Source organism: Actinomadura sp. NPDC048021, from assembly GCF_040653135.1.
In the GTDB taxonomy this organism is placed as follows: Bacteria; Actinomycetota; Actinomycetes; order Streptosporangiales; family Streptosporangiaceae; genus Spirillospora; species Spirillospora verrucosospora.
In genome coordinates, this window is record NZ_JBEZJQ010000035.1 from 1 (window position 1) to 89,141 (window position 89,141).

78 protein-coding genes, 1 pseudogene and 1 riboswitch are annotated in these 89,141 nt (G+C 74.1%); of the genes and pseudogenes, 32 read left to right on the plus strand and 47 right to left on the minus strand.

Annotation, left to right across the window (positions count from 1 at the left end; genetic code table 11):
* The 3 genes and pseudogenes from AB0C87_RS38160 to AB0C87_RS38170 all read right to left on the minus strand — a co-directional run.
* Nucleotides 1-348, minus strand: a pseudogene (locus AB0C87_RS38160) (M56 family peptidase); the annotation flags it as partial.
* The gene (locus AB0C87_RS38165; protein WP_345182972.1) at nt 345-707 is read right to left on the minus strand and encodes a BlaI/MecI/CopY family transcriptional regulator; all 363 of its coding nucleotides are present in this window, start codon (nt 705-707) and stop codon (nt 345-347) included. The pseudogene AB0C87_RS38160 and the gene AB0C87_RS38165, both read right to left, overlap by 4 nt.
* A 5-nt stretch (nt 708-712) precedes the next feature.
* Nucleotides 713-1,633: a cation diffusion facilitator family transporter gene (locus tag AB0C87_RS38170; RefSeq protein WP_345182971.1), complete on the minus strand. Its 921-nt coding sequence runs from the start codon at nt 1,631-1,633 to the stop codon at nt 713-715.
* A gap of 177 nt (nt 1,634-1,810) precedes the next feature.
* Here AB0C87_RS38170 and AB0C87_RS38175 point away from each other — a divergent pair, with 177 nt between their 5' ends.
* Nucleotides 1,811-3,226 (plus strand): NAD(P)/FAD-dependent oxidoreductase, encoded by a 1,416-nt coding sequence (locus AB0C87_RS38175; protein WP_360581637.1) that lies wholly within the window; start codon nt 1,811-1,813, stop codon nt 3,224-3,226.
* Here the strand turns inward: AB0C87_RS38175 and AB0C87_RS38180 are convergent.
* Entirely contained in the window at nt 3,214-3,909 is a 696-nt protein-coding gene (locus tag AB0C87_RS38180; RefSeq protein WP_360581638.1) for an ABC transporter ATP-binding protein, read from the minus strand. The two genes, AB0C87_RS38175 and AB0C87_RS38180, sit on opposite strands and share 13 nt — an antisense overlap.
* A complete protein-coding gene (locus tag AB0C87_RS38185; protein ID WP_360581676.1) occupies nt 3,906-4,961 on the minus strand; it encodes an FtsX-like permease family protein in 1,056 nt (351 codons plus the stop codon). The genes AB0C87_RS38180 and AB0C87_RS38185 overlap by 4 nt, the downstream gene beginning before the upstream one ends.
* Before the next feature lie 170 nt (nt 4,962-5,131).
* On the opposite strand from AB0C87_RS38185, the gene AB0C87_RS38190 reads away from it, so the two are divergent.
* Together AB0C87_RS38190 and AB0C87_RS38195 are read left to right on the plus strand one after the other, a co-directional pair.
* The gene (locus tag AB0C87_RS38190) at nt 5,132-6,337 is read left to right on the plus strand and encodes a sensor histidine kinase (RefSeq protein WP_360581639.1); all 1,206 of its coding nucleotides are present in this window, start codon (nt 5,132-5,134) and stop codon (nt 6,335-6,337) included.
* On the plus strand, nt 6,334-6,972 hold the full coding sequence (locus AB0C87_RS38195; RefSeq protein ID WP_345182966.1) for a response regulator transcription factor: 639 nt from the start codon (nt 6,334-6,336) through the stop codon (nt 6,970-6,972). Before AB0C87_RS38190 ends, AB0C87_RS38195 begins: the two co-directional genes overlap by 4 nt.
* A gap of 62 nt (nt 6,973-7,034) precedes the next feature.
* Here AB0C87_RS38195 and AB0C87_RS38200 read toward each other — a convergent pair whose 3' ends face one another.
* The 3 genes from AB0C87_RS38200 to AB0C87_RS38210 are packed head-to-tail and all read right to left on the minus strand — an operon-like array spanning nt 7,035 to nt 9,537.
* Entirely contained in the window at nt 7,035-7,547 is a 513-nt protein-coding gene (locus AB0C87_RS38200) for a dihydrofolate reductase family protein (protein WP_360581640.1), read from the minus strand.
* The gene (locus tag AB0C87_RS38205; RefSeq protein ID WP_360581641.1) at nt 7,544-9,037 is read right to left on the minus strand and encodes an MFS transporter; all 1,494 of its coding nucleotides are present in this window, start codon (nt 9,035-9,037) and stop codon (nt 7,544-7,546) included. Before AB0C87_RS38205 ends, AB0C87_RS38200 begins: the two co-directional genes overlap by 4 nt.
* Nucleotides 9,034-9,537 (minus strand): alpha/beta hydrolase fold domain-containing protein, encoded by a 504-nt coding sequence (locus tag AB0C87_RS38210; protein ID WP_345182963.1) that lies wholly within the window; start codon nt 9,535-9,537, stop codon nt 9,034-9,036. The genes AB0C87_RS38205 and AB0C87_RS38210 overlap by 4 nt, the downstream gene beginning before the upstream one ends.
* A gap of 108 nt (nt 9,538-9,645) precedes the next feature.
* Here AB0C87_RS38210 and AB0C87_RS38215 point away from each other — a divergent pair, with 108 nt between their 5' ends.
* Complete coding sequence (locus tag AB0C87_RS38215; protein WP_353835658.1) at nt 9,646-10,872, plus strand: alpha/beta hydrolase fold domain-containing protein; 1,227 nt, start codon at nt 9,646-9,648, stop codon at nt 10,870-10,872.
* 68 nt (nt 10,873-10,940) lie between these two features.
* Here AB0C87_RS38215 and AB0C87_RS38220 read toward each other — a convergent pair whose 3' ends face one another.
* From AB0C87_RS38220 to AB0C87_RS38245, 6 genes are all read right to left on the minus strand, one after another.
* The gene (locus tag AB0C87_RS38220) at nt 10,941-11,618 is read right to left on the minus strand and encodes a DUF305 domain-containing protein (protein ID WP_360581642.1); all 678 of its coding nucleotides are present in this window, start codon (nt 11,616-11,618) and stop codon (nt 10,941-10,943) included.
* A gap of 76 nt (nt 11,619-11,694) precedes the next feature.
* Complete coding sequence (locus AB0C87_RS38225) at nt 11,695-12,186, minus strand: DUF6153 family protein (RefSeq protein WP_345182960.1); 492 nt, start codon at nt 12,184-12,186, stop codon at nt 11,695-11,697.
* A 61-nt stretch (nt 12,187-12,247) separates the two neighbouring features.
* Entirely contained in the window at nt 12,248-13,306 is a 1,059-nt protein-coding gene (locus AB0C87_RS38230; protein ID WP_345182958.1) for an NlpC/P60 family protein, read from the minus strand.
* A gap of 3 nt (nt 13,307-13,309) precedes the next feature.
* Nucleotides 13,310-13,454: riboswitch (cyclic di-AMP (ydaO/yuaA leader) on the minus strand.
* Nucleotides 13,455-13,559: 105 nt separating this feature from the next.
* Nucleotides 13,560-14,495, minus strand: a complete 936-nt coding sequence (locus AB0C87_RS38235; protein ID WP_345182957.1) for a M56 family metallopeptidase — start codon at nt 14,493-14,495, stop codon at nt 13,560-13,562.
* 4 nt (nt 14,496-14,499) lie between these two features.
* A complete protein-coding gene (locus AB0C87_RS38240; protein ID WP_345182956.1) occupies nt 14,500-14,877 on the minus strand; it encodes a BlaI/MecI/CopY family transcriptional regulator in 378 nt (125 codons plus the stop codon).
* 4 nt (nt 14,878-14,881) lie between these two features.
* Nucleotides 14,882-17,074 carry an MMPL family transporter gene (locus AB0C87_RS38245; RefSeq protein ID WP_360581643.1) on the minus strand — a complete coding sequence of 731 codons (2,193 nt, stop codon included), beginning with the start codon at nt 17,072-17,074 and terminating at the stop codon, nt 14,882-14,884.
* A 165-nt stretch (nt 17,075-17,239) separates the two neighbouring features.
* Here AB0C87_RS38245 and AB0C87_RS38250 point away from each other — a divergent pair, with 165 nt between their 5' ends.
* Both AB0C87_RS38250 and AB0C87_RS38255 read left to right on the plus strand, forming a co-directional pair.
* Nucleotides 17,240-18,463 (plus strand): sensor histidine kinase, encoded by a 1,224-nt coding sequence (locus AB0C87_RS38250; RefSeq protein WP_360581644.1) that lies wholly within the window; start codon nt 17,240-17,242, stop codon nt 18,461-18,463.
* Entirely contained in the window at nt 18,460-19,143 is a 684-nt protein-coding gene (locus tag AB0C87_RS38255; RefSeq protein WP_345182952.1) for a response regulator transcription factor, read from the plus strand. Before AB0C87_RS38250 ends, AB0C87_RS38255 begins: the two co-directional genes overlap by 4 nt.
* 55 nt (nt 19,144-19,198) lie before the next feature.
* Here AB0C87_RS38255 and AB0C87_RS38260 read toward each other — a convergent pair whose 3' ends face one another.
* Entirely contained in the window at nt 19,199-19,792 is a 594-nt protein-coding gene (locus tag AB0C87_RS38260; RefSeq protein WP_360581645.1) for a TetR family transcriptional regulator, read from the minus strand.
* 103 nt (nt 19,793-19,895) lie between these two features.
* On the opposite strand from AB0C87_RS38260, the gene AB0C87_RS38265 reads away from it, so the two are divergent.
* From AB0C87_RS38265 to AB0C87_RS38285, 5 genes are all read left to right on the plus strand, one after another.
* Nucleotides 19,896-20,150, plus strand: coding sequence for a hypothetical protein (locus AB0C87_RS38265; protein WP_345182950.1), 255 nt, complete (start codon nt 19,896-19,898; stop codon nt 20,148-20,150).
* A gap of 72 nt (nt 20,151-20,222) precedes the next feature.
* Nucleotides 20,223-20,834 (plus strand): hypothetical protein, encoded by a 612-nt coding sequence (locus tag AB0C87_RS38270; RefSeq protein WP_345182949.1) that lies wholly within the window; start codon nt 20,223-20,225, stop codon nt 20,832-20,834.
* A gap of 125 nt (nt 20,835-20,959) precedes the next feature.
* Nucleotides 20,960-22,045 (plus strand): ABC transporter substrate-binding protein, encoded by a 1,086-nt coding sequence (locus AB0C87_RS38275; protein ID WP_345182947.1) that lies wholly within the window; start codon nt 20,960-20,962, stop codon nt 22,043-22,045.
* Nucleotides 22,038-23,135, plus strand: coding sequence for an iron ABC transporter permease (locus tag AB0C87_RS38280; RefSeq protein ID WP_345182946.1), 1,098 nt, complete (start codon nt 22,038-22,040; stop codon nt 23,133-23,135). The genes AB0C87_RS38275 and AB0C87_RS38280 overlap by 8 nt, the downstream gene beginning before the upstream one ends.
* On the plus strand, nt 23,125-23,919 hold the full coding sequence (locus tag AB0C87_RS38285) for an ABC transporter ATP-binding protein (protein ID WP_345182945.1): 795 nt from the start codon (nt 23,125-23,127) through the stop codon (nt 23,917-23,919). The genes AB0C87_RS38280 and AB0C87_RS38285 overlap by 11 nt, the downstream gene beginning before the upstream one ends.
* Before the next feature lie 115 nt (nt 23,920-24,034).
* Here AB0C87_RS38285 and AB0C87_RS38290 read toward each other — a convergent pair whose 3' ends face one another.
* Nucleotides 24,035-24,754 carry an anti-sigma factor gene (locus AB0C87_RS38290; protein WP_360361573.1) on the minus strand — a complete coding sequence of 240 codons (720 nt, stop codon included), beginning with the start codon at nt 24,752-24,754 and terminating at the stop codon, nt 24,035-24,037.
* Entirely contained in the window at nt 24,751-25,341 is a 591-nt protein-coding gene (gene sigK, locus AB0C87_RS38295; RefSeq protein WP_345182942.1) for an ECF RNA polymerase sigma factor SigK, read from the minus strand. The genes AB0C87_RS38290 and sigK overlap by 4 nt, the downstream gene beginning before the upstream one ends.
* Before the next feature lie 99 nt (nt 25,342-25,440).
* Between sigK and AB0C87_RS38300 the strand changes: the two genes are divergently transcribed.
* Entirely contained in the window at nt 25,441-26,982 is a 1,542-nt protein-coding gene (locus AB0C87_RS38300) for a molybdopterin-dependent oxidoreductase (RefSeq protein WP_360581646.1), read from the plus strand.
* A gap of 63 nt (nt 26,983-27,045) precedes the next feature.
* Nucleotides 27,046-27,675 carry a fasciclin domain-containing protein gene (locus AB0C87_RS38305; protein ID WP_360581647.1) on the plus strand — a complete coding sequence of 210 codons (630 nt, stop codon included), beginning with the start codon at nt 27,046-27,048 and terminating at the stop codon, nt 27,673-27,675.
* Nucleotides 27,676-27,821: 146 nt separating this feature from the next.
* On the opposite strand, the gene AB0C87_RS38310 is transcribed toward AB0C87_RS38305, so the two are convergent.
* Nucleotides 27,822-28,208, minus strand: coding sequence for an anti-sigma factor antagonist (locus AB0C87_RS38310; RefSeq protein WP_353831103.1), 387 nt, complete (start codon nt 28,206-28,208; stop codon nt 27,822-27,824).
* Between the two features lie 321 nt (nt 28,209-28,529).
* Between AB0C87_RS38310 and AB0C87_RS38315 the strand changes: the two genes are divergently transcribed.
* Entirely contained in the window at nt 28,530-30,248 is a 1,719-nt protein-coding gene (locus tag AB0C87_RS38315) for a PP2C family protein-serine/threonine phosphatase (protein ID WP_345182937.1), read from the plus strand.
* Complete coding sequence (locus AB0C87_RS38320) at nt 30,245-31,369, plus strand: cobalamin-dependent protein (RefSeq protein ID WP_360581648.1); 1,125 nt, start codon at nt 30,245-30,247, stop codon at nt 31,367-31,369. The genes AB0C87_RS38315 and AB0C87_RS38320 overlap by 4 nt, the downstream gene beginning before the upstream one ends.
* A gap of 13 nt (nt 31,370-31,382) precedes the next feature.
* On the opposite strand, the gene AB0C87_RS38325 is transcribed toward AB0C87_RS38320, so the two are convergent.
* Complete coding sequence (locus AB0C87_RS38325; protein WP_360581649.1) at nt 31,383-32,591, minus strand: RNA-guided endonuclease TnpB family protein; 1,209 nt, start codon at nt 32,589-32,591, stop codon at nt 31,383-31,385.
* A 131-nt stretch (nt 32,592-32,722) separates the two neighbouring features.
* Between AB0C87_RS38325 and AB0C87_RS38330 the strand changes: the two genes are divergently transcribed.
* Nucleotides 32,723-33,112, plus strand: coding sequence for an STAS domain-containing protein (locus AB0C87_RS38330; protein WP_360581650.1), 390 nt, complete (start codon nt 32,723-32,725; stop codon nt 33,110-33,112).
* Here the strand turns inward: AB0C87_RS38330 and AB0C87_RS38335 are convergent.
* Nucleotides 33,072-34,106 carry a winged helix-turn-helix domain-containing protein gene (locus AB0C87_RS38335; protein ID WP_360581651.1) on the minus strand — a complete coding sequence of 345 codons (1,035 nt, stop codon included), beginning with the start codon at nt 34,104-34,106 and terminating at the stop codon, nt 33,072-33,074. The genes AB0C87_RS38330 and AB0C87_RS38335 overlap by 41 nt on opposite strands.
* A gap of 59 nt (nt 34,107-34,165) precedes the next feature.
* Between AB0C87_RS38335 and AB0C87_RS38340 the strand changes: the two genes are divergently transcribed.
* The 3 genes from AB0C87_RS38340 to AB0C87_RS38350 all read left to right on the plus strand — a co-directional run bounded on the left by AB0C87_RS38340 (nt 34,166) and on the right by AB0C87_RS38350 (nt 42,592).
* Complete coding sequence (locus tag AB0C87_RS38340) at nt 34,166-35,395, plus strand: MFS transporter (RefSeq protein WP_360581652.1); 1,230 nt, start codon at nt 34,166-34,168, stop codon at nt 35,393-35,395.
* Entirely contained in the window at nt 35,386-36,798 is a 1,413-nt protein-coding gene (locus tag AB0C87_RS38345) for a radical SAM protein (protein ID WP_360581653.1), read from the plus strand. The genes AB0C87_RS38340 and AB0C87_RS38345 overlap by 10 nt, the downstream gene beginning before the upstream one ends.
* A 223-nt stretch (nt 36,799-37,021) precedes the next feature.
* Nucleotides 37,022-42,592, plus strand: a complete 5,571-nt coding sequence (locus tag AB0C87_RS38350; protein ID WP_360581654.1) for a carboxyl transferase domain-containing protein — start codon at nt 37,022-37,024, stop codon at nt 42,590-42,592.
* Between the two features lie 57 nt (nt 42,593-42,649).
* Here the strand turns inward: AB0C87_RS38350 and AB0C87_RS38355 are convergent, their stop codons facing one another.
* Together AB0C87_RS38355 and AB0C87_RS38360 are read right to left on the minus strand one after the other, a co-directional pair.
* The gene (locus AB0C87_RS38355; protein WP_345182926.1) at nt 42,650-42,991 is read right to left on the minus strand and encodes a HEAT repeat domain-containing protein; all 342 of its coding nucleotides are present in this window, start codon (nt 42,989-42,991) and stop codon (nt 42,650-42,652) included.
* Nucleotides 42,992-43,061: 70 nt separating this feature from the next.
* Nucleotides 43,062-43,505, minus strand: coding sequence for a MarR family transcriptional regulator (locus tag AB0C87_RS38360; RefSeq protein ID WP_353831095.1), 444 nt, complete (start codon nt 43,503-43,505; stop codon nt 43,062-43,064).
* A gap of 51 nt (nt 43,506-43,556) precedes the next feature.
* On the opposite strand from AB0C87_RS38360, the gene AB0C87_RS38365 reads away from it, so the two are divergent.
* The 4 genes from AB0C87_RS38365 (at nt 43,557) to AB0C87_RS38380 (ending at nt 48,701) form a co-directional block, all read left to right on the plus strand.
* Nucleotides 43,557-44,702, plus strand: coding sequence for an ABC transporter substrate-binding protein (locus tag AB0C87_RS38365; RefSeq protein ID WP_345182924.1), 1,146 nt, complete (start codon nt 43,557-43,559; stop codon nt 44,700-44,702).
* Between the two features lie 91 nt (nt 44,703-44,793).
* Nucleotides 44,794-46,200 (plus strand): APC family permease, encoded by a 1,407-nt coding sequence (locus AB0C87_RS38370; protein ID WP_360581655.1) that lies wholly within the window; start codon nt 44,794-44,796, stop codon nt 46,198-46,200.
* Nucleotides 46,197-47,207: an acetamidase/formamidase family protein gene (locus AB0C87_RS38375; protein WP_345182922.1), complete on the plus strand. Its 1,011-nt coding sequence runs from the start codon at nt 46,197-46,199 to the stop codon at nt 47,205-47,207. Before AB0C87_RS38370 ends, AB0C87_RS38375 begins: the two co-directional genes overlap by 4 nt.
* A gap of 141 nt (nt 47,208-47,348) precedes the next feature.
* Nucleotides 47,349-48,701: a hypothetical protein gene (locus AB0C87_RS38380; RefSeq protein WP_345182920.1), complete on the plus strand. Its 1,353-nt coding sequence runs from the start codon at nt 47,349-47,351 to the stop codon at nt 48,699-48,701.
* 66 nt (nt 48,702-48,767) lie between these two features.
* Here the strand turns inward: AB0C87_RS38380 and dacB are convergent, their stop codons facing one another.
* The 11 genes from dacB to AB0C87_RS38435 all read right to left on the minus strand — a co-directional run bounded on the left by dacB (nt 48,768) and on the right by AB0C87_RS38435 (nt 61,347).
* Nucleotides 48,768-50,342 (minus strand): D-alanyl-D-alanine carboxypeptidase/D-alanyl-D-alanine-endopeptidase, encoded by a 1,575-nt coding sequence (gene dacB, locus AB0C87_RS38385; RefSeq protein ID WP_360581656.1) that lies wholly within the window; start codon nt 50,340-50,342, stop codon nt 48,768-48,770.
* Nucleotides 50,343-50,398: 56 nt separating this feature from the next.
* Nucleotides 50,399-51,085 carry a spherulation-specific family 4 protein gene (locus tag AB0C87_RS38390; RefSeq protein WP_345182918.1) on the minus strand — a complete coding sequence of 229 codons (687 nt, stop codon included), beginning with the start codon at nt 51,083-51,085 and terminating at the stop codon, nt 50,399-50,401.
* Complete coding sequence (locus AB0C87_RS38395) at nt 51,082-52,134, minus strand: NAD(P)-dependent oxidoreductase (RefSeq protein ID WP_360581657.1); 1,053 nt, start codon at nt 52,132-52,134, stop codon at nt 51,082-51,084. The genes AB0C87_RS38390 and AB0C87_RS38395 overlap by 4 nt, the downstream gene beginning before the upstream one ends.
* Entirely contained in the window at nt 52,131-52,865 is a 735-nt protein-coding gene (locus AB0C87_RS38400; RefSeq protein WP_360581658.1) for a nucleotidyltransferase family protein, read from the minus strand. The genes AB0C87_RS38395 and AB0C87_RS38400 overlap by 4 nt, the downstream gene beginning before the upstream one ends.
* Before the next feature lie 28 nt (nt 52,866-52,893).
* Complete coding sequence (locus tag AB0C87_RS38405) at nt 52,894-53,889, minus strand: SDR family NAD(P)-dependent oxidoreductase (RefSeq protein ID WP_353831089.1); 996 nt, start codon at nt 53,887-53,889, stop codon at nt 52,894-52,896.
* Nucleotides 53,890-53,902: 13 nt separating this feature from the next.
* Nucleotides 53,903-55,243 carry a hypothetical protein gene (locus AB0C87_RS38410; protein ID WP_360581659.1) on the minus strand — a complete coding sequence of 447 codons (1,341 nt, stop codon included), beginning with the start codon at nt 55,241-55,243 and terminating at the stop codon, nt 53,903-53,905.
* Nucleotides 55,240-56,688 carry a GT4 family glycosyltransferase PelF gene (gene pelF / locus AB0C87_RS38415; RefSeq protein ID WP_360581660.1) on the minus strand — a complete coding sequence of 483 codons (1,449 nt, stop codon included), beginning with the start codon at nt 56,686-56,688 and terminating at the stop codon, nt 55,240-55,242. Before pelF ends, AB0C87_RS38410 begins: the two co-directional genes overlap by 4 nt.
* A 2-nt stretch (nt 56,689-56,690) precedes the next feature.
* Complete coding sequence (locus AB0C87_RS38420; RefSeq protein ID WP_360581661.1) at nt 56,691-58,691, minus strand: hypothetical protein; 2,001 nt, start codon at nt 58,689-58,691, stop codon at nt 56,691-56,693.
* Between the two features lie 215 nt (nt 58,692-58,906).
* The gene (locus AB0C87_RS38425) at nt 58,907-59,554 is read right to left on the minus strand and encodes a response regulator transcription factor (RefSeq protein WP_360581662.1); all 648 of its coding nucleotides are present in this window, start codon (nt 59,552-59,554) and stop codon (nt 58,907-58,909) included.
* 138 nt (nt 59,555-59,692) lie between these two features.
* Nucleotides 59,693-60,736 (minus strand): maleylacetate reductase, encoded by a 1,044-nt coding sequence (locus AB0C87_RS38430; RefSeq protein WP_360581663.1) that lies wholly within the window; start codon nt 60,734-60,736, stop codon nt 59,693-59,695.
* Between the two features lie 143 nt (nt 60,737-60,879).
* Nucleotides 60,880-61,347 (minus strand): MarR family winged helix-turn-helix transcriptional regulator, encoded by a 468-nt coding sequence (locus AB0C87_RS38435; protein WP_345182906.1) that lies wholly within the window; start codon nt 61,345-61,347, stop codon nt 60,880-60,882.
* A gap of 98 nt (nt 61,348-61,445) precedes the next feature.
* On the opposite strand from AB0C87_RS38435, the gene AB0C87_RS38440 reads away from it, so the two are divergent.
* On the plus strand, nt 61,446-62,498 hold the full coding sequence (locus tag AB0C87_RS38440) for an amidohydrolase family protein (protein ID WP_360581664.1): 1,053 nt from the start codon (nt 61,446-61,448) through the stop codon (nt 62,496-62,498).
* On the opposite strand, the gene AB0C87_RS38445 is transcribed toward AB0C87_RS38440, so the two are convergent.
* From AB0C87_RS38445 to AB0C87_RS38460, 4 genes are all read right to left on the minus strand, one after another.
* The gene (locus tag AB0C87_RS38445) at nt 62,491-63,762 is read right to left on the minus strand and encodes a cytochrome P450 (RefSeq protein ID WP_360581665.1); all 1,272 of its coding nucleotides are present in this window, start codon (nt 63,760-63,762) and stop codon (nt 62,491-62,493) included. The genes AB0C87_RS38440 and AB0C87_RS38445 overlap by 8 nt on opposite strands.
* Before the next feature lies 1 nt (nt 63,763).
* The gene (locus AB0C87_RS38450) at nt 63,764-64,582 is read right to left on the minus strand and encodes a TetR family transcriptional regulator (protein ID WP_360581666.1); all 819 of its coding nucleotides are present in this window, start codon (nt 64,580-64,582) and stop codon (nt 63,764-63,766) included.
* Between the two features lie 141 nt (nt 64,583-64,723).
* Nucleotides 64,724-65,128 (minus strand): hypothetical protein, encoded by a 405-nt coding sequence (locus AB0C87_RS38455; protein WP_360581667.1) that lies wholly within the window; start codon nt 65,126-65,128, stop codon nt 64,724-64,726.
* 117 nt (nt 65,129-65,245) lie between these two features.
* A complete protein-coding gene (locus AB0C87_RS38460) occupies nt 65,246-65,662 on the minus strand; it encodes a PGPGW domain-containing protein (RefSeq protein ID WP_360581668.1) in 417 nt (138 codons plus the stop codon).
* Between the two features lie 260 nt (nt 65,663-65,922).
* Between AB0C87_RS38460 and AB0C87_RS38465 the strand changes: the two genes are divergently transcribed.
* The 5 genes from AB0C87_RS38465 to AB0C87_RS38485 all read left to right on the plus strand — a co-directional run bounded on the left by AB0C87_RS38465 (nt 65,923) and on the right by AB0C87_RS38485 (nt 73,309).
* Nucleotides 65,923-67,044, plus strand: a complete 1,122-nt coding sequence (locus AB0C87_RS38465) for an acyltransferase family protein (protein ID WP_360581669.1) — start codon at nt 65,923-65,925, stop codon at nt 67,042-67,044.
* 278 nt (nt 67,045-67,322) lie between these two features.
* A complete protein-coding gene (locus AB0C87_RS38470) occupies nt 67,323-68,741 on the plus strand; it encodes a bifunctional cytidylyltransferase/SDR family oxidoreductase (RefSeq protein WP_345182899.1) in 1,419 nt (472 codons plus the stop codon).
* Nucleotides 68,742-68,847: 106 nt separating this feature from the next.
* The gene (locus AB0C87_RS38475; protein ID WP_345182898.1) at nt 68,848-70,656 is read left to right on the plus strand and encodes a CDP-glycerol glycerophosphotransferase family protein; all 1,809 of its coding nucleotides are present in this window, start codon (nt 68,848-68,850) and stop codon (nt 70,654-70,656) included.
* Nucleotides 70,657-70,695: 39 nt separating this feature from the next.
* Nucleotides 70,696-72,654: a glycosyltransferase gene (locus AB0C87_RS38480; protein ID WP_360581670.1), complete on the plus strand. Its 1,959-nt coding sequence runs from the start codon at nt 70,696-70,698 to the stop codon at nt 72,652-72,654.
* Between the two features lie 40 nt (nt 72,655-72,694).
* Nucleotides 72,695-73,309, plus strand: coding sequence for a DapH/DapD/GlmU-related protein (locus AB0C87_RS38485; protein WP_345182895.1), 615 nt, complete (start codon nt 72,695-72,697; stop codon nt 73,307-73,309).
* Between the two features lie 22 nt (nt 73,310-73,331).
* On the opposite strand, the gene AB0C87_RS38490 is transcribed toward AB0C87_RS38485, so the two are convergent.
* From AB0C87_RS38490 to AB0C87_RS38535, 10 genes are all read right to left on the minus strand, one after another.
* Entirely contained in the window at nt 73,332-73,934 is a 603-nt protein-coding gene (locus AB0C87_RS38490; protein ID WP_345182894.1) for a hypothetical protein, read from the minus strand.
* Complete coding sequence (locus tag AB0C87_RS38495; protein WP_345182893.1) at nt 73,931-75,385, minus strand: glycosyltransferase; 1,455 nt, start codon at nt 75,383-75,385, stop codon at nt 73,931-73,933. The genes AB0C87_RS38490 and AB0C87_RS38495 overlap by 4 nt, the downstream gene beginning before the upstream one ends.
* A gap of 4 nt (nt 75,386-75,389) precedes the next feature.
* Entirely contained in the window at nt 75,390-75,929 is a 540-nt protein-coding gene (locus tag AB0C87_RS38500; protein WP_345182892.1) for a hypothetical protein, read from the minus strand.
* Nucleotides 75,926-77,206 carry a glycosyltransferase gene (locus AB0C87_RS38505; protein WP_353831078.1) on the minus strand — a complete coding sequence of 427 codons (1,281 nt, stop codon included), beginning with the start codon at nt 77,204-77,206 and terminating at the stop codon, nt 75,926-75,928. The genes AB0C87_RS38500 and AB0C87_RS38505 overlap by 4 nt, the downstream gene beginning before the upstream one ends.
* 2 nt (nt 77,207-77,208) lie before the next feature.
* A complete protein-coding gene (locus AB0C87_RS38510; protein WP_360581671.1) occupies nt 77,209-78,807 on the minus strand; it encodes a glycosyltransferase family 4 protein in 1,599 nt (532 codons plus the stop codon).
* A gap of 65 nt (nt 78,808-78,872) precedes the next feature.
* Nucleotides 78,873-80,177 (minus strand): nucleotide sugar dehydrogenase, encoded by a 1,305-nt coding sequence (locus AB0C87_RS38515; RefSeq protein ID WP_345182888.1) that lies wholly within the window; start codon nt 80,175-80,177, stop codon nt 78,873-78,875.
* A 3-nt stretch (nt 80,178-80,180) separates the two neighbouring features.
* Entirely contained in the window at nt 80,181-81,785 is a 1,605-nt protein-coding gene (locus AB0C87_RS38520) for a glycosyltransferase family 2 protein (RefSeq protein ID WP_345182887.1), read from the minus strand.
* Nucleotides 81,775-82,806 carry a Gfo/Idh/MocA family oxidoreductase gene (locus AB0C87_RS38525; RefSeq protein WP_345182885.1) on the minus strand — a complete coding sequence of 344 codons (1,032 nt, stop codon included), beginning with the start codon at nt 82,804-82,806 and terminating at the stop codon, nt 81,775-81,777. Before AB0C87_RS38525 ends, AB0C87_RS38520 begins: the two co-directional genes overlap by 11 nt.
* Nucleotides 82,803-83,912, minus strand: a complete 1,110-nt coding sequence (locus AB0C87_RS38530; protein WP_353831075.1) for an aminotransferase class I/II-fold pyridoxal phosphate-dependent enzyme — start codon at nt 83,910-83,912, stop codon at nt 82,803-82,805. The genes AB0C87_RS38525 and AB0C87_RS38530 overlap by 4 nt, the downstream gene beginning before the upstream one ends.
* A gap of 146 nt (nt 83,913-84,058) precedes the next feature.
* Nucleotides 84,059-85,837, minus strand: a complete 1,779-nt coding sequence (locus AB0C87_RS38535; protein ID WP_360581672.1) for an AAA family ATPase — start codon at nt 85,835-85,837, stop codon at nt 84,059-84,061.
* A 183-nt stretch (nt 85,838-86,020) separates the two neighbouring features.
* Here AB0C87_RS38535 and AB0C87_RS38540 point away from each other — a divergent pair, with 183 nt between their 5' ends.
* The 3 genes from AB0C87_RS38540 to AB0C87_RS38550 are packed head-to-tail and all read left to right on the plus strand — an operon-like array spanning nt 86,021 to nt 89,123.
* On the plus strand, nt 86,021-86,395 hold the full coding sequence (locus tag AB0C87_RS38540) for a hypothetical protein (RefSeq protein ID WP_360581673.1): 375 nt from the start codon (nt 86,021-86,023) through the stop codon (nt 86,393-86,395).
* Nucleotides 86,371-87,249, plus strand: coding sequence for a hypothetical protein (locus AB0C87_RS38545; protein ID WP_360581674.1), 879 nt, complete (start codon nt 86,371-86,373; stop codon nt 87,247-87,249). Before AB0C87_RS38540 ends, AB0C87_RS38545 begins: the two co-directional genes overlap by 25 nt.
* Nucleotides 87,246-89,123 (plus strand): ATP-binding protein, encoded by a 1,878-nt coding sequence (locus tag AB0C87_RS38550; RefSeq protein WP_360581675.1) that lies wholly within the window; start codon nt 87,246-87,248, stop codon nt 89,121-89,123. The genes AB0C87_RS38545 and AB0C87_RS38550 overlap by 4 nt, the downstream gene beginning before the upstream one ends.
* Nucleotides 89,124-89,141: the final 18 nt, after the last annotated feature.

The following is an 89,141-nucleotide window of genomic DNA, read 5'->3' on the forward strand; positions in this document are numbered from 1 at the left end:
AGGACGCCCCGCCCCCGGAGGACGCCCCGAAGAAGGAGCCCGGTGGAAAGCCCCGGACCTCCGAGCAGGCGACAGCACGGCCGCCGGGATCCCCACCGCGTCCGGGACCGGCCGGTCGTCCCCGAACAGCGCCCACTCGGGGACGTGCGCCGCCGCGGACGGGGCCAGCGTCGCCGCGTAGTTGACGGCCACGAAGAAGCCGGTGCCGAGCGCGGCCACCGCGGTCAGCGCGCCGGTGGTCGCGAGCAGCCGCGCCGACCAGGACGGATGGAGCCGTGACGGCGCCTTCGCCAGCGCGGCGCTCAGCGTCAGCATGATGGCGAGGGGCAGGAAGGTGAACCAGTTCACCCGCCGGCCTCCGGAGGGTCGAGGAACTCGCGCAGCTTGCGCGCCTCCTCGGCGCTGAGCGACCGCGCGAACCGGTTCAGCACGTTCCCCGGGTCGCTGGCGTGCCGCAGGTGGTCGCGCATGCGCCCCGCCACCAGCTCGGACTCGTCGACGGCGAGCCGGTACCGGTAGTGCCGGCCCGCCCGGGCGCGCGTGACCAGCTTCTTGTCGTGCAGCCGGTGCAGGATGGTGTTCACCGTCGTGTAGGCGGGATCACCGTCCAGCCGCTCCACCAGCTCGGCGGTGCTGGCCGCCCCGCCGAGCCCGGCCAGCGCGGCGAGCACCTCCGCCTCCAGACGTCCGAGCGGCCTGCGCGTCACCGTCCTCAGCCCTCCTTACGCAGCACGTCCGGCTCAAGATAGACGAGCCGGGCGATCGGGACCGCCGCGCGGATGCGGGCCTCGGCGTCGTTGATCGCGTCGGCGACCTCCCGCGCGTCGTCCCGCAGATCCACGGCGATCTTCGCGGCCACGAGCAGCTCGTCCGGCCCGAGGTGCATGGTGCGCATGTGGATCACCGCGGGGACGTCGCTGCCCTCCACGATCGCCCGCCTGATCAGCCGCAGGTGCTCCGGCGTCGCGGACTCCCCGACGAGCAGGCTCTTGACCTCCGTGGCCAGCACGATCGCGATGGCCGCGAGCAGCACGCCGATCGCGGCGGTGCCGATCCCGTCCCAGACGCCGTCGCCGGTGACCAGGGTCAGGCCGACGCCCGCGAGGGCGAACACCAGCCCGACCAGCGCGCCGGTGTCCTCCAGCAGGATCACCGGGAGCTCCGGCGACTTGGACCGGCGGACGAACTGCACCCAGCCCGCCCGTCCGCGGCTGCGGTTCGACTCCCGGACCGCGGTGCGCAGCGCCGCCCCCTCCAGCGCGATCGCCACCAGCAGGACGGCGATCGGCACCCACTGCCACTCCTCGATCGGGTGCGGATCGCTGATCTTGTGCCATGCCTCGTACAGCGCGAACAGCCCGCCCAGGCTGAACAGGACGATCGCCACCAGGAACGCGTAGATGTAGCGCTCGCGCCCGTATCCGAACGGGTGCTCCTCGGTCGCGTCCCGCTGCGCGCGCTTCCCGCCGATCAGGAGCAGCGCCTGGTTGCTGGAGTCGGCCACCGAGTGGATCGCCTCCGCCAGCATGGACGACGAGCCCGTCAGCGCGAACGCCACGAACTTGGTGACCGCGATCCCGAGGTTCGCGGCCAGCGCGGTGATGACGGCCCTGGTACTGCCTTCGGCGCTCACGGACTCCCCTGTCGTGCGGTCTGCAACCACACTTGTAGCAGAAAGGCGGGAGGCCCGGGAGAACCGGTCCCCCGATTTGCGATCATTGACGGCGGCAGGGGGGAGTCCTGCCGTACGCCGCGGTGTCCGGCAGGATCCGGGTGGACGAGACTGCGGCCGATCGGAAGGGCTGGGGGCATGGACGAGTTCGATGTCGTGGTGGTGGGGGCCGGGCCGACGGGTGAGAACCTGGCCGAGCGGGCGCACGCCGGCGGGCTCAGCGTGGCGGTCGTGGAGAGCGAACTGGTGGGCGGTGAGTGCTCGTACTGGGCCTGCATGCCCAGCAAGGCGCTGCTGCGCCCGGCCGCCGCGCTGGCGGACGCGCGGCGGCTGGCCGGCGCCCGCCAGGCGGTGACCGGGCCGCTGGACGCCGAAGCGGTCCTCAGGCGCCGGGACGAGTTCACCTCGCACTGGAAGGACGACGGCCAGGTCGAGTGGCTGGAGGGCGCCGGGCTCGTCCTGGTGCGCGGCCGCGGGCGGCTGGACGGGCCCAGGCGCGTCGCGGTGCAGACCCCGGGCGGCGGGCGGCGGGTCCTGACCGCCCGCCACGCCGTCGCGGTGTGCACCGGCACCCGCGCGGCCCTGCCCGGCCTGCCGGGCCTGGCCGAGGCGCGCCCCTGGACCAGCCGCGAGGCGACGTCCTCCGAGCGGGTGCCGCCGCGGCTGGCCGTGATCGGCGGCGGCGTGGTGGCCTGCGAGATGGCCACCGCCTGGCGGGCGCTCGGCAGCGAGGTGGTGCAGCTCGTGCGCGGGTCGCGCCTGCTGCCGCGCATGGAGCCGTTCACCGGCGAGGCCGTGGCCGAGGGCCTGCGCGCGGCCGGCGTGGACCTGCGCTTCGGAACGTCGGTCACCGGTGTCCGCCGCGACGGACCGGTGACGCTCACCCTGGACGGCGGCGACACCGTCACCGCCGACGAGGTCCTGTTCGCCACCGGCCGCACGCCCGCCACCGACGACCTCGGGCTGGACACGGTCGGGCTCACCCCGGGCCGGCCGATCCAGGTCGACTCCACCGGGCTGGCGGTCGGCGTGCCCGGCGAGTGGCTGTACGCCGCCGGGGACGTCAACGGCCGCGCGCTGCTGACCCACCAGGGCAAGTACCAGGGCAGGATCTTCGGCACGGTCATCGCCGACCGCGCCGCCGGGCGCCCCCTCGACACCGCCGCCTGGGGGCGCAGCGTCGCGACCGCCGACGAGCGGGCGGTCCCGCAGGTCGTCTTCACCGACCCCGAGGTCGCGGCCGTCGGCCCCACCCTGGAGGAGGCGACGCGGGAGGGGCACCGGGTGCGGGCGGTCGACTACGAGCTCGGCAACGTCTCCGGGGCCTCGCTGTACGCCGACGGCTACCAGGGCCGCGCCCGCGCGCTGGTCGACCTGGACAGCGAGACGCTCCTCGGCGTCACCTTCGTCGGGGCGGGGGTGGCCGAACTGCTCCACTCCGCCACCATCGCGGTCACCGCCGAGGTCCCCCTCTCCCGCCTCTGGCACGCCGTCCCCTCGTACCCCACCATCAGCGAGGTCTGGCTCCGCCTCCTGGAGACCTACCGCGGCTGACCGGCGGCGGGGGCGCTCTCGGACAGGCGGCCGTCGGTCATGGAGTACACGCGGTCGGCGGCGGCGAGCCTGGCCAGATCGTGGGTGACCATGACCGTGGCCAGCCCCCGGTCGCGGGTGAGGCGGTCGAGCAGCCCGACGACCTGCTCGCCGCGGACGTGGTCCAGGGCGCTGGTGGGCTCGTCCACGAGCAGCACCTCCGGGCCGTTCATCAGGGCGCGGGCGATGTTGACCCGCTGGCGCTCGCCGCCCGACATCTGGTGCGGCCGCTTGTGCTCCAGCCCCGCGAGGTCGACGGCGGCCAGCAGGTCGCGGGCCCGGCCGGCGGCCCGCCGCGGCGACCGGCCGGCCATGTGCGCCATCACCGTCAGCTGGTCGAGGGCCGTCAGCGAGGCCGGCAGGTTGGGCTGCTGGAAGACGATGCCGATGTGGTCGCGGCGCAGCCGGGTCCGTTCGGCGGGGCGCAGCCCGGCGGTCTCCCGGCCCGCCACGGCCACCGTCCCGGAGTCGGGGGACACGAGCGTCGCGGCCACGGCCAGCAGGCTCGACTTGCCGGATCCGGAGGGGCCGACGACCGCGGCGAACTCGCCGGGCCCGACCGCCAGGCTCACCCGATCGAGCGCGGTCAGGGTGCGGTCGCCGTCGGGATAGGTCAGGACGACGTCGGCGAGGGCCAGGCTCATCGTGCGGCTCCCAGCGCGGTCAGCGGATCGACGGAGGTGATCTTGCGGATGGCCAGCGCGGCGCCGGCCGCGCCGAGCACGACCATCACCGCGACGGGCAGGACGGTGGTGGCGGCCGAGACCACGAACGGGACGCCGTCCCCGATCGCGAGGCCCGCCAGCCCGCCGGCGGCGCCGCCGAGCCCGGCCCCGGCCAGCAGGACCAGCACGGCCTGGGCGAGCGCGTCGCGCAGCAGGTAGCCGGTGCTCGCGCCGAGCGCCTTGAGCACGGCCACGTCGCCGCGGCGCTGGATCGTCCAGACCGTGAAGAACGCGCCGATGACCAGGGCCGAGATCGCGAAAAGGAACCCCCGCATGAGCTGCAGCGACCCGTTCTCGGAGGAGAACGACGGGATCGCGGACTTCGCGTCCCCCTGGGCGATCGTGGTGGTGCCGAGCCGCCGGTCGGCCGCGTCCAGGTCGGGACGCCCCGTCTCGCGCAGCAGCAGGACGGTCGCGGCAGGGCCGCCGCCCGACGGCTCCAGGGCGCGCCAGTCCTCGATCCCGAGCCAGGCGACCGGCGTGTGGCTGTAGGACGACGCGGCGCCCGTCCCGGCCACGGTGAGCCGGTGCCCGAGGACGTCGACCCTGGCGCCGGCCGCCAGTCCGGTGCTGTCGGCCAGTTCCGCCGACAGCACGATCTGCCCGGACGCGGGCGGGTGCGCCCGGTCGCCGGGAGCGACGCCGAAGAGCGCGGCCGGTGCTCCGCGCGCCCCGGACGGGCCGAAGGTCATCCGGCCCATCGAGACGCCGAGCGGCTCGGCCCGCACCCCCGCGACGTCCTGCCAGGCCCGCGCCGTCGCGTCGCTGATCCGGCTCCCCGCGAAGGACGTCTCCCCGCCGAACACGACATGGTCGGCGGGGAGGTCCTCGATGGCCGAGGCGCTGTCGCGCGCCAGGCCGGCCGTCAGGCCGGACAGCAGGGTCACCAGCAGCGTGATGAGCAGCACGACCGACCCCATGAGCGCGAACCGCCCCTTGGCGAACCGCAGGTCTCGCAGCGCCACGAACACGTGGGCCCCCGTTCCCGTCATCATCCGAACCGACGTTGCCCAGCGTGCGCCGCGGGCCCGTCCCGGCGCATCGTGCGGCGGGACGGGCCGAGCGCCTTCTTCCGGACACCGGGACATCAACCATTCGATCGATGCGGCCCGGGCATCCCGTCGCCTACTGTGAGTGAGAAATGCCGAACGATCTGTTCTCGCCCGCGATGCGGTTGCTCGGCTGGGCCGTGCACGGCACCTTCCTGGTGCTGCTCGCGATCGCCCTGGTCCGCACGCTGCACGACGCGCGGGCGGGAATCGCCGCGGGCGGCCTCGCCCTCGGGGTCCTCTACGCCGCCGGGGTGGTCTGGGCCCGGCACGAACGGCGCCCTCGCCCGCTCCCGGCACGGCTGTGGCTCGCGCTTCTCACCGCGGCCTGGGCGGGGCTGGCCCTGTCCTCCCCCGACTTCGTCTGGCTGGCCTTCCCGCTGTTCTTCCTCTACCTGCACCTGCTGCCGCTGCCCGCCGCGCTGCCCGGTGTGGCGCTGCTGACCGCCGCGGCGATCGGGGCCGTGGCCTGGCACGGCGGCGGGGTCACGCTGGCGGAGGTGCTGGGCCCGAGCGTCGGCGCCTCCGTCGCCACCCTCATGGCCCTGGCCTACCGGGCGCTCTACCGGGAGAGCGAGCAGCGCCGCCTGCTCATCGAGGACCTGGTCAGGACCCGCGAGAGGCTGCTGCGCGCGGAGGCCGACGCGGCGCGGCTCACCGAGCGCGAGCGCCTGGCCCGGGAGATCCACGACACGCTCGCCCAGGGGATGTCCAGCATCATCCTGCTGCTGCGCGCCGCCCGCCGCGACCTCGACACCGACCGCGACGCCGCGGTGGGGCGGCTGGCGGAGGCCGAGCAGGCCGCCGCGGAGAACCTGGAGGAGGCCCGCAACTTCGTGCGCGCGCTGGCCCCGCCCGCCCTGCAGCGGTCCTCCCTGCCGGACGCGCTGCGCCGCATCACCGAGTCGGCGGACGCCCGGTCGACCGCCCGGATACGTTTCCAGGTCTCCGGGTCCCCCGCCGATCTCCCGGTCGACCACGAGGTCGCGCTGCTGCGCATCGCCCAGGGCGCTCTCGGAAACGCCGCCGGCCACTCCGGCGCCGAGAACGTCGGGGTCACCCTGACCTATCTTGACGACATGGTGGTGCTGGACGTCTTCGACGACGGCCGCGGCTTCGATCCCGCGGCGGCCGGCGGGCGCCCGCCGGAGAGCGGGACGGGCACCGGCTACGGGCTGCGGGCGATGCGCGACCGCGCCCGGGCGCTGGGCGGCGCGCTCACCGTAGAGTCGGCTCCGCGGGAGGGGACGGCCGTGGTGGCGACCCTGCCGCTGCCCGGCGGCGGGGAGCGGCGGTGAGCGGGCCGATCCGCATCCTGCTGGTGGACGACCATCCCGTGGTGCGCTCCGGGATCCGCGCCATGCTCGCCGACCAGCCCGGCTTCGCGCTGGTCGGGGAGGCGGCGACGGGGCGGGAGGGCGTCGAGGAGGCGCGCCGGCTCCGCCCCGACGTCGTGCTGATGGACCTGCAGCTCGGCGCCGGGATGCACGGCAGCGAGGCCACCCGCGAGATCACCGCCGCGGGGGCGGGCGCGCCGCGCGTCCTCGTGCTGACCACGTTCGACACCGACTCCGACATCCTCGCCGCCATCGAGGCCGGCGCCACCGGCTACCTGCTCAAGGACGCGCCCCCCGACCGGCTGTTCACCGCGATCCGGTCGGCCGCCGCCGGGGACAGCGCGCTCGCGCCGAGCGTCGCCTCGCGCCTCCTCGGCCGGATGCGCTCGCCCACCGCGACGCCGACCGCGCGCGAGCTGGAGGTGCTGCGCCTGGTCGCCGAGGGCCTCTCGAACCGGCAGATCAGCAAGCGGCTGTTCCTCAGCGAGACCACGATCAAGACGCATCTGGTGCACCTCTACGCCAAGCTCGGCGTCGACTCCCGCACGGCCGCGGTCGCCGCCGCCTCCCGTCGCGGCCTGATCCGCCCACCCTGACCCGGCGTCGATCGGGTCCGGCCGTCCCGTCCGGGACGGCCGGACGCGAGCGGTGGCCTCCCCTACCGGACGGGCCGGTAGGTGATCGAGACCGAGCCGGACGGGAACGCGCGGGACGCCGCGCGCTCGAAGGAGACCGGAGCGTCGAAGAGCCGGCCGCCGGAGCCGGCGGCGATCGGGTCGATCACGAGGCGGAGCTCGTCCAGCAGACCGCGGGCGAGCAGGCCGCGCACCAGGGTCGGGCTGCCGGTGACGAGGAGCGTGCCGTCCAGCCCCGCCACCTCGTCGAGTCCGGGGAGCGGCTCGGAGTTCGCCCACTCCAGCGGGGCGTCCGACGAGGTGACGACGTACTTCCGGAAGGCGTTCATGCGCTCGGCCATCGCACCGTCGGCCGTCGGCCAGTAGGCGGCGTGGTCCTCGTAGGTGCGGCGGCCGACGAGGAGGGCGTCCGCCTCGTCCATGCCCGCCGTCACGGCCCGGTCCACCTCGTCGTCATGGTGAGGGCCGTGCCACGTCTCCGGGCCTTCGACGACTCCGTCGAGCGTGCTGAACAACTCCGCGACGATCCTTCTCATGAGACCGCTCCTTCGAGGACGGGGTCCGGCGCCGGGGCTTCGGCGGGACCGGGGACGGGCAGGTGCCGGAGCGTCCGCGCGACGAGAACGGCCACGGCGGCCAGCAGGACCGCGCAGACCAGCGCGATCACGTGGAGTTCGGTGGTGAAGGCCGCGCGCGCCTCGGCGACGCCGGAGCCGCGCGCGACGGCGTGGGCGAGGCCTTCCCGGGCGGCGGGCGGCAGGCCGGGCGCGGCCCGGTACACGATCGTGCCGACACTGCCGAGAAGGGCGACGCCGAGGGCGGTGCCGAGCTCGTTGCCGGTCTGCGAGAGCCCGGCCGCCGACCCGGCCCGCTCGGGCGGCAGCGAGCCGAGGACGATGGCGGTGCCGACGCTGACGAGGGGGCCGCTGCCCAGGCAGGTGACGGCGAACGCGGCGGCCAGCGCCGTCGCGTCCGGCGCCGCGGCCACGCCCAGGAACCCCGCGACCGCGACGGCCATCCCGCCCGGCAGCAGCAGCCCCGGCCGGACCCGGCGGCCGAGCAGCGGCGCGGCCTGGAAGGACGCCAGCGCCGCGAGCATCCCGGGCAGCATCACCGCCCCCGTCTCCAGCGGCGACAGGCCGTCCACCAGCTGGAAGCGCTGCGCGATGAACGTCATGGCGCCGCCGGACGCCAGGGGGAAGACGGTCAGCGCCGCCATGACGACCGCGAAGACCCGGCCGCGGAACAGCGAGACGTCCAGCAGCGGGTCGGGCAGGCGCCGCTGGCGGCGGACGAACAGCGCCCCCGCGGCGATCCCGGCGGCCAGCGCGGCGGCGGGCAGCGGGCGCGGCCCGTGCGCGGCCAGCTCCTTGACCCCGTAGACGGCGGGCAGGATCGTCGCCAGCGACAGCGCGACGCTCGCCGCGTCGAGCCGTCCGGCCGAGGGGTCGCGGTGCTCGGGCAGCAGGAACGGGCCGGCCAGCAGCAGCGGGACCATCGCGGGCACGCCGAGCAGCAGCACCGAGCCCCACCAGAAGTGGTCGAGCAGCAGCCCGCCCGCCAGGGGCCCGGCGATCGCGCCGAGCGTGAAGCAGCCCGCCCACACGCCGATCGCGCTCGCCCGCTGCCGGGGATCGGCGAACATCGTCGTGATCATGCCGAGGGTGCAGGGGGTGAGCGCGGCCCCGGCGACGCCGAGCACCGCGCGCGCCGCGATCAGCGCCGCCGGGCTCGCGGCGAACGCGGCCGCGCAGGAGGCGGCCCCGAACGCGGCGGCGCCGGCCAGCAGCAGCCGGCGGCGGCCGATCCGGTCGCCGAGCGCGCCCATCGCGACCAGGAATCCGGCGACCATGAACCCGTACACGTCCATGATCCACAGCTGCTCGGTGCCGCTCGCGCCGAGGGCGACGCTCAGCTCCGGCAGCGCCATGATCATGACGAACATGTCCACCGAGACCAGCAGCGCCGGCAGGGCGAGGACGGCCAGCGCGATCCACTCGCGGCGTCCGGCGCGGGGCGGGGTCATCGGACGCTCCTCTCCTCGACGGGGACGCCCGCGGCCCGCAGGCGCCCGGCGTAGGCGCGCCCGTCGTCGTCCGGGCCGGTGACGACGGTGGCGGCGGCGACCCCGGCCAGGTCGGGCGCGAACCCCGCGGGCAGCCGCGGGCGCACGAGGATCTGCCGCTCCAGCGGCGGCCAGCCCTCGTCGCGGGCCAGCAGGGCGAGCCGGGCGGCGATCGCCGCCCCGCCGCCCTGCCCCGCGACGACCAGGCGCGCGGGCGCGGCGCCGAGTTCGGCGGCGTGGTCGGCGGCCCAGCCGAGCGCGGCCGCCGCGTCGTCCAGCGCACCGGGCCGGGCGGCGTCGAGTTCCGGAGAGAGGGCGACGGCGTGCGGGCCGAGGTCGCCCGGCGTCCCGTCGAAGTGCAGCAGCAGGCGCGTGTCGTCCGTACCGGACCAGCGCACGCCGGCCCGCAGCGGGCCGGACGCGCCGCGCAGGTGGATGTCCACCCGTTTCGTCGTGGTCATGGGTCGACCGTGGCAGCGCGGCCCCTCCGGAGGGAAAGGCCGTTCGCGCATGACGGTCGTGCATGATCGGCATCACCACCGGGGGCGCGGTGCGGCGACAATGGCCGCATGCCGGACGACACCCCGCCGCGCGTGCTCAGGCTGCCCCAGGCGCCGGACGCGATCGAGCTGCGCCATCTCCGCGCGTTCGTCGCCGTCGCCGAGGAGCTGAACTTCGGCCGCGCCGCCGCGCGCCTGTACCTGTCGCAACCCGCGCTGAGCCGCCAGATCAAGGGCCTGGAGCGGCTGGTCGGGTGCGACCTGCTGAACCGCTCGACGCACCGGGTGGAGCTGACCCTCGCCGGAGAGGCCCTGCTCGACCGCGCGAGGACCCTGCTGTCGGGCGTGGACGACGCGATCGCGACGACCCGCTCGATCGGCGGCGAGGCGTCCGGCCGCGCGGGCAGGCTGTGGCGGCCGATCGCCGACCACAACCGCGCGGGCGGCGACCTCGGTCAGATGGGCGTCGAGTACGAGACCCTGCTCGCCGAGTTCGAGCCGCCGCCGGAGGTCGCGGTCAGGCCGGTGAAGGCGGGCGGAGTCCCGGCCCTGCGGCTGGCGCCGCCGGACGCCTCACCGTCGCGCGTCCTCTACCTGCACGGGGGCGGCTTCGTGATGGGCTCGGCGTACGGGTACCGGCCCCTGGCGGGGGCGCTCGCGGTGGCGGCCGGGTGCGAGGTGGTCGTCCCGGACTACCGGCTCGCGCCGGACTTCCCCTTCCCAGCCGCCCTGGACGACGCGGCGGGCGCCTACCTCTGGCTGCTCGAAGCGGCGCCGCCGGAGCGGGTCGTGATCGCCGCCGACTCCTCGGGGGCGAGCCTGGCCCTGTCCCTGCTGCTCGCGCTGAAGGACAAGGGCCTTCCCCTGCCCGGCGGCGCCGCCCTGTTCTGCCCGTGGATCGACCTGGCGCACACCGTCCTGGAGGAGGAGCCGGCCGGCCCCCAGCTCGTGGTGACCGGCCGGATGATGCGCCAGTGCGTCGACCACTACCTCGCGGGCCGCTCCCTGGACGATCCGCTGCTGAGCCCGCTGGCCTCCCCCGGCCGCCTGAGGGGCCTGCCGCCCCTGCTGCTCCAGGCGGGCACGGGCGACCACCTGGTCGGCGACGCCCGCCGCCTGGCGGAGGAGGCGAGCGAGCAGGACGTGGACGCGCGGCTGGAGCTCTACCCGGTGGCCACCCACGGCTTCCACCTGTTCTGGACGTTCCTCCCGGAGGCGGCCCGCGCCCTGGACCAGGCGGGACGCTTCGTCCGCGACGTGACCGCCGCGTCCGCCGGGCACCGCACCGGTTCCTGAGGCCGAGGCGCCTCCGGCACGGAGGCGGGCGGGGGCGCGGCGCCGCCCGCCTCCGTGACCGGCGGTCCTCACTGCTTCAGCAGGGACCTCATCTTGGCGATCTCGGCGGTCTGCGAGGAGATGATGGTCGCCGCCATCTGCTTGGCCGGGGGGAACTGTCCGGAGGACTGCTCGGCCTTGGCCATCGCCACGGCGCCCTCGTGATGCTGGATCATCATCGTGAGGAACGCCCTGTCGAACGCCGCGCCCTTGGCCGCCTCCAGTTCCTTCATGTCCTTCTCGCTCATCATGCCGTCCATGCCGTCCGTGCCGCCGTGGTGCATGCCGCCCATGCCGGTCGTGCCAGGCGAGGGGACGGGGGCGCCCCAGGCCTTCAGCCACGCGCCGAGCTGCTGGATCTCCGGTCCCTGCGCCTTCTTGATGTCGGCGGCCAGGGTCTTCACCTCCGCCGACGAGGCGCGGGTGGCGGCGAGGTCGGCCATCTCGATCGCCTGCCGGTGGTGCGGGATCATCATCTGCGCGAACATGACGTCCTGGCCGTTGTGCGGTCCGGCCTGCGCGCCGCCGGCAGGTGCCGAGTGGGCGGGCAACGAGTGGGCGGGCATGGAGTGGGCGGGCATGGAGTGGGCGGGCATGGAGTGGGCGGGCATCGAGTGGCCCGTCGAGCCGCCGTCGTCGCCGTCGCCGCACGCCGCCAGGGCGATCGCCAGGGCCGGGACGGTGATGAGCGCGAACGCTCGCTTCATGGTGGTGAGCCTTCCGTGTCGAGTGCTGTGATCGGTGGTCGGCGGCGGCGCCCGTTTCCGGGCGCCGCTGGACCTGTCACAGCCTCAGCACGCTCAACCTGTGCAGGGACGGTCTCGGCGGGGGCCGTCCGACCAGGAGGATCCGCACCCGCGGCGGCCGCGACACGGCCATCGGCGGCGACCTCCGCAGGCGCAGCGCCAGGAGGGCCGCGACGAGGGCGAGTGCGAGCAGGGTCAGCATGGCCAGGCAGACCTGGCCGCCGGGGTGGTCGGGGTGGCGGTCGGAGTGATGGCCGCCGGGCCGGTCGCCCCGGGGCGGACGGTGCCCCGCCATCGCTTCGGCGGCGGGGGCGGCGTGCCCGGCGGCCATGGACGTCAGCGGAACGCCGCCCATCTCCGCCGGGCTCGCCGTGGACTGGAAGCCGTGCATCGCCAGCAGCCCGAGGAGCACGAGCAGGCCGGACGCCAGCCGGAGGACGTCCGGGCGCACGGAGCGCCTCGGCCGTCCCACCGGCCGTTCCGCGTGCGCGCCGTCCCGTGCGGGGAGGCCGCCGACGTGCGTGCTCATCTCGCGGACCAGGGTAGCGAAGGGTGATCGGCGGTCACCGGCGGGTCACCGCTTCGAGGGGTCAGGCGACACGGACCCCGCCCGCGAATGGGCGGCCGGCGATGGGGGCGATCTTGACGACGTCGCCGGTCTGCGGCGCGTGGACCATGTTGCCGTTGCCGATGTACATGCCCATGTGGTGCAGGTCGCTGTGGAAGAACACCAGGTCGCCGGGCTTGAGCTGGCTCATGCTCACGTGGGTCCCGGCGTTGTACTGGCTGCCGGTGTAGTGGCCGAGCGTGATGCCGACCTGCGCGTAGGCGTAGAGGGTCAGCCCGGAGCAGTCGAAGCCCTTGATGTTGGCGCCCTGCGCGGTGCCGTAGCTCGGGCCGGACGCGTTGCCGCCGCCCCAGGAGTAGGGCACGCCCTGCTGGGCGAGGGCGGCCCGGACGGCCGTCATGGCCTTGGCCGAGGCCCCGCCGGAGTTGAGGTTGGGGATGGAGGCGGGACCCGTGCCCGCGGTCCTGAAGGTGCCGAGCTGCTTCTCGACCTTCTTGAGCTTGATCTGGAGTTCCCGGCGCTTCTTCCTCGCCTCGCCGGTGAGCGCGCGCACCTGGGCGGCGCGCTGCTCGGCGGCCTTGCGGGACCGGTCGGCGCCCTGCATCACCTGGAGCATCTGGGTGATGCGGACGTCGTTCTGCTTGGCGAAGTAGTTGAGGGTGGCCGACTGGTCCAGGACGGCCTGCGGGTCGGACGACGAGGCGAACGTGATGGCCGGGTCCGCCGGGCCGTTCTTGTAGCTGTCCGCGGCGATCTTCGCCATGCGTTCGCGCGCTTCGTCCAGCGCCTTCTGCTGGCGCAGGGCGCTGCTCTTGGCGAGCTTCGCGGCGTGCTCGGCCTGCTTGAGGCGTTCGCGCAGGCCGTTGTACTGCTCGCTGAGCTTCTCGGCCTCGTCGGCGAGCTTCTCCTGCTGCGCGGTCAGTTGCTTGCGCGTCGGCTTCGGCTCGGCGTGGGCGGGCGCGGGCGCGAGAAGCCCGGCGGACAGCGCGAGGGCGGCCGTCCATGCCGTGACGTCGCCGAGCCGGCGGGTGCGGATCCTGCGGCGGGCTGTCGTTCGGGGGCCGGCAGCTCGTCGCTGCATGCGGTGTCCTCTCCTGTACCGCCTACCGGGTCAGCTGACGGGTTCGGGCCGGAGTCGCCCTACCGTCCCGCGGGACGGACTCACCCCTGAAGATCGGGTCCCCGGTTCCCCGGACGGAGACGTCCGCGGGATTCGGCGCGGTCGCCGGCCGTCCCCGGCGGGGACGTCGGACCGTGACCTCCTACGGAGCGTAGGAGGTTTACGGTCGGTTCGCCACCGAAGCGGCAGATTTCCCCAAATGCCACATTCCGCCTCAGCAGGCCGCGGCGAGCTCCACGACCGCCGCGGCCCCGGCCAGGAGCGGCGCGGCGACCGCCGCCACCGCGAACAGGCCCGCCGCGAGCCGGACGGCGCGCCGCGGCCTCGCCGGGGCGCCCTCCAGCCGCAGCACCCGCTCCATCAGCGCACCGGCGGCCGGCGTGCCCGCCGCGCCGAGCGCCCCCGCGCCGGCGGGCGCCGCCGAGAGCCGGCACAACGCGTCGACCAGCGGCTTCCTGCCGTGGACGCGGACCGCGGCGTCGTCCGCGGCCATCTCCAGCAGCAGCGGCAGCCGCGCCTTCGCGCGCCGGACGGTCGGCAGCCACGGCAGCATGGCGTGGACCAGGTCCAGGGCCAGCAGGAAGACATGGTGGCGCTGGCGCAGGTGCGCGCGCTCGTGCGCCAGGACGGCCCCGAGCTCCTCGGCGCTGAGCGCTCGCTGGGCCCCGGTGCTGACCACGATCGCGCGGTGCCGGGACGGCAGCGAGTACGCCACGGGCACGGGGTGGTCGAGGACGAGGACGTCCGGATGGCGGCGGTCCTCCCGGGCGACCAGCCGCAGCATCTCCCGGTGCCGCCGGCGGTGGCGCACGGCCCGGCCGAGCCTCGGCAGGCCGCGGGCGAGCACGGCGGCGCAGGCCGCGGCGAGGACGGCGGTCGCGACGGCCGCGGCGGCGGTGGCGAGACGGCCGTGATGGGGCAGGCAGTCGCGCAGCCGGGACAGCAGTCCGTGCCCCGGACCCGGCGGCGCGAGCAGCCCCGCCGCCGCGATCCCCGCCGCGGCGATGAACGTCCCCGCGAGGGCGGCCGTCCAGCAGGCGATGGCCGTCCCCGGGCCGACGGCGGAGCGCCTGAGGAGGTCCAGAACGGGCCCCGCGGCGCATCCCAGCAGGACCACCGAGACGACGAGCCCGACCACCAGCGGGATCACGGGATCACGCGTCCTCGCCGGCGGTCCGCCGCCGCAGGGCGTCCAGGAGGTGCCGGGCGTCCTCCGGCGGGACGCTCTCGGCGAACCTCGCCAGGATGGCGCCGTGGTCGGAGGCCTCGCTCAGGGCGTCCAGCATCAGCTCGACCGCGTACTCCTCCCGCGGCCGCGTGGGGCTGTAGCGGAAGGCCGTGCCCTCCTGCGTACGCCGGAGGAGGCCCTTCTGCGCCAGGCGTTCGGCCACGGTCTGCACGGTGTTGTAGGCCAGTGCCCTGTCCGCGTCCTCGTTCAGCTCGGCCAGCAGCTCACGGACCCGCAGCGGGCGGGGCGCCGCCCAGAGCACGTCCATGATGGAGCGTTCGAGCGATCCTCCGAGTGCGGACACGCGGTCACCTCCGTACCGCCCCCATTGTGCCGGACGTCTCCTGGGGGCCGGCCTCCTGGAGCGGGGTCTCTCCAGCGTGGGCGGGTTCCCGGCGGCCCGGCATCCACCAGTTGGCCCTGCCGCACAGCTCCATCACCGCGGGGACGAGGACCATCCGGACGACGGTGGCGTCGACGAGCACGGCGACGGCCATGCCGAGGCCGATCTGCTTGACCGACACGTCGGGGCCGAGCAGGGACGTCGAGAAGACGGCGATCATGATGGCGGCCGCGGCGGTGATGACCTTGGCGGTGCGCGCCAGCCCGCGGGTGACGGCCGTCCGGGTGTCGCCGGTGCGCTCGTACTCCTCCCGGATCCGCGAGATCAGGAAGACCTCGTAGTCCATGGACAGGCCGAACAGCAGCGGGAACATCATCATCGGCACCCAGGTCGTGATCGGCATGGTGGTGGGGAAGCCGAGGGCCTTCCCGAGCCAGCCCCACTGGACGACCGCGACCAGCACGCCGTAGGCCGCGCCGATCGACAGCAGGTTCATCACCGCGGCCTGCAGCGCGATCGTGACCGACCGGACCAGCGCGACCAGCAGCACGAGCGACAGCGCGACGACGACCGCGATCATCAGGGGCAGGCGGGAGCCGACCTCCTCGGCGATGTCGATCGCGCCGGCGTTCGGGCCGCCGACCTGGACGCCGGCGCCGCCGGGCGCCGCGGGCAGGACGTCGTCGCGCAGCCGGTGCACCAGGTCGGCGGTGGCCTCGTCCTGGGCGCCGCTCTTCGGGAAGGCCATGAACGTGGCCGCGCGCCCGTCCTCGCTGATCCGGGGCGGCGTGACGGAGGCGATGCCCCCGGTCCGTCCGACCGCGTCGACGACGGGGCGCAGATCGGCGTCCGGGGATCCGATCCGCGCGGCGAAGATCAAGGGCGCGCCGTAGCCGGGCCCGAAGCCCTCGGACAGGATCGTGTACGAGGTGTGGCTGCTCCGGTCGTGCGGCTGGACGCTGGCGTCGGGCAGGCTCAGCCGCATCGACAGCACGGGGGCGGCGAGCACGAGCAGGCCCGTCCCGGCGAGGACCGCCGCGACCAGCGGCCTGCGCTGCACCACGCCTGCCCAGCGTTCGGCGGGGGGACGGCGCTCGCCGGGGCGCGGGCGCGGCGCGCGGCGCGGCAGCCGCAGCGAGTCGATCCGGCGGCCGGTGAAGCCGAGGAGCGCGGGCAGCAGGGTCACCGCGGCGATCATCGTGACCAGCACGGTCACCGACGCGGCGACGGCCACGCCCGTCATCAGCCGCTGCCCCATGACGACCAGTCCGAGCAGCGCGATCACCACGGTCGTGCCGGCGAACAGCACGGCGTGCCCGGCGGTGGCGATGGCCGTGGCCGTGGCGCCTTCGGGGTCGTCCCCGTCCCGCAGGGCCTCCCGGTAGCGGGTCACGATGAACAGCGCGTAGTCGATGCCGATGCCGAGGCCGACCAGCACGGCGACGAGCACGGTGAAGTCGGGCGCGGGGACGAGGTGCCCCACCAGCTTGATCAGGGCCATTCCGCCGAGGATGGCCGTCAGCGCCGTCGCGATCGGCAGGCCCATCGCGACCAGCGACCCGAAGGAGATGAACAGGATCACCGCGGCGGTCAGCAGGCCCACGCCTTCGGCCGGGCCCTGCTGGGGCGTCTCGGCCTTCTCCGCCCGCTCGCCGCCCAGCCCGAGGAGCAGGCCGTCGCCGGAGGCGTCCTTGACCGCCTCCACCAGGGGCTTGATGTCGGTCTTCTTGGCCGCCTCCTCGGTCAGCGGGATCGTCGTCCGGGCGATGCGGCGGTCGCGCGTCACCAGGTTCGGGTCCTGGTAGGGGGAGGTCACCGGCCCGGTCACGGGCGAGGCGTCCAGGACGGCGACGACCTTCTCGATCCGCCGCCGGGCGGCGGGGTCGTCGATCCCCCGGTCCGCCTTGATCGCCAGGGTCAGGGTGTCGCCCCGCCGCTCGGGGAAGTGCCTCTCGATCAGCTTCTGCGCCTTGGCCGATCCGGAGTCTCCGCCGGAGAAGTCGTTGTCGGGCGCGGCGCCGAAGCCGAAGCCGGCGAACGCCACGGCGACCACGCCGACGAGCCAGGCCAGGAGCACCAGGCGGCGGCGCCGGTGGCAGAAGCGGGCCAGCGCCGCGAGGGCGCCGTCCGGTCGCGGGTCTGCGGAATGCTCGCTCATGGCGGCGATCGTCGCGCCGGCGGGGCGCCCGCCGCGTCTGCCGGACGACGGCGGCGTCTACGCAGTCGGGCGTACGCCGCTCCGCGGGCCGCTCCACCTGGCGGAGGAGCAGGTCGCGCGCCTGAGCGCAGGAGCGTTCGCGCACCACGACAGTAGGATTCCGGCATGGAACGCCGTACCGGGACGTTCTCCCTGCGCGCGGTGACGCACGACACGCTGCTCGCGCTCCTCGTCACCGTGATGCAGGTTCAGGGAACGCTCGGCCGCATCGCCGCCGAAGGGGCGACGCGGCCGCTCGCCGACCTGGGGAACCTCGGTTACGCGCTGCTGGTCGTGAGCGGGCTGGCCGTGGCCCTGCGCCGGCGGTGGCCGGCGCCGGTCTTCGCGGTCACCGCGCTCGCCAGCCTCGTGTACTACGGGCTCGACTTCCCGGACGGGCCCGGCTGGCTCGCGCTCTTCGTCTCCCTCTACACCCTCGCGGCCTACGGCGACGGACGCCGGTCACTGGTGATCGCCGGTTCGGGGATCGGCGTGCTGGCCGCCGTATGGCTGTACACGGCGCACGACATCGAACCGCGCGCCGCCATCGGCTGGGTGTTCTTCCGCATCGGCGCGTCGGTCATGAGCGCGGCCCTCGGCGAGTCCGTCCGGTCCCGCCGGGTCATCGCGGCCGAGGCCGAGAAGCGCGCGGAACTGGCCGAACGGACCCGCGAGGAGGAGGCCCGGGCGCGCGTGGACGCGGAGCGCCTCCGGATCGCCCGCGAGGTCCACGACACCGTCGCCCATGCGGTGGCCATCATCAACGTGCAGTCCGGGGTCACCGCGCACGTGCTCGACAAGCGTCCGGAGCAGGCGCGCGAAGCGCTGCGGACCATCGAGCAGACCAGCTCGCGGGCGCTGCGGGAGATGCGCGCCGTCCTCGGCGTCCTGCGCGACGACGGCGACGGGCGCGCACCGCAGCCCGGCCTGGAGCAGATCGGCGAGCTCACCGCGAAGGCGCGCGAGGCGGGACTCGACGTCACGCTGGAGGCGTCCCCTCCCGCGACGCCGCTGCCGAGCGCGGTCGGCGGCGCCGCCTACCGGATCCTCCAGGAGTCGGTCACCAATGTGATCCGCCATGTCGGCCCCACCCGCGTGACGGTCGCGCTGACCTCCGGGACCGACGCCCTGGAGATCCGCGTGACCGACGAGGGCCGCCGCACCGGGAACGGCGCCGCGGGCGGCGCGGCCGCCCCGGACGGCCCCGGCCACGGGATCCTGGGCATGCGCGAGCGCTGCCGGCTGCTCGGCGGCGAGCTCGACGCCGGCCCCACTCCGGGCGGCGGGTTCGAGGTGACGGCCCGGCTCCCCCTCGCCCCGACCGGGCCGCTGCGGGAGGCGGCGCCGTGAGCGCGCCGGCCACGGAGCCGATCAGGGTCCTGCTCGCCGACGACGAGGGGCTGGTGCGGTCGGGGTTCAGGCTGCTCATCGACGTCGAGGACGACATCGCCGTGGTCGCGGAGGCGACCGACGGCGCCCGGGCGGTCGAGCTGGCCCAGGCCACCCGCCCCGACGTCGTCCTCATGGACATCCGCATGCCGAGGCTGGACGGCATCCAGGCCACGGCGCGGATCACCGCGACGCGCGGGCTGGAGGACGTCCGGATCCTCATCCTCACCACCTACGACACCGAGGCCTACGTCTTCGAGGCGCTGCAGGCCGGTGCCAGCGGCTTCCTGCTCAAGGACGCCGGACCGGCGGAGCTCCTGCACGCCATCCGGGTGGTCGCCGCCGGCGAGGCCCTGCTCGCGCCGCGCATCACCAGGCGTCTCATCAGCAAGTTCACCGCGTGGCACACGGCGTCCGCGGACGCCCTGGACCGGCTCGCCCCGCTCACCGAGCGCGAGCGGGAGGTGCTGGCCCTGATCGGACGGGGGCTGAGCAACCAGGAGATCGGCGCCGAGCTGTTCATCAGCCCGGCGACCGCGCGCACCCACGTGAGCCGCACGATGACGAAGCTCGGAGCGCGCGACCGCGCCCAGCTGGTCGTCATCGCCTACCGGACGGGCCTGGTCACCCCCGACGCGTGACCGGGAGCCCCCTCGCCCGCCCTCATCTCGGCGACCGCGGTGACCTCCATCGCGGTCAGCCCGCGGGGTCGCCGAGACGGCGGACGATGCGGACGAGTGCGGCGCGCTGGCCGTCCGGGTCGTCGTCGAGGTCGGGCATCAGCATCCGCCGGAGCTGCGGGGTGGCGAACCACCAGCCGGCCAGGACGATGACGGAGTACAGCAGCTCCCGGGCCGCCAGCCGGGCGTCCAGGCGTCCCGCCTCCTGCGCCCGCGCCAGCGCGGCGATCTTCCCGGCGTAGTGGGCGGTCCGCTCGGCCTCGGCCGCCACCGGCTCGCCCTCGGTGGTGTGCAGGCCCTCCCAGTGGAGCAGCCGGACGAAGTGCGGGTGCGCGCGGTGGTAGTCGAAGACCTGCCCGGCGTACTCACCCAGGTCGGAGGCCGCCTTCGCGTCCAGCGGCACGGCCTCGGCCAGGCGCTCCAGTTCCGTGGTCAGCACGATCGCGAACATCTGCCGCTTGTTGCCGAAGTAGGAGTAGATCCGTTCCTTGTTCACCCCGGCCGTCGCGGCGATCCGGTCCATGCGGGCCGCCTCGGGCCCGTGGGCGGCGAACTCGCCGACCGCGGCGTCCAGGATGAGCCGCTTGGTCCTCGCGGTGTCCCATGCCATGCCCGGAGCCTACCGCAGATTCCAACTAGCGAGTTGGAATCTGCGGCCGGGCGTGGTTAACTCCAACTCGCAAGTTGGATTTACCGGACCACCAGGAGACGCCATGCCATCCGTCCGCACCCCCGCCCCCGCCGTCGCGGCCCCCTCGATCCACCTGCGCGCCCTGTTCACCTGGCTGGCCGTGTACCTCATGATCATGGCCACGCAGATGCTGCTGGGCCCCCTGCTCGGATCGCTCTCGCTGCCGCTCCGGACTCTCGTGGTGACCGGCGTGGTCGTGCCCACCGTCGTGTACGCGCTCGTGCCCGCGATCCTGCGCGCCTACGGCGCGCTGCGCCGCCGCGGCTCCCGCGCCTAGCGGCGTGAGGAGGACGACACCCGGCCGAGGTCGCCCGATCCGTCCGTTCCCGTGTGGGAGTATCCCCACCAGATGGGTCCATGGTCGATGGTGCGCTGGGTGCGCGCGGCGGGCTTCGCCGCCGCGTGCGCCGGGCTGGCCGCGCTCGGGCACCTGGCCGGCGGCGGCGGCTTCGACCGGGCGGCGACGCTGGCCGGGTTCCTGCTCGTGCTCGGCCCCGCGCTGGCGCTGACCGGCCGGGAGCGGACCTTCGCGTCGATCGTGCCCGCCACCGCCGCTTCGCAGGTCGTCCTGCACGTCCTGCTCATGCGCGCCGCCGGGCATCCGCTGGTGGCGGCCCGGCCGGACGCCGCCGCCATGGACGGCGGCGCGGAGCCGATGGCCCACGGCGGCGGTCCCGGTCTGGCGATGCTGCTCATGCACGCGGTGAGCGTGCTGGTCACGTCCGCCTGGCTGGAGTGGGGCGAGGCGCGGCTGTGCGCGCTCGTCCGGGTCCTGGCCGGCTGGGTCCTGCGACCGCTGGTGTTCCTGCTCGCGGTCGCGGCCGGACGATCCCCCGGCCTTCCGCGCCCCGTGCCGCGCGGCCGCTCCGATGAGCGGGCTCCGGCCCGGGACGCCCTCCGGTACGCCGTGGCCCGTCGCGGGCCTCCCGGGACGACCACCGCCCTGGGCGCCACCGCGTGAACCACTGATCTCCCACCGCTCTCAGGGCGACGCATGTCGCCGGGCCCGGCACGACGCCGCCCGGATGTCCTCCGCATCCCTCCCGAGGAGCCGCCGACGGCTCCCGCTGGAAAGAGAGCACGCCCATGAACCGTCCCCTCCTTTCGCGTGCCCTCGCGGCGGCGATGTCCGCCGCGCTGGTGGCGGCGCCGGCCGCCGCCTGCGGCGGCTCCCCCGCCGGCCCCGGCCCGGACGCTGCGTCCGCGACCGGACCGGCGCGCAGGACGTCCTATCCCCTGTCGTTCGACAACTGCGGGACCAGGGTCGCCTTCGCGCGGCCGCCGCGGCGGGTGCTGATCCTCAACGGCACCTCGGTCGGCGAGGTGGAGAGCTTCCTGATGCTCGGCCTGGAGAAGAGCGTCCTCGCCAACGCCCAGACCTACGGCGTGTCCGACGACCCGTCCATGATCGGCCGGATCCGGGCGCTGCCGACCGGCGGGCTGACGATGAACAGGAACTTCGACGTCCCCGCCGAGCAGGTGCTGAGGCTCAAGCCCGACCTCGTGGTCTCCACCTGGTCGGGAGGCTTCGACGCCAAGCGCGGATTCGCCACCCGGGAGCAGCTGGCCGCCGCGGGGATCCCGTCGCTGGTCAACCCGGTCAACTGCGCCAACGGCAAGCCGGACGCCACCGAGGCGGAGAAGCGGGCGTACCGGGCGCAGTCGATCAACTCCTCGCTGGAGTTCCTGGCGCTGCTCGGCCGGATCTTCGACGTCCAGCAGCGCGCCCTGACGGTGATCTCCGGGCTGCGGGCCCGTGTCGAGGCCGTGCGCGCGCGGACGGCCGGCCGGCCCGCCAAGAGGGTCGTCATCGCCTACCCGGGCATGTCCATGATGAACGCCAACGGCCTGCCCGCCGTGATGACCGGAGGCGTCTACGACGACGTCATCCGGGCGGCCGGAGGGGTCAACGCGTTCTCCGGGCGCGGTGAGGACGCCACCCGCACCCTCAACAAGGAGCAACTCGCCACCGCGCGGGTGGACGTCCTGGTGGTCGGGCTGTTCACCCCGGAGGAGAAGGGCGACGCCGAGGCCGCGAAGCTGTTCGCCGCCTACCCGCAGTGGAACGCCTCCAAGACCCGGACGTACACGGTCGTCTCCGACAGCGTCTACCTCGGCCCCCTCAACGCCCTGGGCGTCGAGAAGATCGCCAAGGTGATCGGCGATGCCTGACATCCTCACCCGCGAGGCTCCGGCCCGGGCGCGCGGGCCGCATCTCGTCTCCGGCGCCGGCACCGGCGTCCTGCTGGCCGCGCTCGGCGCCGCCCTGGTCGCGTCCATGGTGCTCGGCATCTCGGTGGGCTCGGTGAACCTTCCGTTCGGGACGGTGTGGAGCGTTCTGTGGGCCCACCTGTCCGGGCGCGGCGACAGCGCCGACCCGCTGCTCGGCCAGGTCGTCTGGGACATCCGCACGCCCCGCGTGCTGCTGGCGGCGCTGTCGGGCGCCGGCCTGTCCGTCGCGGGCGCGGCGCTCCAGGCCCTGGTCCGCAACCCGCTCGCCGACCCCTACGTCCTCGGCGTCTCCTCCGCGGCCTCCCTCGGGGCCGTGCTCGTGCCCGCGCTCGGCGGCACCGCCCTCGGCGGCGCGACCGGCGCGCTGGGCGTGACCGGCGCCGCCTTCGCCGCCGCCCTGCTGTCGGCGCTGCTGGTGTACGCGCTGGCGCAGCGGGCGGGACGGCTGCTCGACTCGTGGCTGGTCCTGACCGGCGTCGCCGTCGGGTACCTGTGCACCGCCGCGACGACGTTCGTCCAGCTCCAGCTCAACCCGACCGAACTGCAGGGGATGATGTTCTGGCTGATGGGCAGCGTGGCCGGCGCCACCTGGACCGACCTCGGCCTCCCCGCCGCGCTGATCGCGGCCTGCCTGGCCTGCCTGATGCTCCGGGCCCGGCCGCTCAACGCGCTCCTGGCCGGGGAGGACGCCGCGACGGGGATGGGCGTCCCGGTCGCGGCGCTGCGCGTCACGCTGCTGCTGATCGGCTCGCTGCTCGCCGCCACGGTGGTGAGCGTCGTGGGCGGCATCGGGTTCGTCGGCCTGATGGTCCCGCACATGGCCCGGTTCGCGGTCGGTTCCGACCACCGCCGCGTCCTGCCCGTGGCGCTGCTGGGCGGTGCGGTGTTCATGGTGCTGGTGGATCTGGCCGCCCGGATCGCCGACCGTCCCAACGAGCTGCCGGTCGGGGTCTTCACCACGGGGCTCGGGGTCCCCTTCTTCCTGTTCCTGCTGCGCCGCCGCGCCACCGGAGGCACCCATGCGCCTTGATCTGGAAGGGGTGAGCGTCCGGATCGACGCCCGTCCCATCGTCACCGGCGTGTGCCTGAGCGCGGGGCCGGGCGAGTTCGTGGCGCTGGTCGGCCCGAACGGCAGCGGCAAGTCCACCCTGCTCAGGACGGTGTACCGGTCGCTGCGCCCGTCCGGGGGCGTCGTCCGTCTCGGCGGCGAGGACCTGTGGCGGATGTCGCCCCGGCGGGCCGCGCGGCGCCGTGCCGTCCTGCCGCAGCACGGCGGGGCCGGGGGCGACTTCTCCGTCGCGGAGGCCGTCGCCGTCGGCCGGACCGCCCACCAGGGGCCCCTCGACCGCGAGACCCGCGCCGACCGCGCGGCGATCACGGACGCGCTGAGGCGGGTCGGCATGGACCGGGCCGCCGACCGGCTCGTGTCGACCCTCTCCGGAGGAGAACGGCAGCGCGTGCTGCTGGCCAGGGCCCTCGCGCAGGAGGCCCCGCTGCTGATCCTGGACGAGCCCACCAACCATCTCGACGCCGGCGCGCAGTTCGCCCTGCTCGACCTGATCCGCTCACTCGGGCTCACCCTGCTGGCGGCCCTCCACGACCTGGACCATGCCGCCGCCTACGCCGACCAGGTCGTCGTCCTGCGCGACGGCGCGGTCGCCGGGCACGGTCCGCCCCTCCAGGTGCTGACACCCGAGTTCATTCAGGACGTCTTCGGAGTGCGCGCCCACATCGGCCCGCACCCCATCACGGGCCGTCCCCACATCGCCCTGGCCTCGCCCGGGCCCGTGGAGGTGAGCGACGCGGGCGCGTGACGTCACGGCCGGCGGGGTCGCACGGCCGAGTCGGCAGGCCGGCGCGGCGCCGGCCGAGGGTGGAAGGCCCGCCGCCGGAGGTCGTCTCGTCCGGCGGCGGGCCGGTCCCGGGCCCTCAGCCGACGGCGAGGGTCAGGATCGGGGCGCCGCTCGGCCGGGCCGAGCCGCCGGCGGGCTCGACCGTCACGCCGATGCGCCGGGCGCCGCCGAGTCCGGTGGCGATCACAGGGCGGTCCGACTCCGCCGGGTTCATCGTCCCGGCCGAGCGCGGAGCGGCCGGGCCGAGCCACCACATCTGGTACGTCCTGGCCGACGGCAGGGGCGGCATCCGGTTCGTGGTGACGACGGCCTTGCCGAGCGAGCGCGACGAGACGACCGTGACGGTGGCGGCGTCCGGCGTCCGGACGGTGGATGTACGCGCGTCCGGCGCGCTCATCACCGCGGCGACCTGCCGGTTCAGGGACTGCTCGCGTTCCGCGGACCGCTGGACCCGCCATGCCGCGCCGGCGCCCGCCAGCGCCAACACCAGCACCAGGCAGGCCGCGGCGGCCAGCCAGACCGGCCCGCGCGCCCGGGGGGACGGCAGGCGCCGGGCGAGCGGCGGCGACTGCCGGGTCCGGGCGATCTCCGCCATGACCCGTCCGCGCAGCTCGTCCGGCGGGCGGCGCGCGGCCGCCAGCGCCAGCCGGGCCGCGGTCTCGCGGAATCCGGCGGCCTCGTCGGCGCAGGCCGCGCAGCCCCGCAGGTGGCGCTCGAACCGGCGCCGCTCGGTGTCGGTGAGGGCGTCCAGCGCGTAGGCGCCGGCGAGGCGGTGCGTGTCGAGGTCGTGGGTCATGGCTGCACTCCCAGGCAGTCACGCAACCGGATGAGTCCGTCGCGCATCCGGGTCTTGACGGCGGCGAGGCCGACGCCGAGCAGTTCGGAGACCTCGCGGTAGGTGTAGCCGCCGTAGTAGGCGAGCGTGATCGACTCACGCTGGGTCCCCGTCAGGCCCCGCATGCAGCGGCGCACCTGCTGGTGCTCCAGCCGGACCCCGACCTCCTCGGCGACCTCGTCGTACTCGCGCGCCGGCGCACCGGCGCGCTCCTCGCGGTCCCGGTCGGCCTGGCTGGAGCGGACCCGGTCGACGGCGCGGCGGTGCGCCACGGTCAGCGCCCACGACGTCGCGCTGCCGCGTTCCGGACGGTAGTGCGAGGCCTTGCGCCACAGCTCGACCAGCACGTCCTGGGCGATCTCCTCCGCCTGCGCGGGATCGCGGACGACCCGCAGCGCCAGCCCGTAGACGGGCCCGGACAGGCGTTCGTACACGTCACCGAACGCTTCCCGGTCGCCGCGGGCGACGCGGCCGAGCAGCTCGGCCAGGTCCGGCGGCTCCACGCCGACCGCCCCTGCCGGGCGCGGTCCGATGCCCGCTTCGCTCATCTCCACACTGATGATTCGATGCGGACGGCCTGCCGGATGGGTCCGGATCCCGAAAAAATCGCGACCCATCCACCTGCCGTCCGGCCCCGAACACCGGTCGTGACAGACGAACGAGCGACCGGGCCCCTGCGGTGGGCCACCGCCGGGCTGAGCGGCCTGGCGGCCGCCGCGGCCGCGATGGGCGTCGCGGAGCTGACGGCCGGCGCGCTCGGACGGGTGTCGTCCTCGCCGCTGCTCGCGGTCGGCGCGGGCTTCGTCGACCTCACCCCGGGGTGGCTCAAGGACTTCGCGATCCGCCGTTTCGGCGACGACGACAAGACGGTCCTGCTGGTCGGGCTCGGCATCGGAGTCGTCGCGGCGGCCCTGGCCATCGGGGCGCTGAGCCGGCGCCGGCTCGCGTGGGGCCTGATCGGGCTCGGCGCGTTCGGGGCCGTCGGGGCCGTCGCGGCGCTGACCCGGCCGGTCGCCGGGCCCGCCGACGCGGCGCCGTCCGCCGTCGGCGCGCTGGCGGGCATGGCCGCGCTGACCGCGCTGGTCCGCGCCGCCCGCCCCGAGGACACCGGCCCCGGAACGGAGGTGGATCGGCGGCGCGTGCTGCTGACCGGGGCCGGAGTGATCGGCGTCGCCGCGGCCGGCGGTGCTTGTGGGCGGGCACTGCTGCGCCGCGGCGACGTCACCTCCGTCCGGGCCGGCCTGCGGCTGCCGCGTCCGGCGAGCGCGGCGCGTCCGGTGCCCCCGGGCGCGCAGGTGCGGGCGGCGGGGATGACGCCGTTCCACACGGCCGTCCGGGACTTCTACCGCGTCGACACCGCGCTCACCCTGCCCCAGGTCGACCCGCGCGACTGGACGCTGCGCATCCACGGCATGGTCGGCCGCCCCGTCGAGATGTCGTTCGACGACCTGCTGCGTGAGGCGCTGATCGAACGCGACATCACCCTGGCGTGCGTCTCCAACCAGGTCGGCGGCGACCTCGCGGGCAACGCGCGCTGGCTGGGCGCCCCGCTCGCGCCGCTGCTGCGCAGGGCGGGGATCCACTCCGGCGCCGACCAGATCCTGTCCCGCTCGGCCGACGGCATGACGCTGTCCACCCCGATCGAGACGATCCTCGACGGCCGGGACGCGATGCTCGCCGTCGGCATGAACGGCGAGCCGCTGCCGATCGCCCACGGCTTCCCCGCGCGCATGGTCGTCCCGGGACTCTACGGCTACGTCTCGGCCACCAAGTGGGTGGTCGACCTCAAGGTCACGCGCTTCGCGACCGACCGCGCGTACTGGACGGAGCGCGGCTACGCCGAGAACGCGCCGGTCAAGACGTTCTCCCGGATCGACGTGCCGAGGCCGCTCGCCGCCGTGAAGGCGGGACGCGTCGCCGTCGCGGGCACCGCGTGGGCGCAGCACCGCGGCGTCGACGCCGTCGAATGGCAGGTCGACGACGGTCCCTGGCGGGAGGCGCGGCTCGCGCCCGTCCCCGGCCTGGACACATGGCGGCAGTGGGTCGCCGACTGGGACGCCGCTCCCGGCTCCCACACGCTCCGCTGCCGCGCCACCGACGGGACCGGCCGCACGCAGCCCGGGCACCGCGCCCCGCCGTCCCCGGACGGCGCCACCGGATGGCATTCGGTGGTGGTCACCGTGACCTGAGCCCGTCCGCATCCGAGCCAGTGAAAGTCACCGACGAGAAGTCACCGACAAGAGGAGTTCCCCATGTACCGCAACCGCATCGTCGCCGGCGTCCTCGCGGCGACCGCCCTCGCCACCGGCGCGGCGGCCTGCTCCGGCGACGACAAGGGCGACGCCGCCGCCGCTCCGGCCGGATCGTCCGCGCCGGCCGCCTCGCCGAGCGGCGCGCCGTCCGCCGGCGGGCCGTTCGGGCCCGCGTGCTCGGCCGTCCCGGCGTCCGGCAAGGGCAGCTTCCAGGGCATGGCCGCCGACCCCGTCGCGACCGCCGCGTCCAACAACCCGGTGCTGTCCACGCTGGTCGGCGCCGTGAAGAAGGCCGGCCTGGTGGACACGCTCAACTCGTCGAAGAACATCACCGTGTTCGCGCCCACCAACGACGCGTTCAAGAAGATTCCGAAGGAGACGCTCGACAAGGTCCTGTCGGACAAGAAGACGCTGACGGGCATCCTCACCTACCACGTGGTCGGCCAGCAGGTCGCGCCGGGCGGGCTGGGGGCGGGCGACTTCAAGACGCTGAACGGCGCCATGCTCAAGAGCAGCGGCTCGGGCGACTCCTACACCGTCGGCGACGACGCCAAGGTCGTCTGCGGCAACGTCCAGACCGCCAACGCGACCGTCTACATCATCGACAGCGTCCTGATGCCGCCCAAGTGATCCCCCGGCCGCAGAGCCCCCGGGCATTGCCCGGGGGCTCTGCCATGCCAGGCGCGGGCAGCGCCTTTACAGACGGGTTTCGGTGCCCGGACCGACAGGGATATATCTCGGTCGAGATATGCGGCGCGCTCGCCGGCCGGCTCCTTTCAGGAGGCGTCCTGGCGCGCGTTGGGCACCAGCGGCGAGGGCCGCGCGCCGCCCTGACCGTCGACGATCCTGGCCAGCGCGTGCCGCAGCGTCGGGCTGATCAGCATGTGCGCGTCGAGGCCCGTGCGTTGCAGGATCCGCTGGCACACCGGGCTCGGGCGGCTGAGGACCAGCCGGCCCTGCCGGGCCGTGACGGTCTTCCACACGCCCACCAGCGCCCCCAGGCCGGAGGAATCGCAGAACCTCACGTCCTGGAGGTCCAGGACGATCCGCCCCACACCCTCCGAGTGAGAAAGGACATGTTCCCGGAAGGCATCGGCCGTCAGGTAATCGATTTCACCTTCCACGCTGAAGAGAATGCAGGTGTCGCGGTTCTCGACGCGCATTCGGAGTCGGTCTTGAGAGTCGTGCCACAGCCGAAGCGACGTATCATTTCCGTCGTGCACCGCGTCCATCACCAGACTCAACCTCCCGTTGGGCCGAGGCTACCCCGTAACGCGGAGAGCATTCATGAGGCGCCGGTCACGGGCCTCCGATCATGCCGCTGAGCTGGTCGTCCTCCCGCCGGACAGGGTCCGCGGACAAGATGGAACGAATCTTTGCCTTCCGGCAACTGTCTTGTTGCGGTTAGGGTGGTGGCGAGGACAAGATCCTCGTTTGGCGGCTCAGCTGAGGAAGGAAGTGGTCCCGCCGCAGGCTGCGACGTGATGGAACTGACTCAAGGCATCGACGGCACTCGGCGCGTTCTCGACCCCGCGCTGGGGCCCGGCCCGTACCCCGCGCTCGCGGTGAATCCGAGCGGTACCGTCACGCGGCTCAACGACGCGGCGCGCCTGCTGCTCGGCATGATCCCGGGCGCCGTCCTGGACGACGCGGCACCGGCCTGGCTGGCCGAGGCCCACCACGCACTGGCCATCGATCCCCTCCCCGAGATGACCGCGGCCGAACTGTCGCACCCCGGCGCCCCTCGGCCGGTCGCGCACGGTCCGATCGGCGACCGCGCCTACGAGGCCCACGGCGTGCCCGACGAGGTCCACGACGATCCCGGCACTCCGCCGGGCCCCCCGGCCGGGACGGTCTGGTGGCTGTTCGACGTCACCGAGCACCGGCGCCTGGAACGGGAACTCGCCGACGAGCGCGAACGCACCGCCTTCCTGGCGGAGGCGTCCGGCCAGTTGCTGGCGTCGCTGAACCTGGAACGCTGCATGGAGGTGACGGTCCAGCTGGCGGCGCGGCACCTCGCCGACGCCGCGCTGGTGATCGCGCCCGCTTCCGGACGCGCCTACCCCGTCTCCTACTGCGGCCCCGACGGCCAGGTGGACCATCAGGAGCTCGTGGTGGACCCCTCGGAGGTCCCGGGCCTCGCGGAGGCGATGCAGGGCTTCCCGCCGATGCCGTCCCGCTGGCTCGACCCGATGGGCGCGCCTCCCTGGATCCTCCGCGCCGACCTCGGCGGTCTCGGCGCGATGGTGGTGACCGCGCTTCCGGGGCACGGTGTGCCCGCGGGGGCGCTGGTGCTGCTCCGGCGCGGCGGGCAGCGCGCCTTCTCCGAGGGCGAGGAGTTGATCGCGCGCCTGTTCGCGGCCCGCGCCGGCGCGGCGATGTCGGCCGCCCGCGTGTACGCCGAGCAGGCGTCCATCACCGAGACGCTGATGCGCGAGCTGCTGCCGCCGCGCACCCAGCACCTCGACGAGGTGGAGCTGGCGGCCCGCTACCGGCCGTCCGGCGCCGGAGAGCGCGTCGGAGGGGACTTCTACGACCTGCACCCGGCGGCCGAGAGCTCCGACGCGGAGCAGGAGTCGATGGTCGTGCTGGGCGACGTGTGCGGCAAGGGCCTGGAGGCCGCCGTGCTCACCGGCAAGATCCGCAACACGCTGCAGGCGCTGCTCCCGCTGGCCGACGACCACAGGCGCGTGCTGGAGCTGCTGAACGGGACGCTGCTGAGCAGCGAGTCCACCCGCTTCGTGACCCTCGTGCTGGCCTCGATCCGGCGGGAGGGCAGTCACGTGCGGCTGCGCCTCACGAGCGCGGGCCACACCCGCCCGCTGATCGTGCGGGCCGGCGGCCAGGTCGAGACCCCCGACACCGGCGGGTCGCTGATCGGCGTGCTGGACAAGATCTCCTCCAGGTCCGCCACCGTGCTGCTGGAGCCGGGCGACACGTGCCTGCTCTACACCGACGGCATCACCGAGGCCTTCGGCGGCCCGCTGGGCGACGAGATGTTCGGCGACGAGCGACTGCGCGCCGAGCTCGCCCGCTGCGGCGGCATGCCCCCGGAGGCCCTCGTGGAACGGGTGCACATGCTCGCCGCGGAATGGGTGGGCGGCGGCAAGCACGACGACATGGCCGTGGTCGCCATCACCGCTCCCCGGCGCTTCCACCTGAGCGCCGTAGGAGGGCAGGGCCCGGGGAGGTTCACCGCGTGACCGCGACCGCACGGACTCCCGCGGCTCCCCCCGGATCCGACGGGTGGGCGGACGGACTCTGGGACGCCGTCATCGCCGGCGACGAGTACGCCGCCGCCGACGCCGTCACGACCGCGCTCGACCGGGGAACGGACGCCGAGACCATCCTCCTGGAGATCATCGCGCCGCTCCAGGCCCGGGTGGGCAGGGAGTGGGCGGCGAACCGACTCACCGTCGCCCAGGAGCACACCGCGACGGCGATCAACGAGCGGACGATCGCGGCGCTGGCGCACCATCCGGCCGTCCGCGAGTCGCCGGCGCGCCGCGGCGAGGGGTCGCGCGGCCGGGTGGCGGTCGCGTGCATCGACGGCGAGTGGCACGCGCTGCCCGCGCGGATCCTGGCCGAGGTGCTGCGGCTGCGCGGCTGGCGGGTCGACTACCTCGGCGCCCAGGTGCCGACCGCGCATCTGATCGCCCACGTGCACCGGACGAACCCGGCCGTGGTGGCGCTGTCGTCCTCGATCGCCACGCGGCTGCCGTCCGCGCACGCCGCCATCACCGCGTGCCAGGCGACCGGCACCCCCGTCCTGGTGGGCGGCGCCGCGTACGGGCCGGACGGCCGGTACGCCGCACTGCTCGGCGCCGACGGCTGGGCCGCCGACGCCCGCTCCGCGGCCGACCGGCTGGCGGAGGGGCCGCTGCGCAAGCCGCCGCCCGTCCACCAGGTCATCGACGACCTGCCGCACCTGGCCGACCAGGAGTACACGCAGATCAGCCGGACCGCGCGCGGGCTCGTGCGGCACGTGATGACCGAGCTGCCGAAACGCTTCCCGGCGATGGCGGACTACACCGACCAGCAGCTCCGCCACACCGCCGAGGACATCGCCCACATCGTCGACTTCCTCGGCACCGCCCTCTACGTGGACGACCCGGACCTGTTCACCGGCTTCATCGGCTGGACGGCGGGCATCCTCTCCGCGCGCGGCGTGCCCGCCCGGAGCCTCCTGCCGGGTCTGGAGCTGCTGGCCGAGCAGCTCGTCGACTACCCCCGGGCCGCCGACCTGCTCTCCCGCGCCTGCAACACCCTCCAGCACCCCCCGCCGACCACCGACGATGCCGCCGCCGAAGGAAGGAATGCTTGACTTCCTCCTCTGCCTATGGGCGGGAGGTTCCAGCGATCGCCCGCTGGGTTTCCTGCTTCGCCGACGACCGCCTCGTCCGGGAGGCGTCCCGTTGAGGTCTTACACCGTCTCCACAGGCGGTCACCGCCAGCCCGGCGGCCAGGATGTTGCGCGCGGCGTTCACGTCGCGGTCATGCACGGCTCCGCACTCGCACGTCCATTCGCGGACGTCCAGCGGCAGCTTCGCGCGCACCGTGCCGCAGGTTCCGCACAACTTGGAGGAGGGGAACCAGCGGTCGACCACGACCAGGTCGCGGCCGTACCAGGCGCACTTGTACTCCAGCATCGTGCGGAGCGCCGCCCACGCCGTATCCGAGATGGCGCGGGCGAGTCTGCGGTTCTTGAGCAGGTTGGCGACGGTGAGGTCCTCGATCACGACCGTTTGGTTCTCACGGACGAGACGAGTCGACAGCTTGTGCAGGAAGTCGCGGCGCCGATCGGCGATCCGCGCGTGCACGCGGGCGACCTTGCGGCGGGCCTTGTCCCGGTTCGCCGAACCCGGGGCCTTTCGCGACAGCTCCCGCTGCGCCTTGGCCAGGCGGGCGCGGTCGCGCCGCTCGTGCCGGGGGTTGGCGATCTTCTCCCCGGTCGACAGGGTCACCAGCGAAGTGATCCCGGCGTCGATCCCGACCGCCGCGTCCGTGGCGGGGGCGGAGGCGACGCAGTCCTGGCACAGCAGGGACACGAACCAGCGCCCGGCACTGTCGCGCGACACCGTCACCGTGGACGGCTCCACACCCTCGGGCAGCGGACGCGACCAGCGGATGTCCAGCGGCGCGGACATCTTCGCCAGAGTGAGGCGCCCGTCGCGCCAGGTGAAGGCGCTGCGGGTGTACTCGGCCGACGCACGCGACCGCTTGCGCGACTTGAAGCGCGGATAGGCGGCCCGCTTGGCGAAAAAGTTGGCGAACGCCGTCTGAAGATGGCGCAGCGCCTGCTGGAGCGGGACGCACGACACCTCCGCCAGGAAGGCGAACTCCGCCGTCTTCTTCCACTGTGTCAACGCGGCCGACGACTGCACATAGGAGATTCGGCGCCGCTCGCCATGCCAGGCCCGGGTGCGCTCCTCCAGCGCCATGTTGTACACCAGCCGCACACACCCGAACGTGCGCGACAACTCAGCCGCCTGCTCACCGGTGGGATAGAAGCGGTACTTGAACGCCCGCCTGACCTGGCGCGCCATGCACCACGTTCTAGCAGCCGCGGAGCCCGCCGACCCCGCGGACACCGAAACGTCCTAGCTTTCCAACCCTGCTCCCTAGGAGTCCGTTTTCTCCCTGGCCTGAAGGCCGGGGCATCCACGGAGGAACCCTGATGACCGCCTTTGTTCCCGATACTCCGCTGCGCGTGGTCGCCACCCTTTCCGGGGCGCGCTCGCTGCGGATCGAGATTGAGGGTGATCTGGACTTTCACACCGCCGACAGGCTGGTGGCCACCGTCCGGACGCAGATGGAGGACAACCCGGACGTCCGCGAGCTGGAGCTCGCCTGCGGCGGGATGGGCATGTGCGACTCGGCCGGCCTGGCCGCACTGCTGATGGTGCACCGCCGGACGGCCGCGGCCGGCGTCCATCTCGCGCTGACCGGCCGGAGCGTGCGGCTCGACCGGCTCCTGGACATCACGGGGACGCTGGACCACCTCACCGGCGCTTCGGCCGAGACCGTCAAGAACGAGGACCAGGACCAGGAACTGCCCCAGCGGTGACCTCGGGGGCGTGCGGGGGCCGGACGCCGTCCACGAGTGCGTCGCCGGTGGCCGTCCGGTAGTAGAGGACGGAGCGGCCGGCGCGGCGGCGGTCGACCAGGCGGGCGTCGAAGAGGACCCGGAGGTGGCGGCCGACCGAGCCGAGCCCCTGGCCGGTCAGCGCCACGAGCTGCGTGGTGCTCAGCGGCGTGGCGAGCAGGACGAGGACGCGGGCGCGCCCCGGGCCGAGGAGGCGTTCGAGCGCTTCGGGGACGGCGGCCTCGCCCGCGCCGGCCAGCGGGGCCGAGCAGGGGTAGACGATCGCGTACCGGTCGGGGTCCGGCTCCTGCCAGGCCACCCATCCCGTCCGGGGCGTGACCGGGACGAAGAGCAGCCGGGCACCGGAGATGTCGCGCGGCGGGAAGTCGAGGACGTCGATCTGGAGGCGGCCGTCGCCGAGCCAGCGCATCCCGGGGCGCATGTCGTCCAGGGCCGCGGCCCATCCGCCCTGGCCCAGCTGCCCGGCGCGCGCGACGGCGTCGGCCTCGACAACGCGGCGGCGGCGCTCCCAGTCCGGCTCGACGGCGTGCGTCCACACCCACTCCAGCAGGCCGGCGATCCGCTCGGGGGCGTCGGGGCGGCGCAGCGCGGCGGGCAGCGGGCCGCCGGACGAGACCTCCAGGTCGGCGTAGGCCCGCTCGGGCGGAGTCCGGCGGACGGTGTCGAGCTCCTCCTCGAACGGCGGCGAGCCCACGCCCGGGTGCGGCGGCGTCAGGAAGTCGGCGCTCCACCTGGTCCTGGCGCCGAGGGCGGCGTCCAGCAGCGCGGCGGTGACCGGGTCGCGCCGCAGCATCCGGCGGTAGGCGGGCAAGTGGGCGTCGAGCCAGGATCGCTCCCCCGGATGCGCGGCGGCGCCCTTCTCCAGGAGCTTCACGCAGGCGGTGGTCTCCGCCAGGGCGGAGACGACGAAGCGGCCGCTCGCGAGGGTGTCCGCGTTGACCTGCCACAAGCTCACGTTTCGCCTCCTCGCGAAACTCTACCGGCCCTCCGGCGGCGGCCCCGAACCTGGCGGGCATGCGCACGTATCGGGATCTCTTCCGCGCCCCGGAGTACACGCCGCTCCTCACGTCGTTCACGGTCCAGGAGTCCGCGCAGACGGTCAGCGGCCTGGCGCTCGGCACGCTGGTGTACGAGTCGACCCGCTCGCCGCTGCTGTCGGCGCTGAGCATGTTCGGCGGCTCGTTCGCCCAGATGGCGGGCGCGCTGACGCTGCTGTCGGCCGCCGACCGCCTGCCGCCGAGGACCGCGCTCGCCTGCATGGCCCTGCTGTTCGGCGCGGGGACGGCCGTCCTGGCGGTTCCCGGCCTTCCGCCGGCGGCGCTCCTCGCCGTCGTGGCGGGGCTCGGGCTGGTCGCCTCGCTGCGGAGCGGCGTCTGCTACGGCCTCCTGAGCGAGATCCTGCCGGACGAGGGGTACCTCCTCGGGCGCTCCGTGCTGAACATGGCGGCGGGGACGACGCAGATCGGCGGCTTCGCGGTCGGCGGCGTCCTCGTGGTCGCGCTCTCGCCCCGGGGCGCCCTGCTCACCGGCGCCGCGCTCTACCTTCTCACCGCCGTGGTGGCGGTCACCGGCCTGGGCCGCCGGCCGCCCCGGGCCGCCGGGCATCCAAGCCTCGGCGAGACGTGGCGGACCACGGTGCGGCTGCTCTCCTCGGGTCCGCGCCGGTACGCCTACCTCGCGATGTGGGTGCCGAACGGCCTGATCGTCGGCTGCGAGGCCCTCTTCGTCCCCTACTCGCCGCGGCACGCGGGGCTGCTGCTCGCCGCGGCGGCCGTCGGCATGCTGGTGGGCGACACCGCCGCGGGCCGGTTCGTCCCCCGCCGCCTGCGCGAGCGGCTGAGCCCGCCCCTGCTGCTCCTGCTGGCGGGCCCCTACCTGCTGTTCGCCGTCGACCCGCCGCTCCCGGTCGGCGCGGGCGCCGTCCTGCTGGCCTCCGTCGGGTACGGGTCGACGCTGCTGCTGCAGGAGCGCCTCATGGCGCTGACCCCGGTCCGCATGCACGGGCACGCCCTGGGGCTGCACTCGTCCGGGATGCTCACCATGCAGGGCGCCGGGGCGGCGCTGGCGGGCGGCGCCGCCCAGGCGACCTCGCCCGCCGCCGCCATGGCGATCATGGCCGCCGCGTCGGTGGCCGTCACCCTCGCCCTGGCCCCGGGGCTCCGCCCACACGGGATCTCCACACGATCCGCACACGGCGGACGCCACCGCGGCGGTGGGGAGGCGTCCAATGAGACATGCGCGTGAAGATGATCCTCCCGGCCCTGACCGAGGCGACCTCGCCCTTCTTCCGTCCGATCAAGTACTCGCTGTTCCCGCCGCTCGGGCTGGCCACGCTCGCCGGGTACCTCGACCCGGACGACGAGGTGACGGTGACCGACGAGCACGTGCAGAAGGTCGACACCTCCGACGAGCCCGACCTCGTGGTGATCCAGGTCTACATCACCTCCGCGCGGCGGGCCTACGAGCTCGCCGACCTCTACCGCGCCCGGGGCGTCCACGTGTGCCTGGGCGGGCTGCACGTCACCTCGCTCCCGGACGAGGCCGCCCGGCACGCCGACACGATCTTCTGCGGGCCCGGCGAGGACACCTGGCCCCGCTTCCTCGCCGACCTGCGCGCCGGCCGCCCGGCGGCACGCTACGACTCCTCCGAGCGGACGCTCGCGGCGCTGCCGCCCATCCGCCGCGACCTCATCGCCCGCGAGCGCTACCTCGTCCCGAACTCGATCGTGGTGTCGCGCGGCTGCCCGCACGTGTGCGACTTCTGCTACAAGGAGGCGTTCTTCGAGGGCGGCAAGTCGTTCTACACCCAGACGGTCGACGCGGCGCTCGCCGAGATCGACCGGCTGCCGGGGCGGCACCTGTACTTCCTGGACGACCACCTGTTCGGCAACGCCCGGTTCGCGTCCGCGCTGTTCGACGGGATGCGCGGCATGGGACGGCTCTGGCAGGCGGCCGGGACGGTGAAGGCGGTGCTCAACCCCGGGCTCCTGGAGAAGGCCGTCGAGTCGGGGCTGCGGAGCCTGTTCGTCGGCTTCGAGACCGTCAACGCCGGGAACCTCACCGAGCAGCGCAAGTGGCAGAACATCGACCGCGACTACGGCGCGGTGGTCCGCCGGCTGCGCGACAACGGCGTGATGGTCAACGGCAGTTTCGTGTTCGGGATGGACGAGGACGACCCGTCGGTGTTCGACCGCACCGTCGAGTGGGCGATCGGCCAGGGGATCGAGACGGCCACCTTCCACATCCTGACCCCCTATCCGGGGACCCGCCTCTACGACCGGATGGCCAAGGCCGACCGCCTCCTGCACTCCGACTGGGACCGGTACGACACCCGCACGGTCGTCTTCAAGCCCGCCAGGATGACCGCGCAGCAGCTTGAGGACGGCTACTGGCGCGCCTACCGCGACTTCTACCGCTGGGGTTCGATCCTGCGCGGCGCCTCCACCAAGCCGACGCTGCGCGGCAGGACCCGGCACGTCGCCTACGCCGGAGGATGGAAGAAGTTCGAGCCCGCGTGGGACCTGGTCATCCGCGCGAAGAGGGCGGGCCGCGCGCTGCCGCTGCTGGAGGCGATCCTGTCGGGCTTCGGCAGCCGACCGGCCCGCTCCGGGGCTCGCCGGGAACCGGAGCCGGCTTCCGTATCCTGATCCTTTCGCGCGTGCGGCGGGGGCGACCGGTTTTGCAGGTTTCCTACAACTACAGCGGCGCAGCGTGCGTTGTCGGCGGCATGGCGCCTTCGCCCTCTGGGCGGAAAGGTGAGTGTGTCCGGGTGCGCCGCGTCCCGGCGCCGCACGTCGTCCAACAACGCGCATCGCCAGACAGCGCGCACCGCCAGGAAGCGCGCACCGTCTAACAGGAGGGCTCGGTCGGGTGTTCAGTCGTGTCGCCATCGTGAACCGGGGTGAGGCCGCCATGCGGCTCATCCACGCCGTACGGGACATCGCCGCGGAGAGCGGGACGCGGATCGAGACCGTCGCCCTGTACACCGATGTCGACCGGACGGCCACCTTCGTCCGCGAGGCCGACCTGGCCTACGACCTCGGCCCCGCGTCCGCCCGGCCGTACCTGGACCTGGAGGTCCTGGAGCGCGCGCTGGTGGAGACCGGCGCCGACGCCGCGTGGGTCGGCTGGGGCTTCGTCGCGGAGGACCCGGCGTTCGCGGAGCTGTGCGACCGGATCGGGGTGGCGTTCGTCGGGCCGAGCGCGGAGGCCATGCGCCGGCTCGGCGACAAGATCGGCGCGAAGCTGATCGCCGAGGAGGTCGGCGTGCCGGTCGCGCCGTGGAGCCGCGGCGCGGTCGAGACCCTGGACGAGGCGATCGCGGCGGCGGAGCGCATCGGCTACCCGCTGATGCTGAAGGCGACCGCGGGCGGCGGCGGCCGCGGCATCCGAGTGATCACCAGCGCGGCCGAGCTGGCGGACGCCTACGAGCGCACCAGCCAGGAGGCGGCGCGGGCCTTCGGCAGCGGCGTCGTGTTCCTGGAGCGCCTCGTCACCGGCGCCCGGCACGTCGAGGTCCAGGTGATCGCCGACGGCGAGAGCGCGTGGGCGCTCGGCGTGCGCGACTGCTCGGTGCAGCGCCGCAACCAGAAGATCATCGAGGAGTCGGCGTCGCCGGTGCTCGGCGCCGAGCAGACCGCCGAGCTGAAGGCGTCGGCCGAGCGGCTCGCCGTCGCGGTCGGGTACCGCGGCGCGGCGACCGTCGAGTTCCTGTACCACCCCGGCGACCGGATGTTCGCGTTCCTGGAGGTCAACACCCGCCTCCAGGTCGAGCACCCGATCACCGAGTCCACCACCGGGTTCGACCTGGTCAAGGCGCAGCTGCACGTGGCCTCCGGCGGACGGCTCGACGGCGCTCCGCCGGTGGAGCGCGGGCACGCGGTCGAGGCGCGGCTGAACGCCGAGGACCCCGACCGCGACTTCGCCCCCTCGCCGGGCCGCATCGTCCGGCTGGACCTGCCCGCCGGGCCGGGCATCCGGGTGGACACCGGCGTCAGCGAGGGCGACACGATCCCCGCCGACTTCGACTCGATGATCGCCAAGATCATCGCCTACGGCCGCGACCGCGACGAGGCGCTCGGCCGGCTGCGCCGCGCGATGACCCAGACCACGGTGATCATCGAGGGCGGCGCGACGAACAAGAGCTTCGTGCTCGACCTGCTCGACCGGCCCGAAGTGATCGACGCGAGCGCCGACACCGGCTGGATCGACCGCGTCCGCGCCGAGGGCGGCCTCGTCACCCACCGGCACTCCGCCGTCGCGCTGGCCGCCGCCGCCATCGAGGCCTACGAGGAGGCGGAGGGCGCCGAGCGGCGGCGGCTGCTGTCGACGGCGTCCGGCGGGCGCCCGCAGGCGCGGCACGAGAGCGGCCGGCCGCTGGACCTCAAGCTGCGCGGCGCCGGCTACCGGGTGCGGGTGGCCCGGGTCGGCGCGGACCGGTTCCGCGTCGCCGTCGAGGCGGGCGGCGAGGTCCGCACCGCCGACGTCGAGCTCGAACGCTTCGACCGGCACCTCGGCCAGATCACCGTCAACGGCTCCCGGTACCGCCTGCTCACCGGCACCCACGGCCCGGTCCACTTCGTCGAGGTGGACGGGGTGGCGCACCGGGTCAGCCGCGACGAGGGCGGCGTCGTCCGCTCGCCCGCGCCGGCGCTGGTCGTCGCCACGCCCCTGGAGGTCGGCGCCGAGGTCGAGGCGGGCGCGCCGGTGCTGGTCCTGGAGAGCATGAAGATGGAGACGGTGCTGCGGGCGCCGTTCAAGGCGCGGCTGAAGGAGTGCGTCGTCTCCGTCGGCAGCCAGGTGGAGACGGGGGCGCCGCTGCTGCGGCTGGAGCCGCTCGCCGACGAGGCCGAGGCCGCGGACGTCGCGGCGACCGGCGCCGTCGAGCTCGATCTGCCCGCCGCGCCGGGCGCCGTCCCGGCGCGCGAGCGCGCGGCCCGCGGCCAGGAGGACCTGCGCAGCCTGCTGCTCGGCTTCGACGTCGACCCGCACGACGAGCGCCGGGCCCTGGACGGCTACCTCGCCGCGCGCCGCGCCGCCGCCGCCGACGGGCACCGGCCGGTGGCCGAGGAGCTCGGGCTCATCGACGTGTTCGCCGACCTCGCCGAGCTGAGCCGCAACCGCCCGGCGGGCGGCGACGGCACCGACGGCGGCCACGTGCACAGCGCCCGCGAGTACTTCCACACCTACCTGCAGAGCCTGGACGTCGAGCGGGCCGGGCTGCCTCAGGCGTTCCAGGCCAAGCTCGCCAAGGCGCTCGGCCACTACGGCGTCACCGACCTGGAGCGCACCCCCGAGCTCGAGGCGGCGGTGTTCCGGATCTTCCTGGCGCAGCAGCGGGCGGCCGCCGACGCCTCGGTCGTCGCGACGCTGCTGCGCGAGTGGCTCGGCGAGCCCCCGCCGGACGAGGCGCTGCGCGAGGCCGCCGGCCTGGCGCTGGAGCGGCTGGTGGCCGCGACGCAGGTCCGGTTCCCCGTGGTGTACGACCTCGCGTGCGGCGTGGTGTTCGCCTGGTTCGCCCAGCCGCTGCTGCGCCGCAACCGCGCCGCCGTCTACGCCCGCGTCCGCCGCAACCTGCGGCACCTGGACGCGCACCCGGACGCGCCGGAGCGCGAGGAGCTGATCGCCGAGATGGTGCGCAGCACCGAGCCGCTGGTGCGGCTGCTCGGCCAGCGGCTCGTGCGCGGCAACGGCGACAACGCGGTGATGCTGGAGGTGCTCACCCGGCGGTACTACGGGAACAAGGGCCTCACGGGCCTGCACACCCGGGAGGCGGGCGGCTGCTCGTTCGTGGTCGCCGAGCACGCGGGCTCGCGCCTGGTCTCCTCGGCGGTGCGCTTCGACGCGCTCGGCGCCGCGCTGCGCGGGCTCGCGGAGCTGGCGGACGGCGGCGAGGACGTCGACGCCGACATCTACCTGTCCTGGGAGCGGCAGCCCGAGGACTTCGACGCGATGGCCGCCGCGCTGCAGGAGGTCGTCAACGCGCACCCGCTGCCGCCGCGGATCCGCAGGATCACCGCGACGGTCGCGGGCAGCAGCGGCGCGGTGATGCACCACCACTTCACGTTCCGCCCGGCGGAGGGCGGCGGGACGGATGAGCGGAGCGATCCGGGGGGTGTGGGGGGTCGCCCCCCCACAGGCGGGACGGATGAGCGGAGCGATCCGGGGGGTGTGGGGGGTCGTCCCCCCGCAGGGGGCATGGCCGAGGAGCGGCTGATCCGCGGCCTGCACCCGTTCATCGCGCAGCGGATGCAGATGGAGCGGCTGCACAAGTTCGACCTGACCCGGCTGCCGTCCTCGGACGAGGAGGTCTACCTCTTCCAGTGCGTGGCGCGCGACAACCCGTCCGACGACCGGCTCGTCGCGTTCGCGCAGGTGCGCGACCTGACCGCGCTGCGCGACGGCGACGGGAAGCTGCGCTCCCTGCCGACGGCCGAGTACACCCTCGCCACCTGCCTGGACTCGATCCGCAGGGCGCAGGCGCGGCGGCCGTCCAAGAAGCGGTTCCCCACCAACCGCATCGTGATCTACGTCTGGCCGACGAGCGACCTCACCCGCGCCGAGCTGCAGCGGCTGGCGGGCCGCATGCTGCCGGCGGCGGCGGGGGCCGGGCTGGAGGAGGTCCTGCTCATCGCGCGGCAGCGCGACCCGCGGACGGGCGAGCCGGTCAAGATCGCCGTCCGGGTCGCCTTCGACGCCACGGGCGGCACCCGGCTGACCGTCGGCGCGCCGTCGGACGCGCCGGTCGAGCCGCTCGACGGCTACCGGCAGAAGGTGCTGCGGGCGAGCAGCCGCAACACCGTGTACCCGTACGAGCTGACCGGCCTGCTCGGCGACTTCGTCGAGCACGACCTCGACGACGCGAACGTCCTGGTCCCGGTGGACCGGCCGAAGGGGCGCAACACCGCGGCGATCGTCGCGGGCGTCGTCTCGAAGCGGACCCGGCGGCACCCGCAGGGCGTCACCCGGGTCGTGCTGCTCGGCGACCCGACCAAGTCGCTCGGGGCGCTGTCGGAGGCCGAGTGCCGCCGCGTGATCGCCGCGCTGGACCTGGCCGAGCGGATGCGGGTGCCGCTGGAGTGGTACGCGCTGTCCTCGGGCGCCCGGATCTCCATGGAGTCGGGCACGGAGAACATGGACTGGGTGGCCGCGGCGCTCAAGCGGATCGTCGAGTTCACCCAGGACGGCGGCGAGATCAACGTCGTCGTCGCGGGCATCAACGTCGGCGCCCAGCCGTACTGGAACGCCGAGGCGACGATGCTCATGCACACCAAGGGCGTGCTGATCATGACGCCGGACTCGGCGATGGTGCTCACCGGCAAGCAGGCGCTCGACTTCTCCGGCGGCGTCTCGGCCGAGGACAACTTCGGCATCGGCGGCTACGACCGGGTGATGGGCCCGAACGGGCAGGCGCAGTACTGGGCGCCGAACCTCGTCGCCGCGCGGGACATCCTGATGTCGCACTACGACCACACCTACGTCGCGCCCGGTGAGCCGGGGCCGCGCAATGCCGGCACGACCGACCCCGTCGACCGGGACGTCTCCGCCTTCCCGCACGTCCTGGAGGGCAGCGAGTTCACCACGGTCGGCGAGATCTTCTCCGCCGAGGCGAACCCGGACCGCAAGAAGCCGTTCGACATCCGGACCGTGATGCGGGCGCTGTCCGACCAGGACCACCCGGTGCTGGAGCGCTGGGCGGGCATGGCCGACGCCGAGACCGCGGTGGTGCAGGACGTGCACCTCGGCGGCATGCCGGTGTGCCTGCTCGGCATCGAGTCGCAGTCGGTGCCGCGGCGCGGCTTCCCGCCCACCGACGGCCCGGACGCCTACACCGCCGGCACGCTGTTCCCGAAGTCGTCCAAGAAGGCCGCGCGGGCGATCAACGCGGCCAGCGGCAACCGGCCGCTGGTGGTGCTGGCGAACCTGTCGGGCTTCGACGGCTCGCCGGAGTCGATGCGGCAGCTCCAGCTGGAGTACGGGGCCGAGATCGGCCGGGCGATCGTCAACTTCCGCGGCCCGATCGTGTTCTGCGTGATCTCCCGGTACCACGGCGGCGCGTTCGTGGTGTTCTCCAAGGCGCTGAACCCGAACATGACCGTGCTCGCGCTGGAGGGCTCGTTCGCGTCGGTGCTCGGCGGCGCCCCGGCCGCCGCGGTGGTGTTCGCCGCCGACGTCAACGCCCGGACGGCCGCCGACCCGCGGGTGCGGGACCTGGAGGGCCGCGTCGCGGCGTCCTCGGGGCCGGGCCGCGCCGCGCTGACGGCGGAGCTGGACGAGCTGCGCGCGACGGTCCGCACCGAGAAGCTCGGCGAGGTGGCCGCCGAGTTCGACCGCGTGCACGACATCCGGCGCGCGGTGGAGGTCGGCTCGGTCGACGCCGTCATCCGCGCCGCCGAGATGCGCCCGCGGATCATCGAGGCGATCGAGGCCCGTCTGAAGTGACCCTCGGGGGCGCGGGGGCCGTGCCCCCGCGCCCCGGCGGCGTGCCCGGCGCCGGGGCTAGAAGAGCCAGCCGCCGGCGTGCGCCTCGTCGAGGATCTCGTCGGCCTCACGGGTGTCGAGCATCTCCAGCCCGCGGACCGCCCAGAACCGCAGCGACTCGTCGGGGCTCTCCAGCTGGGCGCGGAACACCTCCAGGGCCTCCGGCGCGCGGGCCTCGGCGATCAGTTCGAGCAGCCAGCACCGCAGGCCGGGGTCGTCGCGCTCCGCCGCGAACTCCGCGATCAGCTCGCCGACGTAGGCGTCGGCGTGCTCGCGCAGGAAGTCGAACGCGTCCTCCCGGACCCGCGGCTCCCTCGTCCGCATCTGCTGCATGGCCTGATCGAAACGCCGCCGCGACATGCGCCGACCCTACGGCCGCTCCCTGACAAAACGAACACCGGCGCCCCCGCGGTGCATAGGGGGCGCCGGGTCAGCGGAGGCCCTTCCAGAGGTCGGACAGGAGGCCGGACAGGTTCTGGATCGTGTCGCCGTGGCGCTCGGCGAGGGCCTGCTCGTGCGCGCGTGCCAGCGCCTCCAGCCGCTCCAGCTTGGCGCGGCCCAGGTCGGAGACGTGCACCGACACACGGCGGCGGTCCCGGGTGGAGTGGGACCGGTACAGGTAGGCCGAGTCGACCAGGGCGTCCACGAGCCGGGTCAGGGTGGGGTGCGGGATCTCGACGATGAGCGCCAGCTCGCCCATCGAGACGTCGTCGGACGCGGCGAGGGCGCGCAGCACCCGCCACTGCTCGACCGTCGCGCCCTCCTCGTCCAGGCGGGCGCCGAGGCCGCGGGCCAGGGCCCGCTGCGTGCGGGTGAGCAGGTCGACGAGTTCGGTCTCCGCCGTGCGCGCCGCCGCGCCGTGCCGCTCGACCACCCGGTGCCTCCCTCGCCAGCCGCCCGTGGGAAGAGCATACTTGGCCTGGTCATGAGGGGTTCGGCGATCATGCGCGCGGTGGTGCGGGACGGCACGGGGTTGCTGGTCACCGGGCCGGATCCCGCCGTGCTGCGGCTCGGGCTGCTGCTGCCGCTGTCGGGGCCCCTCGGCCTGACCGGGCCGTCCGGGCTGAGCGCCGCGTGCCTGGCCGCGACCGAGGTCAACGCCTCCGGCGGGGCGGCCGGACGGCCCGTCGAGCTGGTGCCGGTGGACGCCGGGCGGGCTCCGGGCGCGGTGGCGGGCGAGGCCCGTTTCCTCGCCGACGCCGGGCTCGTCCAGGCGTTCGTGGGGTTCCACACGAGCGACGTGCACCGCGGCCTGGAGGCGGCGCTCGCCGGGCGGGCGCCGTACGTGTTCACGCCGCCGCACGAGGGCGGGCCGCGGCGGCAGGGCGTGGTCCTGCTCGGCGACTCGCCGGACCGGCAGCTCGGCTCCGCGCTGCGCTGGCTGAGCGCGCGGCTTCGGCTGCGGCGGTGGGCGCTGCTGGGCAGCGACTACATCTGGCCGCGGGCGGTCCACCGGGCGGCGGCGCGGCAGGTCCGGGCGGCGGGCGGCGAGGTGGTGCTGGACCGGCTCGTGCCCTTCCCGTGGGCGGAGGGCGACGACCCGGAGGCGCGCTTCGAGGAGGTCGTGCACGCGCTGGCGCGGACGGGCACGGAGGCGGTCCTGCTCAGCCTGGTCGGCCGCGACCTGGCCGTGTTCAACCGGGTGTTCACCGCCTCGCGGCTGTCCGCCGGGGTGGTCCGGCTGTCGGGGGCGCTGGAGGAGAACGTCCTGCTCGCCACCGGCGGCGACGACACCGGGGAGCTGTACTCGGCGATGCGGTCGTTCGCCGGGCAGGGGGACGAGCGGCAGCTCGCGCTCGCCGAGCGGTACCGGACGGTGTTCGGCGAGGCGGCCCCCGTCCTGGACGCCTACGCGGAGGGCTGCTACGACGGCGTCCACCTGCTGGCGGCGCTGGCCGCCGCGGGCATGCTGACCGCGCGGCAGGGGCGGTCGGCGTCGGCGCGGCTGCTGGCGGGCGCCGACCCCGTCGCGCGGCGCGCCTGGTCGGCGGCGCCGCTCGGCCCGCCGCGCCCGGAGGGCTACCTGGCCAGGGCGGACGGGCTGGACCTCACCGTCGTCACCCGCCTCTAAGATCTTTGCGGATCAAATCTTTTCATTTGAAAAGATTGCCTCTAGGGTTCGCTGAGCGGGAACGACCCGCGTCCTCGCCCGAGGAGGGACCATGGCCGTCGACCCCACGCCGCCGGAGGGCATCGAGCGCTACGGGTACACCCAGGAGCTGCGGCGCTCCCTCACGTTCCGGGACCTCGTGGTCTACGGGCTGATCTTCATGGTGCCGATCGCGCCGTTCGGCATCTTCGGCAGCGTCTTCGAGGGCTCGGGCGGCATGGTCGCGCTCGCCTACGCCATCGGGATGCTGGCCATGCTGTTCACCGCCGGCTCGTACGCGCAGATGTCGCGGGCGTTCCCGATGGCCGGGTCCGTCTACACCTACGCCGGACGGGGCATCGCGGCGCCGGTCGGGTTCCTGTCCGGCTGGATGATCCTGCTCGACTACGTGCTGGTGCCGGCCCTGCTGTACCTGATCGCCAGCGTGGCGATGAACTCGCTGGTGCCCGGCGTCCCGGTGTGGCTGTGGCTCATCGCGTTCGTCGTGCTCAACACGGCCGTCAACTTCTTCGGCATCGAGATGACCGCGCGCATCAACCGGATCATGCTGGTCGCCGAGCTGGTCATCCTGGCGGTCTTCCTGGTGGTGGGCCTGGTGGCGCTCGCCCAGGGCAAGGGCCACGGCGGCGGAAGCCTCAGCCCGATCTACAACGGCTCGACGTTCTCGTGGGGGCTGGTGTTCGGCGCCGTGTCGATCGCGGTCCTGAGCTTCCTCGGCTTCGACGGCATCTCCACGCTGGCCGAGGAGAACCGCGAGTCGGCCCGCGCCATCGGACGGTCCATGGTGGCCGCGCTGCTGCTGGTCGGCGTGCTGTTCATCGTCCAGACGTGGGTGGCCTCGCTGCTGGTCACCGACCCGGACAAGCTCGTCAACGAGGGCGACCCGGACGGCACCGCGTTCTACGACGCCGCACGGGTCGCGGGCGGCGCGTGGCTGGCCAAGCTGACCGCGCTGGCCACCGCGATCGCGTGGGGCTTCGCCAACTCGCTGGTCGCGCAGGCCGCGACGTCCCGGCTGCTGTACGCCATGGCGCGGGACCGGCAGCTGCCGAGGTTCCTCGCCAGGGTCCATTCCCGGCGGCAGGTCCCGGTCAACGCGACCCTCCTGGTCGCGGCCGTCTCGCTGGGCCTCGGCCTCTACATGGAGCAGCGCGAGGACGGCATCACCCTGCTCAGCTCGCTCGTCAACTTCGGCGCCATGACGGCCTTCCTGGTGCTGCACGTCTCGGTCGTCGTCCACTACGTCGTCCGGTCGGGCAGCCGGGACTGGTGGCGCCACCTGATCGCGCCGGCGATCGGCTTCGGCATCCTCGCCTACGTGGTGGTCAACGCGAAGGTCGCCGCGCAGGAGCTGGGCTTCCTGTGGCTCGGCGTCGGGCTGGTGCTGCTGGTCGGGCTGCTGGTCACCCACCGCCGTCCGGCCCTGGCCGGCATCGCAGAGGAGGAGAACGAGAAGTGACGTTCGACGTGGTCTCCATGACGGGAACCGAGCCCGGCTTCGCGTTCGGCGGGCGGGAGGCGGCGCTCACGGTCGCGCCCGGCACCGTCGTGGAGCTGACGACCGAGGACTGCTTCGGCGGCGCCGTCCGGGGAGTGGACGACCTGCCGAGCCGGGTGTGCTCCTTCCCCTACCTCAACCCCGTCACCGGCCCCATCGCCGTCGCGGGCGCCGAGCCCGGCGACGCGGTCGCGGTGCACTTCGCGGACATCCGCCCCGCCCGCGACTGGGCGGTCTCGTCCACGTTCCCGCACTTCGGGGCGCTGACCGCGACGCACACGACGGCGATGCTGCACCAGGCCCTGCCGGAACGGGTGTGGATCTACGACGTGGACGCCGCCCGCGGGATCTGCCGCTTCCGCGCCCGCGAGAGCGACCTGGAGATCGAGCTGCCGCTCGACCCCATGCACGGCACCGTGGGCGTGGCCCCGGCCGCCGGCGAGGTGATCATGAGCATCACCCCGGGCGCGCACGGCGGCAACATGGACACCCCGGAGATGCGCGCGGGCACCACCGCGTACTTCCCGGTCAACGTGCCGGGCGGCCTGATCTCCATCGGCGACGGCCACTGCCGTCAGGGCGAGGGCGAGGTCTGCGGCACCGCCGTGGAGGCGGCGATGGACACCGTCGTGGTCGTGGACCTGATCAAGGGCGCCGCACCGGCCTGGCCGCGCCTGGAGGACGACCTCCACCTGATGTCCACCGGGTCGGCCCGCCCGCTGGAGGACGCGTTCCGGATCAGCCAGCACGACCTGGTCACCTGGACGTCGTCGCTGCTCGGCCTGGACGAGCTGGACGCCTACCAGCTGGTCAGCCAGGCGGCGCTCGCCCCGGCGGGCAACGTCGTCGACACCAACTACACGATGCTCGCGAAGATGCCCAAGACCGCGCTGCCGGGCGTCTCCGCCTACGACGGCGTCCACGCGCGCCTGCGCGACACCGCCGAAAGCTACCTCTCCCAGCGCTGACGACGCCGGGCTCCGCCTCCCACTTCATCACTCTCCGCGTTCATATAATTCCGATGCGTTGCGACGTTCGGGGGCGGAGCGCGGCCGCGCGCTCCGCGGGGAGGGGTGTGCGTCTTGAGGACGAGCTGGAAAGTGGCGGGCGTGGCCGTCGGGACGGCCGCCGCGGCGGTCGTGTCCGCGGGATGGTCCGTGGGGACGGCGGCAGGCGGCGGCCGGTGGAAGCTGGTCGCGCAGGAGCGGTTCGACCGGCCGCTGCGCGTCGACGGGGCGCCGTGGCGGCTCGACCCGCAGGGGCCGCGCAGCCCGTGGGCGGTCGACGCGTTCGACGACGACGGGGCGGCCTGGAAGAAGATCAGCGGGCCGCTGTTCGAGCGGCAGATGAAGACCCTCAACGTGTTCCGCAAGCGCGTCGCCTTCGGGCAGCGGGGGTGGCTGACCGCGGAGGTCGCCGCGGTCGACAAGGACCGCGACGGGCGTCCCGACTCCCGTCCGGGGCTGTCGGCCGTGACGCTGCCGGGCGGGCACCGCGTCGCGCGGATCTCCGAGCCGAGCTGGGACGCGGGCGTCCTGATCCGGCCGACCCGCCCGCTGCCCCGGTACTACCGGGTGGAGATGACGCTGCGGGGCATCCGGTTCGGCGGCAAGCGGGGCGGCACGTTCGACTACGACGGCAGGCACAACGGGTACACCAGGGAGCCGTGCAAGACCCGGTACCCGTGGACGTTCCAGGGCGCGCTGCCGGGGAAGTCCCGGTGCCAGTACCCCGACGTGACGCGGGAGAACGGGTTCTACTACCTGACGATCCTCGACCACGCGAACCCGGCGCCGCACGGCAACCCCGGGATCCACTTCCGGCGCAAGGCCATCATGGACGGCTACTACAGCGACGACGCCCGCTGGAAGAACGCCGCGACCTGCGACCCGAAGACCCGCACGATGTACCGGACGTTCGACGGCACCTTCAACGGCGTCAACGCGCTGTTCCCGCGCGGCGACCTGTTCCGCGAGACCGCCAACAACAACATCAGCAACGAGTACTACGCCAAGACCGCGTGCGGGGAGGCGTCCATGGACCGGCGGTACGGGCCGGGCGGCCGGTTCGAGGGGCACCTCACCAGCGCCGAGCTGCGGCCGGAGCTGATGCCGAAGGCCGCCTACCGGTTCGCGATCGAGCGCGACCGCACCGGGTACACGCTGGAGATGAGCGGCCCGTTCCTGCACACCGGGCAGACCACGCTGCGCGTCCACCACGACTTCGTGGAGAACGGGCGCCCGATCTGGCACTACAACCAGACGCCGGACGAGTACGACGGCCGGTTCGACCGCAGGCTCGTCCACAGGGGCCCGGCCGGGACGTACACGACCGAGCACAGCTGGCCCAAGGGCTCGGCCTACCCCGACTCCTTCATCATCGGCGACCCGCACCTCAACTACTACGAGGGCGAGGCGTACGTCGACGACGTCCGCCTCTACGTCCCCGAGCACCAGGGGTGAACGCCGGCGGGGCGCGTTCCGCCGGCGGCGGGACGCGCCCCGCCCCTGGTCAGAGACGGTCGCCGGTCAGCAGCGGCCGATCCAGGAGCACTCCAGCTGCGGGGCGTTCCCGGAGGTGCGGAACGTCCGGACGGCGGCGGGGTCTCCCCCGGCCAGCCGGATCGCGACCTTGTCCTCGATGTCCTTGGGCGCCGCGCCCCGGTAGCCGTTCAGCACGACCGAGAAGACGAGCCGCCGCCCGGACGGGTCGGTGACGTAGCCCGAGAGCGCGGAGACGCCGGTCAGCGTCCCCGTCTTGGCGTGCACGTTGCCCGCGGCCGGGGTGTTCCGCATCCGCGACCGCAGGGTGCCGCCGTCGAGCCGGTCCGGGTCGCCGGCGACCGGCAGCGCCCGGTACCAGGTGCTGAACCAGGGCGCGCTCTGCGCCTTCTTCAGGAGGGTGCTGACGTCCTGCGCGGTCGTGCGGTTCTCGCGCGACAGCCCCGATCCGTCGGCCATGTCCAGCCGTGCGGTGGGGACGCCCTGGCCGCGGGCGTACCTCTCGACCACGGGCAGGCCCGCCGTCCAGCTCCCCTCGCCCGCCTTCTCCCGGCCGATCGCCTTGACCAGGGTCTCGGCGACCATGTTGTTGCTGAGCTTGAGGAACGGCACCATCAGCCGCGACAGCGGCATCGAGGAGCGGGCGGCGAGCGCGGCGGCGCCCTTCGGGGTCCGGCCGCGCTCGGTGGCGCCCTCGACCTCGACGCCGTGCGCCCGCAGCGCGCTCCGGAAGACGTCCGCCGCGTACAGACTGGGGTTCTCGACCGTGCGCAGGGTGGTGTAGGTCGCGCCGCCCGCGGGGTGGGAGCCGCTCACCACGATGGTGTCGCTGCCGTTGGCCCGGTTCACCGCCAGCGTGGACGGCGACCCGGGAGCGCCCGTGACCGCCCTGTTGTCGATCTTGACGGTACGGGTCGCCGGGGCCAGCCCGACCTCGACCGGCGCGCCCTCGGCGGCGCCCGGCCGCACCGACACCTCGACCGATCCGGCGTCGAAGTCGTCGTCCGGCGCGACGGTCAGCGCGGACGTCTGCGCGGCGTAGTAGTACTGCAGGTCGGTGGGGTCCCAGTGGGAGGGCGTGCGGACGGCGTCGAACCAGGAGTCGTCCGCGACGAGGCCTCCCTCGACGCGCCGGACGCCCCGCGCCGCCACCTGGGCGGCGAGCCGGTCGTAGTCGGCGGCCCGCGTCGTCGGGTCGCCGGTGCCCTTGAGGTAGAGGTCGCCCTTGACGGACGATCCGGACACCGCCCGCGCGTACACGCCGGTGCGGAACCGGTACCCGGGCCCCAGCAGCGACAGCGCCGCTCCCGACGTGTAGAGCTTCATGTTCGAGGCGGGCATCACCTGTGCCGTCGCGCCCCGCGAGTAGCGGACGGCGCCCGTGCGGGCGTCGCGCACCACGGCGCCGACGGTGGCGCCCTCCAGGCGGCTGTCGGCGAGGATGGCGTCGAGGTCCTTGCCCAGATCTCCCTTGGCGGCGGTGCTTGCCTTGGCGGTGCCTGCCTCGGCGGTGGCGAGCGCCGCGGGGTGCATGGCGGGAGCGGCGAGCAGGGACGTCCCGGCGACCAGGACGGACGTGATTCGCACCAGTGGTCCACGCATGGGGTGTGAGCGTAAAGCACCGGCCGGACCATCGCAGCGGAACGACACGACCCCGCTCAGTCCGCCGCGTAGACGAGGGAAAGCTCCCTGGAGAAGTACTCGGGCAGGCCGTTCCACGGGTTCGCTCCCGTCCGGTCGGTGATGTACACGACGCCTGCGTTGCAGCGTCCGGCCCGCGCGAGCGCGCGTGGGAGAACCGGGCGCGGCGCCGCGTAGACCAGATGGCAGAACCGCTCGGCGGGCATCCGCGTCGCCCACTCGGGTGCACGGACGTGCCGGTACGTCGACCACGGCCCCTCGAAGGTGACGAGCAGGTCGGCGAGCCGCGCGTACGCCTCGTCGGGGTACGCGCCGTGGTTGAGGACGACGTGCTCCGCGCCCCGCGCCCGGACGCCCGCCACGATGCGCCGGTACCGCAGCACGTGCTCGGGCCCGGCCGGCACCTGGTCGAGGAACACCGCCCGGACGCCGTACCACCGGCGGTACCGCCGCACCTCCTCCTCGATCTCGGCGGGCGGGCGGCGCCCGTACGCGGTGTCCACGTACCCGGCGAGCCGCACCCCGGCGGCGGACGTGCGGTGCGCGACGTCCGCGAACCCGCCGTCCCGTGCCGTGCCCGCGCCGCTGTCGACGTTGAGCACGACGGCGCCGAGGCGAGGGTCGGCGAGGTCGGTCCAGTCGACGGCGCCGGGAGGGAAGTACGCCGGCACGGCCACCGACGAAGCAAGCCCCACTCCGCTCATGCCGTGCTCCCCGCGGGAGGACGACCCCCCACACCCCCCGCATCGCTCCGCTCATCCGTGCTCCCTGTGGGAGGACGAGCCCCCACACCCCCCGGATCGCTCCGCTCATCCGTGCTCCCCGTGGGAGGACGACCCCCCGCACCCCCCGCATCGCTCCGCTCCTTTAGGAGGTGGTCCGTCCAGAGGTCGCGCAGTGACGTCGTCAGGTCGGTGGCCGGGGTCCAGCCGAGCGCCCGCCCGGCGGCGCCGATGTCGGCGCGCTGCCAGGCCACGCCCGCCGACCGGTCCGAGCCCGCGGCGGACTCCAGCACCCGGCTCCGCGCGCCGGTGACGCGCAGCAGCAGGGCCGCCATGTCCCGCAGCGGCGTGGCCCGCCCGCTGCCGACGTTCAGCACGGCGGGCAGCGCGCCGGGGGCGCGGACGGCGGCGACCACCGCGTCGGCGACATCGCGCACGTCCACGAGGTCGCGGCTCGCGTCGAGCGGCCCCACCCGCACGTCCTCGCCGGCGCCCGCCGCGCGGCGCAGCTCGGCGGCGAGCCGCCCGGCCAGCGTGGTGCCGGGCGCGCCGGGCCCGACCGGGTTGAACACCCGCAGGACGACCGCGTCGAGCCCGGCGGCGCGGACGAGCTCCGTCCCGGCCAGCTTCGTGACCCCGTACGGGCCGAGCGGGCGCGCCGGCGCGAGCTCCGAGACGGGCGTGCCCTGCTCGACGTGCCCGTACTCGGCGGCCGAGCCGAGGTGCACGAGCCGGACGGGCCCCGGCGCCGCCGCCACCCCCGCGAGGAGGTTCGCGACGGCGACGACGTTGCCCCGGACGAGTTCCGCGGGGGACCCGTGCGTGACCCCGGCGCAGTTGACGACCACGTCCGGCGCGACGCGCCGGACGGCCACCGCCACGTCGCCGGGGCCGGCGGTCAGGTCCAGCGGCAGGCCGCCGAGCCCCGGTGACCGTCCGGCCGCGACGACGTCGAATCCGGCGGCGGCCGCCCGCGCCCGGACGTGCCGGCCGACGAACCCCGTCGCGCCGACCAGCAGGATCCGGCTCATGACCGCCGGGAGGCCGGGACGCGGCCCTCCAGCAGTTGCGGGCGCATCGCGGGGAACTCGGCGTTGGCCCGGTCGTAGTCGGCGGGCCGGCCGATGTCGAGCCAGTACCCGTCGAACCGGTACGCGCGCGGATGGCGCCCGGCCGCCAGCAGGTCGAGGACGAGCTCGTCGAAGCCGAGCGGGAACCCCGGCTCGTACGCGGCGAGCGCGGCGGCGGACACCCCGTACACGCCCATGCTGACCTGGTAGTCGAGCGTGGGCTTCTCGGCGAACTCGACGACCCGCCCGTCGACGGCGGTGAGGACGCCGAAGTCGATGTCGACCTTCCGCGCGTACGTCGCGACGGTCAGCGGGGGCCGGGCGGCCCGGTGCTCGTCCAGCAGCCCGGCGAAGTCGAGGTCGGTGAGGACGTCGCCGTTGGTCACCAGGAACTCGGCGGGGAGCCGGTCCCGCATGGTCAGCAGCGGGCCGATGGTGCCGAGCGGCGCCTCCTCGGAGGCGTAGTCGACGCGCAGCCCCCACCGGCTCCCGTCACCGACGTAGGACCGGATGAGGTGCCCGAGGTGCCCGATGGCCAGCGTCACGGTGGCGAACCCCTGCCGGGACAGCTGGTGCAGCAGGATCTCCAGGATGGAGTACTCGTCGCCGATGGGGACGAGCGGCTTCGGAAGGGTCGTCGTGTACGGGCGCAGCCGCACTCCCTTGCCGCCCGCGAGGATGACGGCGTGCATGATGGTGCCTCACTAGAGGGTGTAGGTACTAGATGGTGTAGGTGGACGTCCGGTAGCGCGCCAGGTTGGCGGGGTCGAGGAACCACTCGACGGTCTGCTTGAGGCCCTCTTCGAGGGTGTGCCGGTGCCGCCAGCCGGTGACGCGGCGCAGCCGTCCGCTGTCGCAGACGAGGCGCATGACCTCCGACGCCGCGGGGCGCTCGCGGTCGGCGGCGCACCGGAACTCGGGGTCGGCGCCCATCAGGCCGGCGATGGTCCGGGCGAGCCGCCCCATCGAGATCTCCACGCCGGTGCCGGAGTTGAACGTGCCGCCGACGACGTCCCCGGCGGGCGCCGTGCCGAGCGCGACGAACGCCTCGGCGGTGTCGCGGACGAACGTGAAGTCGCGGGTGGGTTCGAGCGCCCCGACCTCGACCGCGCCGGTCCCGGCGGCGATCTGGCCGACGACGGTGGGGATGAACGCGCGCGCCGACTGGCGGGGCCCGAAGGTGTTGAACGGGCGCAGCGTCACCGCGGGCAGGCCGAACGAGGCGTGGTAGCTCTCCACCAGCTTGTCCGCCGCGATCTTCGTGGCCGCGTACGGGGACTGCGCCTGGAGGGGGTGCGACTCGTCGATGGGGACGCGCCGTGCCGTCCCGTACGTCTCGCTGGTGGAGGTGTGGACGAGCCGCGGCGTCTCCTCGTCCCGCACGGCCTCCAGGACGTTCAGGGTCCCGGTGACGTTGGCGTCGACGTACGAGCGGGGCGCCCGGTAGGAGTACGGGATCGCGATCAGCGCGGCCAGGTGGTAGACGGCCTCCGCGTCCCGGACCAGGCCGCGCACCGACGCCGGGTCCCGGACGTCGCCCGGCACCACGTCCACCTGCTCCATCACGTCGGGCGCGACGTCGTCGAGCCATCCCCAGGACGCGAACGAGTTGTACTGCACCATGGCCCGGACGCGATGCCCGCGTTCCACGAGCGCTTCGACCAGGTGGGAGCCGATGAACCCGTCGGCTCCCGTCACGGCGACCGTGTTCTGCATCGTTGTCTGCCCTTCATCGATGGGAGGTCGCACGGGCCAGGACGCGGCCCGCGTGGATCGTGAGGAGGACGAGCAGCCCGCACGCGGCGGCGAGCTGGACCGTGGCGGGGGCGGCGTCCGGCAGGGCCGTGGCCGCCGCGGCCTCGGCGGCCAGGGCGCACGCGTATCCGGCGAGGGCGGCGCCGATGCGGCCGCAGGCCTGCAGGACGAGGGCCGTGAAGAACGCGCAGCCGAGCGCGGCGAACCCGCCGAGCGTCCGCGCCGTGACGGCCGTGGCGGGCAGGCGGGCGATGACCGCGGCGGCGGCGGTGATCGCCAGCAGCGCCGCCAGGTACTGGACGAGCGCCCGGGCCAGGACGGTGCGGGCGGCGCGCGTGAACCCGGCCATCCCGGTGTGCGACCGCAGGAGGTCGTGGACGCGCCGGCGGTAGGCGTACAGGACCCATTCGGCGCAGCCCATCGACAGCGAGAGCGACAGCACCGCCACCGTCGTGGTCCCCGACGGGACGGGACGGCCCGCCAGAGCGCACAGCAGCGTGTACGTCAGCAGCCCGCCGGTCAGCACGCCGAAGAGGGCGAACGGCAGCGCCGCCCTGAGGTCCGCGCGCGTCACCTTTGCACGTCCGGCGCCGCGCGTGCAGAGGAGCGCGAGCACCGCCGTGGCCGCGAGCGACACCGCCCACGCGCCCCAGACCGCGGGGGGCGGCCCGTGCCCGGCGAGGTGGAGCGCCGCCGCGGCGACGCCGGGGAGCAGCGCCAGGAGGAGCCACGCCTCGGTGCCGCTGACCTGCACGGCCGTGGCGGACAGCAGGTAGGCCGACAGCCCGGCGGACAGCGCCGTGGCCATCGTGCCCGCTCCCGTCAGGACGCCCGCGCCGACCGTGGCCGGGACGACGACCAGCGTCCCGCCGGCAAGCCCGTAGCGCAGGACGCCGGACGCCGCCGCCCGGCCCGCGAGCCCCAGCCGGACGTATCCGAGGTAGGCCGTCCCCTGGCTGAACGCCCAGGACAGCAGCAGCGAGAACACCAGGAGGAGGCCCGCGCCCGTCCCGTCCAGCACCTGGGAAGCGGAGACGTAGCAGAGCCCGGGGAGGCCGAACAGCACGCCGCGCAGCAGGTGGCGCAGCGGCTCGGGCCTCCACGGCGCCTCGGCGTTCTCCGGCGGCGGCGGGCGGCGCGGCGTCCGGGCGTACAGATCCTCGGCGAGCGCGAACACGTCCGGATGGCCGTAGGCCTTGGCCGCCTCGTCGTTGACGCCCTCCGCCTCCAACCCGGCCGTGACCTCCAGCGCGTCGACGGCGCCCGCGCAGAGGTCGGCCATGCGCTCGCGCAGGCCCTCCACCGAGGCGCTCACGCGAGCCTCGCCTCGGCCGCCGGGCGGTTCGCGCCGCCGGGAGCGCGCAGCCCCGCGTAGATGTCCCGGAACGCGTCGATCGCGCGGTCCACGGTGAACAGCTCCAGCGCCCGCTCCCGCGCGGCCCGGCCGAGCCGCCGCCGCGCCATCTCGTCCCCGAGCAGCCGCAGGCACGCGTCCGCCATCTGGCGCGGCGCGCGCGGCGGGACGACCAGCCCGGTGTCGGCGACCGCCTCCCGCACCCCGCCGACGTCGGTCGCCACGGTCGCGCGGCCGCAGGTCATCGCCTCGATCAGCGTGTAGGGGAAGCCCTCGGAGATGCTCGACAGGACGACCACCGTGCCCGCCGCGTAGGCGTCGCGGATGTCGTCGACCCGCCCCTCGAACGTGGCCCGCCCGGCGATGCCGAGGTCGGCGACGAGCTCCTCGCAGCGGGCCCGGTACCGCTCCCCGCCGGACGGGGTGCCGCCGAACATCCGCAGCCGCGCCTCCGGCAGCTCCTCCCGCACCAGCGCGAACGCCCGGATCAGCGTCTCCAGGTCCTTGATCGGGTCGACGCGCCCCGCCCAGCTGAGGACGGGGCCGGCGGGTTCGGCGCCGGCGGCCGGGAAGCTCGCCGGGTCCACGCCGTTGTAGACCGTCTCCATGTTCCCGGGGTCGGCGCCGCACCTCACCTCCCACCGCTGGTTGTAGAGGTTGGCGGGGGTGAGCAGGTCGGCCGAGCGGTAACCCGCGGCGCACAGCAGGCGCATGAAGCCGAGCACCACCGCCTTGACCGGCCACGCGAACGGCGACCGCCGCATCCCGATATAGCGTTCCCGCAGGTAGATGCCGTGTTCGGTGAGGCACAGCGGGGTTCCGTGGGTCCATTTGGCGGCGAGGGCGGGCAGCACGGGGACGCCGTTGGACACCGCGTGCGTGACGTCGGCGCGCGGCGGCGGGACGGTCAGCGGGCGCAGCAGGTGCTCCAGCAGGTCGATCGCCGTGAGCGCGTCGTGGACGGTGGGCCGGACGCCGATCCGGTCGAACTCGTCGGCGCGGGCCGTCCAGGCGTCCATGAGCCAGCGGACGGGCCCCTCGGTGCGCATCGCCGCACCGAGGTCGCTCGTCCGCCCGAACTCGAACAGCCCGCGCAGGAGGTGGGGGAAGACCTCCGCGTCCCGGGAGGGCGCGAGGACCGCGTCCAGGAAGGGGCGCAGGAGCCGCTCGAACCGGCGGGCCTCGCCGCGGGACGGGGGCCGCCCTCCGGACGGCCCCCACATCGGGACGGACTCGGCGGTCACATGGCCGGGAAGGTCCCAGACCACCGGCTCCGACCCGGTGGTCGTGAGCGCCCGGACATGGAACGAGTGCTCCGGCATGCCCCGGACGAGCTGGTCGCACCAGACGCTCACGCCACCGTAGTTGTGCGGATACGTTCCCTCCGTCACCAGGGTGATCTCCAAGGTCAGGCTCCGGGCGGGGTGAGGGTGACGTCCCCGGCCCGGTGGTCCGAGCGCTCGCCCGCGTAGGCCCGGCCGAACGGCTCGCCGCCCTCCCGGGTGCCCTCCGGCATGGTGACCGGCACGTCGAGACCGCCCGGCGCCTTGATCGTGACCTTGCCGTCCTGGAGGTAGGCGGTGACGCCGCCGCCCCTGAGCGCGGCGCGCCACGCGTCCTGCCGGCGCAGTTCCGCGCCCGCCGCCGCCATCGGGACGTTCGTCACCGGGGTGTCGTCGGCGAACACCGCGCGGTAGTCGGCGAGGACCCGGTCGAGCAGCGTGTACAGGATGCGGCCCTCGGTGAGGTTCGACTGGTGCGCGTAGTGCGGGCGCGGGTCGTTGCCGAGGACGTGCGACAGCGTGATCCGCGCGTCGGTCGGGACGATGTGGGACGTGAACCCGGTGGCGGGGTCGAGCGGCGCGATGCACGTCGCCGTGTCGGGGTGGTCCTCGCACAGGCCGCTGCCGCCGTCGGCCCGGCGCGTGTAGAGGTAGTTGTACTCGTCGACCTCCTCGGCCTCCGTCGCGACGTTGAAGAAGACGCTGAGCGGATGGCGCGGGACGGTCCGCACGCCCCCGAGCTCCCGCTGCCCGCTGTCGCGGGAGGCGTCGCCCGCCGTCCACTCGACGCCGGCCGCGGCCAGCGCGGGCCCGAGGTTCGGGTTGTCGTCGGGCTGCTGCGGCAGGATGCGCAGGCCCGAGTGCTCGCCGGTGACCAGTTCGCGGGTGTCGAGCGCGATGCCGCGGGCGGTCGCCCAGTCGATGTTCCTGGTGACCTCCTGCTCGATGTCGTCGGCGCCGACGTAGAGGGTCTCGCCGGTCTCCGGGTCCTTCAGGCACGTCCACGGCCGGAACCGCAGGTCCTGCCGGCAGCCGAGGTAGGTGTGGCCGAAGGTGTGGTTCAGCCAGCGGAACCTGCCGCGGGCGGCGACGAAGGCGTCGGCGAGCGGGTCGCCTCCCTTCTCGCGTATCTCGTCGTCGCTGCCGTCGCCGTTGAACGCCAGGTCGAGCGCGAACCCGCGCCGCGTCTGCCACTGGTCGGCGAACGCGACGTCCTCCGGCTTCATGCGGATCTCTTCGGTGAACGTCGGGCCCTCGCAGTCCTCGTGCGGAGTGCAGTCGTCCTCGGTGCTCCACCGCGCGTCGGGCAGGAACACATCGTCGACGTGGACGCCGAAGTAGTTGCGGCTGTAGCCGAGGTGGACGCCCTTGGTCAGCCAGGTGACGATGCCGTGGCCGATCGTCCGGGACTGCCACTGGTCGCTGTTGGCGCTGAAGGTCAGCACCAGCTCGCTGCGCCCGTCGTGGGTGTAGACGCCGCCGAGCGCGCCCGTCCTGCCCTGGACGGTTCCGGTGAGGAACGTCTGGAAGGACGCCCCGGTCGCGGGATCGTCCGGCAGGGGCGTCGCCAGGAAGCCGTAGCTCTCGCCGACGTCGGCGGCGTTGTCGTCGAACCGGACGGGCCCGCGCAGGTACCGGAACGCGTCGCCGCGCCCGGCGCCGGTGACCTCGGCCGTGGTCCCGTCCAGGGTGCCCGCGTAGCCGGGGGCGTTCATCCCGACCGTGGCGGACGGGTAGACGTAGGAGTCGAGCTGGCGGATCCCGAACCGCTTCTCGTAGTCGGCGAGCACCGTCATCTCGGCGGCGTTGGAGAACGGCGCCGCGTTGGGCAGCACGACGGCCTGGTACTTGGCGCGCGGCGCCCCGTCGACGGTGTCGGACAGGAACGCCTCGTCGATCACCGGCCGGCCGGAGTCGCGCAGGTCGACGGTCGTGTGGGGGACGCCCTCGGTCGTCAACCGGTCCGCGACGGCCGACACCGAGCCGCTTCCGTCGGTGACGACGAGCACCCGCAGGTCGACGCGGGGCCCGGCGGCGGAGGCCGCGGGCTGCGGGCAGAGGGTCAGGGCGGCCGCTGCCAGCGCCCCGGCGAGGACGCTGAGAGCGGGGCGGAGCGGGAGGCTCACCGGGCCTCCCGGAGCACGCGACGGCGACGACTGAATTTCAACACCGTTCACATCCCGAATAGAAAGGCGATTGAGTTCTTTCGAACCGGACGCCCAGAGCATGCGGGACCGCAACAGGCAAGTAAAGGCGGGGGCCGGTCCCGTCTTCGACCGGGACCGGTCCTAGGACTCCGCAGGACCTGCGGCGATCGGTTTGTCGCCGCCCTTGAACGGTTTTAGGGAACGTCCGTCCCGCCGCCGGCGGACGCCGGGCGCAATTCCCGCCAGCGGGCGATGGCGTGCTCGCGGCCGGCCGCGCCGAGGCGTTTGTAGATCTGGTGCGCGTGGTTCTTCACGGTCTTCTCCGCGATGACCAGGCGGCGGGCGATCTGCCGGTTGGTCAGCCCGGCGGCGATCAGGTCCAGGATCTCGGCCTCGCGGGCCGTCAGCCCCGGATCCGGCCGGACCTGCGGGCGGCGCGTCCCGTCGTGCAGCCAGCGCACGAGCGCGGTCACCACCGGCGGGGACAGCGACGACTGCCCGCGCCCGGCCGCGACCAGCACGTCCGCGAGCTCCGCCGGCTCGAAGTGGCCGTAGGTGAGGCAGCCGTGCGCCCCCGCGGCGAGGACCCGCACGAGGACGTGCGGGTCCTGCGACGCGGTCGCCACGACGATCCGGACGCCGGGCCCGGCCCGGGCCAGCCGTCCGACGGTGCCCGGGTGCGGCGGCGAGGCGTCCAGCAGCACCACGTGGGGCGCGTGGTCGCGGACGGCGGCGGGGGCGCGGTCCACGGGGGCGCCCCCGGCGACGACCACGTGCGGCACCGCTTCCAGCAGCGACGCGAATCCGATCCGGGAGACCGGATTGTCACTGACAATCAGCACCCGAACCGATTTCGATTCGGGCTCCGGACCGGGAGTGGACATACACCGAGAATAGAGGATCCCATTGACTGGTTCATTGACCGCGGGAGAACGGCGACCCCTATTCGAATATCGCGAGAAACATTCGCCACCGGCCGCTCACCACATCGCGTCGAGCAGTTCCGCGACCGCTTCGGCGTCCGGCGCGCGCGGGTTGGGATAGGGGTCGGCGGCCACGCGCCGGGCCATCTCGGGGAGCCGTTCGCGGGGGACGCCCAGGGCGGACAGGCGGGTCGGGCCCCGGTGCTCCCGGGCCAGCGCGGCGACGACCGCGACCGGGTCCGGCCCGGCCACCCGCGCCAGCCGGGCCGAGGCGGCGGGCGCCGACGGCAGGTTGAACGCCATGACGTGCGCCAGCAGCATCGTGTGCAGTTCGGCGTGCGGGAGGCCGAACGCGCCGCCGAGGACGTGCGCGAGCTGGTGGTGCAGCCCCATCCGGGTGCGCGCCAGGCAGATCCCGGCCAGCCACGCGGCCGACTGGAGACGCGCGCGCCCCTCCGGCCCCGCCGGGTCGTCCAGCACGTCGGGCAGCGCGCCCAGGATGCCGGCGACGGCCTCGGTCGCCAGCGCGTCCGTGACCATCGTGGCGTCGGGCGCCCACAGGGCCTCGACGGCATGGGCGAGCGCGTTCATCGCGCTGGTCCGGGTCAGCCCGGACGGCATGCCCAGGGTGAGGCGGGGGTCGTAGACGACCGTCCCGGGCGCCAGCGTCGGAGCGCGGCGCGTGGTCTTCACACCGTCCTCGGTCTCCCCCAGCACGGGCGTCATCTCCGAGCCCGCGTACGTGGTCGGCACCGCGACCTGAGGCATCCCCGTCCGCGCCGACACCGCCTTGGCCAGGCCGATCGCGGAGCCGCCGCCGACCGCGACCACGCAGTCCGCGCCCGCGGCCGCCTCCAGGGCGCGCGCCGTCACGGCGACCGGGGTGTGCGGGGCCGGACGGTCGAAGCGCGCGGCGAGCCCGGCCCCGAGCGCCCCGGCGATCCGGTCGGCGGGCCCGGCGGCGGACGGCGCCGCGACCAGCAGCACCCTTCCGGCCCCGATCCGCGCGACCTCGTCCGCGACGAGATCGCTCGCGCCCGGCCCGATCAGGACGCGGGACGGCAGCGTCTCGTGGACGACGACCTCGTCCGCACCGCTCATGCCGGCCGGCCCAGCAAAAGGATCATGTTCACTCTCTCCTGTACGGCGCTAGGGACTTCTCTACCGCGTGACCTCTCTCTTACTCAGCGCCACGGCCTCCGCTTACGACACACGCCTCCGCGGCGCCGCCCCGGGCGGTTCGCTCAGCCCGCGTCCTCGGCGATCCGGCGGAGCAGCTCCACGAGGCGGTCCCGCTGGTCTCCGCCGACCCGGCCGAAGAGCCGCTCGCCGACGTCGGCGGCGGCGCGCCGCCCGCGCTCCAGCGTGCGCGTCCCGTCCGGGGTCAGGCTGATGGAGTGCGCCCGGCGGTCCTGCGGGGCGCGCTCGCGCCGGACCAGGCCGCCCGCCTCCAGCTCGTCGACGACGCGCACCATCGTGGACTTGTCGATGCCGGTGAGGTCGATGAGGCGCCGCTGGCTGGACGGCCCGTACATCTCCAGGGCGAGCAGCATGCAGAACGCCCGCACGTCGACGCCGAGGGGGCGCAGCTCGTCGTTCATGCTCGCCCGGCTCCGGTTGTGCGCGGTGGCCAGCAGCATGCCGAGGCCCACGTGCCGGACGGCCGGGTCGCCGTCCTCGGACAGGATGCGTTCGAGCAGGTCGTCGAGCATCGCTCCAGTTTAGAGCCTTCTGATATAGTCTCAGATGAGACTTTCTTATGAGAGAGAGTTTGGGTGGGCGGCCCGTCGAACGAGCGAAGGAGACCCGCATGCCCGAGACGACCCGCCGCCGCGCCCTGCAGGTGACCGGCCTGGCGATGGCCGCGGCCGCCGTTCCGGCAGGTGAGGCGGCCGCCGCCGTCCCCGGCCGGTCGCGCGGCAGGATCGACACCCACCACCACGCCGTCCCGCGCAGGATGCGGGAATGGGCGATCGAGCAGGGCCTCCTCCCGCCGACCGGCGGACCGTCCTGGGCCCGCTGGACGCTGCCGAGCACCCTGCGGACGATGAACGCCAACGGCATCGCCGCCGGGGTGGCGTCCGCGCCGGTGCCCGCCGAGGCGTTCACGGACCGGAGGCTCGCCGTCTCGGGCGTCCAGGTGTGCAACGAGTCGCTGGCCGAGCTGGTGCGCGAGCACCCCACCAGGTTCGGCTTCTTCGCCAACGCGGCGATGCTCCACCCCGACCTGGCCGTGCGGCAGATCGCCCACGCCCTCGACGACCTCGGCGCGGACGGGGTCCTCCTCAACACCTCGGCCGCCGGGCACTACCTCGGCGACCCGATGTTCGACCCGCTGTGGGCCGAGCTCGACCGGCGCCGCGCGGTCGTGTTCGCCCACCCCGTCGCGCCCAGGGGCCTGGCCGGGGCTCCGGGCGTCGGGGACTGGCTCGCCGACTACCTGCTCGACACCACCCGCACCGCGCTCAGCCTGATCGCCGCCGGTACCCTCGACCGGTACCCGCGGGTGTCGGTCATCCTGTCCCACGGCGGCGGGTTCCTGCCGTACATGGCGGGACGGGCCGAGCGCTCGGCCCGGGAGGACGGCGGCCCGCTCCCGGCGCGGATGCGCCCGGCGCTCCGCCGCTTCCACTACGACACGGCCCTGCCGGTCTCCCCCTACGCCACGCCGTCCCTGATCGCGGCCGTCGGCGCCGACCGCGTCCTGTTCGGCACCGACTGGCCCGCGAACTCGGCCCGCGAGGTCGCGCTGAACACCCGTGACCTCGACCGCGACCCGGTGCTGGACGACCGGGCCCACCGCGCCGTCGACCGGGCGAACGCGCTCCGCCTGCTCCCCCGGCTGGCCGAACGCCTCAGGTGATGCGGACGGGGAGGGTGCGGGGGCCGCGGACCTGGCCGGCGGCCCAGGTGACCGCCGCCGGGTCGGCCAGGGTGAAGGACGGGACGCGCTCCAGCCAGACTTCGAGGGCCGTGCGCAGCTCCATCCGGGCCAGGTGCGAGCCGACGCAGCGGTGGATGCCGAGGCCGAAGGCGGCGTGCCGGTTGACCTCGCGGTCGATGACGATCTCGTCCGCCCGGTCGAACTGGGCCGGGTCCCGGTTGGCGGCGGGGAACGACAGCAGGATCCAGTCGTCGGCCTTCATCTCGACGCCGCGCCAGGTCATGTCCTCCCGCACCAGCCTCGCCATCGTCACGGGCGCGAAGGCGCGCAGGAACTCCTCCATCGCGGTCGGCACGAGCGACGGGTCGGCGGCGAGGCGCTCGCGGTCCGCGGGCGTCCTCGCCAGGTGCCACAGCGAGGCGCCGATCGCGCTCCAGGTGGTGTCGATCCCCGCGATGAGCAGCAGCGCCATCGTCCCCGAGACGTGGGACGGTTCGAGCCTGCGCCCGTACAGCTCGGCCTCGACGAGGTAGGTGGTGAGGTCGTCCCGGGGGTTCGCGACGTGGTCGCGGATCTGCTCCAGCAGGTAGTCGAACAGCTTGTCCATGCGCGCGATGCGCTCGTCCGGAGGGAGGTTGACCCCTTCGAGGGTGTTCTCGACGAACTCCCGGAACCGGGGCCCGTCCTCGGGCGGGAAGCCGAGCATGTCGGCGATGACCCGGATCGGGATGTGCTGGGCGTACTCGTGGGCGGCGTCCACGACGTCGCGGCCCGCGAAGGAGTCGATGAGCTCGTGGCAGTACGCCCTGGTCGCGGGCTCCAGCCGCGCCACCGCGGACCTCGTGAACGCGGGGAGCAGCAGCCGGCGCGCGTCGTGGTGGAACGGCGGGTCGGAGGAGATCGGCGGCGTGACGCCGATCGGCGCCGCCTCGCGCGGCGGCCGGAAGTTGCTCATGACGACCGAGCGGGAGGTGAAGCGCTCGGTGTCGTAGGCGATCGCCGCGACGTCCTCGTAGCGGGTCGGCAGCCAGCCGCCGCCGAACCGCTCGGTCCGCGCGACCGGGCAGCGCCGCCGCAGGTCGTCCTGGATCGGGTACGGGTCGGCGGCCCACTCCGGTTCCAGGTGGGAGAAGTCGGTCGCCCAGTCGGAGACCGGGCCCGTGACGACCTCGTTGCGGGTGCCGAGCGGGCGGCCCTCCCGCTGCTCCCTGAAGTCCCTGTCGAAGCGGTCGTCCGCGGTCATCTCACTCCTCCCCGAGGACGTCGATCGCCCGCTCGGGGCAGTTCGCGACCGCCAGGCGGGCCTCGTGCTCCCCGCCCTCGGGGACGGCGCCGTCGCCGAGGACCGTGCCGTAGCCCTCGTCGTCCTCGCCGAACAGGCCGGGGGCCAGGTCGTAGCACCGGCCGTGGCCCTGGCAGCGCTCCGGGTCGATCCGCACCTTCATCGTGTTCCTCCCGTGTGGGACGGTGGCGGGGACGGGAGGCGCGAGCGCGCCCACGATCCGCGCGAGCAGCGAGGCCCACTCCTCGTCACCGACGGCGTGCATGTCCGGCGGGATGAGCGCGCTCCCCATCCCGATCACCAGGCAGAGGTGGGCGAGCGCGTTCGGCGACAGCGCCGGGTCCATCTCCTCCCCCGCCTGGGCGATGCGCATGAGGCCGGCGAGCCAGTCGGCGCGCTCGCCGACGTAGTCGCGCAGGGGGCCGGCGACCTCCCCGTCCCGGCGGGCCGCGACGAGGGCCTCCACGACGAGGTGGGCGCGGGCGTCGCGGCGCTTCGGAAGCCACCGCCCGATGGCGAGCAGCAGCTCGACGACCGGGCGGTCGGGCTCCGCGTCGAACAGGTCGGCCAGCAGCCGCCGCCCGTGCGCGCGCAGCGCGGCCACCAGCAGCTCGGCCTTCGAGTCGAAGTGCGCGTACAGGGCGCCGTTGCTGACGCCGGCGGCGCGCGCGATGTCGGCGACGCGCGTCCCGTCGTAGCCCCGCCGCGCGAACTCGTCGGCGGCGGCGCTGAGCAGCCGCTCCCGCGTCTCCGCGCGCGTGACGCCCGCGATGCGCCCCATACCGATATTGAACGAGCGTTCAATTCGCGGGTCAAGGGCCTTGGCGAACCGGGGCGTACCGGACACGTTCCCTTGACCCGGGTCCGGTGCGCCTCCGCGGCTCGTGACGCGTCTCACCAGGTACGGCGAGCGACAGCCGCGTCACCGCACGGCGGCCGAGGACGCGTCCGCGTGCTCCCTCCTGCCCGCGGTGAGGAACCCGGCCAGCGCCGCGAGCGCGGCGACGGCCTCACCGGCGAAGCTGATCGTCTTGTCGGCGTACCACTGCGGGTCGTACATCCGCGGGATCGGGCCGATCTGCCCGAAGTCGACGAAGTAGTACAGCAGCACGGCGCCGGCCGCGCTCGCCGCGACGACGAACGCAATCGCGTACGTCCACCTGCGGGCCCAGGCGAGCACGAGCAGGGCCGCGACGGCCGCCGCGATCGCCTGGCCGTAGAACAGGTCGTCTCCCGGGATGACGTCGCTCGGGGTGTTCGGCCCGGGGGCCATGTCGGGCGCGAAGCGCCAGTGCACGACGGCGTCGGCCGCGAGTCCGGCGGCCACGAGTACACGAAGAAGGATGCCCATGCCCTTTGCACGGGCGCGCACGGCCGGCGGATCAACCCGGCGGAACATTCGCCGTGGCCGGGCCCGGCCGCGGCGGGCCGCCCGCCCGGCACGTCACTCGGGGAAGCTCTCCGTGCGGCGCGCCCTGACCCGCCGCCAGCTCCAGAACAGCAGCCCGAAGAGGATGAAGCCGGACAGGATGAGCCCCGAGCCCGTGCTCCATCCGCTCAGCGGCAACTCGTCCACGAGCCCCCAGGCCACACCCGCGCCGAACAGCGCGAGGCCGGTGAGGATGGAGCCCGTCAGGCGCCACCAGGACGTCACGCTCTCCTCGGCGGCCTGGATCGCCCGCTCCCGGACGGGCTCGACGTAGCGGTTCACCGCGGGGAACTCCCGGGAGAGGATGAGCAGGCCCGCGAGCACCAGCAGCAGCCCGGGGCCGGGCAGCACGAGCAGCGCGACACCGGCCAGCAGCACGGCGCCGCCGGCGATGATCACCACCCCCTGCCGGGTGGACCTCCCGTATCCCATGCCCCTCCTCGTCCCCGCGCCCGCCGGGCCCGTTCCCGGGCCCCCGCCCCGCCCGCGGCGTCCGGTGAGGGCCGCCGCACGGCGTAACCGCCGGTCTACCCGCCTCAGCGGATCTTGCGCGCGGAGCGCCCGGCGAAATCCGCGGGCCCGGTCCCGCGGCGCCCGTCCGTGACGCCCCGGCCGCGCGCGGTGACTCCGAGGGTTCTGTCGTGATTCGTTAGGTATGCTCCACGAGCCCCTCCCAGGATCAGAGATCTTTCATGACACAGACACCCGAGGCGTCCGTCGTGGCGGTTCCAGACTCCGCCGAGGCGGCGGTCCCCGGCTCCGCGCCGGCGGCCGCGTCCCCCGCCGAGCGCCCGCAGGACAAGCCGCGGTCAGCGGGCGGTCCGGCTCCCCGAGGACGCGACCCGCACCTGGACAACGCCAAGTACCTGGCGATCCTGCTCGTCGCGGGCGGGCACGCGCTGTCGGGCCTGCGGGACGTCCCGCTGGCCGCGGCGCTCTGGAACTTCATCTACCTGTTCCACATGCCGCTGTTCCTCATGATCAGCGGATACCTGTCCAAGCGGTTCACCCTCACCGACGACAAGGCCGTGCGGCTGGTCGGCTCGACCATCGCGCCGTACCTGATCTTCCAGTGCGCCTACAGCCTGTTCGCCTGGGGCGTCGACGGGCGGCCGTTCCAGTTCGACGCGCTGGACCCCTACTACCTGACCTGGTTCCTGCTGGCGCTGTTCGTCTGGCGGCTGCTCACCCCGGTGTGGCGGCGGCTCAGGTTCCCGCTCGCCACGGCCGTGCTCGTCGCCCTCCTCACCTACATGGCCGACATCGGGAACACGCTCGACCTGTACCGGATCCTCGGGCTGGCGCCGTTCTACGTCCTCGGGCTGACGCTGTCGCCCGAGGTGATCCAGATCGTCCGGCGGCCGTGGGCGCGGATCACGGGCGCCGCGCTCCTGGCCGCCGCGCTCGCGGGCGCGTACCTCACCCAGGACCGCATGAACGCGCGCTGGCTGAACTGGGACACCTCCAACGGCGACCTCGGCGTGGACGAGCTCACCGGCACCGTGATGCGCGCCGGGCTGATGCTCACCGGGACGGTGCTGATCCTGGCCTTCCTGGCGGTCACCCCGTCCCGCCGCACCTGGTACAGCGACCTCGGCTCCGCCACCATCTACGGCTACCTGCTGCACGGCTTCGTGATGCGGCTGTTCACGTTCGAGGGCTGGCACGAGCTCGCCTGGTTCGACACGATCCCCGGCGTGCTGTCGGCCCTTCTCGCCGGCTTCGTCATCGTCACGGTGCTGAGCACCTCCCCGGTGCGCCGGGTGACCCGCTGGGCCGTCGAACCCGACATGAGGCCCCTCTTCGGCAAGTGAGACCGATCTCGCGCGCGGGCGCCCCAGGCCGCGACGATCATGGTCAGGGACGCCGCAGGCCCCGTCACGCAAGGGTTACAGGAAGCTGGAAGGTCGATGAATTCGCCTCAAAGTTCCACAGACCGGGTACAGTAAGGCGGCAGTTCCCCCCTGTGCGGATCACCAGCCCTGCGAAAGCCGCGCCGCCCGCACCCCCAGGTCCCACGGGTGACTGCATCACGTTCGGTTTTCGGCCGCCGTTCCGGCTGCCATGAAGGAGAAGGACGGTCGCATTGGTCATGGCGCCGCAGGGTGAGCATCGCGTCGTCGCCGTCATCCTGGCGGGTGGCAGCGGACAGCGGATGGGTCTCAGCACTCCCAAGCAGCTCCTCAAGATCGCCGGGAAGACGATCCTCGAACACACGCTGGGCGTGTTCGAGGAGGCCCCCGACGTCGACGAGATCATCGTCCTGATGAACCCCGGCTTCCTCCAGGACGCCGCGGACTGCGTGCGGAAGGCCGGCTGCACCAAGGTCAAGGCCGTGCTTCCGGGCGGCACGTCCCGGAACGCCACCACGCAACTCGCCCTGGACGCCCTCGCCGACCACCCGGCCGAGACGACCAGCGTGCTGTTCCACGACGCGGTGCGCCCGCTGCTGTCGCAGCGCATCATCCGCGACTGCGTGGCCGCGCTGCGCGAGCACCGGGCGGTGGACGTCGCCATCCCGTCCGCCGACACGATCATCCAGGTCGACGAGGACGTCATCGTGGACGTCCCGCGCCGGGCGAACCTGCGCCGCGGGCAGACCCCGCAGGGCTTCCGCCTCGCCACCATCCGCGACGCCTACGAGAAGGCGTGGCGGGACGAGGACTTCGAGGCGACCGACGACTGCACCGTGGTGCTGCGCTACCTGCCCGGCACCCCGATCTACGTCGTCCCCGGCGACGAGCACAACATGAAGGTCACCGAGCCGGTCGACATGTTCGTCGCGGACAAGCTGTTCCAGCTCGCCTCCTCCGACGCCCCCGACCTCACCGAGGCCGAGTACGCCGAGGCGCTCGGCGGCAAGACGATGGTCGTGTTCGGCGCCAGCCAGGGCATCGGCGCCGCCATCGCGGAACTGGCCCAGCGGTTCGGCGCCCGCGTCTTCGGCTACAGCCGCGGCGCCACCCGCACGTACGTCGAGCGTCCCGACGACGTCGCCGGCGCGCTCGCGCAGGCCTACTCGGCGACCGGCCGCGTCGACTTCGTCGTCAACACGGCGGGCATCCTGCGGATCGGCCGGCTCGACGCGATCGACCCCGACGCGATCGAGGAGGCGCTGCGCGTCAACTACCTCGCGCCGATCCACATCGCGCGGGCGTCGTTCCCCTACCTGGCCAAGACCGGCGGGCAGCTGCTGCTCTACACCTCCAGCTCCTACACCCGCGGGCGGGCCGACTACAGCCTGTACTCCTCCGCCAAGGCCGCCACGGTGAACCTCACCCAGGCGCTGGCGGACGAGTGGTCCGGCGACAAGGTGCGGATCAACTGCATCAACCCCGAGCGGACCAGCACCCCCATGCGGACCGCGGCGTTCGGCCAGGAGCCCCCGCACACGCTGCTGAGCGCCGACCAGGTGGCCCGCACCTCCCTCAACGTCCTGCTCTCCGGCCTCACCGGGCAGGTCATCGACGTGCGCCGTGAAGACCCCCTCAGCGGCGGCCGCTCCGGCTGACCGCCGCTCCCCCGCACGCGCCCGCTCGGCCCGGCGGGCGCGGTCCCCCCTTCCCCTCTCCCCCCACTGCGCCACCCCTCGGGCGCTGACAAGACGGAGGTGTGCCGTGCGGCGTCTCGTCTCCCGGTACTCGGCTCTCACGCGGTACTCGTCTGTGCTGTGGCTGCCCCTCACACTCGGCCTGCTGATCGGGGCGGCCACGGCCGGGTCGCCCTGGGCGTTCCTCGGCGCCGCCGTGCTCTGCTACGCGGCCGAGTACGCCGTCGGCCGGACGCTGCCGGACGCGGCCAGGCCGCTGCGCTGGGGCCAGATGAGCCCGGGCGCGCGGGTGCTGGTCCGGCAGGGGGCCCTGGTGCTGCTGCTGGTCCAGTCGGGCGACGCCGGCCGGCCGACCGTCGTCCTGGCGGCCGTCGGCCTCCTGCTGGTCGACTGGCTCCGGGCCGCGACCCTCGCCGGCGCGGTCGCCTCGCGCCGCGTCAACCGGCTGCCCTTCGCGACCCGCGGCCTCGGCCAGGGCGAGCCGGCGCTGCCCGCCCCCATCGCGCCCCGGCATGCCCGGCTCACCCTCCTCCTGGAGGGCCAGGCCGACCTCCTGCCGCTGCTGTTCGGAACCGTCGGGCTCCTGGTCGGCCTCCCGGCCCTGGTGGCCGCCGGGCTCCTCGGCACCGCGGCCGTCGCCGTCGCCGTCGCCGCCGCGCAGCTGCCGCGGCTGCGCCGGATGCGCGGCCTCCTCAACGCCGAGCGGACGGGCCGCGACGTGCAGCGCCGCGTCGACCGGTACAAGCCCGAGGTCGTCCTGTACTTCACCGGGCCGCCCACGACCGTCTACCAGGCCAACATGTGGCTCCAGGCGCTGGAGCGGCTGGACCGCAAGGCGATGGTCCTCGTGCGCTCCCCCGAGGTCGTCGGCGCGCTCGCGCCCACCCCGCTCCCCGTCGTGTGCATCACGCGGGCCGAGGACATGATGAACTTCGACCTCGGCACCGTGAAGGTCGCGCTCTACCCGGGCAACACCGGCAAGAACCTCCACCTGCTCCGCGAGGAGCACATCAAGCACGTGTTCGTCGGGCACGGCGACAGCGACAAGGGCCCGAGCTCCAACCCGGTCAGCAAGGTCTTCGACGAGGTGTGGGTGGCCGGCCCGGCGGGCCGCGACCGGTACCACAACTCCGACGCCGGGGTCCGCGACGAGGCCATCGTCGAGGTGGGCCGCCCGCAGCTCGGTGAGATCACCACCGAGCCGTCCGGCGGGCCCGTCCCCACCGTCCTGTACGCGCCCACCTGGGAGGGCTGGGACAACGAGCACGGCTACAGCTCCCTGCTCGGCATGGGCGAGCGGATCGTCCGGACGCTGCTGGAGCAGGGGCCGCGGCTGCGCGTCATCTACCGGCCGCACCCCTACACCGGCCGGCGGCTGGCGGAGGCCGCCGCCGTGCACGCCCGGCTCATCAAGATGATCGAGCAGGCGAACCGGGGCGGCGCGGGCGGCCACCAGGTGGTGACCGGCGCGGACGCCTCCCTCTACGAGTGCTTCAACCGCTCGGACATGCTGATCACCGACATCTCCAGCGTGATCTCCGACTACATCCCGAGCCTGAAGCCCTACGTCGTCACCAACCCCGACGGGATGGACGAGAACCTCTTCAGGACCGAGTTCCCGTCCGCGTCGGCCGCCTACCTGCTGAACCCGGGCTGCGCCGAGCTGGCCGACATCCTCGCCGTCGCGGCGACGCCCGGCCAGGACCCGCTGGCCGCGGAGCGGCGCACGCTCCGCGACTACCTCCTGGGCCCCGAGCACCCGGACGCCATGACGCGGTTCGCCGCCGCCGTCGACGCGCTCGCGCAGGCCGGCCCCCGGTCGACGATGTACACCATTTCCGGCCGAGCGGTCTCGGCGGCCCCCGAGCACGCCTAAAGTGGCCCTCACAGTCGCTTCCCCGAGTGTAGAGGGGCCATGACGCACCCCCTGGTCAGCGTGATCGTCCCGGTGTACCAGTGCCGGGACACGGTGGGCGGGGCACTGGAGTCGGTCTTCGCCCAGTCCCTGCCCGCCGAGCAGGTCGAGGTCATCGCCGTCGACGACGGCTCGACCGACGGCGGCGGCGAGCTGCTGGACGAGCTCGCCCGCGCCCACGACCGGCTGACGGTCGTCCACCAGCCGAACTCCGGCGGCGCGGGCGCGCCGCGCAACCGCGGCCTGGAGCTGGCGACCGGGACGTTCGTGTTCTTCCTGGACGCCGACGACCGGCTGGGCCCGGAGGCGCTGGAGCGCATGACGGCGATGGCCGAGCGCAACGGCACCGACATCGTCCTCGGCAAGCAGGTCGGGACGGGCGGCCGCAAGTCGCCCAAGGTGTTCGACCGCTCCATCGAGCGCACCCACGTGCTCGACCCCGACTGCGACCTGTTCGGGCGGATGTCGATGGCCGCCCTCCAGCTCTTCCGGCGGTCGCTGGTCGAGCGCGCGGGCCTCCGCTTCACCGAGGGCCTGGTGGCCCACGAAGACCAGCTCTTCACCGCGGGCGCCTACCTGAACGCCGACGGCGTCTCCGTCCTCGCCGACTACGACTGCTACTACTGGGCCGCCCGCGAGGACGGCTCCAGCGCGACGCAGGGCGCCGGCGCCCCGCCCGCCGACCTGTACACGGTCATCGGCCAGGCGATGCGGCAGGTCGCCGAGCACACCGAGCCGGGCGAGACGCGGGAGCGGCTGAACCGGCGTTACCTGCGGCTGGAGGTCTTCGGCCGTCTCGACCGCCTGTACCTGGACTCCTCGCCCGACGACCAGAAGGTCACCCTCGCGGGCTGCCGCGAGCTGCTGGAGGAGTGGTACACCCCCGCGCAGCGGGAGCTGGCCCACCCCCTCCACCGGGTGATCGGGCACTGCGTCCTGCACGGCCTCGACGACGAGCTGGTGGAGGTCCTGCGGTTCCGCCGCGGCGGGACGCGGCCCCGCCTCCATCTGGAGGACGGGCGCGCCTACCTGAAGTACCCGTTCTTCCGCGACGCCGCCGTCCGCATCCCCGACGAATGCTTCGCGACGTCCGCGCCCCTGGTGGTCCTGCCCGCCCTGACACGGCTGGCCTGGGGGGACGACGCCCTGCTGGTCGGCGGCACCGTGGTCGTCCGCGACGTCGACGAGGGGACCCCGGTCGTCCGGCTGCTGCTGGAGAACGCCGACGGCGACCGCCGCCCCGTGGAGTGCGAGACCGTTGCCGCGTCCGCGGACGAAGGCGTCGAAGCGTCCTTCACCGCCGCCGTCGGCCCGGAGGCGGCCTCCCTCCCGGACGGCCTCTGGACCCTGCACGTCGAGGTCGCGCTCAGCGGGCACGTGCGGACGGTGCCGCTGGTCAGGCCGCGCGACCTGCCCCTCCCGCGGGCGGCCCTGGCGGGGGCCCGCCTCCTGCGCCCGGCGCAGGCGCGCCGCGGGGAGCCGCTCGCGCTGGAGGCCGGCGCCGCCCTCACGTCCGCCGACTTCGCCGAGGTGGAGGTCGGCTGGGGGCCGGGGAGGCGGGTCCGGGTGCTGGCCGACGCGCCGCCCGTCCTCGGCGACGGCCCCGCGATGCGCGTGGTGCTGCACCACGCCGACGGCGAGACGACGGTCCGCGCGGCGCTGGAGGCCGCGCCGGACGACCCGTCCCGCCTGCGCGCCGACCTCTCCCTCGCGGGCGCGCGTCCCGGCCGCTGGCGGGCCCGCTTCGCGGTCGACGGCGTCGGCGACCCCGTCGCGGTGCGCCTGGCCTCCGAGGACGGCGGCGTCCTCGGTCCGGTGACCGCCTCGCTGGCGCCCCCGCGCCGCGTGCACGTCAGAATGGACCGCAGGACCGCGACCGTGCACGTCACCGCGCCGCTGGCGTCGCTGGCGAAGCGCACCCGGCGGCTGCTCCCCGGCGGGGGCGCGAAGCCGGAGTGATCCGAGTCCACCCGCTGAACATCCGCATGGAAGGCACCGCATGAGTCACCGCATCCTGCCGAGCGCCCAGGTCGACCCCGGCGCGGAACTCGGCGACGGCACCACCGTGTGGGACCTCGCCCAGATCCGCGAGGGCGCCCGGCTCGGCGAGGGCTGCATCGTGGGCCGCGGCGCCTACGTCGGCGCGGGCGTGCGGATCGGCGACAACGTCAAGCTGCAGAACCACGCGCTCGTCTACGAGCCCGCCGTGCTGGAGGACGGCGTGTTCGTCGGCCCCGCCGTCGTGCTCACCAACGACCGCGAGCCCCGCTCGGTGGACCCGGACGGCAGGCTGAAGCGCGGCGACGACTGGGAGGCGGTCGGCGTCCACGTCGCCGAGGGCGCCTCGCTCGGCGCGCGCAGCGTGTGCGTCGCCCCGGTCCGCGTCGGCCGCTGGGCGATGGTCGCCGCGGGCGCGGTGGTCACCCGCGACGTCCCCGACTTCGCGCTGGTCGCGGGCGTGCCCGCCCGCCGGATCGGCTGGGTCGGCAGGGCGGGCGCCCGGCTGGCCGAGCGTGCCGACGGCACGTGGGAGTGCCCGCGGACCGGTGAGGTCTACGTCGAGGCCCCCGCCGGCGACGGCTCGGACACGACCGTCCTGACCGAGAAGGGCTGAGCCCGGAGGGGCGGCCGGCCGGTCAGGCCTTGGCGTCGAGGTCGCGCACCTGCCGCGTCGTCACGACGAGGTCGGGGTGCAGGCGGGCCAGCCTGCGGCCGAGCGGCACCGACGTCCGGTCCATCACGATGACGCGGACGAGGCCGCCCGTGTCGATCTCCCGCAGGACGCGCCGCCGCGCGATGCGGGCCAGCACGTGCGGCCGGACGTGCCGGTAGAACGGCAGGAAGAGCCGCCGGTGGACGGCGCGGGAGGCGCGGCTCCGGGCGCGGTCCAGGCGCGCGCCGAGACGGCCCGCCCGCGCCACCGGCCGGACGGCGATCCGCGGCATCCGGATCACGACCGTGTGCTCCAGCCAGGGCAGCGGGTGCCGGGCCTCCGCCTTGTCGAGCCGGTGCAGGCGCACCCGCTCGTCCAGGTTCGCCCACCCGTCCGGCTCGGCGGTCACCACGTCGACCCGCGCGCCCTCCTCCGCGAAGTGCCCGGCCAGCCCGATGACCCTCTTGTGCTGGCGCTTGGGCGGCACGCTCGGGGCCGGGTCCATGGTCAGCCTGGGGTCCATGGCCAGGACCAGCACCTTCGGGGGCTGCGCGCCGTGCACGTCACCGTCTCCCAACATGGTCACCCGCTCACGCCGCGCCTGCGGGCGGCCAGCTCGGTGAGCCGCCCCACGAGCGGCTCCAGCGTCACGTTCCGTTCGAAGCGGTCGGCGTAGGCGCGGGCCTCGGCCGCCTGCCGCTCGTCCAGTCCCGCCGCAGCCTTCGCGGCCGCCACCATCGACGCGGCGATGTCGGCCGGGGCGAGCCCTCCCGGGTTGAACCACAGCGGGTACCCGCGCAGCAGCTCCTCGGCCGCCGACCCGGGCGTGTGGACCGACACGATGGGACGTCCGGCCGCCATGTACTCGAAAATCTTGCCGGAGGTGACGTAGCGCCCGCCCCCGTTGAGGAAGACCAGCACGTCGGAGTCCTGGTAGACGTCGGCGAGCGCCGTCTTGGACACCGGGCCGCGGTGGTAGACGCCGGGAGCGAGCAGTTCCTCGCCGTCCGCTCCGCCGCCGGCGGCGGCCTCCGCCTGCTCGGCCACCGCCGCCCCGCCCCCGACCTCCTGGGCGCTGACGGCCTCCGCCGCGGCCTCGGCCGCGGCGGCGAAGCGCTTGCGGAGCTTGTTGTCGGTGCCCTGGAAGAACCCGAAGTAGCCGTAGAAGTTGAGGGTGGCGGCCCGCATGTCCGAATGCGCGCGGGCGCGGGAGAACCCCTCGATCAGCTCCTCGATGGGCTGCTTGTCGGTGACCGTGCCGATGAAGGAGAAGCGGGGCGCGTGCCCGCCCGTCGTCGCGCGGGCCGCCGGGGGCGGCGCGGCGCTCTGCGGGAGCGTGTCGGCGTCCCACCCGTTCAGGACGGTCATCATGCGGTCCGCCGCGCGCGGGTAGCGCTCGGCGTGCCAGGCGCGCTGGGCGTCGTTGACGTACAGCGAGTTCGCCGCGGACCGCAACACCCGCCGCTCCCAGCGCCACGCGGGATGCCCGTCCTCGAACATCGGCTCCTCGCTGAACTGGTCGAGGGTCCAGGAGTCGCGGTAGTCGATGATGTAGGGGGTGCGGGTCAGCTTGTGGAACAGCCACGCCGCGGCGAACGAGGAGTACGGGTTCCCCGTCGCGAGGACCACGTCGAACCTGCGCCGCGCGTGCATCCGCAGCGCGCGGCGGACGGAGTCGCGCCCCCAGGACGCGTAGTGCTCAGGAAAGACGTGCTTCTGCCCCCACGTGTACAGCGACTGGGCCAGCTGGGGGAACGCCCCCCGGAACCGGCTGTACTCGCGCAGGTCCGTCTGCCAGACGAACCGGTTCAGGTCGGGGCGCACCAGCGTGATCCGCGGGTCGACGGTCTCCGTCAGCTTGTCGTCGACCGAGCCGATCGTGTCGTAGAGGAACGGGAGCGGCGCCGCGAAGACCGTGACGTCCCAGCCCAGCTCGGTCAGCCGGTTGGCGGTCGCCCGGGGCCGGTACACGCCGCTCGCGCGGGACGGCGGGAAGTAGAAGGCGAGGTACAGGAGGCGTGGGCGGCGTTCGGTCATTGAGTCATCCTCTGGCGTAGCCTGCCGGGTGCCTTTCATGGGCGACGGAGTAGGAGAGCGTCGCTCCGGCGCCCGTGATCGTGTCCGCGAGCTCGGACACGGTCACCAGCGACTGCGGATCGGCGATGACGACGAGGTCGATGGAGCGGCCGCGGAGCAGCTCGCGGTCGACCGTCCGGCGGCGCACCGCGTCGGCGTCGCGCCGGTACAGGCGGGCGAGCCGCCGGTCGACGGGCCGCGCGACGCGCCTGCGGTAAGCGGAGTCGATCCGCTTCCCCAGCCCCCGCAGCGGCCCGGGAAAGCACACCCGCAGCAGCAGCGCCGGGATCCGGTACAGCGGGATCCGCACCGCGGCGGGACGGTAGCGCCGTTCGAGCGCGGACAGCTCGACGGCGTCGACGCCGTCCGGGAGCGGGTCCTTCGCCCAGGTCGAGGCCTTGCGCACCAGCACGACGGCGCTGCCGCCGTCCGCGAGGACCTGGGCCGCCTCCCGGACGACCGCGGGCCGGCGGGAGGCGCCGAGCGCCACGAACAGCACGTTCACGCTTCTTCTCCCCCGTCGGCGGCCCCGTCGTCCGCGGCACGGTCGGCGGCGCCCTCGGGCCCGTCGTCCGCGCCCGCCTCCGGGAACCAGTGCCGGTAGTGCGCCTCGGCCACCGTGCGGTAGCCGAAGCGTCCGTCCAGGATCTCCCGGGCCTTCGGCAGGTCGAGGCCGTCCGGGAAGCGGTCGCGCAGGCGGCGGTACCCGTTGACGATCGAGCTCGCGTTCTCCTCGACGTCGATCATCTCCCCCGCGGCGGCTTCGATGCCGGCCAGGGTCCGCTCCGGTCCGCCGCAGCGGGTGACGAGCACCGGCAGCCCGGCCGCCACCGCCTCGATGATCGTCACGCCGAAGGTCTCCCAGCGGGCGGGGTGGACGAGCAGGTCGTGCTCGCGCATGAGCCGCGCGGCCTCGTCGGGGGCGACCGCGCCGAGGAACGACACCGCGTGGTCCACGCCCAGCTCGGCGGCCCGCTCCTGGAGCTGCCGGGCGAGCACGCCGGGCCCGGCCACGGTCAGCGTCAGCGCGGGGTCCTCGGCGAGGCACTCGGCGAACGCCTCCAGCAGCCAGCCCACGCCCTTGCGCTCGACCAGGGTGCCGACGTACAGCCAGCGCCGCAGCTCGGTCACGGGACGCTCGCGCGGCTCCCCGAACGAGATCGGGTTGGAGATCATCTCGATCTTGTGGGCGAGCGCCGGGAACGCCTCGGCGAGGGTGTCCCGCAGCACGTCGGTGACCACGAGGAAGCCGGTGCAGCGCTCCAGGACCCGCTCGTACATCTCCCGCGAGTCGGGCTGCTCCAGGACCTTGTCCAGGAAGGACGCGTGCTCGGTGACGAACACCCGCGCGTCGGGGCGGGCGTTCTCCAGCGCCGTCCAGCCGCCGCGCAGCCCCACGTGCGCGTGGACGACGGGCGCCGGGATCGGCTCGCCGCCCAGCGCCTCGCGCAGCCACCGGGCGTGCTGCACGGCGAGTTCGGCGAAGGTGTAGTCGGGCACCGTCGGCACCGGGACGCGCACCAGCCGCGAGCCCGCGACGTCGGGCGCGGGGTGCAGCGCGACCGGCAGGAGGCGGCGGTGCGCCTCGCGCGCCGCCTCGACCTCCTCCGCCGGCTGCCGCATCAGCCACGCCTCGGTGTGGTAGACGGTGACGTCGCCGCAGCCCGGGGCCGTCGCCGCCACCATCGACTGGACGAAGGCGCCGGCCCACTCCTGCTTCGGGTTCGGATACCAGGGGGTGACGACGGCCACGTCCCGGTCACCGCTCCTGTCCGCCGCCACCGTCAGTCCTGGGCGCCGATGAGGTGGCCGTCGGACCCGGCCGCGGGCGCGCCCGGGGCCGGTTTGGCGGCGGACGGCAGCAGCCTGGCGTAGACGCCGTCCAGCACCTCGGCCTGCGCCTCCCACGTCCACTCGTGCAGCAGGTCGGGCCGGTCGTCGTACACCGCCCGGTACCGCCCCGGGTCGCCGAGGACGGCCTCGACCGCCCGCACGTAGTCGTCGAGGTCCTCGGCGTGGAAGACCTCGCCCTGCCCGGTGGACTTCACCATGTCGCCCATCGCCTGCACGTCGCTCACGATGATCGGCAGCCGCGCGTGCGAGTACTCGAAGAACTTCGTGATCAGCGCGATCTCGTGGTTGGGCCAGTGGTGGATCGGGATCACACCGATGTCGGCCGCCGCCAGGAACGGGACGACCTGGTCGAACGGCACGTACGGCAGCGTGTGGACGCGGTCGGCGACGCCGAGTTCGGCGGCGCGGGCGACCAGGCCGCGGACGTAGTCGGACCGCGCCGAGGAGACGATCAGGGCGACGTGCAGCCGGGGCAGCCGCGGCAGCGCGTCGATCATGATGTCCAGGCCGCGCTGCACGGAGGCGCTGCCGCTGTAGACCGCGATCGGGGTGTTGGGGCCGACGCCGCACATCTCCCGCATGTCGGGGACGGGGTCGGAGGTGCTGGGCTCGCCCTCGGTGATCGGCGCGTTGAGCACGACGGTCGGCCGCTCGCGCAGGCCGTGGCCCTCCATCAGCCGGTCGCCGAGCGCCGCCGAGACGGTCACCACGGCGTCGGCGTCGCCCGCGTACTCGCGCTCGTGCGCGATCATGGCGGGCAGCCAGCGCGGCCCGGCGCCCCACGGCCGGATGCCCGGCAGGAACTCGTGCGCGTCCCAGACGAGCTTCACTGTCCGGCCCTTCGCGCGGGCCCGCCGGACCGAGCGCGCCGCGACGCCGAGCATGCGGAAGTCGTTGGCGTGGATGATGTCGGGTTCGAGCTTGTCGATGACCTTGCCGTAGGTGCTGTCCCAGTCCCACAGGTTGCGGTCGAGGACGCGCCAGGCCCGGTCGCCGAGGACCTTCAGCCAGAAGTTGATCGCGAGCCGCTCCATCGGCGCGCGCGGGTTGGCGCGGGCCGCGGTGAGCGACTCCGTCTGCCGGACCCGCAGCGCGACCCACCGCGACTGCGCCTTCGCCGTGACCCGCCGCGCCATCAGCCACGCCTTGCGCGCCGGACCCCGGGACCCGCGGTCGAGGCGCGCGGCGGCGAGGTCGGCCCGCCGGGACTGCACGAGCCGCCGCCGGTAGTCCGCCACCTTCGGGTGCCCGTACGCGAGCGGACGGCGCAGCGTGGCGCGCAGGACGCCGTGCCGGTTGCGGATCAGCACGTGCTGGATCGGCAGCAGGCGGACGCGGGCTTCGCCGATCTTCCAGGAGCGGCGCTTCTTGGCCCCGGTGCAGCCGAGCAGGTGCACCTCCCAGCCCGCCTCGGACATCGACTTCGCGGCCTTCTGCACCCGGGAGTCGCGCACGACATCGTTGTCGACGAGCATGACGACGCGGCCGCGCGACGACGCGCCGGGAACCGTCCCGTCTTCGATTTGCATTCGATTCTCCAGTTGCGGTCGGCCGGGGCGCTTGCGCGGTCCGGCCCGAGCGGTCAGCGAGGCGGCTAGGAACCGGTCCGGGCGTCCGGGGCGCCGATGACGACGCGGTGCACGCCGGGCCAGCGGGAGGCGTCGGTGACGCGGCGGCCGTCGACCAGGGCCTTGACCCCGGGCAGGTCGTCCGCGCCGAGTTCGCGGTAGGCGGCGTGGTCGGCCTGCACGATCGCGGCCGTGACCGACTCGCCTCGGTGGGGCGGCAGGCCCAGGGCCTCCAGCTCCTCGTCGGTGTACATCGGGTCGGACACGTACGGGACGGCGCCCCGCCGCCGCAGCGCCTCCACCGTGGGGAAGACGCCGGAGAACGCCGTCTCCTTGACGCCGCCCCGGTACGCCGCGCCCAGGACGAGGACGCCGGCGCCGGTCAGGTCGCCGTAGGCGTCCGCGAGGAGGCCGACGGCGTACTCGGGCATCCGCGTGTTGGCCTCGCGGGCGGCGCGGACGACGGTCGCGTCCGGGTCGTTCCACAGGTACATCCGCGGATACACCGGGATGCAGTGGCCGCCGACGGCGATGCCCGGCTTGTGGATGTGGCTGTAGGGCTGGGTGTTGCAGGCCTCGATGACCTTCATGACGTCCACGCCCGCCGCGTCGGCGTAGCGGGCGAACTGGTTGGCGAGGCCGATGTTGACGTCCCGGTAGGTGGTCTCGGCGAGCTTGGCGAGCTCCGCCGCCTCCGCGGAGCCGAGGTCCCAGACGCCGTTCGGCCGGTCGAGGTCGGGCCGCTCGTCGAAGTCGAGGACCTGCTCGTAGAACTCCACGCCGTGCCGGGCGGACGCCTCGTCGACGCCGCCGACGAGCTTGGGGTAGCGGCGCAGGTCGGCGAACACCCGTCCGGTCAGCACGCGCTCCGGGCTGAACACCAGGTGGAAGCCGTCGCCCGCGGTGAGGCCGGAGCCCTCCGCCAGCATCGGGGCCCAGCGGTCCCGGGTGGTGCCGACGGGCAGCGTCGTCTCGTAGCTGACGAGCGTGCCGGGTCGCAGGCCCTGCGCGATGGAGCGCGTCGCGGCGTCCATCCAGCCGAAGTCCGGGACGCCCTCCGCGTCCACGAACAGGGGCACGACCACGACGACCGCCTCGGACTCGGCGACCGCCGCCGCCGTGTCGGTCGTCGCCGTGAGCAGCCCGGCCCGCACCGCCTCGCCGAGGTGGACGTCCAGCTCCGCCTCGCCGGGGAACGGCTCGCGCCCGGCGTTGACCTCGGCCACGACGCGTTCGTCCACGTCGGCGCCGATCACGCGGTGGCCCTTGCGGGCGAACTGCACCGCGAGCGGAAGCCCGATCTTGCCGAGCGCGACCACGCAGATCCGCATGTGCTACCTACCTCCAAGGGACGTCACGCGCCGGACCCGCTGGGCGACGGCCTGGGCCGGACGTACCGGACGTGTCTCGATCATCGTGCCGTGCCGGTCGTCGCCGGTGACCCCCAGCCGGTAGGGCCGGGCGCGGTGCCAGAAGAGCTCGCCGCGCGGGCCGGGCACCACGGACGCCCCCGGCGGCACGGCGAGGTCGTGCGTCTCCCCGGCCGCCCGCACGACGAGCCGCAGCGCGTGCCGGCCGCCGCCGGACGCCGCCGTGAGCGCCGCCGGAATCCGGGCGGTGACGTGCAGGCCGTCCTCGCGCGCCTCGCGGGTGGTGTACTCGTCGAGGTCGAGGGCCTTCCCGCCGCCGCGGGGGGCCAGCGCGAGCCGGGCGGTCGCGGGGTCGGCGGCCTCGGGGCCGGTGAGCGGGGTCCGGACGGTGATCTCCACCGTGTCGCGGTCGCGCCGCACGGCGACCGTCCGCGCCTCCTGGGAGAGCCGCTTGCGCATCCCCTTGGTGATCTCGAACAGGTCGTCCGGCAGTCCGAGGCGGGGGTCCTCGAAGCCCTGGTAGGCGAGGTAGGTGCGGCCGTCCTTGAGCGCGATCAGGTAGGAGCGCTCGGCGACGCCGTCCCGGATCGCCTCGCACAGCAGGTCGACCTCGCCGAGCTGCGCCAGCCGGAGCCGGGCGCGGCGGACGATGGGCAGCGTGTAGAGGACCTCGTCGGTCACGTACCGCTCGACGAGACTCCCGACGCGGGCGGCGACGTCCTCCTGCGTCGCGCGGTCGAGTTCGAGGAACCCCTCCCGCGTCGGCATCGTCAGCTCCCAGCGGGCGTGCCGCCTGAGGATCGCGTCCCGCTTCGGACCGGGCTCGATCAGGTCGGCGACGACGCCGAACAGGCTCTCCGCGCATTCGAGCCGGGTGTGGACCTGGACGGCGCCCTGCGTGATGTTGCCGCCGTCGTCGCGCAGCACCGCGTAGTAGCAGGTGTAGTCGGCGAGGACGGAGATCCGCCGGGCGCGCACGCACGCCTCCAGGGTGAACGGCTGGTCGCTGCCGATCCGCATGTGCTCGTGGAACCGCAGCTTGTGCCGCTCCACCAGCTCGCGGCTGAACAGCTTGCAGTTCGACAGCACCCACGGCAGCACCGAGTCGTACAGGTCGATCTCGGGGCGGTTCTCGGCGAACAACTCGGGCCGCCGGACGGCCCGCCCGTTGACGCCCTCCATCTTCCCGACGAGGACGTCCGAGCCCCACTCGTCGGCCGCCGCGACCATGCGCTCCAGCGCCTCGGGGCCCAGGTAGTCGTCGGCGCCGACGAAGTAGACGTAGCGGCCGGTCGCGTGGTCGAGCGCGCGGTTGCTGGGGGCCGCCGGGCCGCCGGAGTTCGGCTGGCGCAGCACCCTGATGACGTCGGGGTACTGCTCGGCGAAACGGTCCAGCTCGGCGCCGCTGCCGTCGGTGGAGCCGTCGTCGACCGCGACGACCTCCATGCGGTCGGGGCCGATGCTCTGCCCGACCAGCGAGTTCAGGCAGTCGGTCAGGTACGGCATCGTGTTGTAGACCGCGACCACGACGGTGACGTCGGGAACCCCGGCACTCACGTCAGACGGCACCGAGGGCCTCCTCGGGGTGCAGCGTCACCGTCTCGCCGAGGCGGGCGGACTTCAGGACGGCGGCCGACACCCGGACCGTCCGCAGGCCCTGCCGCAGGGTGACGACGTCGCCCGGGGCGGCGCCGCCGGGGCCCGCGAGGACCGCGTCGCGGAACCGCTCGTGCTCGACCAGCAGCGGCTCGCGCTTGGGGATCGCGTATCGGATCATGTCGCCCTCGGAGACGCCGCGGAACGCGCGCAGCGCCTCCCACTCGGTGTTCACCTCGCCGTTGGCGTAGAACGTGAGGTCGGCGGTGAGCGTGTCGGCGATGAAGCAGCCGCGCTCGCCGGTGACGACGGTGGTGCGCTCCTTGAGCGGGCTCAGCCAGTTCACCAGGTGGTTGACCATGGAGCCGTCGGCCAGGCGCCCGACGGCGGCGACCATGTCCTCGTGCGGGCGGCCGCTGCGCGCCACGGTGTGCGCGGTCACCGACACGTAGTCCTGGCCGGTCACCCACCCGGTCAGGTCGATGTCGTGGGTCGCGAGGTCCTTGACGACGCCGACGTCGGCGATCCGGTGCGGGAACGGGCCCTGGCGGCGCGTGACGACCTGGAACACCTCGCCCAGCTCGCCCGCCTCCAGCCGGGTCCGCATGCTCTGCAGCGCCGGGTTGTAGCGCTCGATGTGGCCGACCCCGGCCACGAGACCGCGCGACTCGAACGCCTCCACGAGCCGTTCGGCGGCCTCCACCGAGTCGGCGAGCGGCTTCTCGATCAGCGCGCCGACGCCGCCCTCGGCGAGCGCGAGCCCGATCTCCTCGTGCAGCGCCGTCGGGCAGGCGACCACCGCGTAGTCGACGCCGGCGTCCAGCAGGTCCTGGAGGGAGGCCATCATCGGCACCCCGTGCGGGGCGCCGTCGGGCCGCCCGGCCGGGTCGACGATGCCGACGAGGTCGACGCCGTCCAGCCCGGACAGGACCCGGGCGTGGTTGCGTCCCATCACGCCGAGCCCGATGAGGCCCGCGCGCAGCGGCGCGCTCACGACGCGGCCCCGGCGGTGTTGACCGCGTCGGCCACGCGCGCCAGCTCGTCGTCGGCGAGGGACGGGTGCACCGGCAGCGACAGCACCTCGGCCGCCGCGCGCTCGGTCTCGGGGAGGTCCCAGCGCGGGTCCGGGGCGCCGTCCTTCAGGAACGGCGTGAGCCGGTGGACGGGCGTCGGGTAGTAGACGGCGCTGCCGACCTGCCGCTCTTCGAGGCGCCGCTGGAAGGCGTCCCGGTCGCCGGAGACGCGGACGGTGTACTGGTGGTAGACGTGCCGCACGCCGGGCGCGACCGGCGGCACCGCGGCGCCGGTGATCTTCGCGTCGAGGAACCGGGCGTTGGCGATGCGGCGCTCGGTCCAGCCGGGCAGCCGCCCGAGCTGCACGCGGCCGATGGCCGCGGCGACGTCGGTGAGCCGCACGTTGGCGCCGACGATCTCGTTGGCGTAGCGCTTCTCCATGCCCTGGTTGCGCAGCAGCCGCAGCGTCCGGGCGGTCTCCGCGTCGGCGGTGGTGATCATGCCGCCCTCCAGGGCGTGCATGTTCTTGGTCGGGTAGAAGCTGAAGCAGCCGATCGTGCCCAGCGCGCCCACCGGGGCGCCGCCGTGGGAGGCGCCGTGCGCCTGGCAGGCGTCCTCGACGACGGCGAGGCCGTGCCGCTCGGCGATCGCGCCGACGCGGTCCATCGCCGCCGGGTGCCCGTACAGGTGCACCGGCATGATGGCGGCGGTGCGGGGGCCGACCGCCGCGGCGACGGCGTCCGGGTCGACGCAGAACGAGCCCGGCTCGATGTCGACGAAGACGGGCTCGGCGCCGACGAGGCGGACGACGTTGGCCGTGGCCGCGAACGTGAACGAGGGGACGATCACCTCGTCACCGGGGCCGATACCGAGCGCCATCATGCTCAGGTGCAGCGCCGAGGTCCCGGAGTTGACGGCGACGCAGTGGCGGCCCGCCACGAGCGCGGAGAACTCCTCCTCGAACGCGGCGACCTCAGGGCCCTGGACGACCCGGCCGCTGCGGAGCACGCGGACGGCCGCCTCGATCTCCGCCTCCCCGATCACGGGGCTCGCCGCGGGGACGGGCCTTTCCGATTCCACGGGCATGCACAGGCTCCTTAGGGCGAGACGATGAGCAAGGGCTTCCTCGCGGGGACAGATCGCGACCGGACAAAGATGCGCACTCTCGGCGGAAGCCTCGTCTGACGGACGGATTCTAGCCAAGTCAGACAGTGGCGAGGACGTTTGCCGATCTATCCCCCTCGGAGACCTCCCATGAAGACGCCCGTCCAAAACCGCTGCCGGTCCGGCTCGGCTCCGAACAGGTAGGTGGCCTTCAGCTTGGGCGGCAGCAGCGGCGCCAGCCGGGCGGCGGCCTCCGTGTGCTCCCGGAGCTGCGACAGCTCGGCGTTGGCGAAGACCCGGTGCACGATGTCGGTCGCGTCCGAGCCCTCGTCCCCGGCCGCGCGGAGCCGCTCCGCCCAGACGTCCAGGTCGGCGGCGAGTTCGCGCAGGCCGGTCACCTGCCGGCGGGCGAGCCGCGCCTCGAGCGCGGTGAGCGGCACGGGCGCGTAGTCGCCGTCGCCCAGGTACATCTTGCCGATGTCCAGGGGCAGGCCGGTGCCGTGCAGGCGGATCAGGCGCTCCAGCGTGCGCTTGGTCATCCACTGGCGCCCCTCGTCGTCGATGTCGTTCTTCCACCACTCCAGGACGGTTTCGGCCACCGCACCGTAACGGGAAATAAGCCATTCGTTCGCCGGAATGTCATCCGGCTCGATTTCCAGCGAGACGGTGAAGCGGGACGCCTGCGCGATGGTGTTGCGTGACACGAGCAGCTTGCGGCCCAGGTAGTACGGAGGATTCTGCAAGGCGATCTGGGCGCGGAGGCCCGTGATGCGCCGCCCGGCCAGGGACCACTCCTGCGTGACCTCCATGAGGCGGGCGAAAGTGGCCTTGTCCTTGGGGCGGTTGTACTCGTCCCAGACGATGGCCTTGTCACCGGGCTCCAGGAACGGGCCCGACAGAAGGTTGTCGAGGGTCCCGTCCAGGGTCGGGACGGGCGCGCACAGGTCCTCCACGCTGGTGACGGGCAGCGAGAAGTAGAGCGGGTCCGTGCCGAGCTCGTCCCGGACCACCTCCTTCACCACCTCCGTCTTGCCGCAGCCGGGCGGTCCCTGCACGAGCACGGCCCAGCGCCGCTCGATCGCCGTGCGGACGACGCGGCGGACGGCGTCCGGGACGTGCGCCGGGTCCGGGACGTCCGCCCCGGCGCGGCGCAGCTCGGCGGCGACGCGGCCGAGGATCTCGGGGGCCTGGTCGGTTCCCCGCTTCTTGTCCGAGGCGACGAGCCGCAGGCGGCGCCCGTCCACGAGGGGCAGGCCCCAGGCGAGCGGCAGCCCGGCGAGCGCGCAGTCGAGGACGTGCTCCAGCGTGCGCGGCGACAGCAGCCGGCGCAGCTCGGCGGGCAGCGACGCCCACACCCGGAACACGCCGGTGAGGTCGACGCCGCGGAACCTGCGCGACAGCGCGGCCCGCCACGCGGTGTCGGCGGCGGTGACCCGCAGCGTCGCCATCCGGTCGAGGACGGCCGGGTCCGTGCGGAGCGCGGCGGTCTCGGCGAGCGTCTCGTTGTCGGTCAGGAACACCCCGACGCAGCCGAGCGCGCGCAGGTCGTGCTCGCCGAGCGTCCAGTTGCAGGCGATCTGCATGAGCTGCGACTGGATCGTCGCGCCCGCCTGGAGCGAGTCGTCGATGAGCAGCACGAACGGCTTCCCCGGTTTGAGCTGCCGCATGATGAGCTGCCGCAGCACCAGCTCCCCGTCCTGCCGGACGGGCGCGTTGACGAGCAGGTCGTCGGGGGTGAGGTTCGCGGCCGGGACGTACACGAGCGCGGTGTCCTCGCGCCGCCGGACGTGGTGGAAGAACGTGGAGGTCTTGCCGATGCCGTGCTCGCCGAACACCTGACCGGTGATCCCGAGGTCGATCATCGTGTCGATGAAGCGGGCCAGCCGCGGCCCGTCCGGCATGCTCATGCGATCAAGTACAGCGGACCGGGGATGCCCGGATCACCCGATTTACGACGGAGCCCGTCCCCCTCCCCCCGGCCGCGCCGCCGCGCCCGGCCGCGGCCCTCGCTTCGTCCTACCGGCCCGCTATCGTTCCCGCGTCCAGATGACCCGCGAAGCAGGGGAGCGCGCCATTCACGAGGAAAGGCCGTGACCGGCGACCTCGGCTCCGCGGGTCGCCATCCGGTCGGAGGGGCCGCGGCCCGCCCGGGCCACCGGCCCCGGCGAGAGCGCCGTCCGCTGGACCTGCGCCGGCTCCTGGCGGAGGAGGACGCGGACCATGAGATCGTCGAGCAGGCCCGCCGGCGCAAGGAGTCCGTGCTGCTGGGCTTCGGCGCCGGGCAGAGCGTGGTGGCGTCCTGGCTGTACGCCAAGTGCCATCACCACATCCCGACCACCGCGATCCCCACCGCCGCCGTGATGGCCACCGGCGACGGAAGCTGCGCCCTGCTCTACAACCCGTACTTCTTCATGACGAGTTCAGCCACACCGACCTCACGGTGTACGGCGAGTTGCGCCGGATGAAGGCGCTCACCGAACCCGTCACGGCGTACTGCGTCCACCTGACCGGCGACGACCCCGGCGGCTCTGGCGAGGCGCACGACGGCGACCGGGCGGAGCGGCGGGTGGTCCCGTTGGACGCCGAGACCGTGGAGCGGCTCGGCGACGACGTCCTGCGCGAGGTGATGCGGGCCGCGCTGCGCGGGAATCCGGCGGCGCGCGGCGAACTCCTCGACCTGGCCGGCCGCACGACGGACGGCGGGGAGCGTCTGGAGCGGCTGTGGGGGAGCCTGGGCCTGGACAGGCTGCGCGGCGTCACCCCGAGGACCCGCCGGGTCGACTGGTGGCAGCGGTGGCTGGCCGACGTGCTCGCCTCGAAGCTGGGCGAGAGCGAACGGCTGGTCTACCCGAAGAAGCACGGCGCGGTCATGCTGGCCCTCGGCCACCCCCCGATGCTGGCCCGGCGGGGGCCGGTGCGGACGAAGGTGGTGCTCATCGCCTTCGACACGTCGGGCTCGATGCCCGACCACGTGGTCGACTGGCTGACCACCCTGGTCGGCCGCACCGACGGGGTGGAGAGCCACTGGCTCGCCTTCGACGGGGTCGTGACGCCGTTCGTCCCCGGCGAGCGGGTGGCGGGCGGAGGCGGCACCGATTTCCAGAACGTCGTCGACTACGCCGAGGGCCGGCTGGAGGTCGACGGCAGGCGGTTCGAGACCGAACCCGACGCGGTCATCATGGTGACCGACGGTCGCGCGCCGCACGTCACCCCGGCCGCCCCCGACCACTGGATCTGGTTGATCACCGACGGCGGCGACGACTGGCCGGACCACCACCACCCTCCGATGGCCTGCCACCGGGTCACGTCCGGGCGATGAGCGAGGAGAGCCGAACAGTGACCGCCGCGGGGCGGCGGTGGAGACCCACCGCCACCTATCCCGACCCGCCGGAGCACGGCCCCGCGACGAGGCTGGAGAAGTTCATCGACGCGATGATCTCGACCGAGCAGACCGGGCAGATCTTCGGCGAGCACGGCATCGGCAAGACCTCCACGTTCGTCTCGTACGTGCCGAAGCGCTTTCCCGGCACCGCCCTGGTCGTCGTGCCCGCGGCCAACCTCTCCCCCGATGACCTGCTGGTGAACGCCCCGGTGCGCGACGACCGCAGCGGGGAGCTGGCGCTGCGCCAGCTCGTCATGCGGCAGCTCGTCCCGGGCAAGCCGTTCGTGCTGCTCATCGACGACTCGTTGCAGGCCGGCAACGCGGTGCAGTCCCAGTTGATGCAGATCGCCTGCGACTGGAGCCTGGGCGAGTACGACCTGCGCGAGCTCGGCTGCGTCGGGGTGTTCCTGACCGACAACGAGTCGTTGGCGGAGACCACCGGCCGCCGGTCCGACCCGGCGATCCTCGACCGGATGGTCACCATCCGGCTGACCGCGAACGACACCGCGTGGCGGCAGGCGCTGGCCGAGCGGTATCCCGGCTGGGATCTGCGTGAGGTGTTCCGCGACTGGGCCGGGCTCAGCCCGGAGCTGCGCCACCTGCTCTCGCCGCGCACCCTGCAGCATGTCCTGGACTGCGCCCGCGCCGGCTTCCCGCTCGCCTGGGGTCTGCCGATCCAGAACGGCGCCCGGCTGGCGCTGGCGGAGGAGGGCCGGGACGGGCGGCCGGGCCGGGACCGCACGGCGGAGGTGCTCGACGGCATCGCCGCGGCGGTCGGGGCGGCCAACCCTGCCACCGTCGCCGACCCGGTCCGCCGCATCCTGCGGGCCGCGATCGCCAACCGCTGGGCGGTGCTCCTGCAGGGCCCCCCGGGATGCGGCAAGACGCAGATCACCAAGCAGATCGCCCGGGAGGAGACCGGCCACGAGCCCGTCTACTTCTCGCTGCCGGTCACCAGCGTCGAGGACCTGTGCGTGCCGGTGCCCACCCCGGACGGGTCGCTGGAGGCCATGCTCGCCCGGTCGCTGCTCGACCCGAGGCCCAAGGTGCTGATCTGGGACGAGTACAACCGGCCGAAGGACAAGGCGGCCTTCGCCAGGCTCATGGAGATCACTCAGGAGTGGACCCTCGCCGGCCGCCGGATCCCCGGCCTGCGGGCACAGGTGGCGTTGCAGAACCCTCCCTACCACCTGGGCCGCAAGTTGATGGTGGCCGCCAACAACGTGGCCCAGGCCAGCCGGTTCACGATCAGCTACGAGGTCCACCCGGACGACATCCCGGCCAACGAGTGGCTGATCTCGACCTACGGGGAGACGGCCGAGACGGTCCTGGAGTGGTGGAAGCACGACATCGACGACGAGGGCCGGGACTGGATCACCAAGCGCACCATGGAGCGGCTGATCAAGCTGCACCGGGCGGAGATGCCGCTGCAGCCGGCCCTGATGTACCTCGGCGACGGCGAGTACGCCCCGGTGCCGCTGTCCGGGCTGGAGGCCCGCCTGGCGGACCGCCGGCCGATCGGCCTGGTGGAGATCGCCGAGAACTGCTCCGACTGGGAGGCCCGGCTGGCGAAGGCGGCCGAGACGTCGCAGGAGGGCACCGACGACACCGATCTGGTCCACCAGGTGTTCTCCAACGCCGAGGTGTCGCAGTTGGAAGGGCATCTCGACGTGGTGGCCCGGCTGCTGCCGTACCTGCCGCCGAAGCTGCGGGCCGCCTACCTGGTCGGGCAGACCCGGGAGCGGCAGCGCTTCTGGGTGGCGGCCCTGGCGCGGATGGCCCAGCTGTCCGCGAACGGCCGCGTCCGGTGACCGCCCAGGCGGTCACCG

Excerpts from the sequence above, each read along its gene's own strand:
- AB0C87_RS38175 (WP_360581637.1), top strand. The coding sequence starts at position 1,811 with ATGGACGAGTTCGATGTCGTGGTGGTGGGGGCCGGGCCGACGGGTGAG.
- AB0C87_RS38180 (WP_360581638.1), bottom strand. The coding sequence starts at position 3,909 with ATGAGCCTGGCCCTCGCCGACGTCGTCCTGACCTATCCCGACGGCGAC.
- AB0C87_RS38190 (WP_360581639.1), top strand. The coding sequence starts at position 5,132 with ATGCCGAACGATCTGTTCTCGCCCGCGATGCGGTTGCTCGGCTGGGCC.
- AB0C87_RS38200 (WP_360581640.1), bottom strand. The coding sequence starts at position 7,547 with ATGAGAAGGATCGTCGCGGAGTTGTTCAGCACGCTCGACGGAGTCGTC.
- AB0C87_RS38205 (WP_360581641.1), bottom strand. The coding sequence starts at position 9,037 with ATGACCCCGCCCCGCGCCGGACGCCGCGAGTGGATCGCGCTGGCCGTC.
- AB0C87_RS38210 (WP_345182963.1), bottom strand. The coding sequence starts at position 9,537 with ATGACCACGACGAAACGGGTGGACATCCACCTGCGCGGCGCGTCCGGC.
- AB0C87_RS38215 (WP_353835658.1), top strand. The coding sequence starts at position 9,646 with ATGCCGGACGACACCCCGCCGCGCGTGCTCAGGCTGCCCCAGGCGCCG.
- AB0C87_RS38220 (WP_360581642.1), bottom strand. The coding sequence starts at position 11,618 with ATGAAGCGAGCGTTCGCGCTCATCACCGTCCCGGCCCTGGCGATCGCC.
- AB0C87_RS38225 (WP_345182960.1), bottom strand. The coding sequence starts at position 12,186 with ATGAGCACGCACGTCGGCGGCCTCCCCGCACGGGACGGCGCGCACGCG.
- AB0C87_RS38230 (WP_345182958.1), bottom strand. The coding sequence starts at position 13,306 with ATGCAGCGACGAGCTGCCGGCCCCCGAACGACAGCCCGCCGCAGGATC.
- AB0C87_RS38245 (WP_360581643.1), bottom strand. The coding sequence starts at position 17,074 with ATGAGCGAGCATTCCGCAGACCCGCGACCGGACGGCGCCCTCGCGGCG.
- AB0C87_RS38250 (WP_360581644.1), top strand. The coding sequence starts at position 17,240 with ATGGAACGCCGTACCGGGACGTTCTCCCTGCGCGCGGTGACGCACGAC.
- AB0C87_RS38260 (WP_360581645.1), bottom strand. The coding sequence starts at position 19,792 with ATGGCATGGGACACCGCGAGGACCAAGCGGCTCATCCTGGACGCCGCG.
- AB0C87_RS38265 (WP_345182950.1), top strand. The coding sequence starts at position 19,896 with ATGCCATCCGTCCGCACCCCCGCCCCCGCCGTCGCGGCCCCCTCGATC.
- AB0C87_RS38270 (WP_345182949.1), top strand. The coding sequence starts at position 20,223 with ATGGGTCCATGGTCGATGGTGCGCTGGGTGCGCGCGGCGGGCTTCGCC.
- AB0C87_RS38275 (WP_345182947.1), top strand. The coding sequence starts at position 20,960 with ATGAACCGTCCCCTCCTTTCGCGTGCCCTCGCGGCGGCGATGTCCGCC.
- AB0C87_RS38280 (WP_345182946.1), top strand. The coding sequence starts at position 22,038 with ATGCCTGACATCCTCACCCGCGAGGCTCCGGCCCGGGCGCGCGGGCCG.
- AB0C87_RS38285 (WP_345182945.1), top strand. The coding sequence starts at position 23,125 with ATGCGCCTTGATCTGGAAGGGGTGAGCGTCCGGATCGACGCCCGTCCC.
- AB0C87_RS38290 (WP_360361573.1), bottom strand. The coding sequence starts at position 24,754 with ATGACCCACGACCTCGACACGCACCGCCTCGCCGGCGCCTACGCGCTG.
- sigK (WP_345182942.1), bottom strand. The coding sequence starts at position 25,341 with ATGAGCGAAGCGGGCATCGGACCGCGCCCGGCAGGGGCGGTCGGCGTG.
- AB0C87_RS38305 (WP_360581647.1), top strand. The coding sequence starts at position 27,046 with ATGTACCGCAACCGCATCGTCGCCGGCGTCCTCGCGGCGACCGCCCTC.
- AB0C87_RS38310 (WP_353831103.1), bottom strand. The coding sequence starts at position 28,208 with ATGCGCGTCGAGAACCGCGACACCTGCATTCTCTTCAGCGTGGAAGGT.
- AB0C87_RS38315 (WP_345182937.1), top strand. The coding sequence starts at position 28,530 with ATGGAACTGACTCAAGGCATCGACGGCACTCGGCGCGTTCTCGACCCC.
- AB0C87_RS38325 (WP_360581649.1), bottom strand. The coding sequence starts at position 32,591 with ATGGCGCGCCAGGTCAGGCGGGCGTTCAAGTACCGCTTCTATCCCACC.
- AB0C87_RS38330 (WP_360581650.1), top strand. The coding sequence starts at position 32,723 with ATGACCGCCTTTGTTCCCGATACTCCGCTGCGCGTGGTCGCCACCCTT.
- AB0C87_RS38340 (WP_360581652.1), top strand. The coding sequence starts at position 34,166 with ATGCGCACGTATCGGGATCTCTTCCGCGCCCCGGAGTACACGCCGCTC.
- AB0C87_RS38345 (WP_360581653.1), top strand. The coding sequence starts at position 35,386 with ATGCGCGTGAAGATGATCCTCCCGGCCCTGACCGAGGCGACCTCGCCC.
- AB0C87_RS38355 (WP_345182926.1), bottom strand. The coding sequence starts at position 42,991 with ATGTCGCGGCGGCGTTTCGATCAGGCCATGCAGCAGATGCGGACGAGG.
- AB0C87_RS38365 (WP_345182924.1), top strand. The coding sequence starts at position 43,557 with ATGAGGGGTTCGGCGATCATGCGCGCGGTGGTGCGGGACGGCACGGGG.
- AB0C87_RS38370 (WP_360581655.1), top strand. The coding sequence starts at position 44,794 with ATGGCCGTCGACCCCACGCCGCCGGAGGGCATCGAGCGCTACGGGTAC.
- dacB (WP_360581656.1), bottom strand. The coding sequence starts at position 50,342 with ATGCGTGGACCACTGGTGCGAATCACGTCCGTCCTGGTCGCCGGGACG.
- AB0C87_RS38390 (WP_345182918.1), bottom strand. The coding sequence starts at position 51,085 with ATGAGCGGAGTGGGGCTTGCTTCGTCGGTGGCCGTGCCGGCGTACTTC.
- AB0C87_RS38395 (WP_360581657.1), bottom strand. The coding sequence starts at position 52,134 with ATGAGCCGGATCCTGCTGGTCGGCGCGACGGGGTTCGTCGGCCGGCAC.
- AB0C87_RS38400 (WP_360581658.1), bottom strand. The coding sequence starts at position 52,865 with ATGCACGCCGTCATCCTCGCGGGCGGCAAGGGAGTGCGGCTGCGCCCG.
- AB0C87_RS38405 (WP_353831089.1), bottom strand. The coding sequence starts at position 53,889 with ATGCAGAACACGGTCGCCGTGACGGGAGCCGACGGGTTCATCGGCTCC.
- AB0C87_RS38430 (WP_360581663.1), bottom strand. The coding sequence starts at position 60,736 with ATGAGCGGTGCGGACGAGGTCGTCGTCCACGAGACGCTGCCGTCCCGC.
- AB0C87_RS38435 (WP_345182906.1), bottom strand. The coding sequence starts at position 61,347 with ATGCTCGACGACCTGCTCGAACGCATCCTGTCCGAGGACGGCGACCCG.
- AB0C87_RS38440 (WP_360581664.1), top strand. The coding sequence starts at position 61,446 with ATGCCCGAGACGACCCGCCGCCGCGCCCTGCAGGTGACCGGCCTGGCG.
- AB0C87_RS38445 (WP_360581665.1), bottom strand. The coding sequence starts at position 63,762 with ATGACCGCGGACGACCGCTTCGACAGGGACTTCAGGGAGCAGCGGGAG.
- AB0C87_RS38450 (WP_360581666.1), bottom strand. The coding sequence starts at position 64,582 with ATGGGGCGCATCGCGGGCGTCACGCGCGCGGAGACGCGGGAGCGGCTG.
- AB0C87_RS38460 (WP_360581668.1), bottom strand. The coding sequence starts at position 65,662 with ATGGGATACGGGAGGTCCACCCGGCAGGGGGTGGTGATCATCGCCGGC.
- AB0C87_RS38465 (WP_360581669.1), top strand. The coding sequence starts at position 65,923 with ATGACACAGACACCCGAGGCGTCCGTCGTGGCGGTTCCAGACTCCGCC.
- AB0C87_RS38470 (WP_345182899.1), top strand. The coding sequence starts at position 67,323 with ATGGCGCCGCAGGGTGAGCATCGCGTCGTCGCCGTCATCCTGGCGGGT.
- AB0C87_RS38480 (WP_360581670.1), top strand. The coding sequence starts at position 70,696 with ATGACGCACCCCCTGGTCAGCGTGATCGTCCCGGTGTACCAGTGCCGG.
- AB0C87_RS38485 (WP_345182895.1), top strand. The coding sequence starts at position 72,695 with ATGAGTCACCGCATCCTGCCGAGCGCCCAGGTCGACCCCGGCGCGGAA.
- AB0C87_RS38495 (WP_345182893.1), bottom strand. The coding sequence starts at position 75,385 with ATGACCGAACGCCGCCCACGCCTCCTGTACCTCGCCTTCTACTTCCCG.
- AB0C87_RS38510 (WP_360581671.1), bottom strand. The coding sequence starts at position 78,807 with ATGCAAATCGAAGACGGGACGGTTCCCGGCGCGTCGTCGCGCGGCCGC.
- AB0C87_RS38515 (WP_345182888.1), bottom strand. The coding sequence starts at position 80,177 with ATGCGGATCTGCGTGGTCGCGCTCGGCAAGATCGGGCTTCCGCTCGCG.
- AB0C87_RS38530 (WP_353831075.1), bottom strand. The coding sequence starts at position 83,912 with ATGCCCGTGGAATCGGAAAGGCCCGTCCCCGCGGCGAGCCCCGTGATC.
- AB0C87_RS38535 (WP_360581672.1), bottom strand. The coding sequence starts at position 85,837 with ATGAGCATGCCGGACGGGCCGCGGCTGGCCCGCTTCATCGACACGATG.
- AB0C87_RS38550 (WP_360581675.1), top strand. The coding sequence starts at position 87,246 with ATGAGCGAGGAGAGCCGAACAGTGACCGCCGCGGGGCGGCGGTGGAGA.